This is a genomic window from Demequina sp. NBRC 110055, assembly GCF_002090135.1.
Taxonomy (GTDB): domain Bacteria; phylum Actinomycetota; class Actinomycetes; order Actinomycetales; family Demequinaceae; genus Demequina.
On sequence record NZ_BBRL01000011.1, the window covers coordinates 1 to 111,487 of the forward strand.

Annotated in this window: 116 protein-coding genes, 3 tRNA genes, 1 other RNA gene and 2 pseudogenes (1 of these 122 cut by a window edge); 47 read left to right on the forward strand and 75 right to left on the reverse strand. The window is 67.5% G+C overall.

Annotated elements, in window-relative coordinates; genetic code table 11:
* Positions 1-105 precede the first annotated feature (105 nt).
* Both panB and B7K24_RS12145 read left to right on the forward strand, forming a co-directional pair.
* Positions 106-906: a 3-methyl-2-oxobutanoate hydroxymethyltransferase gene (panB, locus tag B7K24_RS12140; protein ID WP_084130608.1), complete on the forward strand. Its 801-nt coding sequence runs from the start codon at positions 106-108 to the stop codon at positions 904-906.
* A gap of 50 nt (positions 907-956) precedes the next feature.
* Positions 957-1,631, forward strand: coding sequence for an SDR family NAD(P)-dependent oxidoreductase (locus B7K24_RS12145; RefSeq protein WP_084130609.1), 675 nt, complete (start codon positions 957-959; stop codon positions 1,629-1,631).
* Positions 1,632-1,748: 117 nt separating this feature from the next.
* Here the strand turns inward: B7K24_RS12145 and B7K24_RS12150 are convergent, their stop codons facing one another.
* Positions 1,749-1,937, reverse strand: coding sequence for a hypothetical protein (locus tag B7K24_RS12150; RefSeq protein WP_084130610.1), 189 nt, complete (start codon positions 1,935-1,937; stop codon positions 1,749-1,751).
* A gap of 31 nt (positions 1,938-1,968) precedes the next feature.
* Between B7K24_RS12150 and map the strand changes: the two genes are divergently transcribed.
* Together map and ppgK are read left to right on the forward strand one after the other, a co-directional pair.
* On the forward strand, positions 1,969-2,850 hold the full coding sequence (gene map, locus B7K24_RS12155; protein WP_144268299.1) for a type I methionyl aminopeptidase: 882 nt from the start codon (positions 1,969-1,971) through the stop codon (positions 2,848-2,850).
* Positions 2,847-3,680, forward strand: a complete 834-nt coding sequence (gene ppgK, locus B7K24_RS12160) for a polyphosphate--glucose phosphotransferase (protein ID WP_084130611.1) — start codon at positions 2,847-2,849, stop codon at positions 3,678-3,680. Before map ends, ppgK begins: the two co-directional genes overlap by 4 nt.
* 15 nt (positions 3,681-3,695) lie before the next feature.
* Here the strand turns inward: ppgK and B7K24_RS12165 are convergent, their stop codons facing one another.
* Entirely contained in the window at positions 3,696-5,138 is a 1,443-nt protein-coding gene (locus tag B7K24_RS12165; RefSeq protein ID WP_159449242.1) for an O-antigen ligase, read from the reverse strand.
* Between the two features lie 407 nt (positions 5,139-5,545).
* Between B7K24_RS12165 and B7K24_RS12170 the strand changes: the two genes are divergently transcribed.
* Positions 5,546-6,139, forward strand: a complete 594-nt coding sequence (locus tag B7K24_RS12170) for a GNAT family N-acetyltransferase (protein ID WP_084130613.1) — start codon at positions 5,546-5,548, stop codon at positions 6,137-6,139.
* Between the two features lie 9 nt (positions 6,140-6,148).
* On the opposite strand, the gene B7K24_RS12175 is transcribed toward B7K24_RS12170, so the two are convergent.
* A complete protein-coding gene (locus B7K24_RS12175) occupies positions 6,149-7,255 on the reverse strand; it encodes an LCP family protein (protein WP_234986702.1) in 1,107 nt (368 codons plus the stop codon).
* Between the two features lie 261 nt (positions 7,256-7,516).
* Here B7K24_RS12175 and B7K24_RS12180 point away from each other — a divergent pair, with 261 nt between their 5' ends.
* The gene (locus B7K24_RS12180) at positions 7,517-8,359 is read left to right on the forward strand and encodes a formate/nitrite transporter family protein (RefSeq protein ID WP_084130614.1); all 843 of its coding nucleotides are present in this window, start codon (positions 7,517-7,519) and stop codon (positions 8,357-8,359) included.
* 33 nt (positions 8,360-8,392) lie between these two features.
* On the opposite strand, the gene B7K24_RS12185 is transcribed toward B7K24_RS12180, so the two are convergent.
* The 4 genes from B7K24_RS12185 to rnpB form a co-directional block, all read right to left on the reverse strand.
* The gene (locus B7K24_RS12185; RefSeq protein ID WP_084130615.1) at positions 8,393-8,737 is read right to left on the reverse strand and encodes a DUF2200 domain-containing protein; all 345 of its coding nucleotides are present in this window, start codon (positions 8,735-8,737) and stop codon (positions 8,393-8,395) included.
* A gap of 24 nt (positions 8,738-8,761) precedes the next feature.
* Complete coding sequence (locus B7K24_RS12190; RefSeq protein WP_084130616.1) at positions 8,762-10,054, reverse strand: S1C family serine protease; 1,293 nt, start codon at positions 10,052-10,054, stop codon at positions 8,762-8,764.
* A gap of 69 nt (positions 10,055-10,123) precedes the next feature.
* Complete coding sequence (locus B7K24_RS12195; protein ID WP_084130617.1) at positions 10,124-12,331, reverse strand: DEAD/DEAH box helicase; 2,208 nt, start codon at positions 12,329-12,331, stop codon at positions 10,124-10,126.
* 60 nt (positions 12,332-12,391) lie between these two features.
* Positions 12,392-12,766, reverse strand: an RNA gene (gene rnpB / locus B7K24_RS12200) — RNase P RNA component class A.
* 101 nt (positions 12,767-12,867) lie between these two features.
* Between rnpB and B7K24_RS12205 the strand changes: the two genes are divergently transcribed.
* Positions 12,868-13,620, forward strand: coding sequence for a YaaA family protein (locus tag B7K24_RS12205; RefSeq protein ID WP_084130730.1), 753 nt, complete (start codon positions 12,868-12,870; stop codon positions 13,618-13,620).
* A 7-nt stretch (positions 13,621-13,627) separates the two neighbouring features.
* Here B7K24_RS12205 and B7K24_RS12210 read toward each other — a convergent pair whose 3' ends face one another.
* The 5 genes from B7K24_RS12210 to B7K24_RS12230 form a co-directional block, all read right to left on the reverse strand.
* Entirely contained in the window at positions 13,628-14,413 is a 786-nt protein-coding gene (locus tag B7K24_RS12210; RefSeq protein ID WP_159449243.1) for a histidine phosphatase family protein, read from the reverse strand.
* A 2-nt stretch (positions 14,414-14,415) separates the two neighbouring features.
* Positions 14,416-15,153 (reverse strand): zinc ribbon domain-containing protein, encoded by a 738-nt coding sequence (locus tag B7K24_RS12215; protein ID WP_084130619.1) that lies wholly within the window; start codon positions 15,151-15,153, stop codon positions 14,416-14,418.
* A gap of 15 nt (positions 15,154-15,168) precedes the next feature.
* Positions 15,169-16,008 (reverse strand): Nif3-like dinuclear metal center hexameric protein, encoded by an 840-nt coding sequence (locus tag B7K24_RS12220; RefSeq protein WP_084130731.1) that lies wholly within the window; start codon positions 16,006-16,008, stop codon positions 15,169-15,171.
* Positions 16,009-16,018: 10 nt separating this feature from the next.
* Positions 16,019-16,789: a potassium channel family protein gene (locus B7K24_RS12225; RefSeq protein WP_084130620.1), complete on the reverse strand. Its 771-nt coding sequence runs from the start codon at positions 16,787-16,789 to the stop codon at positions 16,019-16,021.
* A 113-nt stretch (positions 16,790-16,902) separates the two neighbouring features.
* Positions 16,903-16,976, reverse strand: a tRNA-Val gene (locus tag B7K24_RS12230).
* 81 nt (positions 16,977-17,057) lie between these two features.
* On the opposite strand from B7K24_RS12230, the gene B7K24_RS12235 reads away from it, so the two are divergent.
* Positions 17,058-17,330, forward strand: coding sequence for a hypothetical protein (locus B7K24_RS12235; protein ID WP_084130621.1), 273 nt, complete (start codon positions 17,058-17,060; stop codon positions 17,328-17,330).
* Positions 17,331-17,340: 10 nt separating this feature from the next.
* Here the strand turns inward: B7K24_RS12235 and B7K24_RS12240 are convergent, their stop codons facing one another.
* A complete protein-coding gene (locus B7K24_RS12240; protein ID WP_234986703.1) occupies positions 17,341-17,802 on the reverse strand; it encodes a redoxin domain-containing protein in 462 nt (153 codons plus the stop codon).
* Complete coding sequence (locus tag B7K24_RS12245) at positions 17,799-18,221, reverse strand: DUF3052 domain-containing protein (RefSeq protein ID WP_255372789.1); 423 nt, start codon at positions 18,219-18,221, stop codon at positions 17,799-17,801. Before B7K24_RS12245 ends, B7K24_RS12240 begins: the two co-directional genes overlap by 4 nt.
* A gap of 233 nt (positions 18,222-18,454) precedes the next feature.
* On the opposite strand from B7K24_RS12245, the gene aceE reads away from it, so the two are divergent.
* Positions 18,455-21,166, forward strand: coding sequence for a pyruvate dehydrogenase (acetyl-transferring), homodimeric type (aceE, locus tag B7K24_RS12250; protein ID WP_234986704.1), 2,712 nt, complete (start codon positions 18,455-18,457; stop codon positions 21,164-21,166).
* An 85-nt stretch (positions 21,167-21,251) separates the two neighbouring features.
* Here aceE and B7K24_RS12255 read toward each other — a convergent pair whose 3' ends face one another.
* On the reverse strand, positions 21,252-22,655 hold the full coding sequence (locus B7K24_RS12255) for a hypothetical protein (protein ID WP_084130624.1): 1,404 nt from the start codon (positions 22,653-22,655) through the stop codon (positions 21,252-21,254).
* Between the two features lie 111 nt (positions 22,656-22,766).
* On the opposite strand from B7K24_RS12255, the gene B7K24_RS12260 reads away from it, so the two are divergent.
* From B7K24_RS12260 to fabF, 5 genes are all read left to right on the forward strand, one after another.
* Positions 22,767-23,936 carry a CdaR family transcriptional regulator gene (locus B7K24_RS12260; protein ID WP_084130625.1) on the forward strand — a complete coding sequence of 390 codons (1,170 nt, stop codon included), beginning with the start codon at positions 22,767-22,769 and terminating at the stop codon, positions 23,934-23,936.
* Positions 23,937-24,014: 78 nt separating this feature from the next.
* Complete coding sequence (locus B7K24_RS12265) at positions 24,015-24,929, forward strand: ACP S-malonyltransferase (protein WP_084130626.1); 915 nt, start codon at positions 24,015-24,017, stop codon at positions 24,927-24,929.
* The gene (locus B7K24_RS12270) at positions 24,926-25,924 is read left to right on the forward strand and encodes a beta-ketoacyl-ACP synthase III (protein ID WP_084130627.1); all 999 of its coding nucleotides are present in this window, start codon (positions 24,926-24,928) and stop codon (positions 25,922-25,924) included. Before B7K24_RS12265 ends, B7K24_RS12270 begins: the two co-directional genes overlap by 4 nt.
* A gap of 71 nt (positions 25,925-25,995) precedes the next feature.
* Positions 25,996-26,241, forward strand: coding sequence for an acyl carrier protein (locus B7K24_RS12275; protein WP_084102078.1), 246 nt, complete (start codon positions 25,996-25,998; stop codon positions 26,239-26,241).
* A 39-nt stretch (positions 26,242-26,280) separates the two neighbouring features.
* A complete protein-coding gene (gene fabF / locus B7K24_RS12280; protein WP_084130628.1) occupies positions 26,281-27,519 on the forward strand; it encodes a beta-ketoacyl-ACP synthase II in 1,239 nt (412 codons plus the stop codon).
* A 189-nt stretch (positions 27,520-27,708) separates the two neighbouring features.
* Here fabF and B7K24_RS12285 read toward each other — a convergent pair whose 3' ends face one another.
* Positions 27,709-28,071 carry a DUF4440 domain-containing protein gene (locus B7K24_RS12285; protein ID WP_159449244.1) on the reverse strand — a complete coding sequence of 121 codons (363 nt, stop codon included), beginning with the start codon at positions 28,069-28,071 and terminating at the stop codon, positions 27,709-27,711.
* Between the two features lie 43 nt (positions 28,072-28,114).
* Positions 28,115-28,612 carry a DUF3145 domain-containing protein gene (locus B7K24_RS12290; protein ID WP_084130630.1) on the reverse strand — a complete coding sequence of 166 codons (498 nt, stop codon included), beginning with the start codon at positions 28,610-28,612 and terminating at the stop codon, positions 28,115-28,117.
* 155 nt (positions 28,613-28,767) lie between these two features.
* Here B7K24_RS12290 and B7K24_RS12295 point away from each other — a divergent pair, with 155 nt between their 5' ends.
* Entirely contained in the window at positions 28,768-29,412 is a 645-nt protein-coding gene (locus B7K24_RS12295) for an NAD(P)H-hydrate epimerase (protein WP_159449245.1), read from the forward strand.
* Positions 29,413-29,418: 6 nt separating this feature from the next.
* On the opposite strand, the gene def is transcribed toward B7K24_RS12295, so the two are convergent.
* Positions 29,419-29,916: a peptide deformylase gene (def, locus tag B7K24_RS12300; protein WP_084130632.1), complete on the reverse strand. Its 498-nt coding sequence runs from the start codon at positions 29,914-29,916 to the stop codon at positions 29,419-29,421.
* 89 nt (positions 29,917-30,005) lie between these two features.
* Here def and B7K24_RS12305 point away from each other — a divergent pair, with 89 nt between their 5' ends.
* Positions 30,006-30,863 (forward strand): NAD(P)H-hydrate dehydratase, encoded by an 858-nt coding sequence (locus B7K24_RS12305; protein ID WP_084130633.1) that lies wholly within the window; start codon positions 30,006-30,008, stop codon positions 30,861-30,863.
* Positions 30,864-30,930: 67 nt separating this feature from the next.
* A complete protein-coding gene (locus B7K24_RS12310) occupies positions 30,931-31,143 on the forward strand; it encodes a CsbD family protein (RefSeq protein WP_084130733.1) in 213 nt (70 codons plus the stop codon).
* A 66-nt stretch (positions 31,144-31,209) separates the two neighbouring features.
* Here B7K24_RS12310 and B7K24_RS12315 read toward each other — a convergent pair whose 3' ends face one another.
* Genes B7K24_RS12315 through B7K24_RS12325 form a run of 3 tightly spaced genes read right to left on the reverse strand, consistent with a single transcriptional unit; the run spans position 31,210 to position 32,676 of the window.
* The gene (locus B7K24_RS12315) at positions 31,210-31,512 is read right to left on the reverse strand and encodes a DUF1905 domain-containing protein (RefSeq protein WP_084130634.1); all 303 of its coding nucleotides are present in this window, start codon (positions 31,510-31,512) and stop codon (positions 31,210-31,212) included.
* A complete protein-coding gene (locus B7K24_RS12320) occupies positions 31,509-31,883 on the reverse strand; it encodes a hypothetical protein (protein ID WP_144268300.1) in 375 nt (124 codons plus the stop codon). The genes B7K24_RS12315 and B7K24_RS12320 overlap by 4 nt, the downstream gene beginning before the upstream one ends.
* 10 nt (positions 31,884-31,893) lie before the next feature.
* A complete protein-coding gene (locus B7K24_RS12325) occupies positions 31,894-32,676 on the reverse strand; it encodes a hypothetical protein (RefSeq protein ID WP_144268301.1) in 783 nt (260 codons plus the stop codon).
* A gap of 70 nt (positions 32,677-32,746) precedes the next feature.
* Here B7K24_RS12325 and B7K24_RS12330 point away from each other — a divergent pair, with 70 nt between their 5' ends.
* Positions 32,747-33,022, forward strand: coding sequence for a hypothetical protein (locus B7K24_RS12330; RefSeq protein WP_144268302.1), 276 nt, complete (start codon positions 32,747-32,749; stop codon positions 33,020-33,022).
* Here the strand turns inward: B7K24_RS12330 and B7K24_RS12335 are convergent.
* The 4 genes from B7K24_RS12335 to B7K24_RS12350 form a co-directional block, all read right to left on the reverse strand.
* Complete coding sequence (locus tag B7K24_RS12335) at positions 33,012-33,848, reverse strand: ABC transporter ATP-binding protein (protein ID WP_084130638.1); 837 nt, start codon at positions 33,846-33,848, stop codon at positions 33,012-33,014. The genes B7K24_RS12330 and B7K24_RS12335 overlap by 11 nt on opposite strands.
* 70 nt (positions 33,849-33,918) lie before the next feature.
* Positions 33,919-35,433, reverse strand: coding sequence for a glycerol kinase GlpK (glpK, locus tag B7K24_RS12340; protein ID WP_084130639.1), 1,515 nt, complete (start codon positions 35,431-35,433; stop codon positions 33,919-33,921).
* Between the two features lie 68 nt (positions 35,434-35,501).
* On the reverse strand, positions 35,502-36,221 hold the full coding sequence (locus B7K24_RS12345; protein WP_084130640.1) for an MIP/aquaporin family protein: 720 nt from the start codon (positions 36,219-36,221) through the stop codon (positions 35,502-35,504).
* Positions 36,222-36,349: 128 nt separating this feature from the next.
* On the reverse strand, positions 36,350-38,050 hold the full coding sequence (locus B7K24_RS12350) for a glycerol-3-phosphate dehydrogenase/oxidase (RefSeq protein WP_373994170.1): 1,701 nt from the start codon (positions 38,048-38,050) through the stop codon (positions 36,350-36,352).
* Positions 38,051-38,246: 196 nt separating this feature from the next.
* Between B7K24_RS12350 and B7K24_RS12355 the strand changes: the two genes are divergently transcribed.
* On the forward strand, positions 38,247-39,224 hold the full coding sequence (locus B7K24_RS12355; protein WP_084130642.1) for a sugar-binding transcriptional regulator: 978 nt from the start codon (positions 38,247-38,249) through the stop codon (positions 39,222-39,224).
* Between the two features lie 13 nt (positions 39,225-39,237).
* Here the strand turns inward: B7K24_RS12355 and B7K24_RS12360 are convergent, their stop codons facing one another.
* The 3 genes from B7K24_RS12360 to B7K24_RS12370 form a co-directional block, all read right to left on the reverse strand.
* Positions 39,238-39,474 (reverse strand): hypothetical protein, encoded by a 237-nt coding sequence (locus B7K24_RS12360; RefSeq protein WP_144268303.1) that lies wholly within the window; start codon positions 39,472-39,474, stop codon positions 39,238-39,240.
* Between the two features lie 116 nt (positions 39,475-39,590).
* Complete coding sequence (gene dinB / locus B7K24_RS12365; protein ID WP_084130644.1) at positions 39,591-40,787, reverse strand: DNA polymerase IV; 1,197 nt, start codon at positions 40,785-40,787, stop codon at positions 39,591-39,593.
* A 509-nt stretch (positions 40,788-41,296) separates the two neighbouring features.
* A complete protein-coding gene (locus tag B7K24_RS12370; protein WP_144268304.1) occupies positions 41,297-41,977 on the reverse strand; it encodes a DUF6308 family protein in 681 nt (226 codons plus the stop codon).
* A 396-nt stretch (positions 41,978-42,373) separates the two neighbouring features.
* Between B7K24_RS12370 and B7K24_RS12375 the strand changes: the two genes are divergently transcribed.
* From B7K24_RS12375 to B7K24_RS12385, 3 genes are all read left to right on the forward strand, one after another.
* Positions 42,374-42,904, forward strand: a complete 531-nt coding sequence (locus B7K24_RS12375; RefSeq protein ID WP_144268305.1) for a hypothetical protein — start codon at positions 42,374-42,376, stop codon at positions 42,902-42,904.
* Between the two features lie 222 nt (positions 42,905-43,126).
* Positions 43,127-43,918, forward strand: a complete 792-nt coding sequence (locus B7K24_RS12380) for a hypothetical protein (RefSeq protein WP_144268306.1) — start codon at positions 43,127-43,129, stop codon at positions 43,916-43,918.
* Complete coding sequence (locus B7K24_RS12385; protein WP_084130648.1) at positions 43,911-46,400, forward strand: DEAD/DEAH box helicase; 2,490 nt, start codon at positions 43,911-43,913, stop codon at positions 46,398-46,400. The genes B7K24_RS12380 and B7K24_RS12385 overlap by 8 nt, the downstream gene beginning before the upstream one ends.
* A gap of 483 nt (positions 46,401-46,883) precedes the next feature.
* Here B7K24_RS12385 and B7K24_RS13350 read toward each other — a convergent pair whose 3' ends face one another.
* From B7K24_RS13350 to B7K24_RS12405, 4 genes are all read right to left on the reverse strand, one after another.
* The gene (locus tag B7K24_RS13350) at positions 46,884-47,738 is read right to left on the reverse strand and encodes a hypothetical protein (RefSeq protein ID WP_144268307.1); all 855 of its coding nucleotides are present in this window, start codon (positions 47,736-47,738) and stop codon (positions 46,884-46,886) included.
* Positions 47,739-47,921: 183 nt separating this feature from the next.
* A complete protein-coding gene (locus B7K24_RS12395) occupies positions 47,922-48,395 on the reverse strand; it encodes a hypothetical protein (protein ID WP_084130650.1) in 474 nt (157 codons plus the stop codon).
* A gap of 33 nt (positions 48,396-48,428) precedes the next feature.
* Entirely contained in the window at positions 48,429-49,214 is a 786-nt protein-coding gene (locus B7K24_RS12400) for a metallophosphoesterase (RefSeq protein ID WP_084130651.1), read from the reverse strand.
* Positions 49,211-49,657 (reverse strand): hypothetical protein, encoded by a 447-nt coding sequence (locus tag B7K24_RS12405; protein ID WP_084130652.1) that lies wholly within the window; start codon positions 49,655-49,657, stop codon positions 49,211-49,213. The genes B7K24_RS12400 and B7K24_RS12405 overlap by 4 nt, the downstream gene beginning before the upstream one ends.
* A gap of 534 nt (positions 49,658-50,191) precedes the next feature.
* On the opposite strand from B7K24_RS12405, the gene B7K24_RS12410 reads away from it, so the two are divergent.
* Positions 50,192-50,503 carry a HigA family addiction module antitoxin gene (locus tag B7K24_RS12410; RefSeq protein ID WP_084130653.1) on the forward strand — a complete coding sequence of 104 codons (312 nt, stop codon included), beginning with the start codon at positions 50,192-50,194 and terminating at the stop codon, positions 50,501-50,503.
* A 200-nt stretch (positions 50,504-50,703) separates the two neighbouring features.
* A complete protein-coding gene (locus tag B7K24_RS12415) occupies positions 50,704-51,411 on the forward strand; it encodes a hypothetical protein (RefSeq protein WP_084130654.1) in 708 nt (235 codons plus the stop codon).
* 45 nt (positions 51,412-51,456) lie between these two features.
* On the opposite strand, the gene B7K24_RS13495 is transcribed toward B7K24_RS12415, so the two are convergent.
* Positions 51,457-51,630, reverse strand: a complete 174-nt coding sequence (locus B7K24_RS13495) for a hypothetical protein (protein WP_159449246.1) — start codon at positions 51,628-51,630, stop codon at positions 51,457-51,459.
* Between the two features lie 866 nt (positions 51,631-52,496).
* Between B7K24_RS13495 and B7K24_RS12425 the strand changes: the two genes are divergently transcribed.
* Entirely contained in the window at positions 52,497-52,973 is a 477-nt protein-coding gene (locus tag B7K24_RS12425) for a hypothetical protein (protein ID WP_084130656.1), read from the forward strand.
* A gap of 142 nt (positions 52,974-53,115) precedes the next feature.
* On the opposite strand, the pseudogene B7K24_RS12430 reads toward B7K24_RS12425, so the two are convergent.
* The 5 genes and pseudogenes from B7K24_RS12430 to B7K24_RS12450 all read right to left on the reverse strand — a co-directional run bounded on the left by B7K24_RS12430 (position 53,116) and on the right by B7K24_RS12450 (position 57,646).
* A pseudogene (locus B7K24_RS12430) lies at positions 53,116-54,179 on the reverse strand (IS3 family transposase).
* Between the two features lie 81 nt (positions 54,180-54,260).
* A complete protein-coding gene (locus B7K24_RS12435) occupies positions 54,261-55,169 on the reverse strand; it encodes a hypothetical protein (RefSeq protein ID WP_084130657.1) in 909 nt (302 codons plus the stop codon).
* A 212-nt stretch (positions 55,170-55,381) separates the two neighbouring features.
* Positions 55,382-56,035, reverse strand: coding sequence for an ABC transporter ATP-binding protein (locus tag B7K24_RS12440; RefSeq protein ID WP_084130658.1), 654 nt, complete (start codon positions 56,033-56,035; stop codon positions 55,382-55,384).
* Positions 56,026-57,105 (reverse strand): peptidoglycan-binding domain-containing protein, encoded by a 1,080-nt coding sequence (locus B7K24_RS12445; RefSeq protein WP_084130659.1) that lies wholly within the window; start codon positions 57,103-57,105, stop codon positions 56,026-56,028. The genes B7K24_RS12440 and B7K24_RS12445 overlap by 10 nt, the downstream gene beginning before the upstream one ends.
* Positions 57,095-57,646 (reverse strand): hypothetical protein, encoded by a 552-nt coding sequence (locus B7K24_RS12450; RefSeq protein ID WP_144268308.1) that lies wholly within the window; start codon positions 57,644-57,646, stop codon positions 57,095-57,097. The genes B7K24_RS12445 and B7K24_RS12450 overlap by 11 nt, the downstream gene beginning before the upstream one ends.
* A 2,955-nt stretch (positions 57,647-60,601) precedes the next feature.
* Here B7K24_RS12450 and B7K24_RS12455 point away from each other — a divergent pair.
* Both B7K24_RS12455 and B7K24_RS12460 read left to right on the forward strand, forming a co-directional pair.
* Positions 60,602-61,243 carry a hypothetical protein gene (locus tag B7K24_RS12455; protein WP_144268310.1) on the forward strand — a complete coding sequence of 214 codons (642 nt, stop codon included), beginning with the start codon at positions 60,602-60,604 and terminating at the stop codon, positions 61,241-61,243.
* A 114-nt stretch (positions 61,244-61,357) separates the two neighbouring features.
* Positions 61,358-62,525, forward strand: a pseudogene (locus tag B7K24_RS12460) (IS3 family transposase).
* Between the two features lie 87 nt (positions 62,526-62,612).
* Here the strand turns inward: B7K24_RS12460 and B7K24_RS12465 are convergent.
* Together B7K24_RS12465 and B7K24_RS12470 are read right to left on the reverse strand one after the other, a co-directional pair.
* Complete coding sequence (locus B7K24_RS12465; protein WP_084130662.1) at positions 62,613-63,083, reverse strand: hypothetical protein; 471 nt, start codon at positions 63,081-63,083, stop codon at positions 62,613-62,615.
* A 205-nt stretch (positions 63,084-63,288) separates the two neighbouring features.
* Positions 63,289-63,846: a hypothetical protein gene (locus B7K24_RS12470; protein ID WP_084130663.1), complete on the reverse strand. Its 558-nt coding sequence runs from the start codon at positions 63,844-63,846 to the stop codon at positions 63,289-63,291.
* A 526-nt stretch (positions 63,847-64,372) separates the two neighbouring features.
* Here B7K24_RS12470 and B7K24_RS12475 point away from each other — a divergent pair.
* Positions 64,373-64,951 (forward strand): helix-turn-helix domain-containing protein, encoded by a 579-nt coding sequence (locus B7K24_RS12475; protein ID WP_084130664.1) that lies wholly within the window; start codon positions 64,373-64,375, stop codon positions 64,949-64,951.
* 94 nt (positions 64,952-65,045) lie between these two features.
* Here the strand turns inward: B7K24_RS12475 and B7K24_RS12480 are convergent, their stop codons facing one another.
* Positions 65,046-65,618, reverse strand: a complete 573-nt coding sequence (locus tag B7K24_RS12480; RefSeq protein ID WP_084130665.1) for a hypothetical protein — start codon at positions 65,616-65,618, stop codon at positions 65,046-65,048.
* 496 nt (positions 65,619-66,114) lie between these two features.
* Here B7K24_RS12480 and B7K24_RS12485 point away from each other — a divergent pair, with 496 nt between their 5' ends.
* Positions 66,115-67,053 (forward strand): hypothetical protein, encoded by a 939-nt coding sequence (locus tag B7K24_RS12485; protein ID WP_234986705.1) that lies wholly within the window; start codon positions 66,115-66,117, stop codon positions 67,051-67,053.
* A 182-nt stretch (positions 67,054-67,235) separates the two neighbouring features.
* The gene (locus B7K24_RS12490) at positions 67,236-69,002 is read left to right on the forward strand and encodes a hypothetical protein (protein WP_144268312.1); all 1,767 of its coding nucleotides are present in this window, start codon (positions 67,236-67,238) and stop codon (positions 69,000-69,002) included.
* Between the two features lie 226 nt (positions 69,003-69,228).
* On the opposite strand, the gene B7K24_RS12495 is transcribed toward B7K24_RS12490, so the two are convergent.
* Positions 69,229-69,302 (reverse strand) — tRNA-Ile (locus tag B7K24_RS12495).
* A 117-nt stretch (positions 69,303-69,419) separates the two neighbouring features.
* Here B7K24_RS12495 and B7K24_RS12500 point away from each other — a divergent pair.
* Positions 69,420-69,492: transfer RNA gene (locus B7K24_RS12500), tRNA-Asn, on the forward strand.
* Between the two features lie 69 nt (positions 69,493-69,561).
* Here the strand turns inward: B7K24_RS12500 and B7K24_RS12505 are convergent.
* The 6 genes from B7K24_RS12505 to dnaG all read right to left on the reverse strand — a co-directional run bounded on the left by B7K24_RS12505 (position 69,562) and on the right by dnaG (position 75,864).
* A complete protein-coding gene (locus tag B7K24_RS12505) occupies positions 69,562-70,008 on the reverse strand; it encodes a VOC family protein (RefSeq protein ID WP_084130668.1) in 447 nt (148 codons plus the stop codon).
* 59 nt (positions 70,009-70,067) lie between these two features.
* Positions 70,068-70,958: a phosphonate ABC transporter, permease protein PhnE gene (phnE, locus tag B7K24_RS12510; RefSeq protein ID WP_159449249.1), complete on the reverse strand. Its 891-nt coding sequence runs from the start codon at positions 70,956-70,958 to the stop codon at positions 70,068-70,070.
* Positions 70,955-71,767 (reverse strand): phosphonate ABC transporter, permease protein PhnE, encoded by an 813-nt coding sequence (gene phnE, locus B7K24_RS12515; RefSeq protein ID WP_084130670.1) that lies wholly within the window; start codon positions 71,765-71,767, stop codon positions 70,955-70,957. The genes phnE (B7K24_RS12510) and phnE (B7K24_RS12515) overlap by 4 nt, the downstream gene beginning before the upstream one ends.
* A complete protein-coding gene (gene phnC, locus B7K24_RS12520; protein ID WP_084130671.1) occupies positions 71,764-72,534 on the reverse strand; it encodes a phosphonate ABC transporter ATP-binding protein in 771 nt (256 codons plus the stop codon). Before phnC (B7K24_RS12520) ends, phnE (B7K24_RS12515) begins: the two co-directional genes overlap by 4 nt.
* Positions 72,535-72,616: 82 nt before the next feature.
* Positions 72,617-73,678 (reverse strand): phosphate/phosphite/phosphonate ABC transporter substrate-binding protein, encoded by a 1,062-nt coding sequence (gene phnD / locus B7K24_RS12525; protein ID WP_234986706.1) that lies wholly within the window; start codon positions 73,676-73,678, stop codon positions 72,617-72,619.
* A gap of 248 nt (positions 73,679-73,926) precedes the next feature.
* Positions 73,927-75,864 (reverse strand): DNA primase, encoded by a 1,938-nt coding sequence (dnaG, locus tag B7K24_RS12530; RefSeq protein ID WP_084130672.1) that lies wholly within the window; start codon positions 75,862-75,864, stop codon positions 73,927-73,929.
* A gap of 142 nt (positions 75,865-76,006) precedes the next feature.
* Between dnaG and B7K24_RS12535 the strand changes: the two genes are divergently transcribed.
* The 4 genes from B7K24_RS12535 to B7K24_RS12550 are packed head-to-tail and all read left to right on the forward strand — an operon-like array spanning position 76,007 to position 78,264.
* On the forward strand, positions 76,007-76,462 hold the full coding sequence (locus B7K24_RS12535; protein ID WP_084130673.1) for a hypothetical protein: 456 nt from the start codon (positions 76,007-76,009) through the stop codon (positions 76,460-76,462).
* A 9-nt stretch (positions 76,463-76,471) separates the two neighbouring features.
* Entirely contained in the window at positions 76,472-76,888 is a 417-nt protein-coding gene (locus tag B7K24_RS12540) for a hypothetical protein (protein WP_084130674.1), read from the forward strand.
* The gene (locus B7K24_RS12545) at positions 76,889-77,305 is read left to right on the forward strand and encodes a hypothetical protein (protein ID WP_084130675.1); all 417 of its coding nucleotides are present in this window, start codon (positions 76,889-76,891) and stop codon (positions 77,303-77,305) included.
* Positions 77,302-78,264, forward strand: a complete 963-nt coding sequence (locus tag B7K24_RS12550; protein WP_084130676.1) for a DUF368 domain-containing protein — start codon at positions 77,302-77,304, stop codon at positions 78,262-78,264. The genes B7K24_RS12545 and B7K24_RS12550 overlap by 4 nt, the downstream gene beginning before the upstream one ends.
* A 106-nt stretch (positions 78,265-78,370) precedes the next feature.
* On the opposite strand, the gene B7K24_RS12555 is transcribed toward B7K24_RS12550, so the two are convergent.
* Positions 78,371-79,633, reverse strand: a complete 1,263-nt coding sequence (locus B7K24_RS12555; RefSeq protein WP_084130677.1) for a deoxyguanosinetriphosphate triphosphohydrolase — start codon at positions 79,631-79,633, stop codon at positions 78,371-78,373.
* A gap of 206 nt (positions 79,634-79,839) precedes the next feature.
* On the opposite strand from B7K24_RS12555, the gene B7K24_RS12560 reads away from it, so the two are divergent.
* On the forward strand, positions 79,840-80,502 hold the full coding sequence (locus B7K24_RS12560) for a dihydrofolate reductase family protein (RefSeq protein ID WP_159449250.1): 663 nt from the start codon (positions 79,840-79,842) through the stop codon (positions 80,500-80,502).
* A gap of 128 nt (positions 80,503-80,630) precedes the next feature.
* Here the strand turns inward: B7K24_RS12560 and dusB are convergent, their stop codons facing one another.
* From dusB to B7K24_RS12575, 3 genes are read right to left on the reverse strand one after another with little or no spacing between them, the layout of a single operon-like run.
* Positions 80,631-81,806, reverse strand: a complete 1,176-nt coding sequence (gene dusB / locus B7K24_RS12565; protein ID WP_084130679.1) for a tRNA dihydrouridine synthase DusB — start codon at positions 81,804-81,806, stop codon at positions 80,631-80,633.
* Positions 81,803-83,050 (reverse strand): YibE/F family protein, encoded by a 1,248-nt coding sequence (locus tag B7K24_RS12570; protein WP_084130680.1) that lies wholly within the window; start codon positions 83,048-83,050, stop codon positions 81,803-81,805. Before B7K24_RS12570 ends, dusB begins: the two co-directional genes overlap by 4 nt.
* A gap of 40 nt (positions 83,051-83,090) precedes the next feature.
* Complete coding sequence (locus B7K24_RS12575; RefSeq protein WP_084130681.1) at positions 83,091-84,473, reverse strand: glycine--tRNA ligase; 1,383 nt, start codon at positions 84,471-84,473, stop codon at positions 83,091-83,093.
* 138 nt (positions 84,474-84,611) lie between these two features.
* Here B7K24_RS12575 and B7K24_RS12580 point away from each other — a divergent pair, with 138 nt between their 5' ends.
* Genes B7K24_RS12580 through B7K24_RS12600 form a run of 5 tightly spaced genes read left to right on the forward strand, consistent with a single transcriptional unit; the run spans position 84,612 to position 88,221 of the window.
* Complete coding sequence (locus tag B7K24_RS12580; protein ID WP_084130682.1) at positions 84,612-85,568, forward strand: metal ABC transporter substrate-binding protein; 957 nt, start codon at positions 84,612-84,614, stop codon at positions 85,566-85,568.
* The gene (locus B7K24_RS12585; RefSeq protein WP_084130683.1) at positions 85,555-86,358 is read left to right on the forward strand and encodes a metal ABC transporter ATP-binding protein; all 804 of its coding nucleotides are present in this window, start codon (positions 85,555-85,557) and stop codon (positions 86,356-86,358) included. Before B7K24_RS12580 ends, B7K24_RS12585 begins: the two co-directional genes overlap by 14 nt.
* Positions 86,355-87,275 (forward strand): metal ABC transporter permease, encoded by a 921-nt coding sequence (locus B7K24_RS12590; protein WP_255372790.1) that lies wholly within the window; start codon positions 86,355-86,357, stop codon positions 87,273-87,275. The genes B7K24_RS12585 and B7K24_RS12590 overlap by 4 nt, the downstream gene beginning before the upstream one ends.
* Positions 87,272-87,691 (forward strand): Fur family transcriptional regulator, encoded by a 420-nt coding sequence (locus tag B7K24_RS12595; protein WP_084130684.1) that lies wholly within the window; start codon positions 87,272-87,274, stop codon positions 87,689-87,691. The genes B7K24_RS12590 and B7K24_RS12595 overlap by 4 nt, the downstream gene beginning before the upstream one ends.
* Complete coding sequence (locus B7K24_RS12600; protein WP_084130685.1) at positions 87,691-88,221, forward strand: DedA family protein; 531 nt, start codon at positions 87,691-87,693, stop codon at positions 88,219-88,221. The genes B7K24_RS12595 and B7K24_RS12600 overlap by 1 nt, the downstream gene beginning before the upstream one ends.
* On the opposite strand, the gene B7K24_RS12605 is transcribed toward B7K24_RS12600, so the two are convergent.
* The 11 genes from B7K24_RS12605 to B7K24_RS13500 form a co-directional block, all read right to left on the reverse strand.
* The gene (locus B7K24_RS12605) at positions 88,175-88,933 is read right to left on the reverse strand and encodes an isoprenyl transferase (RefSeq protein WP_084130686.1); all 759 of its coding nucleotides are present in this window, start codon (positions 88,931-88,933) and stop codon (positions 88,175-88,177) included. The two genes, B7K24_RS12600 and B7K24_RS12605, sit on opposite strands and share 47 nt — an antisense overlap.
* A 53-nt stretch (positions 88,934-88,986) precedes the next feature.
* Positions 88,987-89,643 carry an HAD family hydrolase gene (locus B7K24_RS12610; protein WP_084130687.1) on the reverse strand — a complete coding sequence of 219 codons (657 nt, stop codon included), beginning with the start codon at positions 89,641-89,643 and terminating at the stop codon, positions 88,987-88,989.
* A 1-nt stretch (position 89,644) separates the two neighbouring features.
* Complete coding sequence (locus B7K24_RS12615; protein ID WP_084130688.1) at positions 89,645-90,502, reverse strand: MurR/RpiR family transcriptional regulator; 858 nt, start codon at positions 90,500-90,502, stop codon at positions 89,645-89,647.
* Entirely contained in the window at positions 90,480-91,337 is an 858-nt protein-coding gene (gene phnE / locus B7K24_RS12620) for a phosphonate ABC transporter, permease protein PhnE (protein ID WP_084130689.1), read from the reverse strand. Before phnE (B7K24_RS12620) ends, B7K24_RS12615 begins: the two co-directional genes overlap by 23 nt.
* Positions 91,334-92,086: a phosphonate ABC transporter, permease protein PhnE gene (phnE, locus tag B7K24_RS12625; protein WP_234986707.1), complete on the reverse strand. Its 753-nt coding sequence runs from the start codon at positions 92,084-92,086 to the stop codon at positions 91,334-91,336. Before phnE (B7K24_RS12625) ends, phnE (B7K24_RS12620) begins: the two co-directional genes overlap by 4 nt.
* Positions 92,087-92,157: 71 nt before the next feature.
* Positions 92,158-92,994, reverse strand: coding sequence for a phosphonate ABC transporter ATP-binding protein (phnC, locus tag B7K24_RS12630; RefSeq protein ID WP_084130690.1), 837 nt, complete (start codon positions 92,992-92,994; stop codon positions 92,158-92,160).
* 4 nt (positions 92,995-92,998) lie between these two features.
* A complete protein-coding gene (locus B7K24_RS12635; RefSeq protein ID WP_084130691.1) occupies positions 92,999-94,048 on the reverse strand; it encodes a phosphate/phosphite/phosphonate ABC transporter substrate-binding protein in 1,050 nt (349 codons plus the stop codon).
* A 39-nt stretch (positions 94,049-94,087) separates the two neighbouring features.
* Entirely contained in the window at positions 94,088-94,756 is a 669-nt protein-coding gene (locus B7K24_RS12640) for an HAD family hydrolase (protein ID WP_084130692.1), read from the reverse strand.
* A gap of 381 nt (positions 94,757-95,137) precedes the next feature.
* Entirely contained in the window at positions 95,138-95,875 is a 738-nt protein-coding gene (gene recO / locus B7K24_RS12645; RefSeq protein ID WP_084130693.1) for a DNA repair protein RecO, read from the reverse strand.
* A 47-nt stretch (positions 95,876-95,922) separates the two neighbouring features.
* Complete coding sequence (locus tag B7K24_RS12650; RefSeq protein ID WP_084130694.1) at positions 95,923-96,573, reverse strand: TetR/AcrR family transcriptional regulator; 651 nt, start codon at positions 96,571-96,573, stop codon at positions 95,923-95,925.
* Positions 96,574-96,686: 113 nt separating this feature from the next.
* Positions 96,687-96,851, reverse strand: a complete 165-nt coding sequence (locus tag B7K24_RS13500) for a hypothetical protein (RefSeq protein ID WP_159449251.1) — start codon at positions 96,849-96,851, stop codon at positions 96,687-96,689.
* A gap of 185 nt (positions 96,852-97,036) precedes the next feature.
* Between B7K24_RS13500 and B7K24_RS12655 the strand changes: the two genes are divergently transcribed.
* Together B7K24_RS12655 and B7K24_RS12660 are read left to right on the forward strand one after the other, a co-directional pair.
* Positions 97,037-98,071, forward strand: a complete 1,035-nt coding sequence (locus tag B7K24_RS12655; protein ID WP_200808348.1) for an NAD(P)-dependent alcohol dehydrogenase — start codon at positions 97,037-97,039, stop codon at positions 98,069-98,071.
* 37 nt (positions 98,072-98,108) lie between these two features.
* Complete coding sequence (locus B7K24_RS12660) at positions 98,109-98,867, forward strand: DUF4386 domain-containing protein (RefSeq protein WP_084130695.1); 759 nt, start codon at positions 98,109-98,111, stop codon at positions 98,865-98,867.
* On the opposite strand, the gene B7K24_RS12665 is transcribed toward B7K24_RS12660, so the two are convergent.
* From B7K24_RS12665 to hrcA, 11 genes are all read right to left on the reverse strand, one after another.
* Positions 98,854-99,276 (reverse strand): GNAT family acetyltransferase, encoded by a 423-nt coding sequence (locus B7K24_RS12665; RefSeq protein WP_084130696.1) that lies wholly within the window; start codon positions 99,274-99,276, stop codon positions 98,854-98,856. The genes B7K24_RS12660 and B7K24_RS12665 overlap by 14 nt on opposite strands.
* A gap of 1 nt (position 99,277) precedes the next feature.
* Positions 99,278-99,763, reverse strand: a complete 486-nt coding sequence (locus B7K24_RS12670) for a hypothetical protein (protein ID WP_144268314.1) — start codon at positions 99,761-99,763, stop codon at positions 99,278-99,280.
* 56 nt (positions 99,764-99,819) lie between these two features.
* Positions 99,820-101,562: a 2-isopropylmalate synthase gene (gene leuA / locus B7K24_RS12675; protein ID WP_084130698.1), complete on the reverse strand. Its 1,743-nt coding sequence runs from the start codon at positions 101,560-101,562 to the stop codon at positions 99,820-99,822.
* Positions 101,563-101,823: 261 nt separating this feature from the next.
* Positions 101,824-102,732 carry a GTPase Era gene (era, locus tag B7K24_RS12680; protein WP_084130699.1) on the reverse strand — a complete coding sequence of 303 codons (909 nt, stop codon included), beginning with the start codon at positions 102,730-102,732 and terminating at the stop codon, positions 101,824-101,826.
* Complete coding sequence (locus B7K24_RS12685) at positions 102,725-103,981, reverse strand: hemolysin family protein (RefSeq protein ID WP_144268315.1); 1,257 nt, start codon at positions 103,979-103,981, stop codon at positions 102,725-102,727. The genes era and B7K24_RS12685 overlap by 8 nt, the downstream gene beginning before the upstream one ends.
* Positions 103,982-103,988: 7 nt before the next feature.
* The gene (gene ybeY, locus B7K24_RS12690) at positions 103,989-104,441 is read right to left on the reverse strand and encodes an rRNA maturation RNase YbeY (RefSeq protein WP_084130701.1); all 453 of its coding nucleotides are present in this window, start codon (positions 104,439-104,441) and stop codon (positions 103,989-103,991) included.
* Entirely contained in the window at positions 104,438-105,511 is a 1,074-nt protein-coding gene (locus B7K24_RS12695) for a PhoH family protein (protein WP_200808349.1), read from the reverse strand. The genes ybeY and B7K24_RS12695 overlap by 4 nt, the downstream gene beginning before the upstream one ends.
* Entirely contained in the window at positions 105,496-105,837 is a 342-nt protein-coding gene (locus B7K24_RS12700; RefSeq protein WP_084130702.1) for a histidine triad nucleotide-binding protein, read from the reverse strand. The genes B7K24_RS12695 and B7K24_RS12700 overlap by 16 nt, the downstream gene beginning before the upstream one ends.
* Positions 105,838-105,841: 4 nt before the next feature.
* The gene (locus B7K24_RS12705; RefSeq protein WP_084130703.1) at positions 105,842-106,618 is read right to left on the reverse strand and encodes a 16S rRNA (uracil(1498)-N(3))-methyltransferase; all 777 of its coding nucleotides are present in this window, start codon (positions 106,616-106,618) and stop codon (positions 105,842-105,844) included.
* A 4-nt stretch (positions 106,619-106,622) separates the two neighbouring features.
* On the reverse strand, positions 106,623-107,762 hold the full coding sequence (gene dnaJ, locus B7K24_RS12710) for a molecular chaperone DnaJ (RefSeq protein ID WP_084130704.1): 1,140 nt from the start codon (positions 107,760-107,762) through the stop codon (positions 106,623-106,625).
* Positions 107,759-108,775, reverse strand: coding sequence for a heat-inducible transcriptional repressor HrcA (gene hrcA, locus B7K24_RS12715; RefSeq protein WP_084130705.1), 1,017 nt, complete (start codon positions 108,773-108,775; stop codon positions 107,759-107,761). Before hrcA ends, dnaJ begins: the two co-directional genes overlap by 4 nt.
* Before the next feature lie 95 nt (positions 108,776-108,870).
* Between hrcA and B7K24_RS12720 the strand changes: the two genes are divergently transcribed.
* The 4 genes from B7K24_RS12720 (at position 108,871) to B7K24_RS12735 (ending at position 110,530) form a co-directional block, all read left to right on the forward strand.
* Positions 108,871-109,224, forward strand: a complete 354-nt coding sequence (locus B7K24_RS12720) for a DUF4870 domain-containing protein (protein WP_084130706.1) — start codon at positions 108,871-108,873, stop codon at positions 109,222-109,224.
* Positions 109,225-109,294: 70 nt separating this feature from the next.
* Entirely contained in the window at positions 109,295-109,603 is a 309-nt protein-coding gene (locus tag B7K24_RS12725; protein ID WP_084130707.1) for a DUF4870 domain-containing protein, read from the forward strand.
* A gap of 71 nt (positions 109,604-109,674) precedes the next feature.
* A complete protein-coding gene (locus tag B7K24_RS12730) occupies positions 109,675-110,016 on the forward strand; it encodes a DUF4870 domain-containing protein (protein ID WP_084130708.1) in 342 nt (113 codons plus the stop codon).
* Positions 110,017-110,116: 100 nt separating this feature from the next.
* Entirely contained in the window at positions 110,117-110,530 is a 414-nt protein-coding gene (locus B7K24_RS12735) for a DUF4870 domain-containing protein (RefSeq protein WP_159449252.1), read from the forward strand.
* On the opposite strand, the gene hemW is transcribed toward B7K24_RS12735, so the two are convergent.
* On the reverse strand, positions 110,523-111,487 hold the 3' portion of the coding sequence (gene hemW, locus B7K24_RS12740; RefSeq protein ID WP_084130710.1) for a radical SAM family heme chaperone HemW. Its footprint extends 235 nt past the window's final position; the window shows 965 of its 1,200 coding nt (coding positions 236-1,200); its start codon lies off the right edge, out of view; it ends in the stop codon at positions 110,523-110,525. The two genes, B7K24_RS12735 and hemW, sit on opposite strands and share 8 nt — an antisense overlap.

A 111,487-nucleotide genomic window follows, 5' to 3' on the forward strand; every position in this document is an offset into this window, starting at 1 on the left:
CCCGACCAACCCACACGGTGTTGCACTAGCAAACTGAATCCGCCGGCGCGACGAGCCGCAGATGTGGCCATTTGCACCCGTGGTGGGCGGCCTAGAGTGGAGACCATGAAGAAGGTCAGGATCCACCACTTCGCCGAGATGAAGGCGCGCGGCGAGAAAATCACCATGCTCACCGCCTACGACTACGCGACCGCGAAGGCCTTCGACGCCGCGGGCGTGGACATGCTCCTGGTGGGCGACTCGATGGGCGACAACGTCCTCGGCATGGACTCCACCGTGCCGCTCGAGCTCGACGAGATGATTCCGTTCGCCCGTGCGGTCGCGCGCGGCGCCGACCGCGCCTTCGTGGTCGCCGACCTCCCGTTCGGCACCTACGAGGTCTCCGCCGAGCAGGCCGTCGCGTCCTCGATTCGCATGATGAAACTCTCCGGCGCGCAGGCCATCAAATTCGAGGGCGGCCGGCGCATCGCCGCGCAGGTCAAGGCCGTGACCGATGCCGGCATCCCCTTTTGCGGCCATCTGGGCTTCACGCCGCAGTCCGAGAATGCCCTCGGCGGCCACCGCGTCCAGGGCCGCGGCGAGCAGGGGCTGCAGGACCTCATCGCCGACGCCCTCGCCCTGCAGGAGGCCGGCGCGTTCGCCGTCGTCCTCGAGATGGTCGTCGACGGTGCCGCGCGCGCCGTCACCGAGGCACTCGACATCCCCACGATCGGCATCGGCGCCGGCTCCGGCACGGACGGCCAGGTGCTCGTGTGGCTCGACGCCCTCGGCGTGGGCGACTGGCATCCGAAGTTCTCGCGCCAGTTCGCGGCGGTGGGCCAGGCCATGACCGACGGCGCCGCACGCTACGTCGCGGCCGTCAAGGGCGAGGAATTTCCCGCCGCCGAGCACACGTTCGACTCGTAGTCCCCGACCACGCTGATCGCGCACCGACGCGCGACCGACAAGGAGGAATCATGCCCACTCTCGCCATCATCGGAGCCGGCCCCGGGCTCGGCGCCGCCGTCGCTCGCCGCTTTGGCCGCGAGGGCTTCTCCGTCGCCCTCATCGCCCGCGACGAGGCCAAGCTGGACGAGCTGGTCGCCGAGCTGGGCCGCGACGGCGTCCAGGCCCGTCCGTATCTGGCCGATGTGCGTAATGGCCGTCAGCTCGAGGCCGCGTTGGCTGCGGCAGCGCAGGAGCTCGGCCCCATCACCGCGCTGCAATACAGCCCCCTGCCGTCGCGCGACTACCTCAAGCCGGTGCTCGACACGGATCCCGCACTTGCCCTTGAGGCGCTGCGGTTTTCCGCACTAGGCCTCATGCACGCCGCTCGTGCGGTGTTGCCGGCCATGCGCGAGGCCGGCGACGGCTCGATCATCCTGATCAACGGCGGCACCTCGGTGAAGTCGCGCGCGGGCTTCGCGGGCACGTCGATCGCGTTCCCCGCCGAGACCGCCTACGGCGAGATGCTGCACGAGGCGCTCACCGACGAGGGCATACGCGTGCGCCAGCTGGTCATCCCCGGCGCGATCCCCAAGCTGCAGCTCGACAACGGTATCGACGACGTCGCGGAGCGCATCTGGCAGCTGCACGCCGTGCCCGGCGAGTTCCGCGACATGCTCATCCCGCTCGAGGACGGGCGCGAGTAGAGCGTTCAGGCGTCCAGGCGGCCTGGGCGTCCGCCGGGTGCTCCCTGCGAGCCACTCAATGCCCGCTTCTTCGCGAAACCGAGCACTCAATGCCTCGCAGGGCGCTCGCCAGTCGCGCTACGACCCCTCGCGCCACTCTTTGTCGTCCTCGTCCCAATCCTTGGTGCGCTGCGCGGCCTTCTCGAGCGCCTGCTCGGCCTCCGCGCGGGTGGGATAGGGGCCCATCAGGTTCTCCCATGAGCTGCGCTTGCCCTCTTCGACCTCGCGCGTCTTCGTGTTGAACCAGAACTCGGTTTCGCTTGTCATGTCTGCTGCCTCCATGAATAGACTGCCAGGCATGAGCCCCGTGCGCGAGAACATCAGCAAGGGCGTCGTGTCGCCGTGGAGGGATGTCCCCAAGGACATTGCCCGCCCCGAGTACGTGGGCCGCAAGCGCGCCGCGTCATGGGACGGCGGCGACGTGCACTCCCCCGAGACCATCGAGAAGATCCGCATCTCCGCCAAGATCGCCGCGCAGGCGCTCGCGGAAGTTGGCCGCCACGTGCAGCCGGGCGTGACCACTGACGAGCTGGACCGCATCGGACACGAGTTTGTCCTCGACCACGGCGCCTACCCGTCGACCCTCGGATATCCGGGCGCCGCCGGGCGCCCTCCGTTCCCGAAGGCCCTCTGCACGTCCGTGAACGAGGTCATCTGTCACGGCATCCCCGACTCGACCGTCGTCCAGGAGGGCGACATCGTGAAGGTCGACATTACGGCCTTCAAGAACGGTGTCCATGGCGACAACTGCGGATCGTTCATTGCCGGCGAGGGATCGTCGGAGGCGCACCAGCTCGTGGAGGTGACCCACGAGGCAATGATGCGCGGCATCAAGGCTGCCCGCGTGGGCCGCGAGGTCAACGTCATCGGCCGGGTCATCGAGAAGTACGCGGCCCGGTTTGGTTACGAGTCCGTACGCAACTACACCGGTCACGGGGTGGGGCCCGCCTTCCACACGGGCCTCGTCATACCCCACTACGACGCCGCGCCCTACCACGACGACGTCATTGAGCCCGGCATGGTTTTTACCGTCGAGCCGATGCTGTGCATGGGGTCGGAGGAGTCCGACGAGTGGGACGACGGCTGGACTGTCGTCACCAACGACGGCTCGTGGGTGGCTCAGTTTGAACACACGATCGTCATCACCGAGGAAGGCCCGGAGGTCCTGACACTGCCATGAGCAAGCACATCGCACTCGGCGTCGACATCGGCGGCACCGGCATCAAGGCCGCCCCCGTCAATCTCAAGACCGGGGAGTTCACCCAGGAGCGCTACCGCGTGCCGACCCCGGACCCTGCGACCCCAGAGGCCGTGGCAAAGACCGTCGCCAAGTGCATCGCGCGCTTCGAACCCGGGCGCAAGACCGCGGTGGGCGTGGCGTTCCCCGGTGTGGTGCAGGACGGCGTCGTCAAGACCGCCGCCAACGTCGACGAATCGTGGATCGGCACCGATCTTCGCCAGATCATTCGTGACTACTCCGGTCACGATGTGTACGTGCTCAACGACGCGGACGCCGCGGGCTTCGGCGAGCACCACTTCGGCGCCGCGCACGGCCGCGACGGATCCGTGTTGATGACGACGCTCGGCACCGGCATCGGCACTGCGTTGATCGTGAACGGCACTCTCGTGCCCAATCTCGAGATGGGCCACATCCTGATCGACGGCGAGGATGCCGAGATCATGGCGGCAGAGTCCGCCCGTGATCGTTTTGGCCTGGACTGGGAGGGCTGGACCGCGAATCTCCAGAAGTACTACTCGGAGATGGAGCGGCTGCTGTGGCCCGACCTCATCATCGTCGGTGGCGGCGTATCAAAGTCGCACCACATGTTCCTGCCGCACCTCAAGCTACGCTCCCCCATCGTCCCCGCCGAGCTGCGCAACGGCGCCGGCATCGTGGGCGCTGCGGCGTTCGCCCATGAGGCGTTCCAGCGCGACCAGGAGAGGAAGAAGGCCGCCGACAAGGCGGAAAAGAAGGCGGAGCAGAAGAAGGCCGAGAAGGCCAACGACTAAACGCAGCGACGGGTCTTAGTCGACGCGCCCCTCGTCCGTACCGCCCTTGCGGGCGGCGCGCCACCTGCGGCCCTGGCCCGGCAGGGGTCGGACGGGACCCACGGTGCGCCGCGGCACGGGCTGACCCGCGCCAGTACGTGCGAGATGCGGAGCCCTCGGCGTGACGGCAACCATGCCGGGCACCATTGCGGTCAGCGCCACGAGCATGTACCACCCGCCCTCGACGAGGAGGCGCGACTCCGACAGGGCTTGCACCCCGAGCGCCGCGATCAGCAGCGCCCATGCGACCGGTATCCACGACGAGTGACGTTCGCCGCGCTGCACCACGCGCCATGACCGGAAGAACACCGATCCCACGAGCACCACAAGCAAGATCAGCCCGACGACGCCCAACTGCAGCCATGAGTCGAGGAACGCGTTGTGCGCGTGAGTCGCGCGTTCGGTGGTCTGGTCAACGATGCTGGCGTACGGGTCTGACCACACGGGCCAGTACCCCACGAATCCCCAGCCTTCGACCCGGTCACTCGCGACCGAGATCACGCGCTCCCAGATCTCGGTGCGGTTGGTGAGGTCGGAGTCGCGGTCGAGCATGGCGAGCACGGCGTCCTTGTACCGGTACGACATCCATCCCACGACCGCGGCTGTACCCAGCAGGTACAGCGATACCGTGGTGCGGGCGTGGGTGTCGGCGTGGCGGACGACCACGGCGACGCCGAAGAGGACCGCGACCACCAGCGCCATCACGGCCACCGTCGCCGACTGGGTGAGGAGCAGCACGGCCGCCGAGACGGCGAGGGTAATGAAGGCGTTACGTCGGCTCACCCGGCGCTCGAGGTACAGCATCAGCGCGAGGATGGCGGTGAGCAAGGCGATGGCGGCGAACGGGTTGCGATTGCCCACGAAGCCCTGGATGGGGCCGCCCTCAAGCAGGTGGTTCTCCGACCACATGAACGGTGAGGTCTTCTCGGTGAGCCCCGCCAGTCCCGTGAGATCGGACACCAGGGGCCGTACCTCGTCGCGGATGAAGGCCGCCACGATCAGTTCGAACGACACACCCAACAGCAGTGACCACTGCAGGCCGCGGTAGAGCAGTTCGAGGAAGCGCGAGGTACCGAAGTTTTGGACCGTCACGATCGCGACATAGGTCGTGGCGACCGTGACCAGTGCCGCGAGCGCCGTGACCGCGGGAGTGACCGACCAGATCACGCTCAGCCCGGTCAGCGCGACAAACGCGAGCACCACGACGGAGAGCTTGACGCGGGCGGCCGAGGTACGAAAAGCAATCGCGACGGCGGTGACGGTCACTACGGCAAGCACCGAGTACAGCGCCATGCCGAGGAGGTAGCGGAAGCCTTGACCGGACACGAGAAAGACCACGGACCACACGGCGACGGCCTCGCGACCGTGCGTGGACGCGAGCCAGCGCAGGGCTCTCTCGCGGGCCGTAGCCGTCTCCATCTCGCGTCCTCCTCTAGGCATCTCACCACGGGTGTCTGGCGGTCAGCGCAGGCGACATTGGACGCGCGATCACCAGGCGGCAGCACGGCCCGCCCTGGTGAGACCTTTCTCGCAGTGTAGCCGGGCGAGCCTGAGAGCGCGCGGGAGCACGCGGTAGACACCGTCACACCTGTCTCGTCAACGCACGGCAAGCGGCAGATGTTTCCCGGCGAGTCGTGCGCCGTCGCGTGACATTTGTGTCGTTTTCATGGCATCATGAATCCGATGCGTGAATGGCGCGCCGCTTCCCCCCCGATGCGTGCAGCGCCTCGATGGCATCCGACCCCGGTGTCGCTAGCCCCCCTTGCGACGCCGGGGTCGTCTCATGTCTACGGCCGGTCAGGCGATCGCCCCTCTAGAGTGCCGCTATGAGTTTCGCCGCCAGCCCCAGGTTGAGCCACGCCCTCGCACGACTCGAGCCGCTGTCTCCTGCCCACACCGAGGATTTAGCCGCTGCCGTGGCCGTCGAAGACCTGTGGCGCACCTGGGTGACGTCAGTGCCGTCTCCCGACGACATGCGTGACGAGATCGACCGGCGCGTGGCGCTTCAGACGGCGGGCTCGATCGCCGCCTGGGCCATCATCGACCCCCGCCGCGACCGCGCCGTGGGGATGACCACCTATCTCAACCTCGACGAGGACAACCGGCGGCTCGAGATTGGATCGACGTGGATCGGGCGGGAGGCACAAGGCACCGGGGTCAATCCCGCCGCGAAGGTGCTGCTCCTCACCCGCGCGTTCGAGGATCTGGGATGCCATGCCGTCGAGTTCCGCACTCATTGGCACAATCATCAGTCGCGCGCCGCCATCGCGCGGCTGGGAGCCAAGCAGGATGGCGTGCTGCGCGCCCACAAGGTGATGCCGGACGGCACGCTGCGTGACACCGTGGTGTTCTCGATCATCGCTCCCGAGTGGCCCGCCGCGCGCGCGGCCCTCAGCGCGCGACTCAGCCGCTACCTGTAGCGGACCCGGTCACTCGACCCCGCCGACCTCCTCGCCGGGTTCAAAGTTGCCCTCGGCGACGTCCTCCCAGAACTGCGGAAGCTCCTCCTCGGTCAGCAGCACGGTCGAGCCGACGCCGTCGACGCTGTAGCCCAGCGACGTGATGGGCGGCGTACCCGTCACGGCCTCGCCGCCCAGCCCCGCGCGCAGGTCGAGGGCGATGGACGCGAGGCCGAGGAAGCTCGTGCCCTCATCCACACGGAAGGCGCCCAGCGTGGCGCTGGTCACCGGGAGGAGCTTCGTGGGGTTCAGGAGCGTGGCGGGGTTCAGGATCTCCTCCGCGACGGCAGCGACCACCTGGCGCTGGCGCTCGGCACGGCCGATGTCGCCGAGCGGGTCCGAGTACCGCATGCGCGAGAAGGCCAGCGCCGTCTCGCCGTCGGCGACGTGGCAGCCGGCCTCCCACTCGAGCCCCGACTTCTCGTCGCTGACGTCCTCGTCGTAGCACAGCTCCACACCGCCGACCGCGTTCACCATGTCCTCGACACCGGTGAGCCCGATCTCCATGTAGTGGTCCATCGTGAGGCCCGTCAGGTCCTCGACGGTCTCGACGAGTAGTTGCGGGCCGCCAAAAGCGAACGCCGCGTTGATCTTGTTCGAGTTGTAGCCCGGGATCGCCACGTACGAGTCGCGCGGGATCGAGATCAGCGCGACCGGCCCCGACTCGGGCTTGTGCAGCACCATGATGGTGTCCGTGCGCGCGCCCTCCGTGCCGTCGTCGCCGTCCCACCCTTCGCGGGAGTCCGACCCCACGATCAGGGTGGTGGTCCCCGGCGTGTTCTGCGCACCCGAGAGCGCATCCACGTGGTTGATCTGTCCATTGACCCAGATCGCGAACACAAGCACGAGGCCCACCAGAATCGCGAGCAGGATCCACGCCCACCGGCAACACCGGTGCTTGCGTCGAGGCTTGGACGGCAGACCGCCGGCGGCCGATGCCGTGGCCGGCTGGCCGTCGCCGCCGTACGCTCCGTAGGACTGACCGGAGTGAGGCTGCTGCGGGCGCTGTTGCGGGTACGGCGCGGGCTGCTGAGGTGAGGGCTGGTGCGCAGTCGCCATGGCACGCGTGGGATCCACGGGAGGCTCCACCGCGCTGCGGGAACGGCGATCCGGGGAGACGGGTATACGTGTCGACACGCGCTGGGGCCGCGGCGGCACCGAGGGTGGCATCGGACGGCTCGTGCTGCGCGGCGTCTCTCGCTCGTCGTCGTGGGTCACGTCCCTGAGGGTACCCGCCCCTCGCTCACAGGTCGGGGAGGCGGCGGCGACGACGTGACCACGTGTGCCTGGGACCGTCGACCCCTCGCCTCGGGTCACGGGGCGTGCCAGGGTAGTCCCATGGCCGACTCGTCCAGCCTCTTTCCAGGCGCGCAGTTCATCTCGACCGTGCTCGAAACCCTGGAAAAGAAGACCACCATGAGCGGGAGTCTTGCCCGCGTGTACCTCATGCGTGCCGCCATGGCAGGAGCAATCATCGGCATCATGTACCTCACCGAGTTCGCGGTGTTTGCCGCCTTCGGCCACGGAGAACTCGAGGGAATCGGGCACCTCGTCGGCGCCGCCACGTTCGGCTTCGCGCTTGTGTTCATCTACTTCAGCAAGTCCGAGCTGCTCACCTCGAACATGATGATCGTGTCCATCGGGCGCTATTACAAGGCGGTCAGTTTCCTCCGGGGCCTGCGCCTGCTCGCCCTGTGCTACGCCGGCAACTTCCTGGGCGGCCTGGTGATCGCGCTGGCGGTCGCGGCGTCGACGCTGGGCGCGGGTGACGTCGGTGAGTCGATCTCCACCACGGTCGACACCAAGCTCGCGTATGTCGCCGACGGCGCCGCGGGGTGGTCGGACCTGTTCGTGCGCGCGATCTTGTGCAACCTGATGATCAACCTCGGCATGCTGATGATCTACAACGGCATGATCAAGAACGACCTGATGAAGGCCGTCGCGATGATCTCCACGGTGTTCGTGTTCGCCTTCGTCGGCTTCGAACACTCCGTTGCCAACACGGTGTTGTTCACCATCGCCGCGTTCCAGGGGGGCCTCGACTGGGGCCTCGCGCTGGGCAACCTCGCCATCGTGCTGGTCGGCAATCTGGTCGGCGGCGGCCTGCTCATCGGCTGGTATTACGCCTACGCCAACGACGACCGTCGCCACCTCAGCCGTCGCGCACGCGGCTCGGCCTAGGGCCGATACCCAGCCACGGCATCGGCCGCTCTGTTAGGCCCTCTTGATCTTCTCGATGGCCTTGCCCTTGGCGAGCTCGTCGACGATCTTGTCGAGGTAGCGCACCTTCTGGACGAGCTGGTCCTCGATGTCCTCGACCCGGTAGCCGCAGATCACCCCGGTGATGAGCCCGGCGTTCGGGTGGAGCGTGGCCGCGTCAAAGAACTCGGGAAACGTCGACTCGTCCGCCGCGTAGGCGTCGATCTGCGCCTTGTCGAAGCCCGTCAGCCAGCTGATGACCTCGTCAAGCTCCGCCTGGGTGCGCCCCTTGCGCTCGACCTTCTGGATGTACATCGGATAGATCGAGGAGAAGGTCATCGAGTACATGCGCTGGCTCATGGGATCAGCGTAACCGGGGACAAGTCAGGCGATCGGACCCTGGGTGAGGGTCGCCGTCGCGCTGTGCTGCTGGCCTGCCGCGTCCGTCCACGAGACATCGACGCTGTCCCCCGGCTCCCTGGTAGTGAGCGCCGCCGTCAGGTCGTCGGCACCGGTGATGTCCGCACCGTCGAGAGCGGTGATGGTGGCGCCGCGCTCCAGCCCGATGGCCGCAGCCGGCGTGTCCGCGTAGACGCCTAGCACCGTGGCGCCACCCGTCGCGGTCTGACCGTACTGCGCCGTAGCGCCGATGGCGACGCCCAGCATGGCGGGGTAGCCGATCGTGACGGTGCCGGACTCGTCCCCCGCCTGGATCTGAGCGGCGATGGCGAGGGCCTCGTCGATGGGTACCGCATAGGCGATGGTGGTCGCCAATCCGCTCGAGGCCGCGGTCGTCATCCCGACCACCTCGCCCTCGTCGTCGAGCAGGGCTCCGCCGGAGTCACCGCCGACGACATCGGCCTCGAACTCGATCATGGAGTCGAGGGTCTCCCCCGCCACCGCGTACTCGGACGAGGTGGTGACGGACGCGTCGAGGTCGGTGATCGCGCCGTCGGCCGCCATCAGGACGCCGCCGCCCTCGGCGTTGCCGACCGCGGTGACCACCTCGCCCACGCTGGCGTCGTCGTCGTCGATCGTGACGGTGCTCAGCCCGCTCGCGTCATCGAGTTGCAGGAGCGCCACGTCCTCGGTCGCGTCGGTGCCGACCAGGTTCGCCGTGTACGTCTCCCCGGTGGAGCCCACGGTGACGGTGATGTCGGTCGCGCCCTCGACGACGTGATTGTTGGTCAGGATCAGTCCGTCGCTGGTGAGGACCATGCCTGTGCCCGCCGCCTCGGCTGCTTCATAGCCCAGGACGGTGTCGATCATCACGAGCCCGGTGGCCTCGGCGTCGCTTGCGGCCGTCGCCTCGGCCTGCGTCGACGCGACGCCCGTCCAGGTCTGCGCGTCGCCGGGCACGGCGGTGACGCCCTGCTGTCCTTGTGCCAGCCACGCCTGGTACCACTCCTGGTAGAGCTCCTCCCAGTCGGGGCTCGCCTGGTCGCGACCGGCGACCCGGGCCGCAGCCGAGGTGGATCCCTGCGCGGAAGCGACACCCGCAGCGTGAGCCGCCGCGGCATCGGCCGGCGTTTGTCTGGGCGCCCGCACGATCACGCCGGTGGCGACCGCGCCGACGGCCAAGGCCGCGACCGCCGATGCCGCGAGGGCCTTCCGGGCGCGCCCGCGACGCCGTGGTGCGGGTGAGGTGGTGGGTCGGTCGTCGACGTGGTCGTCCATGGCATCCTCCTGGCTGGTGTCCTGGTCTCTAGTTCAGGACGCCCAGCCGGGAGGCGGCAGGGAGAATGCTCAGAAGTGGCTCAGAGTGGTGGCCTCGTCCGCTTGGAGGGCGTCGACCAGCAGGCCGACAAGGGCCTCCATCTGGACGTCGACCTGGCTGGTCACCTCGTCCTCCGCGGCGCCGTCCAGGGCTCGCGCGGCAAGTCCAGACTTGCTGTCGATGAGTTCGGCGATGCGCGAGTCGATGGTCTGAGCGGCAAGAATGCGCCACGCCGTGACCGGCTCGGATTGGCCGATGCGGTGGATGCGGTCGATCGCCTGCGTCTGTTCCGCATCGGTCCAGGACAGCTCCGCGAGGACCAGGTTGGAGGCGACCTGAAGGTTCACGCCCACGCCCGCCGACATCAGCGAGCAGACGATGACGGAGACCTCGGGGTCCTCGGTGAACGCCTTGATGCTCGCCTCTCGCGCCTTGGCGCTCTGGTCGCCGCGCAGCGTCACGAACCGGATGCCACGCTCGGTGAAGACCTGCTGTGCCTCGTCCATGACGTCGATGTGCTTGGCGAAGAACACCACCTTGCCCGCGTGGTGCACCAATTGGGCCGTGTAGTCCGCGGCGAGAGACGCCTTCGCCTGGCCAATGCGCCGCACCATCGAGAACACGTTCTCGCCGAGCTTCTTGTCGCTCGAGTCCTTGAGTTCCGCGGCCGCGATGCGCCGCGCGAGATCGAGGTCGATGCCGTCGGTGAGGTCTGTGTGAGTGCCGGTCGACTCGGGTCGGGCCGCGAGCGCGCGGCGGTATTGCTCGACCATACGCGCAGCGAGGGCGGTCTCGGCGGCGCGAATGGAGCGCCCCTCCGGGCCGTCGAGTTCGACCGCGAGGTCGGCGACGCGGCGCGCAGGAATGTCCGCCGCCACGTCGACCTTTCGGCGGCGCACGATGCCCTGGGACACCACCGCGGCGCGGGCCGCCGCGTAGAAGCCGCGGTCCGTGGGGATCAGCCCCGTCTCTTCGAGCGCGTTGATAAGCGAGCCCAGCGGCTTGTCCGCGTCGATCCACCCGAGGAACTCCCAGATGGCACGGAAGTCGTCGACATCGTTGATGAGCGGTGTGCCGGTGAGGGCCATGAGGAGGGGGCGGGGGGTGCGCTTGCGGATGCGGTCGGCCAGGCCAAGGACGTGCTGGGAACGCTGCGAGGTCTTGTTCTTGATGAAGTGCGCCTCGTCGACCACCATGCCGCGGAAGCCGTGGTCGGCAAACCAGCCGACGTGACGGTCGAGCACCGCATAGTTGACGATGATGACGTCGGCGAAGGCGTCGACCTCGTCACCGTCGCCGTGGACGACCGTGGCCGTGCGGTGCGGGGTCCACAGCGAGACCTCGCGCGCCCAGTTCATCTTGACGACGTTGGGGGCGACCACGAGCAGGGGGTACGCGTCGGCTGCCTCGGCCGCCATGAGCGCCTGCGCTGTCTTGCCCAGGCCGGGCTCGTCGGCCAACAGGAATGTGCGGTGACCGGCCGCGGCCGCGGCAACGAGCTGTTCCTGGTGCGGCATGAGGGCGCGGCCACCCGGTGCGCGCAGCGGCGCGGGCAGGGTGTCGCCGTCGGGAAGTTCCATACAGGCGCGCGCACCCGGTGCGTCGCGCTCGAATGCATGGAACAGGGGGTCGAGCAGTTCCCAGCCGGCGAGCCGGCGCGGACGTGCCTGGGCGCGTTCGCGCGCGGCGGTGAAATCGGGCGCGAGGAAGGGGTTGGCGAGCTGGCGTGACAGCGCCGACTGCGGCATGACCTGCTTCGACGTGTCGGCCTTGGGTGCGGACGCCTCCCGTGCCACGGGCTCGTCGGACGCCTCGCGGCCCGCCTTGGCGAGCAGGTTCTCCTTGTATTCGCGAGCCGTCGAGCTCACCCGGGTGTCCTCGGCCAACAAAATGAGCAGCGAGGTGTCGCGCACGGCGACCTTCGCGAGGATGGTCGCGAGGCCGTCCAAGCGCTTGATGGCCTGCTCCCGCTGTGCCGGCGTCAGGGTGGCGTCGGCGTTGACCGCGGCGCGCTCCTCACGGATCAGCAGCGCTGCCACCTGAAACTTGGTGCGCAGGGAGGCGCGGGTGGGCGGGCGCTGGACGGCGCGGTCGATCTCGCGCGCAACGCTCGCGAGGACCTCGAGCAGATCCTTCGGTGTCGCGGGTCCGGTGGACCGGCCTCGCGTCGTTGTACGCCGACTGCCGGCGCCCCCGCGCGCTCGGCCGGACCGGCGCTGCTGCTCGGGTCGTGCCATCTCGCCTCCTCGACGATGTCTTCACCTGTCCGGGCGTCCACCGTGGGTCCGCCCGGGGTGCGGATGAGTTGGCCGGTACGCCGGGTTCTGTCGGGTGCGCGCGTTACCGCCTCGCACCGGGCGACCATCCATCTAGGCCCTGGATTGCTCCAGGGCTCCAGCGACCTACCCGAGAGCATCGGGCGGGCAGCCCTCAAGCGCTCTCTGTCTGGCCTTGCTCCGGGTGGGGTTTACCATGCCGCTTCCGTCGCCGGTCGCGCGGTGAGCTCTTACCTCACCCTTTCACCCTTACCTCCGGCCGAGGCCGAAGGCGGTCTACTCTCTGTGGCACTGTCCCGCGGGTCACCCCGGGTGGCCGTTAGCCATCACCCTGCCCTGCGGAGCCCGGACGTTCCTCGGAACCCTGACGGGTCACGCGGCCGCCTGGCCAACTCATCCGCGCACCCACCTTACCGCGACTGCCCTGCTGTGGGCAGCATTGACGTGCGCACCTGTGCGGCATGGGGCTCACCCACACAGCGCCTACCCTGGTGGACGTGCTGATCCTGCTCCCTCCGTCCGAAGGCAAGACCGCCCCCACCGACGGGTCTCCCGTCGACGTCGCCGCCCTGAGCCATCCCGCCCTGGCCCCCGCGCGTGAGCGGGTCGGCAACGCTTTGGCCAAGGTCAGCGGACAGCGCAACGCGTTCGACGTCCTCGACGTCGGCCCCAGTCTGGGCGCCGAGGTCGAGCGCAACCGCACTCTGTGGGACAACCCCGCCGACATCGCCGCACGGGTCTACACGGGGGTGCTGTACGAGGCCGCGGGTGCCTCGGCGTGGGGCGGCGCGGACCTTGCGCTGGCCGCCGAGCGGATCCGGATTGTGTCGGCGCTCTGGGGCGCCGTCTCCCCCGCCGACCGCATCCCCGCGTACCGGCTGTCGATGTCGACCAGCCTGGGCCGCATCGGCGCCCTCGCGTCGTTCTGGCGCCAGCACCTCGCGACCGAGTTGTCTCACCTCGCCGGCGAGGGACTCATCGTCGACTGCCGCTCGTCGTCCTATGTGGCCGCGTGGCGGCCGACCGGCCATGCGTCCGTCATGGTTCGCGTCGAGCGAGAGATGCATGGGAAGCGGACGGTCGTGAGCCACATGGCGAAGCACACGCGCGGCCTGCTCGCCGGAGTGCTCGCCACGACGGACGAGGCTCCCGAGTCCGGCGCCGACCTCGCCGACGTGGCTCGCGCCCTGCCCGGCTGCATCGACATCGCGCTGACCGATGCCGAGCTCACCATCGTGATCGCGAGCTGAGACGCCGCTAGTGCGTCGGCACCCCGAAGGCCAGCAGGTGACGCTCGGCGATCGTGCCGTCCTCGCGTACCCGCAGCTGGAGCAGCGTCAGTGACGCCGGCTGGGGCCACATGCGCGCCCAGCCATGCACGGGCATGCCCAGTGAGATCGCCACGGCCGTCTTGATCGCGACCGCATGCGAGGCCACGGCCCACGCGCGGGCGTCGTCGCTCCCCTCGGCGCACAGGGACGCGTGCTGACGCGCGGCGTCCTCGATGAAGGCATTCATTCTCAGGCCCACGTCATGCAGCGACTCGCCTCCGGGGGCGCGGTGGTCGCCCAGTCCCCACAGGCGCATGTTCTCGGGCTCTCGTCGCGTGATCTCCGCGCCCGTGAGTCCCTCCCAGTCGCCGAAGTGCACCTCGCGCACGCGCTCCTCGGTCTCGACGTGCGCGCCCACGCGCCGGCCGATCGCGCCACCGGTCTCCTGGGTACGCGTCATCGGCGAGGCGAACACGCGGCTGACGTGCGGCACGCGGTCCCAGTCCTTGCGGCCGATGCGGTAGACGGCATCGGCCGCCTTCGCCGCCTGGACACGGCCGGCGGAGTTAAGCGACGGCCCGACCTCGCCCGAGCCGGACAGCGCGTGAGTGACGGTCATGTCGGTGACGCCGTGGCGCACGAGCACCAAGGTCAGCGGGCTGACGAAGCCCTCCTGACCGAGGTCGTACAGCGAGGCGCCGCGAGCGGGCTCGGGCGCGACGTCTGAACCCGTCTCGTGGGTGTCTCCCGATGCGGCGGACGGAGAGGTCATGCCTAGGCGTCCGCCTTCCGCACCAGGATCCTTCCGCATTCCTCGCAACGCACGATGGCGTCGGGGGCGGCCGACTCGATGGCACGCAGATCCGCGGGGTTGAGCGTCATATGGCAGCCCAGGCATGTCGAGCCGCGCAGCCCCGCCGCGCCCACGCCGCCGTGGTGCGCGCGGAGCTTCTCGTACAGCGCCATCAGCGTCTCGTCGAGTCCCTCGGCTGCGAGCGCGCGCTCGGCCTCGATATCGCCGATCTCGGCGTCGATCGCCGCGATCTGCTCGTCGCGCTCGGCGCTCAGGCGCGTGATGTCCGCGGCAATGGCGTCGCGCTGGGCACGCGCCTCGTCGTGCAGCTTCTCGGCTGCCTCGAGCCGCTCCATGGCCTCAATTTCCACGTCCTCGAGGGCACTTTGGCGGCGCGCCAGCACCTCGAGCTCGCTTTGCAGTGCCTGGAGGTCCTTCGCGGAGCCTTGGCCGGACTCGAGGCGGCCGCGGTCGCGGTCGGCCCTGAGGCGCACCGCCTGCACGTCGTCCTCCGCCTTCGTCACCTCGCGGCGCAGGTCCGAGACTTCGGTGCCGCGCGCGACGGCGTCCTCCTCGAGGTCGGCGGCGCGGCCCGAGAGCTCGCGAATCTGTTCGGTGACGGGCAGGGTGTCGCGACGGTGGCGAGCCTGCTGCAGGCGCAGGTCCGCGTCCTGGACGTCAAGCAGTCGCAGCTGGTCGGCGGCGGGTGCGGTAGGCACGGGTGAGGCTCCTTGTCACGCGGACGCGTCACTCGCCGGTGAGGCGAAGTGCGCGGTCCAGGGGTCGGTGTTGAGGGTGGACACGATCGTGTCGACGCCCGCGGCGTCGGCGACGTGCTCGGCGGCGGCGGTCAGCCACGCCCACTCTGAGGCGTAGTGTGCCACGTCCACGAGGAACGGCCGGCCGTCGCCTAGGTCGGCGAGCTCGCGCGCGTCCGACGCGGGGTGGTGGCGCAGGTCAGCCGTGACGTAGACGTCTGCCCTGGCGGCCTTGGCATCGGCCAGGAATGCGTCGCCCGATCCTCCGCAGACGGCCACCGACGTGACGAGCGCATCGAGGTCGCCGGCCACGCGCACGCCGTGCGCCGTGGCGGGCAGCTTCTTCGCGACGATCTGTGCGAACTCCCCCAAGGTGAGCGGCCCGCCCAGGATGCCGATGCGTCCGGTGCCCTGGGTGGCATCGGCCGACGACGGGATGAGGGGCACAGTCGAGCGCACCCCAAGCGCCTCCGCGAGCGCCTCGGCGACCCCGCCCGAGGCGTGGTCGGCGTTGGTGTGCGCATTGAACAGGCCGATGCCGTGGGCGATGAGTTGGTGCACCACCGCCCCCTTCGAGGTCGTCACCGGCAACTGCTTCGCGCCGCGCAGCAAGAGCGGGTGGTGCGTCACGATCAGGTCCGCATCGACGTCGATCGCCTCCTGCACCACGGCGAGCGTGGGATCGACAGCGAAGAGGATGCGTCGCACGCGCGCCGTCGGGTCGCCGACCGTGAGGCCGTTGACGTCCCATTCCTCGGCGAGCGACGGGGGAAACCTGGCGTCGAGGATCTCGACGATATCTGCGACGGTGGGCATGGCCCTCACGCTACTGGGGTTTGACGCCAGGTGAATGCTCAGACTTCTCGAGCGCGGCCGTGAGTCGGTCGATCTTGCCTTCGAGTTCGGAGATCCGAGCCTGGACCTCCTCGTGCCGCGTGACCTCGCGAGCCTCGTCCTCCCGCTCGTCGGCGCCGCTCGTCAGGGCCACGAACCACGCCGCCACCGAGGCCGTCACGACACCGATGAGGGCGATGCCGACGAGCATCATCATGACGGCGATCACGCGGCCCTCGACGGACACGGGCGAGTAGTCGCCGTAGCCCACGGTCGTGACCGTGACGAAGGCCCACCACAGGGCGTCGCCAAACGTATTGATCGCGGAGTCGGTCACCTCGCGCTCCGCCGCGAGCACGGCGACCGAGCCGATCCACAGCAGGAGCACCACCGACAGCACGACGGCCTGCATGGTCTTCATGCGGCCTCGTGCCGTCGCGAACGCCGTGGCCTGCGTGAAGGCGGTGAGCACCTTCAGGGGGCGTGCCGCGGGAACGAGGACGGCGATGACGTCGATGGGGTGGGTCCACAGGAACCGCCACGACTTCTTCGAGATGATGGTGCGGATGATGAGGTCGGCCAGGAAAATGGCCCAGATGACGCCCTGGACCGTCAGCATCGTGGCGCGCACGGCGCCGGGCAGCGAGTGGAAGAAGATGATGCGACCGGACCACACGCACAGGAAGATCAGGGCGAGGGCCGCCATGGGGGCATCGGTCTTCTGGGCGTAGGCGTCGTACTTGTCGCCCATCGGCTCGGCCATCGCGGCGTTTCCCTTCGGTCGCGGACAGGTGCCTCACGCCATCGTACTGACGGCCGATGCTGTGACTGGGGAGCGCTCGCCGCTCGCTTGGGAGCGGGGCGGGGTGACGGGAGTGGGCCCTGCCGGACTCGAACCGACGACACCTGCGGTGTAAACGCAGTGCTCTAACCAACTGAGCTAAGGGCCCTGGAGTGACCATTGTGGCGCATCACGGCGCGGACGATGTCACACCCCAGTGCGACAGTGCTGTCAGATGAAAGGAGCCGTGATGACAGCCACCGCGACGACACCGACTACCGCGATACGCCCGCGCTGGAGCACCCCAGGTGACGCGCCGCACCCCGTCGCTACCGAGCAGGACATGGCCATGCGCGTCGCACGGCTCGCCATGCCCGGCAGTGGGGCGACCGTCACCCGCCCGGGCGGCGCCTATGAGGTGCGCCGCGTGCCGGGCGGGTGGGTCGTCGAACGCGAGGGCGCATCGCAGCGTTTCCGCCGTGGGGCGGAGGCCGCCCGCGCCCTGTGGGAGTGGCGCGTGTGACCGTGACGCGTCAGTCGAGCGCCGCGATGGCCTCGCGGTAGTCGTCGATGCTGCGCGCCTCACCGGTGGGGTTGCGCACCAACCATCGGACAATGCCCTCGGCGTCGATAAGGAACGTGCCACGCGTGGCTAGGCCCTTATCGTCCGAGAACACGTCATAGGCACGCGCCGCCTCGCCGTGCGGCCAGAAGTCGCTGAGCAGCGACTCGTTAAAGGCGTGCACATCTCCCCACGCCTTCATCGTGTATAGCGAGTCGCACGACACGACCGCAACGGCCACGTCCTTGTCCTCGGACAGGACACCCGCGTCGCGCAGGTCGATGAGCTCGTTCGTGCAGGTGTCGGAAAAGGCGAACGGCACGAATACCAGCAGCAGCGGCTTGCCGCGGAAGTCGGTGAGTGACACGTGGCGACCGTGCTGGTCGATGAGCGAGAATCCCGGCGCGGCGTCTCCCACCGCGGGGTGCGTCACTTCTGCCAACCCTTGTCCACCAGGCGGGTGCAGGACCAGCCGTCTCCGACGACGAAGGTCGAGGTGCCGTGGAGGCCCGCGAGCGACGACGCCTCCTGGACATCGCCGGGAAGCACGTGGCCCTTGGTGCCGGCCTTGGGTGTGAGCAGCCACACCTTGCCACCGTCATCGAGGAGCGATTGGACGTCCATCAGCAGGTCCGCGAGGTCGTCATCGCCGTCGCGGAACCACACGACGACACCATCGGTGACGTCTCCGTAGTCCTCGTCGACGAGTTCTTCGCCCGTGGCATCCGCGAGAGCGGCGCGTAGGGGCTCGTCCACGTCGTTGTCGTAGCCGAACTCCTGCAGGACCATTCCCTTGGTCAGGTCAAACCGGGCGATGACGCTGGTCGCGTCCGTGCCCTCCTGTGTCGCCACAGCGGCGCCGCTCCTCTCGTTGACGATCACACGCGGGTTCGCGCGTTGGAGTCCACAGTAGAGCCCCGCGCGTGACGGTGGCAACGGCGCCACACCGGGCGCGTCAGCGCGGACCCCAGCGTGACAATAGACTGGTCTATCGACAGAATGAGGCGGACGAGGCGGTCACGGCCGCTCCCCCACCCTCCAACTGATAGGGCGCTGCACCCCTGCGCCTGAGAGGAAGTTCACTGGTGGCTTCACACGGCGACATCGACAAGGACCCGAGCGAGACCAACGAATGGCTCGAATCGCTCGATGGGCTGATCGAGGAAGGGGGCGAATCCCGCGCCGAGTATGTGCTCGACCGCATGGTGGAGCACGCCGCCTCGAAGCAGCTCTCGGTCCCGCTGAGCCTCAACACCCCGTACGTCAACACCATCCACGCTGACGACGAGCCCGAGTTCCCCGGCGACGAGGAAATGGAGCGCCGCTACCGCGGCTGGATCCGCTGGAACGCGGCCGTCATGGTCACGCGCGCGCAGGCGGCCGGCAAGGGCGTGGGCGGCCACATCTCCTCCTACGCGTCCGTCGCGACGCTGTACGAGGTGGGCCTCAACCACTTCTTCCGCGGCAAGGACCACCCCGGCGGCGGCGACCAGGTGTACTTCCAGGGCCACGCCGCCCCCGGCGTCTACGCCCGCGGCTACGTCGAGGGCCGCTTCAGCGAGGACGACCTCGACTCGTTCCGTCAGGAGAAGTCCGGCCCCGGTCGCGGCATGTCCTCCTACCCCCACCCGCGCCTCATGCCCGACGTGTGGGAGTTCCCCACCGTGTCGATGGGCCTGGGCCCCGCCTCGGCCATCTACCAGGCGTGGACCAACCGCTACATGCACCTGCGCGGCATCAAGGACACGTCGCAGCAGCACGTGTGGGCGTTCCTCGGCGACGGCGAGATGGACGAGCCCGAGAGCCGCGGCATGCTGCAGCTCGCAGCCCACCAGGGCCTCGACAACCTCACGTTCGTCGTCAACTGCAACCTGCAGCGCCTCGACGGCCCCGTGCGCGGTAACGGCAAGATCATCCAGGAGCTCGAGGCATTCTTCCGCGGTGCCGGCTGGAACGTCATCAAGGTCGTGTGGGGCCGCAACTGGGACCCGCTGCTCAAGCGCGACGAGGATGGCGCGCTCGTCAACCTCATGAACACCGTCCCCGACGGCGACTTCCAGACCTACCGCGCCGAGTCCGGCGCCTTCATCCGTGACCAGTTTTTCGGCGGCGACCCGCGCGCCAAGGAACTCGTCAAGGACATGACGGACGACGAGATCTGGGCCCTCAAGCGAGGCGGCCACGACTACCGCAAGCTGTATGCGGCGTACGCGAAGGCCACCACGGAGGCCAACGGCAAGCCCACCGTCATTCTGGCGAAGACCATTAAGGGCTACGGCCTGGGTTCGAACTTCGCGGCGCGCAACTCGACGCACCAGATGAAGAAGCTCGCGGCGGCGGACCTCAAGGTCCTGCGCGACACCTTCGACATCCCGTTCACGGACGAGCAGCTCGAGGCCGACCCGTACAACCCGCCGTACTACCACCCCGGGTTCGAGGACCCCTCGGTCAAGTACATGCTGGAGCGCCGCCAGGCCCTCGGCGGCTTCGTGCCCGAGCGCCGCGACTCCCGCAAGGACATTGCGCTGCCGGGCGACAAGGCCTACGAGCTCCTGGCCAAGGGATCGGGCAAGCAGGAGGTCGCCACCACGATGGCGTTCGTCCGCCTGTTCAAGGACCTGGTGCGCGACAAGGAGTTCGGCCACCGCGTGGTGCCAATCATCCCCGACGAGGCCCGCACGTTCGGTCTCGACGCGATCTTCCCCTCGGCGAAGATCTTCAACACCAACGGCCAGAACTACCTCCCCGTGGACCGCGAACTCATGCTGTCCTACAAGGAGTCCGAGGCCGGCCAGATCATGCACACCGGCATCAACGAGGCCGGATCCGCGGCCGCGTTCCAGGCCGTTGGCACCGCGTACGCGACGCACGACGAGCCCCTGGTGCCGTTCTACATCTTCTACTCGATGTTCGGCTTCCAACGCACCGGCGACCAGTTCTGGGCCGCCGGTGACCAGATGACGCGTGGCTTCATCATCGGCGCCACCGCGGGCCGCACCACCCTCACGGGTGAGGGCCTCCAGCACGCCGATGGCCACTCGCCGCTCATCGCCGGCACGAACACGTCTGTGGTGCAGTACGACCCGGCGTTCGGTTACGAGATCCGCCACATCGTGCGGGACGGCCTGCAGCGCATGTACGGCAACGACGGTCGCGACCCGAACGTCATGTACTACCTCACGGTGTACAACGAGCCCATCCAGCAGCCCGCCGAGCCCGAGAACGTGGACGTCGAGGGCATCCTCAAGGGCATTTACAAGTACGCCGACGCTCCGGACGGTGACGGGCCCGAGGCCCAGATCCTCGCGTCGGGTGTGGCGGTGCCGTGGGCCCTCGAGGCTCAGGAGTTGCTGCAGCGTGACTACGGCGTGCGCGCCGCGGTCTGGTCCGTCACCAGCTGGAACGAGCTGCGTCGCGAGGCCCTTGAGGCGGAGGAGCACAACTTCCTCCACCCCGGCGAGGAGCCCCGCACCGCGTACCTCACCACCAAGTTGCAGGGTGCGGCCGGCCCGTTCGTCGCGACCAGCGACTACGACCACCTCGTCGCCGACCAGATCCGCGCCTGGGTGCCCGGCGACTACGCGACGCTCGGCGCCGACGGCTTCGGCTTCTCGGACACCCGAGCAGCGGCTCGTCGCTACTTCAAGATCGACGGCCCCTCGACGGCGGTCAAGGTGCTCCAGCGTCTCGCCGCAGCGGGCCAGGTGGAACGCCACCTCGTCCAGGACGCGATCAACCGCTACGAACTGCACGACGTCCGCAAGGGCACGTCCGGTAACGCCGGCGGCGACGCCTAAGCGTCACCTGCCTCACGACGAAGCCCGCTCTCGCCTCGGCGAGGGCGGGCTTCGTCGTGGGGGCGGCCGATGCCGTGGCTGGCTCTCAGCCCCGGCGCGGCTCCCCCGAGTCGTCGCCTGCATCGGTGTCGGGCTCGCTCGTGCCGTTGGCGTCGTCGTCGATGTCGCCGTCCGACGCGTCGCCGTCACCAGCGTCGAGCGCATCGGCGTCTTCGGGCGTACCACGATCGTCAGCCGGCTCGGCGACGGGGAAAGCCTCCTCCCCTGCGGCCATCACCTCGGGGTCAGCTTCGGACTCGCCCGCGAGCTCGGCGTGCGTGGCGTCGGGTGCGGAGTCCGGCGCGCCCGTCGACGGAGCGCTCGTGCCGGTATCGCGCGTGCTCGTGTCCCGTGAGCTCGTGTCGCCCGAGCCCGAGCTTCGTGAACCAGCGGTGCTCGAACCGGAGGAACTGGACGAGCGCCCCGAGCCCTCCCGCGTGCTCCCGTCCGGCTCGGTGCCCGTGCGCCCCTCTTTACGCTCGTCCCGCTCACGCGGCGAGGCGGCCGCCGTGGCGGCAGCGGCATCGGCCGTGGTGCGCGGGTCGCGACGTGCGGCCTCGGGGTCCCCCGTGACCTGCTCGGGCTGCTCCGCCATCGAACCCGAGCGGAACGTCGCCCGCGAGGTGCCGCCCGTCGTGGTGAGGCGATCGGTGGTGGGGTTCGACGCGTGCCGGCGCGAGACGACGAGCGAGCGCGCGGTGTGCACCATCGCCCACGCGATGAGCACCACGGTGAGACCCAGCAGAGCCCACAGCGTGATCGCGAGCGTGCCTACGAAGGCTCCCGCGTGCGCGACACGCACGTAGGCATCGGCCTCGCACCCTCCCGTCGAGCCCTCGAGGTCACCCGCAAAGTGATACGGACCCGTCAGCGGGAAACCCACCGCGTCCCGCACCACCTGCTCGCGCGCGGCCACCGAGTCCTCGCCGGTGAGGTCGAGCTGCCCCGAGTATGGGTCCTGGCCGTTCCACAGTGGGATGGCGAAACCACCGAGCATCAGCGCCGCAGAGGGGCGCGCATCGGTCAGCTCCGCATCGGTGCTCGCGCTCCAGGCCACGGTGTCGTCCTGGGTGACGTCAAAGGGGTCGGTCGCCGAGGTCTGCCCGGGGCCGCGCGGGTCGGGCTCGAGCGACGAGGTCGCCTGGGCGTAGCAGCCGGAACTGAGCGATCCCGTCCCCGTGTACTCCGGGATACCCGTGAGCGCCACGCCTGCACACAAGGCGGCGATCACCATGGCCGTGGCGAAGCGCCCGGTGGCGTGACGCGGCGCGAGGGTCGTCAGCCACGAGGTGAGCGCTATCGACACGGCAACGATGCCGAACAGAGGGAGCCGGTCTGGCGGCGTCACGCCCAAAATCCACAGCAGGGCGGACACCACCACCCCGAGGAGCAGGCCCAACAGGACACCGAGCAGAGGCTTAGGTCGTGGCGTCGTCACCGTCGTCGTCATGCCTCACGCTAACCCGAACGCGAACGAAACGCCTGGAAGAAGGCGACCACGGCATCGGCCTACCGCAGCGCACGTTGTAGGGAACCGACAAATGAACCGTATGATCTCCACATGTCCCAGACACCGGCCCGCGTCGAGACGCTGCGGCGACTGAGGGCCGCGACGGGGCGGCTCGCGACTGCCGCGCTGCGCCGCCTGGACGCCGAGTACCCGTGGTTTAGGGCATTGCCGGCTCAGGAGCGTTCGTGGGTGGGCACGGTGGCGCAGGCCGGTATCTCATCCTTCGTCGCCTGGTATGCCGACCCGCAACACAGCCACCGCAGCGCCACCGAGGTGTTCGCCGCCGCGCCGCCCGAGCTGACGCGATCGGTCTCTCTTCAGCACACCCTGTCGATTGTGCGCACGGTGGTCGAGGTCGTCGAGAGCCACTCAGACGAGTTCGCCTCGCCCGGCAACGAGGTCGAGGTGCGCCAGGCGATCCTGCTGTACTCGCGAGAGATCGCGTTCTCCGCTGCCGAGGTCTACGCGCGCGCCGCGGAATCGCGTGGTGCGTGGGATGCGCGGCTCGAGGCCCTCGTGGTCGACGCGCTGGTACGCGGCGAGGTGGACGATGACGTGCCGTCGCGCGCCGCGGCGCTCGGCTGGAACCCGGGGCCCACCCTCGTGATGGTGGGCACCACTGACGGGGCGCTCGGCGAGGTGCAGTCCGCGGAGCTGCGGCGCACCCTGCGCCGCATCGCTCCTGGTGCGCTGGTCGGCATCCACGGAGAGGACCTCATCGTGATCGCGCGCTCCGACGACGATCACGGCGCACTCACGCGCCAATTACTGACGAGCTTTGGGCCCGGCCCCGTCGTGCTGGGCTCACCTGCCATCACCCTGGTGGAGGTGGCACGAGCCACCCGCGCCGCCGTCGCGGGCGTCGCGGCCGCTCCCGCCTGGTCGCTCGCCCCGCGCCCGGTGGGTGCCGATGAACTCCTTCCCGAACGCGTGCTGGTGGGAGACGCGGCCGCTCGAGAGCGCCTCATCGCGATTGCGTACGACCCGATTCAGCGTGCCGGCGGCTCATTGCAGGAGACCGTGGCGACCTATCTCGACTGCGGGCGCTCCCTCGAGGTGGCGGCTCGGAGCATGTTCGTGCACGCCAACACCGTCCGCTACCGGCTCCGCAAGGTCGCCGAGATGACCGGGTGGGACGTGCTCGCCCACCGCGACGCGCACGTGCTCGAAACGGCGTTCAAACTGGGCAGGCTGCGGGACGCCCGACGCCCGTCGTTGTAGGACACCTACAAATCTGGCCAGGCGAATCCGTGGCGCGGCGGGCGCACGTGGGCGTCCGCGTGGGGGATGCTAGGGAGCATGATTGCCGTTCTTTGTCCCGGTCAGGGTGCGCAAACCCCCGGAATGCTCACCCCCTGGCTCGAGATCGATGCGGTCGCCGAGTCCCTCGCCGCGTTGTCGGAAGCCACAGCCGTCGACCTCATCGCCCACGGCACCACCTCTGACGCCGACACCATCCGTGACACCGCGATCGCACAGCCGCTGCTGGTCGCGACGGCTCTCGCCACCGGCCGCGCGGTGCTCGGCGACGTCACCCCCGGGTTGGTCGCGGGCCACTCGGTGGGCGAACTTGGAGCGGCGGCGCTCGCCGGTGTCATGACGGACGCCGAGGCGGTGCGCCTCGTCACCGTACGCGGCAACGCGATGGCCGAGGCCGCCGCCAGCGCCGAGCCCACCTCGATGGCTGCCGTGCTCGGCGGCGTCGAGGAGGACGTTCTCGCGCGCCTGACGGACCTGGGCCTCACCCCCGCGAACATGAACGGCGGCGGCCAAATCGTCGCCGCGGGCGCCAAGGCGGGTATCGATGCCCTGCTTGCCGACGCCCCCGCCCGCACGCGAGTGATCGAACTGCAGGTCGCCGGCGCGTTCCACACCTCGTATATGGAGCCCGCCGTCGCGGCGCTCGAGGCGGCGGCAACTGCCATCACTCCCGCGACGCCCACGGCCACGTTGCTGTCCAACGCGGACGGCGAGGCTGTCGCCGACGGCACCGACGCGCTCACGCGGATCGTCCGTCAGGTCGCCAACCCCGTCCGGTGGGACCTGTGCCAGGCCCGTATGCTCGAGGCGGGCGTGACCGGCATCATCGAGGTTGCCCCCGGCGGCGTGCTGACCGGATTGGCCAAGCGCTCACTTAAGGGCATCCCCGCCGTCGCCCTCAAGTCCCCCGACGACCTCGACGCCGCCCGTGAACTGCTGAAGGAGCACGCGTGACCTCCCTGAACATCAAGCGCGGAGCAGAGTTCACGCGCATCCTCGGCCTGGGCGTGGCCCGCGGCGAGAACGCCGTGCCCAACGAGGACCTCATCGAGCCCATCAACTCGTCCGACGAGTGGATCCGCAAGATGACCGGGATCGCGACGCGCGTGCGCGCCGACAAGGACACGTCCGTGCTGGACCTGTCCGAGAAGGCCGCCCGCGACGCCATCGCCCACGCGGGCATCAGCGCCGACGAGATCGACACGGTCATCCTGTCGACGATCACGTATCCGCATATGACCCCTGGTGGCGCGCCCATCGTCGCCGACCGCTTGGGGCTTACCGCCGCCGCGTATGACATCTCGGCCGCGTGCGCGGGGTACTGCTACGGCATCGCGCAGGCGGACGCCTTTGTGCGCGCGGGCACCGCCCGCAATGTGCTGGTCATCGGCGCGGAGAAGATGAGCGACTTCGTCGACCCCGCCGACCGCTCGATTTCCTACCTGCTCGGCGACGCCGCCGGCGCGGTCGTCATCGGCGCCTCAGACACGCCGGGCATCGGCCCTACCGTGTGGGGTTCGGACGGCTCGGGCGCCCAGCTGATCCGTCAGACCTCGTCGTGGCTCGACGTGCGCGACAACCCCGAGACCGCGTTCCCGACCCTGTTCCAGGAGGGCCCGAGCGTCTTCAAGTGGGCGTCGTTCAAGATGGCACCGGTCGCGCTCGAGGCGATCGAGGCCGCGGGCGTCACCCCGGGCGACATCAAGGCGTTCATCCCCCACCAGGCCAACGTGCGCATCATCGACCAGATGGTGAAGCAGATCGGGCTGCCCGACACGGTCGTGGTCGGCAAGGACATCGTGGACTCTGGCAACACGTCCGCCGCCTCCATCCCGCTGGCCACCGAGCGCCTCAAGCGCGACGGCCTGGTCCAGTCGGGCGACCTCGCCCTGCAGATTGGCTTCGGCGCCGGCCTGGTCTACGCCGCGCAGGTGGTGGTCCTGCCGTAAGCGGGCGGGCCGTCATAGAGTCACAGTCGTTCCAAACGAACTACCCATCCCCCAACACAAGGAGAACCAGCATGGCTGACACCAACGAGATCCTCGCCGGCCTCGCCGAGATCGTCGCCGAGGAGACCGGCCTCGACGCCGCCGAGGTGACCGCGGAGAAGTCCTTCACCGACGACCTCGACATCGACTCGCTGTCGATGATGACCATCGTCACCCTCGCCGAGGAGAAGTTCGACGTGCGTATCCCCGACGAGGAGGTCAAGAACCTGACCACCGTCGGCGACGCCGTCACCTTCATCGAGGGCGCGCAGAAGTAACCCCCTCTTTTCCCTGATCGACCATCACTGGAGCTGCACATGACTGAAGTCGTCGTCACCGGACTCGGGACGACCTCGCCGCTGGGCGGGGACGTCGCCACGACCTGGGAGGGCGCGCTGGCCGGACGGTCGGGCGTGTCGACCCTCGACAACGACTGGGCCGAGACCTACGGCATGGCCGTGAACTTCGCCGGCCAGCTCGCTGTGCAGCCCAGTGAGGTCCTCAGCCGGCCCGAGACCAAGCGCATGGACCCGTCCGCCCAGATGGCGATCGTGGCGACGCGTGAGGCGTGGGCCGACGCCGGTTCGCCCGAGGTCGACCCCGAGCGCCTGGGCGCCGTGGTCTCCTCGGGCATCGGCGGCGTGTGGACGCTGCTGAGCGCGTGGGACACCATGAAGGAGAAGGGCGCCTCGCGCGTGCTTCCCATGACGGTGCCGATGCTCATGCCCAACTCCCCCGCCGCGTACGTCTCGCTCGAGCTCACCGCTCGGGCCGGCGCTCACGCCCCCGTCTCGGCCTGCGCCTCCGGCGCAGAGGCCATCGCGATGGGCTACGAGATGATCCAGCAGGGCCGCGCCGACGTCGTGGTGTGTGGAGGAACCGAGGCGGCGATTCACCCGCTGCCCATCTCCTCCTTCGCCGCGATGGCAGCGCTGTCCAAGCGCAACGACGACCCCCAGGGCGCCTCGCGCCCGTACGACACCGAGCGCGATGGCTTTGTGCTGGGTGAGGGCTCCGGCATCGTGGTGCTCGAGTCCGCCGAGCACGCCGCCGCCCGCGGCGCCCGGGTCTACGCCAAGCTCCTCGGTTTGGGCCGCACCGCTGACGGGCACCACATCGCCGCCCCCGAGCCCGAGGGCAAGGGGCAGACCCGCGCGATGCAGCAGGCGCTGGAGATGGCGGGCCTCGCCGTCACCGACATCGCGCACGTCAACGCGCACGCGACCTCCACCCCGGTGGGCGACATGATCGAGGCGCGCGCCATCCGCGGCCTGCTGGGCTCGCACTCGGACCAGGTGCTGCTGAGCGCCACCAAGTCCATGACCGGCCACCTCCTCGGCGGCGCGGGCGCGCTCGAATCGGTCTTCACGATCAAGGCCCTCCAGGAGCGCGTCGCTCCCCCGACCATCAACGTCACCTCGCCCGACCCCGAACTCGAGGTCGACCTGGTGCGCGACACCCCGCGCGCGCTGCCCGCCGAGGGTCAGCTCGCCGCGATCAACAACTCGTTCGGCTTCGGCGGCCACAACGTCGCCCTAGTGTTCGGCACCGCCTGACACCCGGCACAGCCGCAGCACGAGGCCCGGCCGTCCCGTTCAGGGGCCGCCGGGCCTTCTGCTCTCCAGGCCGCCATCGGTTTGGCCCACACGTGGGACACAGGTGGCCCCATGTGACTCAGAAGCTGTGCACAGGGCGCACATGCGTCACGTGCGTCCCAACTGTGGGCCAAACCGATGGGGGGCGGGTCAGACCTCCGCGGGCGTGGCCTGGTGGAAGCGCAGCTTCCAGCGCCCGTCGTTCGTCCACACGGAGGTGCGGTGGGCGGCGCCGCGGGGGGCGCGCTCCGGCACCGAGGTGTACGTCACGAGGGCCACGTCCTCACAGATCGCCACGGCGGAGAATCCGCGCAGCGGGAACTGGATGTCGATCTCGATGGGGCGCAGGTCGAGCGTGTCCTCACGCGTGTACGTGCGGCCGGACTGGCCCACCTCGTGGAAGTTCTCGGCGAGGATGGCCTCCATGTAGCGGCGGTCGAACCGAGTTTCGGGTCGCCACATCGCCTCCTCCATGGCTTGGAGGGTGAGGGCTTCGTCGTGCGCAAGTTCCATCATGCGAGTCGCGCGGTCGTGCGGAAGGTCATGCGGCGGGACTTTACCCCACGCGGTGTAGCCATCGCACGGGGGCGCCGGCACCCGCGTAGCGGAACGGCTCCAGCTCCTCGTCCCAGGCGGTGCCGAGCGCAAGGTCCATGGCGCGACGGAACTCGGTGACCGTGCCGGCGTTGTCGAGCGCGGCGCGAATACGGTCCTCGGGCACCACGACGTTGCCGTGGACGTCGGTGACGGCGTGGAAGATTCCCAGCGAGGGGGTGTGCGACCACCGTGCACCATCGGCGCCGAAGGACGGGTCCTCCGTGACCTCGTAGCGCACGTGCTCCCAACCGCGCAGGGCCGAGGCGAGGCGCGCACCGGTGCCGGGCTGGCCCTGCCACGCGACCTCGGCGCGGAAGAGCGACGTGCCGGCGGGCTGGTCGGTCCATTCAAAGGAGGCGCGCGAACCCAGCACGGACTGGGCGGCCCACTCGATGTGAGGGCACATCGCACGGGTCGCCGAATGCACGAAAAGCACACCGCGGGTGATGGTAGCCATGACCCTTCCTTCCTCTTGAGGTGCGTCTTCCCCTACGACCTCATCCGAAGAAACAGTCAGCGTCAGCCCCGGTGTGCTCCTATCGTGCCTGACGGGGAACCAAATTGCCAGTCCCGCCACGCCCCCAGCGCACATCCATGTGCGACGCTGGTGACATGTCCGCGCATGTCATGACCGTCGCACAGATCCGCGAGGCGGAAGGGGTCGCGATGGCGTCCGTGAGCGAAGACACCTTGATGGCCAGGGCGGCCGATGCCGTGGCTGCCGAAGCCGAGATGATGCTCGCCGATGCACGGGGTCGCCTGGCAGGCGCCAGGGTCGCCGTGATGGTGGGGGCGGGCAACAACGGTGGTGATGCGTTGCTCGCGGCCGCCCGTCTGCAGCATCGTGGTTGCCGGGTGACCGCCGTCATGGTCGCGGACCGCTCGCATGAGCGTTCCCGGCTTGAGGCGCTCGACGCCGGGGTAACGACCGTCGACGCGACCGACTATCCCCACATCGCGCAGATGGCCGTGGAGCGAGCGGACCTCGTCATCGATGGGATCGTGGGGATCGGTTCGTCGCCCGGCCTACGCTCCCCCGCCGACGCGCTCGTGGCGAGCGTCGGAGCGGACACCCCTGTGCTTGCGGTCGACATTCCGAGCGGCCTCGATGCCGACTCGGGCGCGGCGGACGCCACCCATGTGCGGGCGGACGCGACCGTGACCTTCACGGCGCTCAAGGCTTGCCTAGTCGAAGAGCCCGCGCGGGCATCGACCGGACGAGTCATCGTGGCCGACGTGGGAGTGCCGAGGCGTTAGGCCCGATCAGTCCTGCTCGAGCGACTCGCGCAGTTCGCGCATCGCACGCTTGCGCACGTCCTTCGCGAGGCGGTCCAGGTACAGGTGGCCGTCGAGGTGGTCGACCTCGTGGTTGATGAGGCGCGCCCAGATCTCCTCGCCCTCGACCACAACCTCGTTGCCCTCGAGATCGGTGCCGACGGCCTTCGAGTAGGAAGGCCGCTCGCACGGGTACCACAGGCCCGGCACGGAGAGGCAGCCTTCCTCACCCAGTTCCTGGTACTCGGTGGACTTCTCCACGATCTCGGGGTTCAGGATGTAGCCGATGTCCCCGTCGATGTTCCACGAGAATGCGCGCAGCGAAACACCGATCTGGTTGGCGGCGAGGCCCGCGCGGCCCTCGTAGTCGACGGTCTCGAGAAGGTCGTCGACGAGGGTGCGAACCCGGTCGTCGATGGTGGTGATGGGGTCGCACACCGTGCGCAGCACGGGGTCGCCGGTCACTCGAATGTCACGCATGGCCATGGTATGGGATTGTCTCACGGCCGATGGGCTGGCGAGCATTCGTGCTGGTGTCGCCTTGATTCCCGCGCACGCTGTGCCACGCTGGGAGCATGAGCGACACGCGCGGCTGGGGCGCGGACCAGGTCCGCGAGCGCTGGGCTGTGCCCGGCACAGACGACGATAAATACTCTCGGGGTGTGGTGGGCGTCATCGCGGGGTCGGAGGCCTATCCGGGAGCCGCGGCTCTCGTCGTCTCCGGCGCGGCCCGGGCCGGTGCCGGCATGGTGCGCTACGTAGGACCGATGCGCGCCCAGAACCTCGTTCTCACCCACCGGCCGGAAACCGTCGTCCATGATCCGGGGGATGCCGCCGAGCGGCTCCCGCGCGCCCAGGCGTGGGTCGTGGGACCTGGGGTTGCCGACTACCCGGAGCAGGACGCCGCGATCGGTGCCGCGATGGCGGCGGGCGTCCCCCTCGTGGTCGATGCGGGCGCGCTCGAGGCCGTGGCCAAGGCCCGCGCCGCCGGCTCGCGCGAGGCGGCCGCGGACCGGGTCCTCCTCACCCCGCACGCCGAGGAACTCATGCGCACCCTCAACGCCCTGCGTCACGACGTCTCGATCGGCGACGTGCGTGCCGACCGCGAGGGCCATGCACGGCTGCTCGCCGAGACGGCCCGCGCCACCGTACTGCTCAAGGGTTCGCGCACCGTCGTCGCCTCCCCCGGCGGCACCGTGACCGTACTGCCCGAGGCGCCCGCGTGGCTCGCCACCGCGGGATCGGGTGACGTGCTGGCCGGTATCGCCGGCACGGCGTTGGCGAGCGGGATGACGGCGGCCGATGCCGGGGCATGCGCCGCGTGGCTCCACGGCCGAGCAGCGCACCTCGTGGGCGACGGCGGGCCACTCGTGGCGCTCGATATCGCCCTCGCGGTGCCGCGGGCGATCGCTGCGCTGTGGTCAGAATCCTGAGGAATACCTGTCCGGCTTGGTGGCGTTCTCCTTCGCGTCCGCAAGTCCGATCACGAAGGAGAACATCATGAGTGGAACTGACCGTCTGAGCAACGCCGCCGAGGACGCCAAGGGCAAGCTCAAGGAGGGCTTCGGTAAGGCCACCGACAACGAGCAGATGGAGGCCGAGGGCAAGGCAGACCAGGCCAAGGCCGACCTCAAGGACAAGGTCGAGGACGGCAAGGACGCGGTCGCCGAGAAGTACAACGACCTCACCGACAGGAACGAAAACGACGCCTAACGCGTCGCCTCACGACAGGAGGGGCGCGAGATCCACAGTGGTCTCGCGCCCCTCCTGTCGTCTGGGCTACGGATCGATCAGGGTGATCGCGAAGCGCGCGGACCGCGAGAAGGTGAGGCCCTCGGCCTTTCGCACCGCGGCCTTGACGGGGAGGATGTACGAGCCCTGGTCCTGCGAGGGAAACATCGACGTGTCCCACGTGGTCGAGCCCACAGTGACCCTCACCTTCACGGCACCGAAACCACGCCTGAGGCCGCTTTGGCGTTCCTCGACCTCGTCCGCGATGTCCTCGGGAAGCGTCACGAACGCCCAGGTCTGCGCGCGGGCCTTCCACGCCCACAGCTCGCCGGCGAACTCGTAGTCGCTCACGGCGCGCCGAACATCGTGATGGAGGCGACGCGTGCAGTCTTGCCATGGCCGCCATAGGTGACGAGGTGACAGAACTCCTCGGCCTTGTCTCCGCGGATCAGCACCCCCGTGGCAGCGACGAACGTGCCGTGGCTGAACACCAGGTCGAGGCGCAGCCCCGTCAGTCCGTCCGGCCCCAGCATCCCGATCACGCTGTCGACAGCTTTCGCTCCCTCGACGCTCGTTCCGCCGGCGTGCCGGGCGACGAAACCCGGCTCTACCGCCGCCTCGAAGGCGTCGCGCTGGCCCGTTGCTGCCGCCACGATGAGATCCCTCACCTGCGCCTGCTTGGGCGCGTTGCCGCAGTCGGGCGTGATCTCGATGTCCACCATGAGCCCCACGCTACGACGGGGTACCGACAGCGGTCGAGGCGAGCCCGTAGCGGGCAAGCATGTCACGCATGTACGGCGACGGCTCTCCCTCGATGCGAAGCATGCCGGGTCTGACTTCCATCGTGCCGACGTCGGAGAGGATGCCGATCTCCCACCGACGCGCATCGTCGTAGCCGGGTGTCACCATCACGACGGCCTCAAGCCGCGCGACGGGCCCGCTATACCAATCCGCTCGCTCGGTATAGACGCACACCGTGCCTGCGTCGCCCGCCACGACCCATGACTCGGTCCACGTGAACGGGTTGATCGTGTCCGGCGATCCAGCCATCGGGTAGTACGTCTCCTGGGCGCCGTCGTCGCGTTCAAGGTCAAGATTTCCCAGTTCGATCGCGAGGTCGACCATGGCGCGGCGTAGCAGCCGCCCCCACTGATCGACGCGGACGGCCGCAGGAAGACGTCCGGTCACGTCCACGCCCTGGTCCGCGAGCGCGACGAAGTGCAGTCCCTCGTCGATGTCGAAGCGCGTGGCCGCTACACGGCCAGCGGCGACGTGTCTCGCGCACAGCCATGCGACGTCGGGCGCATCGCCAGCGCCTGCGGCGTCGACGGCGGTCCGCAGGCGGTCCATGTCGTCGTCGTCGCTATGCGGGATGCCTGCCGTGACGTCATGCCACTCGAGGTCTACCGCACGCGGCACGAACTCGATGGCGTCGCCACACTCCCCCACCGGCGTGCGGCACAACGCGCAACGATGTGGGGGGCCGGCCTGATCCGTGCGCCGCTGCTCGCTCATGTGTCTCACGCTAGGACTCGCGGGCCGCATACGCCCGGCGACGCCTCCGCCCCCGGGATAACCTGTCCGCGTGGAGTGGCTGAGGACGATACGGCGTGTGCGGTGGTCATGGGCGCTCGCTGCAGTGATCTGCCTGGTGATCGGCTTTGTCACCTTCACCAACGCCTCGCAGCTCAGTTGCACTTCCGGCGAGGAGTGCTGGTTCACCATCCAAGACCGGATCGGTCAAGGACTTATCGCCACGGCGACCATCGTCGCGGTGGGCTGGTGCGCGTGGCACGCGCTTCGTCACGACCCTGGAATCGAAAGCGACGACACCGACCCCAAGGGCGAGACTACGGAGTAGGGCGCGTCCCGGCCTGCTTGTGCTGCCCTCGTCGCGTGCGCGCCGCCCAGCGTCCACCCCGATGCTCGACCTCGATGGGATAGTCAAAGCATGTCGTCACCAGCTCGGTCGTCAGCACCGTGTCAACCGGGCCGGCGCTCACGACTGCGCCATCGCGCAGGAGTAATGCATGGCTCGTGGTGGACGGCAGTTCCTCAAGGTGATGGGTGACGAGCACGCTCGCGAGGTCCGGATGAGTCGTCGACAACAGGTCGACCGTGTCCAGAAGTTGCTCACGTGCGGCGACATCGAGGCCCGTCGTGGGTTCGTCGAGCAGCAAGAGCTCGGGTTCTGCGATGAGCGCGCGGGCGATCAGTGTGCGGCCGCGCTCTCCTTGCGACAGCGTCGGCCACCGGCCCTCCGCGTGCCGCTCCAGGCCCAGCAGGGCGATCAGGTCTCGCGTCCGGTCGAGGTCGGCCGCGGACGGCGACCACCGCATCGGCCGCTCGATGGTTCCCGTGATGCCGGTCAGCACGACATCGGTCACAGTGAGCGCCGAGGCCAGGCGATGGCGCGGGTCCACGTGGCCGATGCGCCGGCGCAGCTTCTGGAGTTCGACGCGCCCCAGCCTTCCTCCGAGCACCTCGACGATGCCCGAGGTTGGGTGCATCTCGGCGCCGCAAAATCCCAGGATGGTCGACTTACCAGCCCCGTTGGGGCCGAGCATCGCCCAGTGTTCGCCGCGCCTGACCTGGAGACTCACGCCGTGGAGGATCTCGGTCGTGCCGCGTCGGTAGGTCACGTCTGTCAGGGCGAGGACCACCTCGCCACCGTCGGCAATGCTCATCGAGCCAACCTATACGCGAAGCGCCGGTCGCCCACGAGGGGCGACCGGCGCATCGGCCGTATGTCGGTTGTTATTCGACGTCGTCGTCGACCCAGTCGAGGGTCTTGGTGACGGCCTTCTTCCAGTTGCGCATCAGGCGGCCGCGCTCGTCGGCGTCCATCTGCGACTCCCAACGCTTGTCCTCGGCCCAGTTGTCGATGACGTCCTGTTCGCCGGACCAGTAGCCCACGGCGATGCCGGCCGCATACGCCGCGCCGAGCGCGGTGGTCTCCGCGACCTGCGGCCGGACCACGTCGACGTCGAGGATGTCGGCCTGGAACTGCATGAGCACCTCGTTCGCGACCATACCGCCGTCCACCTTGAGCTCCGAGAGCTCGACACCGGAATCGGCACGCATGGCCTCGAGCACCTCGGCGGTCTGGAACGCGGTTGCCTCGAGCACGGCGCGCGCGATGTGGCCCGCCTTGACGTAGCGGGTAAGACCCACGAGGGCGCCGCGGGCATCGGCCCGCCAGTGCGGCGCGAACAGGCCCGAGAACGCGGGCACAAAGTACGCGCCGCCGTTGTCGTCCACGGTTGCGGCGAGCTTCTCAATCTCAGGCGCGTCCTTAATCAGGCCCAGGTTGTCGCGCAGCCACTGCACGAGCGACCCGGTGACGGCGATCGAGCCCTCGAGCGCGTACACCGTGGGCTGGTCACCGATCTTGTACGCGACGGTGGTGAGCAGCCCGTTCTTCGAGGGCACGGCCTCGGTGCCCGTGTTCATGAGCATGAAGTTGCCCGTGCCGTACGTGTTCTTGGCCATACCGACCTCGAAGCACGCCTGGCCGAACGTCGCGGCCTGCTGGTCACCCAGGATGCCCGCGATCGGCACCTCGGGCAGCATGCCGCCCTTACGACCCTTGCCGTAGACCTCGGCCGACGAACGGATCTCGGGAAGCATCGACATCGGAATGCCCATGTCGGACGCGATGGACTCATCCCATGACAGGGTCTTGAGGTCCATCAAGAGGGTGCGAGAGGCGTTGGTGACGTCAGTGACGTGCACGCCACCGTTCTTGCCTCCGGTCATGTTCCACAGCACCCACGTGTCGATAGTGCCCATGAGGAGGTCGCCCGCCTCCGCCTTCTCGCGTGCACCCTCGACATTCTCGAGGATCCACATCACCTTGGGGCCGGCAAAGTAGGTCGCGAGCGGCAGGCCCACGGTGTCCTTGTACTTGTCCATGCCGTCGTCGCCCGCGAGCTTCTCGATGATCTTCTGCGTGCGGGTGTCCTGCCAGACGATCGCGTTGTAGACGGCCTCGCCGGTGTTCTTGTCCCACACCACGGCGGTCTCGCGCTGGTTGGTGATGCCCACCGCCGCGATGTTCTCGTGCGTCAGGTCGGCCTTGGTGAGGGCCTGGCCCACGACCTCGCGGACGTTGGTCCAGATCTCGTGCGGGTCGTGCTCGACCCAGCCGGCCTTGGGGAAGATCTGCTCGTGTTCCTTCTGGCCGGTGGACACGATGGTGCCCTTGGAGTCGAACACGATGGCACGCGAGCTGGTGGTGCCCTGATCGATGGAGAGAACGTAGTCAGTCATGAGGGTTTCCCTTTCACTTCATTGTGTGTCGGGACGGGGACGTCCCTAGCGTGTCAGATGAACGGCGGTCAGACGACGGTCGACAGCAGGCCGGCGGCCACGCCGCCGACGATGGGGCCCACGATCGGCACCCAGGCGTACGACCAGTCGGAGGAGCCCTTGCCCTTGATGGGCAGCAAGGCGTGGGCGATGCGGGGGCCGAGGTCACGCGCAGGGTTGATCGCGTAGCCGGTGGGGCCACCGAGGCTCGCACCGATACCGACAACGAGGAGCGCGACGGCGAGCGGACCGAGGTCAACCGGCGAGTTGCCGAAGCTGAGGACCACGAAGACGAGGACGAAGGTCGCGATGATCTCGGTCACCAGGTTCCACCCATACGAACGGATCTCCGGGCCCGTCGAAAACACGCCAAGCTTGAGACCCGCGTCCTCCGTCTCGTCGAAGTGCTTCTTGTAGACGAGGTAGACGAGGACCGCACCGATGAAGGCTCCGATGAGTTGAGCGACCAAATAGATGGCGAAGTTGGCTGCGTTCACGGCAATTCCGGGCGCGAACTCCGTTGCGCCAGAGGCCCAGATGCCGAAGGTGACGGCGGGGTTCAGGTGCGCGCCGGTGGAGAAGGCGACATACACACCGGAGAAGACACCGAGGCCCCATCCGAAGTTAATCAGCAGCCATCCGCCGTTCAAGCCCTTCGACTTGGCAAGGAGCACGTTGGCGACCACACCGCCACCGAGCAGCAGCAGCATGGCCGTGCCCAGGAGTTCGGGGACGAAGATGTCGGACATGGGGACTTTCCTTTCGTACACGTCGTTGTGACGGGGTGCGACGGGGACGTCGCGGCATGCCGAGGCCGGGGTCGGAGGGCATGCGGGGGGCGCGCGGCCCTCGTCGGGCTACGCGTTGAGTGATGGCGCTACGGCGCCGGGTCGGCTCCGGTCAGCGGCACCATGGGTGCGATGTCCTTTGCGGCCGCGCGGGCCTCGATGGCGGCCGGCTCGGACTGGGCGGCCGCGGCGGCGGCATCGGCCTCCACCCTGGCCCGGTAGGACGCGATCTCCTCAGCCGTACGCTCGTCGCTCCATCCCAGGACGTCGCCCACGATCTGGGCGATCTCGTCCGCCGCGGCGACGCCGGCATCGGACACCTCGTAGACCAGGCGCGTGCGATGCAGCATCACGTCCTCGAGGTGTATCACCTGCTCGTGGGTGGCGGCGAAATGGATCTCGGCCCTGAGGTAGGCCGATGCGTGCTCGAGCGGTCGCGCGAGGTCCGGTTGCGCTTCAATCGCCTCGAGCAGCTCCGTGATGCCGGAGCCGTAGCGGTGGATGAGGTGATCAAACATGGCCCGCGTCCACCCGTACTTCTCGCTGAGGGCGCGCCCGCGGCGCTTGACCGCGCGCAGTCCCTCGGCGCCCCACAGCGGGATGCGGTCGGTGATGGACGGGAGCGCCGTGGCGCGGGGGCCGAGCGCGAAGTCCACGGCATCCTTGGCCATCACGCGGTACGTGGTGAGCTTGCCGCCGGCGACCACGGTGAGGCCCGGTGCGGGCGAGGCGACCGTGTGCTCACGCGAGACCTTGGCGGACGACGTGCCCTCCTTGGTGCCCGGCTGAAGCAGAGGGCGAAGGCCCGCGTACGTGCCGATGATGTCGTCATGCGTGAGCGGTTCGGCGAGCACGGCGTTGGCGTGCTCGAGGATGTAGTCGATGTCCTGAGCGGTCGCGACGGGGTGCGTGGGGTCGTGCTCGAACGGGGTGTCCGTGGTGCCGATGATCCAATAGCGCGACCACGGGATGACGAACAGCACGGACTTCTCCGTCTGGAGGATCAGGCCCACGTCGCCGCGGATGGCCTCGCGCGGCACCACCAGGTGGACGCCCTTCGAGGCGAGGACCCTGAGGCCACCCTCACCTTCGGCGAGCGCCTCGGTCTGCTCGGTCCACACTCCAGTCGCGTTGATGACGCGCTTGGCCTTGATGGAGTGGCGCTCACCCGTCTCGAGGTCCTCGACCACGGCTCCCGTGACGGTGCCGGCCGGCGAGTGAGTGAGTTCGACCACCTGGGTGCGGTTCGCGGCCATGGCTCCGTACTGGGCGGCCGTGCGCACCAGGGTGAGGACCAGGCGCGCGTCGTCCACCGCGGCGTCCCAGTAGCGGATGGCCCCGATGGCGGCGTCGTGGCGTAGGTCGGGGAATTTCTTCTCCATGCCGGCACGGGTCAGGTGGCGGTGGATGGGCATCGCGCGGCGACGTCGCCCATTGACGGATGCGAGCGTGTCGTACAGCGCCACGCCGGCGCCCACGTAGGCGCGCTCCCACACGCGGTTCTCAAGCGGGTACAGGAACGACACCGGCTCGACGAGGTGCGGGGCGAGCTCAGTGACGAGCAGATCGCGTTCCGTGAGGGCCTCGTGGACCAGGCGGAAGTCGAGCATCTGCAGGTAGCGCAGGCCGCCGTGGACCAGCTTGGAGGAGCGCGAGGAGGTGCCAGAGGCCCAGTCTTGCGCCTCGACGATGCCCGTGCGCAGTCCGCGTGTCGCGGCGTCGAGGGCGACGCCGGCGCCGGTCACACCGCCGCCAATGACCAGGACATCGAGTCCTTGGTCGTCACTCATCGCGGCAAGGTCCGCGGTCCTACTGTCCGGGGTCAGGGTGCTTCGCATGGCTGGGGACGCCTCCTTACGTTGCCGCCATCCAAACCCACGGTGAACGGATGATCAACTAAGGTGCACATATGTGCAGCGACAGGGGCCGGCAGTGAGAACCCGTGACGAAACACGCGGCCTGGGAATACCCGGGCGCGAGGCGCTCATGCGTGAGGCGGCCGCGCTGTACTACCTGGACGATCTCACGATGGAGGCGGTGGCGCGGCGCCTGGGGCAGTCGCGCTCCGGCGTCTCCCGGCTCCTCAAGGCGGCACGCGAGGCGGGGATCGTGCGCATCGAGGTGCGCGACCTGTCCACCGTCGCGACCCTCGAGTCGCAGGTCGAGGAAGCCTTCGACGTCAAGGCGCGCGTGGTGCACGTGCGCGAACCCCTCACGGATGCGGAGCGCCTCGATGCCGTGGCACGCTTCGCCGCGCGCGCCCTGGCCGACTGGTTCGGCGACGGCATGACGCTGGGCGTGGCGTGGGGCACCACCGTCTCCGCGATCATCACTCACCTGGGCGATCACCCGCTGACCGATGCGACGGTAGTCCAGCTGAACGGGTCCGTCACCCCCACCATGTCGGGACGCGCGCTGGGCGCCGAGCAGATCGGCGCCATCGCCGAGGCGTTCAACGCGACGATGATCCCCTTCCCCGTGCCCGCCTTCTTCGACTTTCCACGCACCCGGCAGATGATGTGGCAGGAACGCTCCGTCCAGCAGGTGTTGGAACGCCAGGGTGACGCCGACCTCGCGGTCTTTGGGGTAGGCGCCATCCACTCCCCCGTGCCGTCGCACGTCTATGCGTCCGGCTACCTCGACGAGCCCGATCGCCGCACCCTAGCGGCGCAGGATGTGGTCGGCGACGTCTGCACCGTGTTCTTGCGTGCCGACGGCTCGTGGCGCGACATCGCCATCAACACCCGCGCGAGCGGACCCACGCCACTGGAGTTGCGGCGGATTCCGCGTCGCGTGGCGGTGGTGGCGGCTCCGGCAAAATCTGTGGCGCTACTGGCGGCGCTGAGGGCCGGGACCATCACCGAACTGGTCATGGACGCGGGGACGGCGCGGGCCTTGTTGTTGGAGGCCCGGCGGACGGTGCCGCGCGCGAGCGTAAGGGCACCCGGAGTAACGCTGCGGTGAATCCGCGGTTGCGCTAGTCGCGCTCAGCGTCGATAGAGCCCTGTTCGCCCGCGTGTTGCGCGACAGCATCACTCCTGTGCGGGTGGCGGGAACGGACAGCCGCGTGCACCGCTGCACCGCCCCAGACGACCACGATGAGTACGTACAAGAGCGGCCAACCGGTAGCGCGGGAGACGATGTTCGCGAGGACGGCGAGCACCACGACGACCAGGAAGCGCTCCGCCCACACGGCCCACCGGGTCCGAAACATGAAGTCTTCCCCCATATCTGCGTGCTGCTTGGCCAACCATGATCACCCTACCCAGCCCCCACGTGACGCTCGCGATCCGATCTAGGAAGTGCGGGGGTCGTGGGCCCTACTCGCATTTACTCGTGTTCAGGGAGCCGCGGCGCCGACACACCAGGGTCGCGACCGATGAGCGCGGCCCGCGTCACAGCCGCGGATCCGAACCGATCGCGGACCGCATCGAGGGCGGTGTCGATGCGCGCCCCGTCCTTCCCATCGATCGGAAGCTCAAGCTGCACCATGCCGGCGCTGGTGAGTTTCGCGAGCGACACTCCGATGAGGGTGACGCCCCGACGGGAGATCTCGGAACTCACCGCAGCGAGCAAGCGCTGGGCGACCCCGAGCACCACCTCGGTGCGATCGGTCGGCGCAGCGAGAGTGTGCGATCGGGTCGCCTTCGTGAAGTCCCCGTAGCGAAGCCTCAGGGTCACGGTTGCACACGTTGATCCGCGGTCGCGCAGGCGCTTGGCGAGACCGTCCACAATCTGGGTGAGGATTCGCCCGAGCTCATCGCCGGTGTACGGCCGGTCGCCGAGCGCGCGCTGCGATCCAATGGAGCCGTGGCGCTTAGTCGTCTCCACCGGCCGTGGGTCCTGGAGGCGTGCCAGCGCGTGAAGGCGCGCCCCGGCCGCCTTCCCGAGCCAGCGTTCGGCGGTCGCCGCTTCGAGCTCGGCCAACTGCCCCACCGTGTAGACGCCGTTGCTGTGCAGCTTCTTCGCGGTCACCGCGCCCACCCCCCAGAGCCGCTCGACGGGGAGTGGATGCAGGAACTCCTCCTCGCGGTCCGGCTCCACCACGAGGAGCCCATCGGGTTTGCTGGCCGCGCTCGCCACCTTGGCAAGGAACTTGGTCCTCGCGACACCCACGGAGATCGGTAGCCCTACTTCGGCGCGAACGCGCTCCCGCAGGCGCACCGCGATCTCCTCGGGTGTCCCCGCAAGGCGGCGAAGTCCCCCGACCTCGAGGAAGGCCTCGTCGATCGAGAGCCCCTCCACGTACGGCGTGGTGTCGTGGAAGATCGCGAAGACTGCGCGGCTCGCTGCCGAGTAGGCCTCCATCCGAGGAGGGACGACGATGGCCTCGGGACACAGCGCCCGCGCCCGCTGCACCGCCATGGCCGTGCGCACGCCCCGCGCCTTCGCTTCATAGCTCGCGGCGGCCACCACTCCGCCACCCACGATGACGGGCCGCCCGCGCAGTGCGGGATCGTCCCGCTGCTCGACCGAGGCGTAGAACGCGTCCAGGTCGGCGTGGAGCACCGTCGCTTCGCCGCGCATCTCACACCTCCCTTCACCACACGCTCGTCAAGGAATGGTCTCACTGGGGCCCGACACCGTGAGCAGCGAAAGCCCGCGCGGGATGGCCTGCGGAACGGTAGCGATCGTGACGCGGTGCGCCCCGGTCTTGGGCGACGGCAACCGTCGCAGCGGCGTCTCAAAAGGTGGGCAACACTCGGAATTAACTGACCAGGGGGTACGCCATGTGGCGCACTCCCCCAGTCCATGGCCGTTCCGCGTACAGTCCATCCTAGCCAGGGAGCACCCAACGAGTGGCATATCTACCAGCGGCGATGCACCCGCCCAACGAGACGCGCTACGCACGCCTCGTGAGCCGCCACCGGCGACCGCGACACAGCCCATCGGTCTCGTCGAGCGCCTACCAGCACCTTCGACCTGGAACGCCCCGGAGTCGCATTGCCCGCGCGCGCCACGAAGGCGCCCCTCGCGGCCAGTGTTCGCGGTGCACGCACGCTTCGTGCGTCCCCCTCGGGTCGGTCAGGCTCCGATCACAGGTCCACGTCAGCGCTTTCCTGCGCGCGGCCGCTCCCGACCTCCTCGCTGCGCCAAAGCACCGCGTCGACGACCCTCAGCGGCGTCGCCAACGGCGACAGGTCGAGCAGCCGATGCGTCGTGACCGCCAACGTGTACGTCGACGGCTTCCCGGAGACGACCATCTCCCGGTACTGCCTCCACCAGTCCCGCGCCGACGACGCGTGGAACGCGGACTCATCATTGCGGTCTCTAATGGGGACCAGCCCGGGACCCTTCCGCGCGAGGAGCTTGGACGTCCGCGTTGGCCCCATCCCGGACACAGCCCTGATCAGACGGTAGAGTTCTCCGGCTGTTACGTCGTCATGAAGGTGCACCGCGCCATCGGCGCGGATGTCGGCGTCCGGCGGGATGGCACTGAGTAGACGGGTCGCTCGGGCCTGGAAGCGCTCGTCGAGCAGGTGCTCCGACGCGCATTTCGCGAGTGGCGTCGAAAAAGTCCCGCGAGCCAATAGGACGCTAGGCCTGATCGTGTTGATCCACCGGTCGTCGCACCACGAGTGGCCGAGTGTCTCGAACGCCGCGCCAGCGTAGCGGCGAGCCGATTCGGAGCCGACAAAGTACGCCCGCAGGTGCTCGACGAACTCACTGGCCACGAAGGCCGTCTCGTCGCCATACCTGTTGGCAGAGTCGATCATGACCCGTGGCGTCCCGAACGACTTCGGCGCCAGGAGTGGCGTGGGGTCCTCATCCGGCGGCATGGTCGCCGCAGTACAGACGAGCGCGCACCGTGCCTCGCAGTTGAGAATGTGTCTCCAGCGTTCGCCCGACGGTGAGGGCCGACACTCGTCGCCGCGCCCGCCCGTACCGGGTCTGCCCCGCAGTTGGTTGACGTCAATCAACGCTGGGGCGGACCCGCCGTCGCCACGGATTGAATCGCAACGGAAAGATCCACCCGAAGTTCTTTCTGGGAAGCACCCCAACCGGAACAACCTCAGGCCGATTCACAGTAGGCCCGCCGACGGCGAATGTTCCGCTGCTACTTTGGCGACATGTCACCTACCCCGAGCCCCACGCCGACGTTAGTTCAGTTGGTGGGGACCGGAGACGCCGCGCCGTGGTGGGGCGTCCCGGTCATAGCGGGAGGCTTCCTCGTCCTGGGCGCTGCACTCGGCTACTGGTTCAACCGGCTCCAGGACTCGCGCCGAGCTGAGCGTGAAGATGTGCAGAGGTGGGACCACCGGATCCTCGAACTCACTACGGGAGTTATTGCCAAGGTGCATGCCTTCAACTTGGTCGCGCTTCATGAAGGCAGCGCAGCCGACGGATGCCGGGTCCTCCAGAAGGACGGGCTGATCGCTGAAGATGACGCAACGGCTCCATTCCGAGAGATGTACTCGTTTGCGCAAGTGGGTCAGGCTTTCGTGGAGGTAGCAGAGGCCTGCGCGAGCCTCGAATTGATCGCTCCAACGACGGTGCGTAAGGCAGCAGCAAACGTCAGAAGCGTCCAACTGTCGGCACATCCAGCGTCAGGGCAGAACGCAATGGCGCCCATAGTCAACGAGCTAGACGACAAGCGACGTGAGTTGGAACGGACGGTCCGCGAACACTTTGGCATCAAGTAGTCAATCAGCCTTCTGCGGTCATCCACACTCGGGACGACCCGGTAGTAGCCGGCTCACTCGATGCGGCACGTCGATCGACCCCTCGCACACGCAATGTTTGTAAATATTTGCCCACGCGCAAGGGTCGACTCGCCGCTCCAAACCCTGCGAGTTTTCACGCCATATCGCCAACGCCCCTCGTAAATAGTCGGCAGCACCCCACGTCGGCACTACCGTGGCAGGGTGGATGGCGTAGAGATAGTGGCGGTCAGCGGCGCACGCCTCGTCATACTGGGCGAAATATCGGCCGAGTTCTGCGCGCATATTCGGGCGCGGCTCGCTGAGTTCTGCTACGGCGCAACGACGGTGAGCGAAGATTCCAGCTTCTACTCGTTCGAGAAGACCGTTGCAGAGTTCCTCCGGCGCTATGACCTCAAGCCACGGAAGACGCGGCTGGGCATGGCCGGCGAGTTGGTCGTGCACGTCCTGATGCCGCTCCTGCAGAGTGACCTCACTTCAGCCGCGGTCTACTTCAACAAGGAGGAACGGAGCATCAAGAAGGGCTTCGATCTAACCTTCGTCAACTCAACAGATCTCGCGATTTGGTACGGAGAAGTCAAGACAGGAGAAGTGGCAGAGCCCGATAGTGCTGACAAGAAGGCAGCAGCGCTTGTGAACACTGCGGCGACCTCGGTCGACACGATGTTGGCGGACCGGGACCAGTTGTCACGGTGGGACGCCGCACTTGTCGATACCCGCCTCACTCTTGAAGCGGGTATGGCCGATACTGCGCGGGTTCTGTTGCGGAGCGACAGTGAAGCGGTGCGGCAAGGCGGGACCCTCCAGAAACGGGTCGTCCTCGCCGGCACGGTCGTTCACGAACTTGGCCATTGCGTCGTGACGAGTGTCGGAGTCGAGGCAATCGTCGCCGCGATCGCTTCCAGCGACCGGTTCACAGAAGCGAAGATCCTGGTCATCCAGCAGGACTCCCTGGAGGCGGTCATCGCGTACTTGCGGGAGGTGGCGGATGCCTAGCGAAGTCGAGCTCACAATCGGCCGTGTCCGCAACGCGCGCAACCTCGACGGGTCGACCTTCGCTGACCTCTACGCGAAGCTCATGACCGGCGCAAGAATGGCTGACGCCGAGTACATCGACATTCTTCGGTTCGGCATCTTCATGTCACGCGCGCAGGACCCCCATGTTCAGCGCCTGGGGTATCGAATCTTCCTCCAATACGCCGAACTGACCGGCGACTACGAACCCCTGCGAGAGATTGCCCAGTCGCGCGACCTCATACCCCTCGTCGTCGCAATCGAACGTTTGCACCCAAGCCTCGCCGACGAGTCCTCACTTTCGGAGACGTTGTTCGCCGCGCACGCTACAAACTTCGAGGAGCAGGCAGGCGCCCAGCCGATTCACCGCACGAGGGGCCAAATGGAGCTCCGCGAGTTCAACGCGCGCGAGTCGGCGGCCATCGTGGTCGCGCCGACGTCCTACGGAAAATCCGAAATGCTGATAGACAAGGTCGCTGCGGACCTTCGCCGACGCACGTGCGTCCTGGTACCGTCGCGAGCGCTCATTGCCCAGACTCGGGCGAGCATCGTCGCAGACTATCGCGTGCGCGCCTCACGCGTTCGGGTGATCACGCATCCCGACGCATTCAACAATGACGAGCGATTCATCGCCATCCTGACTCAGGAGCGCCTGCAGCGGCTCCTCATCGAGAACCCAGCGCTCTCGATTGACCAACTGCTAGTCGACGAAGCGCACAACCTCCTCGCAGGCGACACTCGGGGAGTCGATCTCTCCCAGGCGATCCTTATCGCGAGGTCTCGAAGCGCACGCATGGCGATCACCTACTACACGCCCTTCATCGGCGCCCCCGGAAATCTGCACCACATTGGTGGAGCGGATCAGGCGACTCACGCCAAGACCGTCAATGAACACGTCAAGGTCGAACACTACGTCATCGCACCGCCCGGCGAACGGCATCGGTTGTACGACCAGTTCCTGAACGAGACGTTCGAGTTGGAGAACGAGACGCCCAAGGACGAGATAGACGCCGTCCTCGAGGCGGCTGGCCACCGCACTCTCGTCTACGTGAACCGGCCGCGCGACGCGCAGGAGCTTGCCGCACAGCTTGCAACAAGACGCCCGACAGACTCCCTCTCACCCCGTGCGGCTCGAGCGATCGCCGCGATCGGTGACCTGATTGATCCGCGCTACGCCCTAATAGACGCCATCAAACACGGCGTCATGTTTCACCACGGCCAGGTGCCCGATTCGCTGCGTCTGTACATCGAAGAGTTGTTCCGAGAAGATGACTCTGCCGACGCACGCTTCCTGGTGACAACGTCCACGCTCCTCGAGGGCGTGAACACGCCCGCAGACTGTCTCGTCATGATGACGGCAGCGAAGGGGCGGGCGAACCTGTCACGCTCCGCGTTCAGGAATCTAGTCGGGCGAGTCGGACGGTTCCGTGAGTTGTTCTCGCCGAAGCGGCACGACCTCGCGCTACTCCAGCCTCGCATCTACCTCATTCCCAGTAGTTACTCACGCAAGAATTGGAACGTGGACTCCTTCCTGCAGAAGTCTGCGAACATCAGCGCTCCAATAGACGACGTAGTCAACAACCCTCTACTCGAGCACGCCGAAGACGTGTCCGATCGCCACACCGCGCTTGAGTACCTTGAGAACATTGAGCCTGGCGTAACCACTGTGGTGGGCGCAAGGATCGCTACGACGGAAGTCGGACGCCTGTGCTTCCGCCATGGCGTACATGACTTCGACATCTTCGGGGCGGAGTCGCTACTCCAAGAGCGCCTGGACGCGCGCGCGACGGACGCTCCGATCGACGACGTCGCTTCACTTCTCGATGCGATCGTCGATGTGTTCCTCGACGGCGTGGAGCTCAACGACGCCGGTGAGCTCGAACGCATCCGCGACACCGCTGGAGCGCGGAACTTCTACGCAATGTTCCTCGATTGGCGCAGCAGGAACGAGCCTTTCAAACGAATGATCGCCCACTTCGTCCGCTACTGGGCAAACCTTACCGACGAGTATGTGTACGTCGGCCAGCGATGGGGTGAAGTTCAGTACGGCGAAGGGTTCAGAAAACTATTCGTGCAGATGAAGTCCAAGACGCGCGCCGAACTTGTGAATCTCGCCGTCGTCAAGATCAAGGAGGAACAGGACTTCGTCGACTTTCGACTCCTCAAATACGTAGAAGTCCTGTTCAGTCTCGGCCGCGTGTCGGAGAGCATGTACTTCAGAATCAAGTACGGCACGAGCGACTCATATCTGATCTGTCTCCTGCGCAACGGGTTCTCACCCGAGCTCGCGCGACTCACTCAAGGTGAGTACGAAGACCTCGTCATAGTCGACGTCGCGGAGAACCGGGTCACCGTCCTTCCCGAACTCCCCGAAGCCATGACTCGAGACAATCGCAACGACATCCTGAGTTACGAGGCGAAGACACTTGTGAACACAGGACCCGATCTCGATTCCTACCTGTAGTGCCCAGGGAGGCTGCTCAACGTCGTGGTGGGTGGGACCTTGCCGATGGCGGAGTGTTGCCGGTCGTGGTTGTAGAGGGGAGCGTGACCCGCGCTCATGGACACGCGTGGCGCCCCGATCGCGCCGTCGTCGGCCCCATTGAGCTACGTAGCTCCCGACGAGACGGAGTGAATCGGCCTGAGTTTCGTTCCGCTCAGTTTCTGGGTCTGACAGACACCGTTTAGGCGGCTGCGACGTCAGCGTAGTACGCGTCTTCAACCTCTTCAGGGGTGGACATAGCGAGTTCGGCGTGGAGGCGAAGGTGGTTCCACCGCCACTCGAATTCGAGGGTGGCGACCTCGACCTGCTCGACGGTGCGCCACAGGCCTTTCTGGCGGATTAGTGAAGCGCCCTGGTTTTTTTGGAGGCTCCGGCGTGTCCCGGGTTCCGCGTAGTCGGGCTGGCTGGAGTTCTTATTCACCGGGGATGGCGCGCCAATCCAGGTTATGCGTCCTCAAGACGCCGAAGCATGTTTGCGATCAAGATCACCGCATCGGCTGCGATGCCTGCGGAAGTGCGGTCTGCCGTAGGGGAATGCTTAACCTTGTGCGATAGCGCGGAGGCCTTCTTCGCTAAACCACGTAGTTCCTCGTTTGACCGGCCGGGCAAACGAGAGTCGATGTACGCACCAATCCGCACGTCGGTCTTGTCGACTGGAGGCACGGGCATTCCTTCCGGACAGTGCTTCTCAGCGTCGTAGACCACCGAGCTCAACGACTCAAGGACTCCGACGCAGCGATTACCAACGTCCTTGTAGTCGATCGTCGTTGCTGCAGACCGGAATCGTTGTCGCAGTTGCTCGATGTGACTATCAACGTCGGGCCATCCAAGCGAGTCCAGCGGCGTGACTCCTTGCGCCAGGCCAGCAAGGAACCCGCGTTCTTCAGCAGCTTCAAGCGCACCCATAAGGGGACCAAAGACGTCCTGGACCATCTCCCGGCGGGCTTGCCAACTGCCGTGCCCGTGGTTCCGGTTCCAGTAGACCCGGAATGACGGGAAGTCGTGCCAGTTCGGGTCGAACTCGAATCCTTGGCGACGGACAACGATGCCTAGTGTTCGGAGCGCGGTACGAGAGTCGCGATCGGAGAGCGTGTGACTGCCATCGGTACCGTACTGCTCAAACTCATCACGTAGGACCCGAGTGAGGGCGAGAGCCGTTTGGAGTGCGTCGTCGCCGGGAATTGGTCCAGCGCAAAACCGCTCGAGAAGTTCGAGATCGAGTACAACTTTGCGGGTGGGTTCCTGCGTCCAGGGATCCAGTGCCCCTCCCGTGTCCCGAAAGAGTTCGTCGTCACGCATGACCATATTCTGACGAGGACCCTGACCGCGCACGGTCCAACCACGCCCATAATTCGGCTACCGCACGAGGGGTATACCCGGCCCAGCCTCGCAACGACGACCCACACGGACCCCAGCGCCGAAGTCGCCGCGCAGGAGGACTCGACTACCGCGACGAGGCGCCGGTCGACGAGTCAACCGGGCTCATTGGTCTCGCCAAAGACCGCGGTTCTCATGGCCAGGGTCGCGCCGGAAGTCATACGGCTCACCCTCGAGTCGCTCACTCTCCTCGATGGTGCGCTCGCCCTCGGGCGGCATCTCGTCGAGTTCCACGATGCGGGTCACCTCGCGGCCAATCATCCAGTAGCCAGACCCGCCGACGCGATAGTCCATGTCGTGACGATGCCCCACAGCAATTACCCACGGGGCAAGACGCTGCACGGCGAAGTTCTCCTCGGCGCGGTCGGCTCCTGGTTCCGGCGGCGCGAATGCCGTCAGGAGACGCAGTTCGACCCACGTGTCGTCGAACGGGCCCACACCCGTGGCGCCTGTCCCACGTGCGCGCATGACCCTGGGGTGGGTGCGGGTGTCGATGTAGTAGACGGAAGAGCTCGAAGATTCGAGCCGGTACAGCGCCGGGTTGTCGATGACGTGGATGCGGTCGTGCGTCCGTTCCATGAGCCTCTCCGATGGCGGTCTGGTGTGCGTGGATCAGATGGTGAGGGTGAGGTACTCGACGTTGAGAGTGTCGGTGTCGAGCGTGGCTGCAGCGCCGAGGATGTCCATGTCCATCCCGAGGCCGGCAATGTTGACGGTGTGACCCGTGTGGGGGTCTTCCCACACGTCGGTGACGACGTGGTGGTAGTGGCCATGGATCAACAGTGACGGCTTCACCGCGGCCACCGCACGCGTGAAGCGCTCCCGCACCTCCCTCGCGTATGCCTCGTCCAGCGCGGGGAAGACGCCGGGTGAGAGTCGGCGCTCGATCGACTCGACGGGGTACGGGGCTTCGTGGGAGATCATGACGTCCGCGCGGCCGCCTGCGATGGTGGTGTCAACGTCGGGGTCAGTGATCGCTTCGCCCGGCCACCAGGACATTGGTGCGCCCCATTCGCGGTGGTGTTTGGTGCGCCACAGGCGGTCGATGCTGGCGGCTCCGCCAAGCCATACGAATGATCGTCCATCGTGCTCGGTGCGGTGTCCGCGCGGCGCCAGCAGGATCGAATCACGGAACGGCAGCCAACCGTCCGCGCGCGGTTTGAGGCTGGCGATCAGGTCGTAGTTCTCATGATTGCCGGGCGCGACCAGCATCTGCATCCCGTTGTCGGACATGAACTGGCCGATGTAGTCCCAGTCTGTGCTGACGCGCGGGTTCATACCCACACCGAGGTCACCCACCTGCACGATGGTGGCGATCCCGCGGTCCTGGAAATGTCCGATCGCGTGGCGCAGCCACGGAAGGTTGCCGTGGACGTCTCCGAGCAGGCCGAGAATCACGGGGCGCTTGCCTGCTCGAGGAGCACATCGTCCAGGGGAATCTCAGCAAGGAAATCCGGCATGGTGTCGTGACGGATGAGCCGCCTGCAGGCACTGGACTGAACCCAGTAGACCGGTCCCCGACCCGGGGTGCGATCTGGCGTGAGGTAGGTGTGAGAACTGCCAAGCCGCAGCGTCCAGGCTTTCGTGGCTGCCGCGTCTCGCATCGATCGCGGGAGCATCTCACCTTCGGCCCACTCCACCGGGTGCGAGATCAGTGCGATGAGTGCATGCCAGGCGGTGTCGAGCCGGAGCGAGCGTGAATCGTCACCCGCGAGGCGTACATACCGCGGCGACTCACCCAAGGTGGTCGACACGAAATAGCGGCTGCTGGATTGCACGGACTGCAGCTCGTAGATGCCCGGGTCAACCAGAATGCTGGCCACTTCGATGTCCTCAGTCATAGGGCCCATCATGCACACCAGCACCGCGTTAGGGAAGGTCTAGAACTCGGCTTTTACCAGGAACTATGCGCTCACATGTGGTAGGCCATTAGCCCCTCCCCCACCCGCCAAAGCGGCCCGGAAACGAGCGCTTGAGTTCAGCTCTGCGACGCGAATCCGAGTTTGGGGTGCGGTAGTCGATCACGGGCCCCGAAGGCGCCATTGTCTTAGGAATCACCCGTACGGGGCGGCGCACACCCTTGCGCGTCGGCCGATACCGTTGGCGCACCCCAAGAGAGGGGCCCGTGGATAGTCCGACCTGCGACCGCAGACGCTCTCCGGGACGTTTTCCCGATCGCCCACCGGAGCTTCACGGCGAGAGGCAACACCGATCGCCGACGGCGCACCCACACGCACCGCAGCAGTACGTCGATGCGCCTCCCGCCCACGGCACTATGCCGCGCCACACAAGCACTCGAACGCACCCAGGGATTCATTCAACTGCGCGTGATGGTCGACGCGGCCACTCACGACCGCTGACGTACGCTCGCAAGCATGGGCAAGGGCGACGACCCCGCAGAACGCACGGGCGATCGAGAGATCGACACAGGTGTCCCGTCGTGGCTCGAGCGCGTCCATCCAGGGCAGATCCTCGCCAGCGAATTCCTTGAGCCCTCGCACACATCCGCGACTGAACTGGCCAACGCCACCGGCATGGCGCCAGAGCAACTCACGCGCATCCTCCATGGCACCCAGGGCATCTCAGTCGACGATGCTGACCGGCTCGCTGACGCACTGGGAACGACTGCGCAGTTCTGGACGAACCTCCAGGCTCAATACGAGGAAGGGCTGCGACAGCACCCTTAGCCATGCCGCTGTGCCCGGCTGTCGCCGGATGCCGGACGCGCGCTCGCACACAACGCAAAGTTGGCCGACTCCGAGTTGAGGCACGGCCCACGCCACAGTGCCCGCATCCCCACGCGCGAACACCCCAGTTAACCCACCTCGTCGGAACCGGGAAACGTTGCCGGGCAATATTACCCACTTCCTCGCGGTATGGTCGGGCTATGGGTAGCGAAGAGCGCACACGTTCGAAGATCACCGACGCCCGCGCGTGGGCCGCCGTTCAGGCGCGCTCGCGAGGCAAGGTGCCCACGGTGCGTGAGATCAGCAGCCAGTGGGCGCTGCGTACCGCGACCGCGGCTGCGATTCGCCAGGAGGTGCAGGCCGATGTCGACGCCCGGCTCCTGCAGGAGTCCACCGACCCCGCGTTCGTTGCGAGCATCGATGCGCTCGTCACAGCACTCACGCCCGACAGGAACGCGATTGCCGCGCGGGCCCTCGAGATCCGCACAGCCGCGATGGATGTTGCCGACGCAGGCATGCGCGCACGGGTGGACTCCGCTGAGGCGATGCGCGATGCTGCCCTCGAAGAGTCGGCACAGGCGGAGCGCGATCTCAAGGCAGTTCGGACGCAGCTCGAGGGTCAGACGCTGCGCACGCAGGATGCTCTCGTCGAAGCCGCACGACTGCGTGAGCGTCTCGAGGCCGCGCTGGCCGCCCGCGAGGAGGACAAGGCTCGCCTGACCGCCGCCGAGTCGGAGATGCGCGCCGCCCAGGAAGTTGCCGCCAACCTCAAGTGGGAGCTCGACAGCGTGCGCGAGGAGATGGCGACCGTGCAGGACGACGCAGACGCGCAGCGAAAGCGCGCCGACACGGCGGAATTGCAGATAGCTCGACTCGAGGGCGAGGCTCAGGCACTGCGCTCGAAGTAAACCGCCATAGCGCCGCCAGGCTCCACTCCTACGTCGACCTGCCGATCAGAGCTGCCCTTTGAAGTATGCGAGAGTGGCCGCACTCGGCTCCTGCATGGGCCCATCGATCAGCACGACCATCAACGCAATCGCGTCCAAGTCCTGCTCGGTCAGAGGCATTGAACCCCGGGCGCCGCCTGTCGCGCCCTCGCGCGCATCACCGACTCCATCGTTCTCCATGTTCGGAGGGTAAACCTCGACACCCACATCGACCACAGGAGCGAGCCCCTCGTTCGTCATATCTACTGATCGGTAAACGCGACGCGCCGGCCACCGCACGACGTGGTCCAAGCCTGTGCGCGAAGCAGACGAGCCCCACCGGCCCACATGTGGTCTCGGCATCCCGCGCCCACTCCCCCAGGTGTCACCAGCCGCCGTGAGGTTACCTGGGCAGCTACTTCGCATCTCACCGTGACACGAATTGGCGCGCATGGGGCGACGTAGCCAGACCGCGCGCCCGTAGACCGGTTCCGCACTGCGCGCCATTACTGCGTGTCGTGCCATCAAGATTTCTTCCGCGACGCTCGTCGCGTCGGATCGACCCAACCTACCTCACCACAGGCATCCGCTGGAACCAGGCCATCACGCTCGCTAGGACACGACGGGTGCGGCGTCGGGCACGAGGCCGCGCGCATCGACTACCACATAAAACGCCTGCTAATCGGGTTCTAGCGAGAGTTCTAGAGGCTGGTCTAGAAGGACCACATGGGTGCACACTGCCGATGAGGTTCGTTTGCTCGCGCCGCGCCGACGGTGTGGGCTCGTCGAGATTGAGGGTGGTGGGCAATGGCTGGCGGCGAGGTTTGTCACAGCGACCTGCGCGGCGCGCAGACCGCTCAGACGACGAGGGTCGGAGGATTCGCTTCAGCGGCCCGTCGCATCGACTTGTCCCCGGAGTTTTCCTTGAGCGCGGCGAGGCGCGTTCCATCCAAGGGTGGCGGCGTCCGACGCGGCGTCATCGTGAGTCGCCAGCGGGACTGCGCACCGCAGGTCCGAGACCTGTCAATTGCACCGGCTACCGCGTGGATTCGAAAGAGAGACGAGTGATGAGTCAGTACGTCGTGTCGAGCGTGCAGGTGCTTTCGGCGCACGGGAGTTTCACGATGGAGTGCGACGGCGGGCAGCGAGTGGAGTTCGAACTGTCATCAATAGGCCGCGACCACGTCAACGTGGTCTCACCCGACGACGCGGCCCGCGGACTCGAGGGGGTACGGGCACGGCTGCTGTGGGTGATGTCGGGGCCCGATGATGACGCCCAGGAGGCGCCCGCGGTCCTGCGAGCGGGCATGGCACACACGCTCTTCGTTGCCGGCGACCCAGAGGTACGCACTATCGAGCTGCCGGTCGCAACGCGTCTGTACGCGACAGACTTGACCTTCAACTCCGAAGTCCCAGCCGAGAGATCTCCGACGGAGAGTAACCTGCACGGACCTGGGGCCGAGCCTGTACGCCGCCTTGAGCCACCTCGCGAAATCCGACGCCACACGGTGACGGACGGCAATGCAGGTCGCGACGACGACTGAAGTCCGCGTCTTGGACGACCCGGGATACATCCCGTGCTGAGGCGCTCGGAGGCCCGCGCTTCCTCGATACTCGCTTACCGCGACCACACATACGGCGCATCACCCGGATGGGCGTGGTGAACGAGAACGTGACAAGCGTGGCTTAAGCCGCGAGTTTTGCGACGGGTCTCATGACAGCCGCGAACTCGACGGGGGGGGTCAAACCTCCGAGACAGTCTTGCGGTCGGCAGTGGTGGTACGTCCGCTCGATCCAGGTCACGATCGCCGGGCGTAGTTCCCGGCGAGTGTGCCAGCGTCGCTGGTTGAATACGTTGGTCTCCAGCAGCGACCAGAACGACTCCATCGCGGCGTTATCCCCTGCAGCGCCGACGGGTCCCATCGAGCCGACCATTCCGTGACGGTACAGTGCTCGCGCCATCTTGCGAGAACGGAACTGGCTACCCTGATCGCATGCAGGATGCAGCCAGCGACATCACCGCGGCGGGCGACGGCGAATTTGAGGCCGTCGACGGCATGCCCGGCAGGCATCCGATCGACGATTGAGTAGCCCACGATGCGGCCCGAGTAGACGTCCTTGATCGCGCAGCAGCACAGTTTGCCTTCGTCCGTCCGACGCTCCGTGATGTCAGTCAGCCACACCCCGTCGAGAGCGTCTGCGGTGAAGACTCGCTCGACGAAATCCTCGAACACCGGCGGGTCGGAGCGCTTGCCCTCGAGGAACCGGTAGCCGAACGTCGGGTCGTCCGTATGGGCGTCCCACAGGACGTTGACACGGTGCGCCTGCACCCACTCGGTAACGGTCACGGGATCGGCCCGCCACCGACAGTACGTCTGACGCGAGAGCTTGAGGACCCGGCACCGCACCGCGACGGGGATACCGTCACCAGCGAGTTCACTTACGAGCGGGCACAACCTTTTCCCGGTAACTGCGCCTGGGACAAGTAGGCGGCCGCATGACCTAAGACCTCGTTCTCCTGCTTGCGCAAACGGATGCGCCACTTCAGCTCACTCGTCTCGGCAGCATCGGCCGCGGTAACGCCGACCAGTCCGGCCGGACTCGACGTCATCGGCACGCAGCCACTTCTGCAAGCAGGCCTCACAGATCCCGAAGTCCCGTGCAATCTGCTTGGTCCTCACGCCGTCCTCACGGCAACGAGCGACCGCGATCACGTCGTCTCGGAAATCTTCCCGATAGGGCGCGGGCATGGGTACACACTGCCAACAGCGCCACACGGCACTACAGATCAGATGTCGCCAATCCGTTCACCACGCCCGTTCTCGCCCGGGCTAGCGATCCTTCAGTGCGCTCAATAGGGTTCCTGTAGGACGTGCGCCCAGCACGATTACCGCGATGGTAGCGCCTATGAGCGTGAGTGCGGTGTGCACAGAGACGAGCGCCAATGCTTGGCTCGGTGCCGCACCAAATGCGAGACTTCCCACGAGGCCGATCGACCAACCAAAGGACGCTCCCACGCACGCGAGCGTTGCCCATTCGGCCACGGTCATGACGAGTCGAGATGACGCCCTCATCCCGAAGGTTGCGTAGATAGCGATATGCGCCCGCCGGAACCATTGCAGCAGCGCCCACAGTAAGCCGAGTAGCGCAGCCGCAGGCAGCCACAACCACCGCAATGGTCGATCCTCGTAGGCAGTCGTGTAGTCAATTGTGAACTCCGACTCGAAGAGTCTGGGGCTGACTACTGCGGGCGTGCCGTCATACGACAGCTGTGCGGGGAGAGCAGACTCTACTGCGCTGTGGTGGGCTGCATCGGTTCGGACAAAACAAGTGTCGGCCTCGTCCACAAGGTGGGCAGGCATCAGCAACGATCCGTCAAATTCGTCGCCTATCGAGGCGCTTTCTGCGACTCTTACCTCAAGCGGAACGGAGCTATCAAGTGCGCTGGTTTCGCCTGAACGGACTATGACGGTAGCGACTTCGCCATCGCTGACCCCTGTGCGTTCGGCGAAGGCGGCAGTAGCTATGACCACGCCGTGGCTACTCGGCTCGACGTCGAGAAACTCCATAGCTCCGGGCGAGACACTGTAGACAGACGCACGGCCTCCGGGAATCTGGATAACCGAACCGTCGGCGTTGGTGCGCTTGAGGGCAAACGAAGCCTCAATCCCGTCGATCTGCGACAATCGTTCGCATTTTACCGCGGGGATCGGGAGCGCCGAGTTGGAATCCTGTTGCATGCCAGCAACTACGAATACGTGACCTCCCGCGTCGATCCATGAGCGTTCGGCTTCGATCAGGCGCGTTACTCCGACAGCATCAGCGACCCCAGGCGCTGCGATCGCCCAGGCGACCGCTACAACGATCAGTACGGATGTCCACCGCCCGGAGCGCGCAGTCGCGACACCTTCGCTTGCCGAGAGCCTCCATGGCCACGCGCGCCGCCCCGGCCTCAAGCGCGGCCACCAAGGTGTTCGAAGATCTCACCGTCGCGGAGTTCAAGTACGGTGTCGCACCGCGCAGCCACTTCCGGATCATGCGTCACGATCACGACCGTTCGCTCGCCGTGCGCCCCTATTAGCGCATCGAGAACCTTCCTGGAGGTTTGCGCATCGAGCTGGCCGGTCGGTTCGTCGGCAAGAATAATCGGCGTGTCCGATGCCAATGCGCGAGCAATCGCGACCCGCTGCGCCTCACCGCCAGACAGTATCCGAGCTGGGTCGTTCTCACGGCCGAAAAGCCCGACAGCCGAGAGGCACTCTATCGAGCGCGTCCGAGCTTCCGAACGGGAAGCGCCCGCTGAGTATGCGCCTAGCGCAATGTTGTCGAGGACCGTGCGGTCGGGAAGCAGAGAAACCGTCTGCAATACCCACGATGCCGTCTCTGAAAGCGAACGACGGCGACCCGTGCTGTCAAGAGCATGGATCGCTCCGTGCTGCATTGGCAACAGCCTGCCCATCAGCGACAAGAGCGTAGTTTTCCCCGAGCCGGACGGCCCCACGATCGCGGCTGCTGCTCCGGAAGCCACAGTAAAGTCGACCCCTGTCAGGACTTCATGATCGCCATGCGGGTACCTGTAGGTAACTTGGCTGGCAACTAGTCGCACGACAAATCACTTCGAACCTCGCGCGGATTGAGTAACACCGTCTGACCCAGCAGCGACGGCTCGAGTTCGACGGTGCCGAGGGATCCACCTGCGGGCTCCACGACGATCGCCGCTTCTTGCACGCCGGGAAAGAAGCATGTGCGACCGGCGCCGTCGGCTACCAATGCTGAGGCAGGAACCGTCGCTACCGTTCGCGGTGTCGCCAGTCGAATAGTCCCCACGCTCTCCTCAAGAGTGCCCATCGCTTCCGCGATGGCAGAGACCGATTCGGGCTCTGTCACCGCTCCGGTGCCGACCTGGTAGGGAGTAGTCACGCCCAAGACTTCCAACTCGACGGCACCGTCTCGTGGGAGCGCTCCTGTCTCGGTGACTCCGATAGCCGCTAGCGAGGCAGTCGTTGTGAAAACCTCGCTGCCAGGTACAACCGCGTCACCAAGCGCCACCACCATGTCACTAACCGTTGCAGGCTCAGGACCGACCCAGACCAACGCCCCACGTGACAGCGTCGTGTTGTTCTTGCCGTAGCCGGAATCCTCATTGAAAGCCATAATTGCGCGCGCTGTGGAGACTCCGGCTTCGCCGTCAGCTTGGCTTTCAAGGTAACCCAAGTCCTTCAGGAGCTGCTGGGCCGTACGGACGTCATCACCCTCATCGCCGCGAGATATGTCTCGGTACAGCGGCGCCTGCGCAACGTACGCGACCACGCTTCTGGCGTCAATCTCGATGAGTTGCATCCCTTGCGCAACCTCATCGCCGACCTTGGCGTTGAGGGCCGTGATCGTGCCGCTGGCGTGAGCGGTGGGTACGATTGCGTTGGCGTACTCAATAGTGACTGCGACATTCGTGTCGCCGCTTCGGTTTGCGGCTTCAACGGCGCCGATCAGGGGCTCGGCCCGCGCCGACGACTCCAGCGGCGACTGGCTTGCTACTACAACGACCCACGTTCCTAGCGCCATAAGCGGCGCAACCAAAACCGTGACAAGAACGACAGTCGCACTCGCGCTCAGATACGACCGCTTCGTAACATTCATCGAACGGTCGGAGACTGCGTCGTCAATCTCAGTAGGCATCGATATCTACTTCTAGCAAGCAGTCGTCTCCCTGATAGGACGTCGAATTCATTAATTCAACCGCGCGTTCAGCGAGCTCGAGACCATCGGCATCGACGTCTGGCGAAATATCTTCGTTCTCGAGGCATGTGCACAAAGCACGCTGCTCGGATTGCACGCACGCATCGCGCTGCGCCTCCCAACTTGGCTGCACCGCGTATCGCCACTGGACTGCCTGGAGGTTCTGGCGATCACGTTCGTCGACGATAGGCATCTGGCCGTCAGACGCATCCACCGTTTCTGCCGCAACGGCGTATCTCGGGAATGCCATGCCCCCGTCGTATGAATCCACTTCGTACTGAGCGTCAAGCCCTGCGTCGATTAGACATTGAACAGGCAGCCTGGCCGCTTCCCGTGCGGCGTCGAGTGTCAGTTCTCCCCGTTCGCGCGCGTCTTCAAGGACCTGTAGCTGAGCGTCACTGGCCCCAATGCCTCTTGCGAGTTGTAATGCGTCGTTGACCTGCGATTTGAAGGCGACGCCATCTGCGCTGTTCTCTGCCACAGCGCAAGACGACGCCAAGACGGCGGACGCGACACCCACACTCATCCACACCGCACGCATCAGGCGACCGCGACGTCGTTGGCGAGCCCATCTACGCAGTAGTCGCCGCGTAGAGCGAACGGCGTACACGCGTATCCGTCTCCAACGCGCGAGTCTCCGCACCGAGAGCAAACTCCGGAATGTTGCAGAAGACCAACATCATTCAGATGTGCCGCCAGCAAGTTCTGAGGCCCCTCGAAAAAGCCATTACTCTCAGCAAACAACTCGGCGATCCCCCAACTACCCGTCGACTCATCACCACTTCCAGGCGTCAAGGATCGACACGAAATATCCCACACAAGCCTGTGAGATTCAGAATATTGAGTGCGGAATTCTTCCGTCGACGCTAGCGCATGTCCGAGGGCCTCGCAAGGCTCGGCGACCGTCACGCCCCCGGGAGCGGGCGAGTGATCAGACGCAGCAAGATGTCACGTGTCAGGAGACACACCATTCCCATAACTCTAGGAACTGGAAGCCTGCGCCAACGCGCTTCAGCGTCACATCGCGCTTCGCAACTGAACTCCCACGGAGAGACAAGGGCGGCGGCACGACTCCTGGCAAACATGTCCGAAAACGTCTAGCATATAGACGCCATCTTCGATTGTCCCGGGGGGCGACAGTGACACGAAACAAGCCGCTAACTCAACTGGTTTTCGCCTTCGTAGCATTGGTCGCGTTGAGCGGCTGCGTTCCAGGCCCTGATCCCAGCTATACCGTTGTGGCGGCGTCGCCGAGTGACCAGCAGCCGGCTGGTTCGACGGCAGACCCGACCTCTTCCTCGGAAACCGAGGTACCGCAGCCTGCACCTAGTCAATCCTCCGCCTCACAGATGCCTGTCGGTGAAATCCCACCCGAGGGCACTATCGACTACTTCGAGTACTTGGCCAAGAACGATCCCTCAGTTAGCGACGCTCAGCGCGACCGCCTCTCGCGCGCTGCCAGCACCGGGAATCTCTCATTCGAGGAGTACTCACAAGCGATTGACGCGGCGTTGGGGTGCATCACGGATGCCGGCGTCGCAATATACGGCCCAAAGCGCAAAGACAATTCCGGATATCCACGGCTCAGTTACGGATTCGCGGCAGGGACCGGCGAAGACGGCAGTGCCAGTACCCCGGTTCCCGATGCATGCATACGGCAACACAGCTGGTACGTCGAGATGGCGTATTCGGATCAGCCTAGAGTGCAGCAACTACTTTCCGACTCACTGGAATCCAAGCGAGAGTCCGTGCGAATATGCGCCGAAGGCGCCGGGATCACTGCGGACAATCAGTTGCCTGTGCGCGCGTGGCTGCTCGAGTTGGTTCACACCTCGGCCGGACGTGACTGCGTCGCTGCAGCGGACATCACAGAGTTCTAGTGACCCGCGCGTGTGACGCGATGGCGCCGCCTCATTGAGATGGGCGGTGAAGACTTCTAGGTAAGTCTTCCCGCCTCCGCCCACGCTGCAATCACCGCTCCGAGTGTCCTAAGTCGAAGCTGTCTGTCGAGGGGAAGAGGAAGATGCCCACGAGAACCAAGGAACACGTAGGAGCCATTAAGACGCCACGGAAGAAGCGATACGTATCGTCCACCTTCCGCGTCGCCGCGGGCATTACGTTGGCATGTTGCGTTTCCGGATGCACATCCAATATCGCCGACGAGTACCCAACAGAAGTTCAGGTCGTCGCCTTAATTGACTCTGCATACCATGGCAGGCTCGATCAAGACGCACTGTGCAGCGTCGCCACTTCTCGTAGTACATGTATCGCCACGCTCCAGGGCGCAGGCACTCCGCCTCCAGCGGTTCCAAACGTTACCTGTACAGCGAAATATGCCGGTGAAGGTGCGATGACACGCGGCCGACTCGTCCGTGTCTCAACACAAAGCGACGCAGGCGGAGTTGTTTTCGAGACGATCGCGATTAGCACGCAAGAAGGCGCGCGCCTCGTGAACCCGGTCTACTGGGTAGCGGCTACTGTCTCGTCAGGCAACACCTCAGACGACAGTATTGACTTCAACTGCTGAGACGTAGCAGTGCAAGCGTCCAGGTTCGAGCATTTGGCCGCATTGAACGCCGCGATCGATCAACCGAATTGCGTGTGGACACGAACACGGGCGAAAATCGCCGTCGCGGCCCATCAACCCCCTTGTCGCCGGAGGACACGGGCGTCGAAGACACGTGGGATCAGGCGAGCCCGCCAGCCGGACCAAGCGTCGTCTGGCAATGCGGCTCAGACTCGACCGTGGCCAGACGAACCTCGCTCAGATAATGGACGGGCCCGCTGGATTTGAAGCTCGGGGACTCCAACAACGTGGAGTTCTTTCAAGCGCGCCGATGCATCACGTATCCCGCGGCCCGCTTTAGCGCACGTCACTTAACCAGTCCCAAAAGCCTGCGTGCCCATTGCGCTGATGCAAACTTGAGAATCCTGGGCGCCGACCATCCGCCACGATCCCGCGCATGCAACTGCGATACACACGCGGATCGAAAAGGTCTCATACCAATAGGCACACGCCCGGCAATCATCGACGCGAGCGACTCTTGACGAGAGCCAACCCAAGCGATAAATTCGATAAACAGGCCTGGGGGACGATCGCTTGGGCCCATGGAGGCGTTATTTGCAAGTCTATAGCGAATCGTCGCGACGTCGCACATGCGCTTCAATGCATTTATAGCTTATCTTGTTACACAAAATGTTTCAGCGTGGGAGTAGGGTGCACTACATCTCTTGGTACGTCGCTCGCCATATTTCGCTTCGACACGACCACACAAGCTGGCGTTAGCGCGATGTTTAAAATTTTCCGCACCCAAGGTACTCATCACTGGACGCGAGACTTCCGCATTGATAATTGGAGGCTGCAGACTAAGGATGGAATCTCGAGGATCTCAGTTACCTGTGCGACCCGTCATCACGTGGATCGAGAGGAACAACGGTGAGTAATTCAATTCGTCGCCTCTTGACTCCGGCACTGGCAGCAATGTGCGTACTACCAACTATCGCCGGGTGCTCAGCGGAGAACACGAGCGAGGATTCGGCGTCGAGCGAACAGAAGCCATACTCAGAGCGGGTGCAGTCGTATCTTGAGGAAGCGACCTCCGAGGGAGCGAGCGAGACACAGATCGACGAGCTTCGCGAGGCTCTAGCTACAGGAGAGGTCCCCTACGAGACAATGCGCGGGGCAACCCAACGGGCCGTCGACTGCATGAGCAATGCGGGACTAGACGCGTCAATCGCGGACGTGACGCAAGCTTCCGGACTCGAGGTGCCGATGTACCGAGCTTCACACGGCGAGGAGATCGACCCAGACACAGGATGGGAGATGATCCGTGCGTGCGAGACAAGCGAAACTTACTGGCTGAGCGCTGCCTATCAGCAGCAGCCAAGCGCTCGCGAACAGCTATCCCAGTACGTGCGATCCAAAGAGACTGAACTGCGCGAATGCTTGCAGGACAACGGCGTCGAAGCCGACGACGACGCAGACGGATGGGAACTGGCGGAACTCGCCCTGGAGTTCTCAAGCGCACCGGAGGGCGGCTTTGATTGCCTGAGTACTGTCGGCATAGACGGCTTGTAGGCGCCCACTGAGGATTCAACGGCACTGGAGCGCGACTGTCGCGCAAGGGTCTGGCCCAAGATCGATTGACTCTGACCGCCACGGATCTCGGTCCGTGCTGGAAGGATGTTTCCCGTGCCCAAGCCCTATCCCACCGAGTTCCGTCGAGATGTCGTCGCGGTCGCCCGTCAGGGCGGCTCGATCGCGCAGATCGCGAAGGACTTCGGCATCACTGAGTCGTGCCTGCGCAACTGGTTGAAGAAGGCCGACGTCGAGGACGGTGTCCGTCCCGGCGTCGCTGCTGAGGGATCGGCCCAGATGCGTGAGTTGAAGACGCGCAATCTTCAGCTCGAGGAAGAGGACGAGATCCTCGGGAGGGCTGCGGCGTACTTCGCCAAGTCGATCTCCCCAAAATGACGTACCCGCGGGTCCTTGATCTTGCCGCCGACGGCATCCCCGTCGCGGTGACCTGCCGAGGGACACGGCTCTTCCAAGCAGGCGATTTACAAGTGGGAGGCCAACCCCATCACGGACGCCGACCATGATCGTGCCTACCTGATCAACGCCGCGCTCGACGTCCACTCCGACGATCCCGAGTTCGGCTACCGGTTCATTTCCGACGAACTCCAGGCACTCGGCCTCGAGGTGTCGCGCAACAAGGTCCACTCGCTGTGCAAGGAAGCAGGCATTATCGCCGCCGTGCACAAGCGCACAGGCTCGGGCAAGAAAGCCGGTCCGCCTGTCCTCGACGACCACGTCGAGCGCGCGTTCACCGCCGACGCCCCCCACCGGGTGTGGCTGACCGACATCACCGTGTCTCTGGACCGGCGACGGCAAGCTCTACCTGTGTGCCATCAAGGACGTGTTCTCGAACCGCATCGTGGGCTACGCGATCGACAGCCGGATGAAGTCCTCGCTGGCGGCCGCCGCCCTTGAGCAAGCCGTTGCCCGACGGACACTCGTGGGTGCTGATCTGAGCGATCTGACGTGCCATTCGGACAGAGGAAGCCAGTTCCGCTCCAGGCGCTTCGTCGGGGCCCTGAACGCCCATGGCATCCGCGGCTCGATGGGCCGCGTCGGTGCTGCTGGCGACAATGCCGCGATGGAGTCGTTCTTCTCGCTGCTGCAAAAGAACATTCTCAACCGCAAGCGGTGGGAGTCCCGCGAGGAGCCCCGTCTGGCGATCATCACGTGGATCGAGAAGACTTACGATCGACGCCGCCGGCAAGCACGCCTGGGCCGGATGACGCCCATAGAGTTTGAGACCGTTTACGCTACCCAACAGGTCGCTCTCGTGGCCTGACCACCCCGGTCAACCGATCTTGGGGCAGACCCGGCCGCTACGCAACGCACCCGCGAATCGTCCCGAGAAGCCATACCTCTAAACAAACTACAGAGCATCGAGCACGTAGATGTCGCTGGCCGTGCGCTGGAGAAACCACTCGTGGTCTGACATGCGCGGCCGAAAGCTGCTGAGCGGCTGGGAGGGGTCGGCGGTTGTCGCGCTCCAGTAGTACTGGTGTCGCGAGCCGCGGCGGATGAGGGTGTGGGAGTAGTCACCGTCGCGGCCTTGCCCTAAGCCGTCGACGTCCGTCTCCGGCGGGTATGAGATGACACCCCGAAGAGGGAGCCACTGGTTGTCGTAGGGCGAGTGATGGGTGGGGCCAACGCCGCGTGCGCGCATCATGCGTGGGCCTTCTCCGCGTGAGTCGATGTAGTACTTCGTGCTGGATTCGGTGACGACGACGATGAGAAGTTTGTCGACACTGAGGTCGACCGAGGGGACGGACTCACCCAGGAGCGGGTGGTCATCACCGATGCCGCTGGTTGCGCCAGGGTTTGACTCACGGGGTGCGCTCACGACAGTGCGCTCTTCGATGGGTTACCAAGGTCGGCGATGCCGTAGCGGAGGCGCCCTCGGATCGCAGACTTCGGCCCGGGCACGGCGCCAGCCGGCGCGAGTTGGCCGCGGACCGCGTATGCATCAGTCCGTTCGTTGGCGAGGACACTCGGCGGTCGCCGATTCTCGATCCACGACCCGGGACGGGGGGCGGCGCATCTCATCATCACGCGCCCTCCAAGAACTGCTCGATGTGTTGAATGTGGTCGCTCGTGATGCCACGGCGACGATCGGGGCACACTGCGAGTACAGATTCGTGCAGCCACCCCAGTTCGTGGTCGCGCTGCTGCAAAGCAACTTCGCGCCGCCATGTGTCGATGTCGTCGTCGATCCACACCGCACGCACGCCACGAGCCGCGACGGCGCGGTTGACGTTCTGGGCTTTCCACCAGGAAAAGCTGGTCGGGGTGTTCTTCACCACCCATGGAGCGACCGGCCAGTCGTGCCCGAGACCGACAATGGGAGCCAGGAGGTCGACCGCATGGTCGCCCCACGTCGTGCACCAGCGCATCTGCACGCCGGGCATGGCCCCCATGACACGCAGAGCGTCGACGGCGGCGAGATTCCAGGTGAGAGTCCCTGCGCCCATCGGCGCTCCGAAGTCCACGTAGCGGCTTCGCCACGTGTCGGCGGGCCAGTGCTCCAGGTCGTCAGGCCCGTCGGGCTGCGCGTTGATCACGCCGTCGATATCGACGAACACCTCTGCGCCGGCGCTACGCGTCATCGTGATTGCCGAAAACGTCGAGGCGTAGCAAGCATTCGAGCTGGGGTTCCGCGCGACGCGCACGCCAGGGCCGCAGCCAGCTTCCGCGTAGCACCGCATCTTGCGCCGTCGCGACTGCGACAGGAATCACATCAAGAATCACAATTCACCCCATTGACTAGACACCGTGAACCACGCCTTCACGACCACAGCAATCCTGCCACTGGATGCCATGATCTGCCAGAGTAGCCTGGTAGACCACCACATCTCATGACGAATGAAGGCATGGAATTCGCCCTGCTAACTCCCTTTAATGTTCACGGAAAATATTCTTCCTGGTCCGCGAGGCTGCCACCGACAGACGAACATTAGTCGCGCAGTTCGGAGCGTCACGGGGAACACTGGGGCGCGAGGGAATAGCGCTGCACACACGTCGGCCACCGATCACGCGCACGCGCATCCGGTGCCATGCGAGCGGTCGGCGCACATGCGCAAGCGCCGCCTCGCGACCTGCGCCGCATCTCATCTGCTGACGTAATCTGGCCAGATGCCATTCGAATTGCGCATCCCCGAGGAGCTGGTCGCTCCCGCGGAACGCAAGACATTCGAGAGCGCCCTCATCGACGCTCTGCGCCGCCACCCACGCCATTCGATCGCTTCGCACTCGGCTGTCACGACGCTCCTCGACATCTCAGGGCTCGACGATGAGAATGCGTCACGCGCTCGGAGCGCCATCGAGAACTACAGCCCAGACTTCACACCCGCCATTGACGCGGCGATACACGTCACGGACACCACAGCGGGTGCACTGACGACCACACAAGTCGCGGCGCACCTCCAGGTTGCACCGAGCACAGTGCGCCGCCGAGTGGATCGCGGCGAACTCCTCGCACACCGCGGGACGCGCGTGTTCCGTCTGCCGCATTGGCAGTTCACCCCCACGGGCACATTGCCCCAGTGGCGGCTGATAGCAACGCACCTCCAGCACGTCGACCTCAGAGCAACAGAGGCGTTTGTGCACGAGCCCCGAGAGGACCTCGAAGGAATGAGCGTCCGGGCCTGGCTGCTCGACGGTCGAGACCCCGAGAAGGTCGAGCGCTTGGCGCAAAGCCTGTCACGCTGGTAAGGCGCGTGCAGGCGGCGCACTCAAAGGTGGACTCGGAGAACCAGCACGCCAACAACCCGCCCGCTCGACGTGCGGTACGCGCGCGGGGAGAGCCCTACCAGTGGACGACCGGGGCGCCTTGGACCGAAAGATCCGTCAGCCTGGCGTGGGGACTAAACGGCATCGAGGCACCCACCCCGGCGCGCGCCGACTCGGGCAGCTCGGTGGGCGCCTTCGACGTCTGACGGCGGGGCGCTTGACGTCTCATCGCCTCATGCGCTGCGAGAAGGTCGATGCGCTGGGCATTCTTCAGGGCCGTCTCGCCCTTAAACACCTTCTTGAGCTGATCTGGCGTGCCCATCACCGTAAACCACCACAGCAAGACGTCCGTCTTGACGCGCACGTCCTGCTCGAGATCGAGGAATCGGCGGGCGCGCTTGTGGTCATTTTTCTCAGAGGTCACCTCGGCTTCGCGCTCGCTCAGTTCGTAGTGGAACTCGATCGCCACCCGTCGAAGCTCACTAACGATGAGGTGCTGCTCCTGTGCGGCGAGGACGTTGACCTGCTCCTCGGCGGACGTGGGTTCGACCCAGCCGTGCTCGTCGAAGCTCGCCAACGGCGAGCCAAACTCGTCTCGCTTCGCTTCGTCGATGATCCAGTCACGAGGTTCTCGGGTTTTTCCTGCCACGAGGCCACAGATTAGCCGCTCCATCTCGCACTAGGGATCACCCTCTACGCGCATAGTGCGGCGTGACCGCCCACGCGAGGGACTCTCTCACGAGCAACGTGCCACCCACACCGATCACACGCCCACGCCGACCACCGGATCGCAGCCGGACCAAAGTCCCTGGTAGATGGACTGCGCGAGATTTTCTCGGGATCGCGGAGACCGTGGTCTTCAATGGCGCCCTATGCGAAACATGGACGACAAGCCAGCGATGCCAGGCGTATCTGCGGCAAGAGTTAGCAGCTCATCCGCCCGGCGAGGCGACAGTGCCGAGCGCCGTCGTACACGTGCCGGAAACGCGGATCGCAGCAGCTCGATCCGACTGGTGTCGAGTACCCCCGTCGTCGACGAGAGCGGCGAGAGTGCCAAAAGTGGGGTAGCCCCTGAACGCGACATCGCGACTACCCAAGCGCACGATTTTGAGTTCCAACGATCTCTTGATCCTCAAGGAGACGCCGTGACTCAATACATCACAAGCTATGGCTCCACAATGCCTGAAGAGCATTGGGCTGCGATCGAGCCATTCGTCAAGGACGTCATCCGCGCAAGCATGCCCGCCGACGTCAACGCAGCGCGCAACGATTTCGCCGCCGTCACGAGCCTCACGCGCTGGGCGTGGCTGCGCGGCATGGAACTCGATGCGCAGGTCCTACTCCGACGAGACGTGATCGAACAATGGGCGAGTTCACCCGAAGTCGACCTCAAGCAGGCAACGCGGACCACCTACCGCGGGAGGCTGTTCCGCATCGAGCAATGCCTCCTCGAAGGCCCCCGTCGCGCAGTACCCATGAGGACCTTCAAGCGAGACGACAACGCCTCGCGCCCCTACTCGGACGCAGAGGTCGCGGCGTTCCGAGTATGGGCACGAAGCCAGCCTTCTCAGCACCGGCGTGAACAAGCGACCATCCTGCTCTCGCTGGGCTTCGGTGCCGGCCTTACGACGTCCGAGATCATCGCCCTCACGCATCACGACATCAAGGTTGACGATTACGGTGTCCTGCTCAACGTGGAGGGCAGGCGCGCACGCCAGGTGCAGGTCTCCGCAGGATGGGAGCAGCGCCTACGGGACACAGCTGCGACCGCCAGCCTGCGCAACGACTTCGTGTTTTGCCCCGGTCGGCGCACCCGCGCCAACCCTCGCATGGTCGCAGCCTTCGTCGAGGACTGCACAAAGGACGTCGCGCTGCTCAACACGCAGCGCATGAGAGCCACATGGCTTGCCGCGCACCTGACTGCCGGCGTGCCACCCAAAGTGGTCATCGCCGCGGCAGGAATCAGCACCATCGGGGGCCTGGAGCGCATCTCCAAGTTCGTTGCGCAACCCGACGAGCTGACAGTGCGCCTGTGGATGCGCAATGCCCAAACCTCACCCACCACACCTCCCCAGGCGCACTGATCAAACGCCCCCTCCGCCCCGAGTCGCCCGCTGCACCCACACAGACGGGCAATTCAGCCGTGCTCGAACGCGTGTGGCAAGCGCTAGCGTCCAATCAGAGCCCGCCTGGCACGGGCGCAACGCACGTCACCCTTCCCGACGTCGCCCCGATCTGGATCCGACTCGCGGCCGACTACGTGGACGTGACCGGCGTCGACACAATGATCGAGCAATGGTTCGAGGACGACCGTGTCAGTCAGGAAAAGCGCAAGGCCGGCCGACACGGCAAAGTCAGCGTGCGCGAATACTTGGTCGCATCTATCGCGTGCGCCATTAACAGGATTCCCGCTTCGCTCGATCAGATCGTGCACGTCATCAACCAGCACAAGTCAAAGAAGGTCCGCGCCCGCTTCGAGCCCAATGACCCGATTCGGCTCGAGCAGATCCGCCGAGCGAGGCAGATCACGAGCAAGCGCATCGACGACTCATCGGTCCAGCGCCTGGCTGCCAAGATCAACGAAGCGATCAGCCCCAAGATCTACCCCGCTGACCGCCACTACTCCCACGCAGAGCTGGAAGAGTACGACCGGCAGCGTAGCCAATGGGATCGAGACATGATCCCCGTACGCCAGAAGCGCATGGATGACGTGACAAGTGCCATGCTCCTGCCATCATGGCTCCTTGTTCCCGAGGAGCACCGCCGAGAGTGGCGAGGCGACGTCACCTCGGACGCCACCGTGGTCCCGATCTGGGGCCGTGGACACAAGCGCTGCAAGTGCAAGAAGAATGGCGAGTGCGGCCACTGGACCTCAGAGGCAATCGACGCGAATGCAGGATGGCACGCCAAGCAGGAAGACAACCGGCCCTACGCCGAGCGAGACGGCAATGACGCCGACACCGAGTACACCCACGGCTACGACTACCACTACAACCTGACGACCGGCCCCGGGGTAGGCACGCTGTTCCCCGCCATCATCTTGTCAGGCAGAGTCGACCGACCCGCGCACGCCCCCGGAAAGAACCTCGCAGACTCGCTCGCCTGCATCAAGCTCGCAGGACTTCCCCTTGGCCACGTCACCACCGACCTCGGCTACAGCCAGCAGTCCCCAGAGTCCTACGCAGGCCTGGTCAAAGGCATGGGCTACGACCTCGTCATGATGTACAAGGGCAACCAGCTCGGAGTCCAGCACACGTACAAGGGCTGCAAACTCGTCGAAGGTACCTGGTACGGCCCGTGCCTCCCCCAGAAACTTGTCGACGCTAACAGCGACTACGACAACGGCAAGATCGACTACCAAACCTGGCGCACACGCATCAAGGCACGCGAGGCATACGCGCTACGCCCTAAGAGCGACACACAAAATGAAACCTCGTACGTTTTCCGATGCCCTGGCCACGGAGACGGCGCAACGGCCACGTGCGACTACCGCAAAGTCACACGCAACGACGCCGCGCTCGTTGAAGCCGGCAGGAAGACGCTCGCTGTCGTCGTTAACCACCCAGACAAGGATCTGCCCTCCTGCAGCAACAAGGCGTCGATCTCGATCCCGAAGAGCGAGGGCGCACGCTGGCTCCAGAAACTTTCCTACAAGAGCGACAAGTGGATCGCGGTGTACGGCCCCGAGCGCAACCAGATCGAGGGCAAGAACGGCGAAGCAAAGAACAGTCTCTTGGGCAGCCTCGCCCAAGCCGGCGACCGACGCCATGTCGGCATGGGCAAGCAGGTCATCGCCATCCTCGCGCGCACCATCGCCACCAACGTCCACTCGCTGCTGCGATTCCTCAAGAAGGCAGACGCGCCCGTCAGCGACCCAGGCTTCACTCCCCTGTCCCCCTTCGGGCACGCATGGCGACGCTCCGACGATAAGGACCACACGCCACACCGTGTGACTGGACGAACGGTGGCAGAACCGATCAACGAGCCACCTCCACCGCCGTCGATCGTGCCCGACATCCCCGAAGTCGCCTAGCCCCGCAGCCGACCCCGAGTCGGCCGCGAAGCATGCCCTACACACCAAAAACGAGGGCATCCAGCGCGGTTCAGGACCCCCACCGCTTCCGCTCACGCTGCCGGCACCCCGTGTAGGCGCAAAGAACACGCCCACGCGCCTGGCCCGACGCCCAAAAACCGCGATCTGCGGCTTCTCGCGCAATACCGAGTGCATGAACCCGCCAAAAGCGAGTGCACCCCAAAGGTGGGCCAGGTGGGGCTTGAACCCACGACCGACGGATTATGAGTCCGCTGCTCTAACCGGCTGAGCTACTGGCCCGTGGCCGCCCCACCGCGCCACGCGGGACCCGAGGACGAGCGACCGCCGATCAGTCTAGTCAGCACCTTCCGGCGTCATCACCACCCCGGATTGTCCTGTAGTATTTCTGACTGCTGATCCTCCATAGCTCAATTGGCAGAGCAGCCGACTGTTAATCGGCAGGTTGTTGGTTCGAGTCCAACTGGAGGAGCGCACAGAGAGCCGGTCCCACGGGGCCGGCTTTCGTATTTTCCGGGCTCGACCAGGGCCGATGCCCCACTCAACCCTCGGGAAGATCATCCGGTATCCGCGTGGCGCCATCCTCCGCCGTCACCCAGAACGGGTTCACCGCGAGCTCCCACACGTGGCCGTCGGGATCCGCGATGTAGCCGCTGTACCCGCCCCATCCCACCGCTACCGGCTTCTTCAGGTCGGTCGCACCCGCGGCAAGCGCCGCCTGGTAGCGCTCGTCGACCTCGGCCTCCGATACGTAATTCTGCGCCAGGGCGGAGCCTCCTACGCCCAAGCCGGCCACGGCATCGGCCCTCCCCTGGTCCTCGGCGAAGGCAGACAACGGAAAGAGCGCCAACACGAGCGTGCCGAGTTGATAGAACACGATCTCCTCGGTGGCTTGGCGAGCGGTCCAGCCCCACGCCTCGTAGAAGGCGCGCGAGCGCTCGAGGTCGGCGACGCCGAGGGTCACCATGGACACACGTTGCACGGTCATGAAACGAGGCTAGCCCCGGGCGCCGACACGCGCCCGGGGCGAGCAACAGCGGACAGGACCTAGAGGCTGGCCTCGGCCTTCTCCTTCGATGACACGTGCTGGCCGGAGCCCGCGATGATGCGGTGGCGGATCGCTCCGGAGATGGCATCCACGATCAGGGTCACCACGATGACGACGGCGAGCGTGATGCCGATCTGCTCCCATTCGCGCTGGCCGAACAGCTGGCCGAGCAGCTGTCCCACACCACCGGCGCCGATGATGCCCAGCACCGCCGAGGCGCGGATGTTGACCTCGAAGCGGTACAGCCAGAACGCGACCACCTCGGGCAGCACCTGCGACCAGTACGCCCAGCGGAGCACCGGCAGGCCCTTGGCGCCGGATGCCCTGGCAGCCTCGACGGGGCCAGGGTCGATGCCCTCGAGCGCCTCGGCCGTGAGCTTGCCGAGCGTGCCGACCGCGCCCACGCCGAGCGCCACGGTGCCCGCGACGGGACCGAAGCCGAACACCGGCAGCATGATGATGATCGCAAAGACCAGTTCGGGGATGGCGCGGATGAGGTTGAGGAACGCGCGCGTGATCTGCACCGTCACGGGGCGCGCGACGTTGCGTGCGGCGAGGAACCCGAACGGGATCGAGATCACGGCACCGATCATGGTGCCGACCCACGCCATGTAGACCGACTCCATCATGCGCTCGAAGGCGAGCGTCCAGTAGCCCGACCACGGCTCGGTGAACGGGTTCTGAAACAGCCCCTCGCCCATCAGGCCCAGGTAGCGCCAGCCCTCGGTGAAGACGTCGGTGATCTCGCTCCACTTGGCGTTGGACAGCCATGCCGCGCCGCCGAAGATGACGACGAGCGCGATCCACGTGAGCGTCGCCTTGGCCTTCGAGGGCTCGGCGGGGCGGGTGGGGGCGGCCGATGCCGCGGCCGGCTTGGTCACGGCGCTCACACGAACCTCCGGCGCAGGTACTGGCTCAGCTGGTCGATCAGCAGCACCACCACGAACAGCGCGACCACGATCGCGGACACGTTCTCGTATGCAAAGCGCGAGAACTGCACGTTGATGACCTGGCCGATACCGCCACCGCCCGCAATACCAATCACGACGGACGAGCGGATGTTGAGCTCAAAGACATAAAGAAAATAGGACAGGTAGTTGGGCAGGATCTGCGGCAACACCGCCCACCGGGCACGCGACCAGGTGCCGGAGCCCGCGGCGTCGACCGCCTCGAGCGGGCCGCGGTCGATCGCGTCGATGGTCTCGCTGGTGAGCTTGGCCGCGATGCCGATGTTGAACAGGATCAGCGCCAGGATTCCGGCGAGCGAGCCGACTCCCACGAGCGCGACGAAGATCAGCACGTACGCGATGTCGGGCAGCGAACGCAGCACCGACAGGAACCAGCGGGTGGCGCGGTACAGCCAGCCGGAGCGGTTCGTGACGCGCGAGGCCATGAACGAGAACAGCAGGCCCAGCCCGGCGCCGATGAACGTGGCGACGATCGCGATCGCGATGGTCTCGACCCATGCGTCCCACACGCGCCAGATGAAGGGCCAGTTCGGGCTGAGGAACTGTTCGATGACCACCCAGCCGTTGGACCAGTTCTCGATGAGGGGGCGCAGCGAGAAGCCCATCGAGTGCCCGGCCCACCACGTGAAGACCGCGGCCAGCACGAGGCCCACGATCACGGGGATCGAGGGGGCCGGCTTCTTGGGCCGCGGCGTGACGGGGGCCGATGCCGTGGTGACTTGGGAGGTCATGCCGGCTCGGCGAGCGTGTCGTCTGCCGTCAGCGACCGCCCGTAGATCTTTTCGAACACGGCATCGTCCGCCTCGGCGCCCGTGCCGTCGAACACGACCTGGCCGGCGCGCATGCCGATCACGCGGTCGCCGAACTGGCGCGCAAGGTCGAGGAAGTGCAGGTTGACCAGCGTGGTGATGTTCAGCTCGCGGTTGATGCGCTGCAGGTCCTTCATGACCATCTGCGCGGTAGGCGGGTCGAGGCTTGCGACGGGCTCGTCGGCGAGCATCACGGAGGGGTCCTGCGCGAGCGCGCGGGCGATGGCCACGCGCTGCTGCTGGCCGCCTGAAAGCTCAGAGGCGCGGGTCCACGTCTTCTCGACGATGCCCACGCGCTCAAGCGCCTGGTAGCCCTTCTCCTTCTCCTCCTTGGACCACGCACCGAGCATGGCGCGCCACGAGGGGATGTCGTGCAGCTGGCCCATGATGACGTTGTTCATCACGGACGTACGCTTCACGAGGTTGAAGGACTGGAAGATCATGCCGATCTTCGAGCGGATGGCGCGCATCTCCTTCTTGGAGGCGCTGGCCACGTCCATGCCGTCGACCAACAGGGATCCCGAGGTCACGGGCACCAGGCCGTTGATGGTGCGGATGAGGGTGGACTTTCCCGCACCGGAAAGGCCGACGACGACCACGAATTCACCGTCGGGGATGGTCAGATTGACGCCGTCCAGGCCCACGACCCCGTTGGGGTAGCGCACCGTGACGTCCTTGAGCTCGATCATGAAGTCACTATCTCGTTGGAATGCCGACGCGGTGGCCGCGCCCCGCCGAGCGGGACGCGACCACCGCGTGTGGTCGGGCTGTTTAGCTCTCGCCGAAGTTGGCGGCGACCTGACGGGCCTCGTCGAGCGCGGCCACGTCGGCGGGCTCGAGGCCCTCGATGTTGTAGACCGCGTCGAGGGCGGCGAGGCCCTCCTCGGTCTCGGCCAGCGCCATCAGGGCGTCGGTGATCTGGGTCTGAGCGTCCTCGGACAGGTCGGAGGAGAGCACCACGCCGTCGTTGGGGATGTTCGACGAGTACGCGAACACGACGACCTTCTCGCCGACGTCCGGGAGTTCCTCGGCCAGCTCGGAGCGGGCGTCGTTGAACGACGTGCCCACGACGGCGTCACCGTCGTAGACCGACTGCACGGCCTGCGGGTGGCCGCCGGCGAAGAACGATGCCGGCAGGTCGGTCAGCGGGTCGATGCCCAGGATGTTCTGGAGCTGCGTGGCCGGGTAGTAGTAGCCCGAGGCCGACGACTCGTCCACGAAGGCGATGTCGGCACCCGGGTCGAGCAGCGCGAGAGCGTCCTCACCCTGGGGGCCGTCGTAGCCGGTCGCACCGTTGCAGTACGAGTAGTTGACGCCCTCGTCGTCGGCCTCCGTGGTGACCTCGTCCAAGCAGAACGTGTCGGGGTCGTTGGTCATCCACTGGGTGACGTAGCTCGACGAGCCGTAGCGCACCGACTGGAGGACCGGCACGGCGCCGGCCTCGTCGACGGCCTGGACCATGGCGATGGGGCCGAGGAAGCCAATGTCGGCCTGGTCGGTCTGCAGCGCGACGACCACGGCGGCGTACGAGTCGGGGATGAAGGTCGTGACCTCGACACCCAGCTCCTCGCCCAGCAGCGCAGCGAGCGTGTCGCCGTCGGTGACGAGCTGGTCAACCTCGTCGGAGGGCACCAGGCCCAAGATGAGCTCCTCGGGCAAGCCCTCGGACTCCATCGCGTCGTCGGTCGCCTCGGCGGTTGCCTCTGTCGTGGCCCCGGTGGTGGCGCCCGTGGTCGCCTCCTCGTCGGTGCCATCGCTCGAGCAGCCCGCCACGGTCAGCGCGAGCGCGCCCGTGAGCGCGGCCGCCGCCATGGGGTTGAACTTGATCTTCACAGTCTCGTCTACCTTCCGGTCGGTATAGCCAGCCGCCCCCTGCCGGCGGCGCTGGTCGCGTCGCCGCATCAACGCGGCTTCCTAGGACCGTACCCGCCCGCGCGGGCGCGTGGCGCGGGAACGAGGAGATTTATCGTGCCTGTAACAGGGATTTCACTCAGACGTTCCCTGGACGAGACGTTCTTGTGACCTTTGAACGCTGGACAATCCGTTCACGGCGTGCCTCCGGCTTAGACCCCTACCTCGGGTCAGGACTCGCGCAGCTCGCGCCGGCGCGTCTCGAGTCGGATCATCTCCGCGAAGGCCTCCTGCGCCTCGGGAGTCCCCGTGCCCGCGCGCTGCATGCGCCCGCGCAGCGCCGCAACCTGGCGAGTGAGGCTCAGGTCGAGCACCCGCGCCAACACCGTCCCCGCGTAGTGCCCCAAGGTCTCCGGCTTGTCGTGTGGCAGGGGCGACACGGCGAGCTCGGAGATGGTCGCCACGAGGGTCTCACCGGCCTGTTCGGCGACATCGTTAGCCCAGTCGGGGCCCGCGTTGCCCGGACCGCCCGCGGCGAGGATCGCCTCGTAGACCGCGCGGTACTGCGGCACCGTGTAGGACTCAGGGGTCAGTTCCTTCACGATGGCGGCGGCAACCGGGTCGTGCGAGATCTCTGTGGGCGCCTGCAGGAGCGTCCCCAAGGAAAGCGCCTCGGCGCGCACCACGGGATCGCGCCGGTCGGGGCGCGCAGGCCCGGCCGCGGATCTGACCCCGTCCCCACCGGCGCCGCCCACGGGCCCTCCCCACGCATCGGCCGCCTGACCCGAGCCCCCTCGAGAGTCGCGGCCGCCCGCGCGGCCACGTGACGCATCGGACACCTGTCGGCGCACCACGTCCATCTCCATGCCCAGCCAGCCGGCGAGCAGCCTGGTGTATTCGGGCTGGATGGCGCGGTCGCGGATGCCCGCGACGACCGGCGCGGCGGCGCGCAGGGCCCCGGCGCGGCCCTCGGGAGTATCGAGGTCGAACTGAGCCAAGGAGGCGCGGATCACGAACTCGAACAGCGGCTGGCGGTGCTCCAGGAGCGCCTGCACGGCCGCGTCTCCCCCGCCCATGCGCAGGTCGCACGGGTCCTTGCCCTCGGGGTCCACGGCGACGAAGGTCTGCGCGAGGAACTGCTGGTCCAGCTGGAAAGACTTGAGAGCGGCGTTCTGGCCGGCCTCATCGCCGTCGAAGGTGAAGATGACCTTGGCGCCGGTGGAGCCGATCTTCAGTTGGGAGCCGCCGGTGTCGCCCATGAGGCGGCGCACCACCTTGACGTGCTCCTCACCGAAGGCCGTGCCGCAGGTCGCGACGGCGTTCGTGATGCCCGCGAGGTGGCAGGCCATCACATCCGTGTAGCCCTCGACCACGACGGTGGTGCGCTCGGAGCGGATGGCGCCCTTGGCGAGGTCGATGCCGTACAGGACCTGGTTCTTCTTGTACAGCGGCGTTTCGGGGGTGTTGAGGTACTTCGGGCCTTGGTCGTCCTCGTGCAGGCGGCGCGCGCCGAAGCCGATCACCTCGCCCGTCACGTCGCGGATGGGCCACAACAGCCGTCCGCGGAAGCGGTCGTAGATGCCGCGCGCACCCTCGGACACCAGGCCCGAGGCGCGCAGTTCCTCCTGCGTGAAGCCTTTGGACTGCAGGTGGTCGGTGAGGTGGTTCCAGCCCTGCGGCGCGTAGCCCACGCCAAAGTGGTCGGCCGCGGCGCGGTCGAAACCGCGGTCGCGCAGGAAGTCGCGCCCGATGCGCGCCTCGGGGGTGTTCAGTTGCTCGCGGAAGTACTCCTGCGCGACCCGGTGAGCCTCGAGTAACCTCTTGCGCTGGCCGGCGGTGCCCTCGCGGCGCGGCCCGCCTCCGGCCTCGTAGCGCAAGGTCACGCCGGCGCGTTCGGCCAGGTATTCGACCGCCTCCGCGAACGGCAGCCCGTCCATGCGCATCACGAACTCGATGACGTCGCCGCCCTCGCCGCAGCCAAAGCAGTGCCAGCGCCCGGCGCCCGGGCGGACGTGGAACGACGGGGTGCGCTCGTCGTGGAAGGGGCACAGGCCCTTGACGGAGCCCACGCCGGCGGGCTTCAAGGCGACGTGCTGGCCGATGATGTCCTCGATGGGCGCGCGCTCGCGCACCTGCGCGATGTCGTCCCTATTGATCGTCCCAGCCACGGCTGCATGCTACTCGCGGCTCCCCTCCCCCGTGGCGCAGATGTCCTCATTTGCGCCACGACGGGTGGGGTTGCGCCACGAGCGGAACGCGCGTCGGTCACGGGTACCCTGGTTCGAGTTGCCTTCCATGAAAGGAATATCAGTGAGAATCGACGCCTTCCTCGCCGACTCGGCCGAGGTTGTCCAGGGCAAGATCTACGCGCTTGGCGCCGGCTGGAACACGATCTACGTGCGCCAGTTCCCCGCCGCACACCGTCGCCTCGCCGTCGCGGCCACGGTCCACGTGCCCTTCACCGCGACCAACATGTCGCACCAGCTCGAGCTCAAGCTGCTGACCGAGGACGGTAAGGAGTACCCCATCGGCATCCGTGCCGATGCCGAGGGCAAGGCCCAGCCCGTGCGCGGCATGGGCGGCGAGTTCACGCTGGGCCGTCCCGCCCACCTCGTGGACGGCGACGAGCAGGTCGCCTGCTTCGCCTTCACCATCGACGGCATCCGCTTTGTGCAGGCCGGCATGTTCTCCTGGGTCGTCTCGGTCGACGGCGAAGAGCTCGCGCGCCTTCCCATGCGCGTGCAGCAGTCGCAGCAGCAGAACTAACCCCCACGCATGGGTCTGTACGAAGGGCTGGTCCTGCCGGCCTATCTGGCCGTGTGCGCGTTGCTGGTCATCGGCGGCATCGTCACCATGATCTGGGTGCCGGTGCACCGCGTGCTCAAGTGGATCGTCACCGCCATGTGGATTGTCACCGCCGTGCACCTCCTCACAGTGCTGGCGATCCTCATCGGCGGTCACAGCGCCCCCATCGTGCTGACCCTGGGCTACCTCTTGGCCTCGGTCATCCTGGTGCCGCTGCTCGGCATCGGCCGCCTCGGCGAGCCCGATGCCGCCGCCGCGGACCCCGACCCCAACCGCCCCGTCCTCGCGCCCGACCAGATCGCGCGCGTCGACGGCGGCGCGGCCGTCATCATCGGCATCGCGGGCGCCGTGCTCGCGTGGCGCGTCGTCATTCTGCTGGGAGGCTGAGTGAACCCCGTCGGACGCATCGTCCTCATCGCCGCGTATGCCGTGCTCGGCCTCGCGGCGGTGGGCCGGTCCTCGTACCAAATCTCGACCAAGCTGGCCGAGGCACCCCTGCCCTACCTCATCTCCGGCGTCTCCGCCGTGCTCTACGTGGTCATCGCGATCGCGTTGTGGCGCGGCTGGCGACGCGTGGCGCTGTGGGGCACGTCGCTCGAGCTCGCCGGCGTCCTGATCGTCGGAACGCTCGGCTACATCGAGTCCGACTGGTGGGCCGACGAGACCGTGTGGACCGGCTACGGCTCCGCCTACGGCTGGGTGCCGCTCATCCTCCCGCTGGCGGCACTGTGGGTGTTGTTGCGTCGCCGTTCGTCAACGTCGGCCGATGCCGTGGCCGGTTCCCCTGACGAGGTCGCCTCATGAAGGTTGACGCCGGGCGCACGGCCCTGAATGCCGTGCGTGGCGCACTGATCGGCGCCGCCGAATCCGTGCCCGGGGTCTCCGGCGGCACCATCGCCCTGATGACGGGCGTCTACGAGACGCTGCTGACCTCCGCAGGTCACTTCATTACGGGCGCGCGCATCGCCGTCGTCGACGTGGTGCGCGGGCGTGGCGTGGCGCGGGCGCGCGAGGACTACTCGCGCGTGTCGTGGCGCGTCATCATTCCCCTGGGAATCGGCATGGTCGTCGCGCTACTCGCCATGGCGTCGGTCATGGAGACGCTCGTAGAAGAGCACCCCGAGACCATGCGCGCCCTGTTTTTTGGGCTGGTCCTTGCGTCGCTCTCGGTGCCGTTCAGGCTTGCCGCCCACGCTCCGATGCGGGGCCGGCCCGACGGCCGCTGGGGCGGCAAGGACTGGGCGCTCGCGCTGGCCGGCACGGTTGCCGCGGCCGTCATCGTGTCGTTGCCGGGCGGCCACCTCGAGCCCTCTCCCCTCGTCCTCGTGCCTGCAGGAGCCATCGCCGTGTCCGCCCTGGCACTTCCCGGGCTGTCGGGATCGTTCCTCCTGCTCACCATGGGCCTCTACGAGCCGACACTCGCCGCCGTCAACGACCGCGACCTGGGATACCTGGTCTGGTTCGCACTCGGCTGCGTGATCGGCCTGGTGTCCGTCGTCAAGGCGCTGCAATTCCTCCTGGAGCACCACCGCCGCAATACGCTCGTGGTCCTGACCGGCGTCATGGCCGGCTCGCTTGTCGCCCTATGGCCCTGGCAGGCGGAGGACGGAACGAAGCTCGCACCCTACGGAGACCTGATCGCGCCGCTCGTCGCGTTCGTCGCCGGCTTCGTCGTGGTGATCGTCCTGCTCGCGGTCGAGTCGCGCATTCTCGCGGGTCAGCAGGCCCAGATCGACGCCGACGAGAACACCACCGTCGACTAGGCCGGACCTGGGCCCACGCCATGGTCCTGGCGGGACATGGGGGTCGGAATCGGGCGTGTTTCGACCCTCATGTCCCGCCACGGACGCGGGGTCGCCTGGGCCGCCCCTACACCTGGACGCAGTACTTGTGGTGCCAGTTGTAGGCGGAAGTATCGGTAAGCGACGCGACCTGATCCACGGCCACACGCAGGCGCGCGGCGTCGTCTGACGCCTCGCGGTAATCGGCGGCGAACTGCGCCTCCATCGCATCGGGACCACGATCCGCGAGGGCGATCACGAGTTCCTTGAGTACTCGTCTCTGCTTCGCGTAGGTGGGGCTGGTCTCGCGCGGGGCCATCAGGAAGTGCACGGCGATGCCCTTGAGGATGAGGATCTCGTCGAGGGTGTCCTGCGGCACGACAATGCTGGCGCGGTGGCGAGTCAGTGGCGCGTCGCCGTGCTCGGCCTGGGTGGCCGAGATGATCGCCTGGGCGAAGCGGCCGATGATCTGGCTCGTCATGTCCTTTAGCGCCGCCAGCGAGGCACGCGTGCCGTCGTAGCGCTCGGACCACCACGGGAAGGCCTGCAGGCGGCCGAGCGCGGCACTCAGCGCCTCCTCATCTCCACCGCCGTACCACTGGCGCGTGTGTTCGATGACGGCTGCGACCTGGCCCGGGTCGCGCAGGGTCGACAGTTGCACGGCCCTGTAGACGATGGAGTCCTCGACGTCGTGGACCGAGTACGCGATGTCGTCGGCGACGTCCATCACCTGGGCCTCGAGTGACTGCTGAGTGCCGGGCGCGCCCTGGCGCAGCCAGTCGAACACCGGAAGATCGTCCTCGTAGACCCCGAACTTGCGCGTGGGTGTGCCGTCCGGACGCATGGGGGCGGCGGGTTCGCGCCACGGGTATTTCACGGCGGCGTCGAGGCTTGCGCGCGTGAGGTTCAGGCCCACGCTGCGGCCGGTCGCGGGGTCGAAGGTCTTGGGCTCGAGGCGGGTCAGCAGGCGCAGCGTCTGCGCGTTGCCCTCAAAGCCGCCAATGTCTCGCGCCACCTTGTCCAGTGCCCGTTCGCCGTTGTGGCCAAAGGGCGGGTGGCCCAGGTCGTGAGCGAGGCACGCGGCGTCCACGATGTCGGGCGAGCAGCCCAGCGCCTTGCCGAGCTCACGGCCCACCTGCGCGACCTCGAGTGAGTGGGTGAGGCGCGTGCGGACAAAGTCGCCGCTGCCGAGGCCCAACACCTGGGTCTTGGCGCCGAGCCTGCGGAGCGCACTCGAGTGCAGGATGCGCGCTCGATCGCGCTCGAAGGGTGAGCGGTGAGCGGCCTTCGCGGGCTCGGAAATAAAGCGTTCGACGTCGGCCTCGGTGTAGCCGTGCGAGTTCGCGTTCACAGGTCCAACTTAGTCATGCCTGGTGAACGCGCGTTGCAGGCGGGCCGCAGGGTGGGCTCCCCACGCCCGCGCGTGACGATGTGACGGTGATCCTGAACGGGTCCCGGCGTGTCGCCCACATGCCCCAGCGTGTCGGTCAGATCACCGTCACATCGCAACGGGCGCTCGGCAGGGCAGCGCGGCCCCGTCGGACGTACCGTGGAGTCATGCCACGAGTACTCGTCTATTGCGCCGTGTCCATCGACGGATTCATCGCCGGGCCGGGCGACGACATCGCCTGGCTCGAGGCGCCGCGGCCGTCATGGGCACCCACCGCAAGTGGACCGTGGGCAGAGGCTGGCGTGTCGGAGGGCGTCGAGTACGACGACTTCTTCGCGGGCATCGGCGCCATGCTGATGGGCCGGCGCACCTTCGATGTCGTGCACGGAATGGGCGAGTGGTTCTACGGCGACACTCCCGTGATCGTCGCAACCGGAAGGCCCCTTCCTCCCGACCCTGGCGTGCCCGCGAGCGTGACCACCGCTTCGGCCCCCATCGCGAACCTGGTTGCCGAAGCTCTTGATGCGGCAGGCGAGCGTGACGTGTATCTCGACGGCGGCTCATTGATCCGGCAGGCGCTCGACGCCGATCTCATCGACGAGATGATCGTGACCATCCACCCCACCATCCTGGGCGCGGGACACCCGCTTTTCGCAGGCGCGGAACAACGTCACATGATCACCGTCAGTGAGGTGCGTAACTTCGGCGACGGGCTGGTGCAGCTCGTCATGCACCCCGCACGCAAGCCCGTCGACCACTCACGGGTGCCGACCGACGGAGGCCCGGCGGGGGCCGATGCGACGGACGCCGCCGCGCTCGGCCACGCCTAACGCTCGCCGGGTCGCTCCTGGTGGCCTGTCGTGCGGCGTGTCGCGGCTTGAAGTGCCGCAAATGCGGCCATTTGCGGCCCGAGGAGGGGTGCGGCCCGAGGAGGGGTGGGCCAGAAGAGGGGCGAAAGTTAGCCGCCCGAGACGCTCAGTTCAGCCTCGCGTAGGCGCAGCTCGAGGTCGGGCGTGATGTCCTGGGTGTCGAGCCAACCCTCGGGGCACGACGGCGACTTGGGGGTGCCCTGGCGCCCGCGCGGGCCCTCGGCATCGGCGCCCGGGTACGGCTGGTCGAGCGGCAGTCCATCGAGCAGTGCCCGCAGATCCGCGAGAGTCTCCACGAGCCCGAGGTTCTTGCGCACCTCTCCCCCGACGGGATAACCCTTGAGATACCAGGCGACATGCTTGCGAATCTCGCGCATTGCCTTGAGCTCGTCGTCGCCGAAGAATGGGATCATCAGCTCGCCGTGGCGGTAGATGGTGTCCGCTACGACGCGCAGGCCAGGGCGCACGCGGTCCGCGCGCCCCTCAAACGCGGCCTGGAGGTCGGCGAACAGCCACGGGCGCCCCTGGCATCCGCGACCCACGACCACGCCGTCGACACCCGTGCGAGCAACCATGTCCAGCGCGTCCTCGGCCGACCAGATGTCCCCGTTGCCGAGCACCGGGATCGATGTCACCGCCTCCTTGAGCCGCGCGATCGCCTCCCAGTCGGCCGTTCCCGAGTAGTAGTCGGCGGCCGTGCGCCCGTGCAACGCGACGGCGGCGGCTCCCTCGGCCTCCGCCATGCGCCCGGCGTCGAGGTAGGTGAGGTGGTCGTCGTCGACGCCCTTGCGCATCTTCACCGTGACGGGGATGTCGTAGGGCGAGGCCTCGCGCACCGCCGCGCGCACGATGTCGCGGAACAGGTCCTTCTTCCACGGCAGCACCGCGCCGCCGCCCTTCTTGGTGACCTTGGGCACCGGGCAGCCGAAGTTCATATCGATGTGGTCGGCGCGATCCTCCTCGACCAGCATCTTCACGGCCGCGCCAATCGTCGACGGGTCCACGCCGTAGAGCTGCACCGAGCGCGGCGTCTCGTCGGGGTCGTGGTGAATGATCCGCATGGACTCCTTGGTGCGCTCCACCAGGGCCCGCGACGTCACCATCTCGGCGACGTAGATCCCGCCACCGTGCTCGCGGCACAGGCGCCTGAAGGCGGCATTGGTGATGCCGGCCATGGGGGCCAGCACCACGGGAGTGTCGACGGTGAGGGGGCCGATCTGCAGGGGCGGCAAGACACGGGTAGCGGCCGATGCGGTGGTGGTCATTCCTCCATTGTCGCCGATGCGCCGGGCTGGCTTGGCGACGCGGGGTCGCTGTCCGCAGCTGGCACGGGGTCCGCATCGGGAGCGGCGACGGCCTCATCATCGGCGATCGCGCCGTCGTACCCCACCACGAGCGCGGCGATGCCGGTGGTCAGCGGCACCGCCAGCACGAGGCCGATCGACGTCACGAGGGTGCGCACCACCTCCTCGGCGATCTCGGCGCTGGTGAGTGTGGTGGCGAGAGAGTTGTCGTAGAGCGTGACGAGCATGAGCGTGGGAAGCGCGGCGCCCACGTAGGCGAAGGCGATCGTGTAGACGGTCGAGGCGATGTGGTCGCGGCCGATGCGCATGCCGCGCGCGAACAGCGACCAGCGCGAGATGTCGGGCCGCGCGGCACGCAGTTCCCACACGGCCGACGACTGCGTCACCGTCACGTCATTGAGCACACCCAGGCCCGCGATGATGATGCCGCACAAGACCAAGCCTTGGAGGTCGACGGCGCGGCCGGCCAGCTCCAGGTGAGTACCGTCTTCGGACCAGATCCCCGTCAGCCTGGAGGCGCCCACGGCCCACCACGCGAGCAGTGCGGTGATCAGCAGCCCGGCGAGCGTGCCCAGGTAGGCCGTCGTGGTGCGCGCGTTCACTCCGTGCGCCAGATACAGCAGCACGAACAGCGCCCCGGCGCCCGTCACGAGCGCCACGACCAGCGGGTTGGCGCCGTCGAACAGCGCCGGCACCGTGAAGAAGATCACGACGCCGAACGCGGCGAGCAACCCCAGCAACGCACCCAGGCCCCGCCAGCGCGCGATCGCGACGACCAGGAGGACGTAGACGACGAGCAGCAGCAACATCGGCGACCCACGCTCGAAGTCGCCGAACACCACCTCGCCGGTGTCGAGCTGCAGGGCGCGCACCTCGTCGCCCACCTGGTACTCAAAGGTCGTCAAACCAGGATCGGCGAGTTCGAGCTCGTCACCATCAAGAGAGACGGTCGCGGACCCCGACTCGGCGTCGACGGACTCGACCGTCACCGTCACCCACGACGCCCCCTCGTAGGACGTCGGCACCGACCGCATGAACGACCAGTCCGACGGCCACACCGCGACCGCGCCGGCGACGGCCAGGAACACCACGACGCCCACCAGGACGGTGAGCACCGTGGTGGTGCGTTCGGACGCGCGCGGGGCCTGCTCGAGCGCGCCGTCGGCGCCGCCCAAGCCCAGCCCGTGCGAGTGACCGGCGCCCATCAGCGAGAACCCAGCGCCGGCATCGGCCGCCCGAAAATCTTTACGCGCCGATCAGGCGCGTGGCGAGGTAGGCCTGCACCTGCGACAGCGCCACCCGCTCCTGCTGCATGGTGTCGCGGTCGCGGATGGTGACGGCCTGGTCGTCCTTGGTGTCGAAGTCGACCGTGATGCAGTACGGGGTGCCGATCTCGTCCTGACGGCGGTAGCGCTTGCCGATGGCCTGAGTGACGTCGAGGTCCACGTTCCAGGCGCCGCGCAGCTCCTTGGCGAGCGCCTCGGCGGTGGGCAGCAGCTCTTCGGACTTGGACAGCGGCAGCACCGCGGCCTTCACGGGCGCGATGCGGTGGTCGAGGTGCAGCACGGTGCGCTTGTCGACGCCGCCCTTGGCGTTGGGGGCCTCGTCCTCGTCGTAGGCCTCCACCAGGAAGGCCATGAGCGAGCGGGTGAGGCCCGCCGCGGGCTCGATCACGTACGGCGTGTAGCGCTCGTTGGTCGCGGGGTCGAGGTACGACAGATCCTTGCCCGAGTGCTCGGAGTGCGTCGACAGGTCAAAGTCGGTGCGATTCGCGATGCCCTCGAGCTCGCCCCACTCCGAGCCAGTGAAGCCGAAGCGGTACTCAATGTCCGTGGTGCCCTTGGAGTAGTGCGACAGCTTCTCCTGCGGGTGCGCGTACAGGCGCAGGTTGTCCTCGGAGATACCGAGGTCCTTGTACCAGGCCAGACGCGTGTCAATCCAGTACTGGTGCCACTCCTCGTCGCTGCCGGGCTTGACGAAGAACTCCATCTCCATCTGCTCGAACTCGCGCGTGCGGAAGATGAAGTTGCCGGGCGTGATCTCGTTGCGGAAGGACTTGCCGATCTGGCCGATGCCGAACGGCACCTTCATGCGCGAGGTGCGCTGCACGTTCTCGAAGTTCACGAAGATGCCCTGCGCGGTCTCGGGGCGCAAATAATGCAGGCCGGACTCGTCCTGGTTGACGCCGAGGTAGGTCTTGAGAAGGCCGTTGAACATCTTGGGCTCGGTCCACTGGCCGCGGGTGCCGCAGTTGGGACATGCAATGCCGGCCAGGCCGCCCTCGGGGGCACGGCCCTTCTCCTCGAACTCCTCGATGAGGTGATCCTCGCGGAAGCGCTTGTGGCAGCTGAGGCACTCGACGAGCGGGTCGACGAAGGCCTTGAGGTGGCCCGAGGCCTCCCACACCTTGGGGGGAAGGATCACCGACGAGTCGAGACCCACGATGTCGTCGCGGCTCGACACCATTGCGCGCCACCACTGACGCTTGATGTTTTCCTTCAGCTCCACACCGAGCGGCCCGTAATCCCACGCGGAGCGCGTACCTCCGTAGATCTCTCCGCAGGGGAACACGAAGCCGCGTCGCTTGGCGAGCGAGATCACGTTGTCGAGGCGGGAGGGCTGGGCCACGGAGAACTCCTTGGGTGGGGTGAGACTTGACTGTCGGACAGTCTATCGGCGGCCGATGCCGCGGCGGGCCGGGCGGGCCGGCTCACCTCGCTCATCCCAGTTTGACAATGATTCTCATTTCGGCGTACGGTGGCGGCCATGAGCTTCTCCCGCCCCCTGATCGTCGGCGGAGCGGTCGGCACCCTCCTTCTCGCCGGCTGCTCCGCCGATCCCTCCACCGACTCCACCGACGACGCGCCGAGCGATGCCTCGCTGTCCGTCGGCGCCGCCTTCTATCCCGTGCAGTTCGTTGCGGAGCAGATCGGCGGCGACGACGTCGCGGTGACGCCGCTGATCGCCGGCGGCGTGGAGCCGCACGACGCCGAACTCTCCCCCGCCACCGTGCGCGAGATGCAGAACATGGACACGGTCCTGTATCTCTCGGACTTCTCGGCGGCCGTCGACGACGCCATCGACACCACCGGTGCCCGTGCCCTCGACGCCCACCACATCGTCGACGAGCACGGCGAGGACGTCGCCGCGCACGAGGCCGCAACCCACGACGGTGAGGAGCACGCGGCAGACGACGGCCACGATCACGGCGTCGCCGATCCCCATTTCTGGCTCGACCCCACCCTGCTCGCCGAATACGCCGAGGACGTCGTCGCGGAGTTCTCGGAGCTCGACCCCGACCACGCGGAGGCCTACGAGGAGCGCGGTGCGGCGCTCGTCGCGAGCCTGAGCGCCCTCGACGAGGACTTCACCGAGGGCCTCGCGGTGTGCGAGCGACGCGAGATCTTCGTCAGCCACGAGGCCTACGGCTACCTGGGGCTGCGCTACGACCTCGAGCAGGAGGGCATGTCGGGGCTCGACCCCGAGGCCGAGCCGTCGCCGGCCCGCCTTCGCGAGATCCGCGATCTCATCGAGGACTCGGGCGCCACGACGATCTTCACGGAGTCGAAGGTGAGCGCGGCCGTCGCGGAGTCGCTCGCGAGCGACGCGGGGGTCACGACCGCCGTCCTCGACCCGGTCGAGACCGCCACGAACGGCGATGACTACATTGACATCATGACCCGCAACCTGGAAGCGCTGAGGACCGGCCTTGACTGCAGCTGACGCTGACTGCCTCACCCACGACACCCCGCCCGCCCTGACGGCGCGCGGGGTGCGCGTGCGCCTCGGGGGACACGAGATTCTTCACGGCGTCGACCTCGACTCGCACCCGGGCGAGGCCGTCGCCATCATGGGCGGCAACGGCTCGGGCAAGTCCACCCTGGTGCGCTCCCTCGTGGGCGCGATCCCGACGACGGCGGGCGACATCACCGTGTTCGGCGAGCCGCGCACGCGACTGACCTCGCGGCGCATCGGCTACGTGCCCCAGCGCGCCTCGGCCGGCGGCGGCGTGTCCGCCACCGCGCGCGAGGTCGTGACGTCGGGGCTGCTCGGGGTGAACGCCCTACGCACCCCGCGCGACGCCAAGGCACGCGCGCTCGCGGCGCTCGACGACCTCGGTGTGGCCGACCTCGCCGACAGGGACGTGACGGCACTCTCGGGCGGCCAGCAACAGCGCGTGCTCATCGCGCGCGCGCTCGTGCGCGAACCCGACCTGCTCATCCTCGATGAGCCCATGGCCGGCGTCGACGTGCCCAGCCAGGAGGCCCTCGCGGCGGCGCTGACCAAGCGTCGCGATGCGGGAGCCGCCATCATCGTGGTCCTCCACGAGCTCGGCGCTCTCGCCCCGCTCGTCCACCACGCCGTCGTGCTCGAGCAGGGCTGCGTCACCCACATCGGCGCTCCCCCGCGGGCGCTGGGCGTGCACGCCCTTCCCGGGCACGACCACGACCATGCCCACCCCGACGTGCCCGAGGCGGTCGCGTCGACCTTCGCCTGGGAGGTGCGCCAGTGATCGACCTCCTCACCGACCCGCTCGTGCAGCGCATGCTGCTCGTGTCCGTCATGGTCGGCGCCACCGCACCCATCGTCGGCACCTACCTCGTCCACCGCCGCATGTCGCTGCTGGGCGACGGCATCGGACACGTGGCCCTCGCCGGCGTCGCCGCCGGCTGGCTCGCCGGCTCCGCCGCGGACCTCGCGCAGGTCGATGCGCTCGCCATCCCCGGCGCGATCGTGTTCGCCGTCGCCGGCGCCGTCGTCATCGAACGCATGCGAGCACGCGGCGTCGCGGCCGCCGACGTGATCATGGCGATCATGTTCTACGGCGGCATCGCCTCCGGCGTGCTGCTGATCTCCGCCGCGGGCGGCTCGAACGCGAACCTCATGGGCTACCTGTTCGGTTCCATCTCGACCGCTAGCTGGACCGATGTGTGGGTGACCGTGGGGCTCGCGGCGGTCATCCTGATCATCGGCCTCGGACTGCGTTCCGCGCTCTTCGCCGTCACCCACGACCAGGAATTCGCGTACTCCACCGGCCTGCCGGTGGCGGCACTCAACATGGTGGTCGCCGTCCTTGCGGCCATCACGGTCACCGCCGCCATGCGCGTGGTCGGGGTGCTGCTGGTCAGCGGGCTGATGATCTTGCCGGTCGCGATCGCCCAGCTCATCACACGCTCGTTCACGCGCACCATGATGATCGCCATGGTCACCGGCGTGGTGCTGTGCCTCACCGGCGTCGGCATCACGCTGTTCTACAACCTGCAGCCCGGCGCCCTGATCGTGGTGCTCGGCGTCATCGTCTACACGGTCGTCGCGTCGGGGGCGGGGCTACGTAAGCGCCGCCGTCGCCTCCGGGACGAGGCGGGCCACGGCGGCCACGACGACGCCCACCGCGAACACGAGCACCCCACGCTAGGAGCACCCGCATGAGCCCGACGAGTGGGGCATCGGCCCCCCGCATGACCAAGCAGCGCGCGGCCGTCCTGGACGCATTGTCCGGCACCGACGAGTTCCGCTCGGCCCAGTCGTGGCACGACACCCTGCGTCACGACGGGTCCTCCGTGGGCCTCGCGACGGTGTATCGCTCGCTGCAGGCGCTTGCCGAGGCCGGCGAGGTCGATGCCGTGGTCACCGAGTCCGGCGAGACGCTGTACCGGCGCTGCGGCGCGGTCGACGAGCACCACCATCACTTGCGCTGCCGCGTGTGCGGCACTGCGGAGGACATCGAGGTGCCGCAGTTCGAGGAGTGGGCCGAGCGCATCGCGTCCGAGCACGGGTTCGCGCGCATGGACCACACGGTGGAGATCACCGGCGTGTGCGCCGCCTGCACGGCGAAGGGTCACTGATGCCGGGAGTGCCCGAGGCCGTGATCGACCTCGGCTGGTGGGCCCTCGCGCTGTTCCTGTTCGGCGTCGTCTTCACCCGGTCCCAGGCGACGTACTGGATGGGCCGCTGGGTCCGCACCGGCGCCCGCCGCCTCGCCGACAGCCCGAGCGAACGCTTCCTCGCGCGCGTCTCACGCCGCCTGGACGGCCCCATGATGGCGCGCGGCCAGGCGATCCTCGACCGCTGGGGCTACGTCGCCATCCCGTTGTCGTTCCTCACCATCGGCGTGAAGACCGTGGTGAACGCGACGGCCGGCTATGTGCGCATGTCGTGGCCGCTGTACACGCTCGTCATGCTGCCCGGCTGTGTGTTGTGGACCGTGACCTACACCGTGGTGGGCGCATCCATCGTGCATCTGTGGCGCCACTCCCCCACGCTCGCCATCGGCACGATCCTGGGCGTGGTCATCGTCGCGTGGATCGCGACGCGCGTGGTGCGCGAGGTCAGGCGGCGCCGAAGCGTCGATTCCGTCGCGCGTATTCCTCAATAGCCGCCCACAGGTGCGTGCGGTCCACGTCGGGCCACAGCGTGTTCGAGAACACGTACTCCGCGTAGGCCGCCTGCCAGGGCAGGAAGTTGCTCGAGCGCTGCTCGCCGCTGGAGCGCCAAAAAAGATCGACGTCGGGCATGTCGGGCTCGTCGAGGTGCGCCGCGAGGGTCTTCTCTGTCACCTTGGACGGATGCAACTCGCCCGCCGCCACCTTGCGCGCGATCTCGCGCGCGGCATCGGCGATCTCCGCACGCCCGCCGTAGTTGACGCACATCGTCAGCGTGAGGCCGGTGTTGTGCTGCGTGAGCTCCTCGGCCTTCTCGAGCTCCTTGATGACCGACGTCCACAGCTTGGGGCGCCGCCCTGCCCAGCGCACGCGCACGCCCCAGTCGTGCATCTCGTCGCGCCGGCGGCGGATCACGTCGCGGTTGAAGCCCATCAGGAAGCGCACCTCCTCGGGGCTGCGCTTCCAGTTCTCGGTGCTGAAGGCGTAGGCGCTGAGATGCGTCACACCGATCTCGACGGCGCCGGCCACCACGTCGAGCAGCGACGCCTCGCCGCGCTCGTGGCCCGCGGTGCGCGGCAGACCCCTGTCCTTGGCCCAGCGGCCGTTGCCGTCCATAACGACGGCCACGTGGGCGGGGATCGCCTCGGGGGGCAGATCGGGCGGCGTGGCGCCGCCGGGGTGCGCAAAGGGGCGAGCGTAGGTCACCGGCTCAGCCTATCGGCGGCCGATGCGATGGCCGGGCTGCGCACCCCACTTCCCTAGGGGTGGGTCGCCGCCCACTCCTCGATCTCGCCGTACAGGTCGACGATCGACGCACCGGCCATCGTGACCGGTCCGGGAGGCGCAGAGGCGGTAGCCCCCACGAGCGCGGTGTCCGCGCCGAGCGCCGCGGCGGGCGCCAGGTCGTTGACGTACATGTCGCCCACGGACAGCACCGCCCCGCGGGTCAGCGCCTCGCGCACCGTCGCCTCGATGCCCACGGGCTTGCGCGCGGAGTGGACCACGTCGGCGAAGACGTCGCCGACGCCGAGGAAGTCCAGCGCCTCCGCCAGGCGGGTGTCGGGGGCGTTCGTCACGAGCACGAGGGTGGCCACGGACGCCAGCCGGTCCATGAAGTCCCCTAGGCCGGGAACGGGATCGATGGGGCCGCGGTCGGTCGCGAGCAGCGTGCGTGACAGCCGGTAGCCGCGACCCAGGGTGTCCTCGTCGAGGCCCAGCAAGTCCGCTGCGACGCGCACCGCGTGATACTCGTCGCGGATGGCCGGGTCGCCGTCGGCGAACCGGGCGCGGGAGGCGGCCACGGCATCGGACACACCGTCGATACCGGCGACCTCCGCCAGGCTGGCCGCATACGCGTCGATGGGGCCGGAGCCCAACGCGAGGGTTCCGTCGAAGTCGAAAATGACGGTGGGCATGTCACTCCCCCAGGGATCGAGACAGGACGGACAGGGCGGCGGCGCGGGCCTCACGTGCCGACGTGCCGCGGCGGGCGGCCAGCGCCTCGACGAGCGCCTCGATCACGAGCGTGAGTGCCACGCGCGAGGTCAACAGCAGCTCGTCCTGGAAGGACTCGCTCACGGGCGGCACGACGAGCGTATGAGTCGCGCGGTCCACGAGGGCGGAGCGGGTGAAGCTCGTGACGGCCAACACCGACGCTCCCGTGCCGAGTGCCGCGTCCACCACGTCGAGCGTGGACTGGTTCGCGCCCGATCCGGACAGCACCAACAGCACCGCATCGGCCGGCATCTGAGCGGCGAGGATGCGTTGGCCCAGGGTGTCGGGAATGAACTCGGCGGGTCGGCCGATGCTCGACAGCCTCAGCGCCGCGTCATACCCGAGCGGGGCGGACAGGCCGTTGGCGGCGATAAGGACGCGCGGGGCACCGTCGAGCGCGGCGAGAAACGGCTCGAGGCCCTCCTCGGTGATCGCGGCCGCCGCATGCGGCAGCGCCCGGCCGAAGCGCTCCATGGCCGCGCGCACGATGCCAAGCGCACCCGGTGCATCGGCCACCGCCGGACCCGCAAAGGCGCGCTCTCGCGCGAGCGCGACCCTGAGCTGCGGGTAGCCGTCGTAGCCGAGCGTCTGGGCGGTGCGCACCACGGAGGCGCGGCCCACGCCGACGGTCTCGGCGATCTGCTGCGCCGTCATGTCGACGGCGGCGGCAACGTCGGCCGCGATGGCCTCCGCGACGCGCCGCTCGCTGGGCTGCAGTGACGGCGCGAGGGCCGCGATACGCACCGTGGGAGGCGCGTCAGTGGATCCGTTCCACGCCACGAACCTTGGCCCCTTCCATGATCCGCCGCCGGATGGCCCCGGAGATGGCGTCGATGATCATCGTGACCACGATCACGACGATGATGAGGACGCCCACGGTATCCCACTGGCGGAACTGCGTGTAGTTGGTCAGCATCGCGCCGATGCCGCCCACGCCGATGAGGCCCAGGATCGCGGAGGTGCGCACGTTGATCTCGAAGCGGTACAGGGCCAGGCTCATGAGTTCGGGCGCCGCGACGGGCCACAGCCCCCACCGGATGACCTCGGTGAGCGAGCCGCCAGAGGCGCGCACGGCCTCCGCAGTACCAGGGGGAACGGCCTCGATGGTCTCGTAGGTCCACTTCGCGTGGGTGCCGATGCCGCCGATCGCCAGTGCGAGGGCGCCCGTGAAAGGGGTGAGGCCCGTGACGGTGAGGATGATGATCGCGATCAGCACCTCGGGCATGGCGCGGATGACCGCGAAGATCCACCTCAGCGGCAGGCGCACCCACACGGGGCCCACGCCCTGCGCGGCGGGGATGCCCAGCAGGGTCGACAGCACCACGCCCAGGATCGCGCCGATCCACGCCATGGACACCGAGCGCCACGTCTGCAAAGCGGCCTCGCCGAGCATGGACCAGTCGGGGTCGGAGAACATCAGGGCGCCGTAGTGCACCAGGTCGGTCGGCAGCTGGGCGACCTTGTCCCACTCGATGTCGATGTCCCAAAAGGCGAGGACGATGACGAGCGAGACCACGAGGCCCGCCGCGCGGGTGGCCAGGCGCCGCGGTCGCGGCGGAATGGTGAGGGCCGATGCCGGGGTCGGCTGGGTGGGCTGGGTGGCGGTGGCGGTCATCGCAGCCTCTTTCGCAGCAGGTTGGACGCGATCTCGATCGCAATGACGACCACGAGGATCTCGAGCACGATGGTGCCGAGCGCGTCGTAGCGGTAGAAGCCACGCATCTCGTCGATGAGGCGGCCGATGCCTCCCGCGCCGACGAGTCCGAGGATCGCGGAGATGCGCACGTTGAGCTCGAGCGAGTACAGCACCTGGCTCGCGATGGCGGGCCAGGACTGAGGCAGCGCGGTGGCGCGGTTGATCTGGGTTTGGGTGCCGCCCGCGGCACGGCCGGCCTCCATGTAGTGCGCATCCGCAGAGTCGATGGCCTCGCTCACGAGCTTCACGACGATGCCGATGTCGAACAACACGAGCGTGATGATGCCGGGCAACGTGCCGACGCCGACCATCGCGACGAGGACGGTCGCGTACACGAGGTCGGGCACGGCGCGCACGACGTTGAGCACGAAGCGCACCGCGCGCCGCGTCACACCGTTGGGGTTCGTGGGGCGCGCGGCCCACAGCGACAGCGGCACGGCCAGCACGGCCGAGATGGCCGCACCCACGAGCGCCATCTCGAGCGTCTCGAGCAGCGGCTGCCAGGTCCGCGGCAGGATCGACCAGTCCGGCGTGAGCATCTGCACGATGCGGTCGGCACCGTTGGTCCAGTTGCGCGCGATGGACGCGAAGTCCAGTTCGACACCGCCGATGGCGGGGATCGTCGTGAGGATCGTGAAGGCCGCGAGGGCGGCAGCGATGCCTGCCACGCGCGGCCACGTGCGTGGCCGCGGCGGAATGGCGAGATCCGGGCGGCGGCCAGCCACGGCATCGGCCGTCGTCACTGCTCACCCAGCCTGTCGCGCGACTGTACGGGCCGGCCATAGATCTGTTCGAAGTCGGCGTCGGTGGCCGACCCCGCGGGGCCGTCGTAGACCACCTCGCCGGCGCGCAGGCCGATCATGCGGGTCGTGTACTGGCGCGCAAGGTCCATGAGGTGGAGGTTCACGAGCACCGTGAGGCCGCGGTCGGCGTTGATGTCCGCAAGGTCGGCCATGACCGAGTGCGCGGTGGGCGGGTCGAGGCTCGCGACGGGCTCGTCGGCGAGCATGACCGCAGGCTGCTGCGCGAGGGCGCGGGCGATCGCGACGCGCTGCTTCTGGCCGCCCGACAGCGCCCCGGCGCGGCCCCAGACCTTCTCGAGCATGCCCACCGAGTCGAGGGCTCGCATGACGATGTCGCGGTCCTGGGCGGTGTGGATGCCCAGCAGGGTGCGCCACGTGGGAGTGTGCGAGAAGCGGCCCACCATGGCGTTGCGGTACACGCTCGTGCGGTCGGCGAGGTTGAACGACTGGAAGATCATGCCGATGTCGCCGCGCGCGTGGCGCAGGGCGGCGCCCTTCAGCCGGGTGATGTCGTGGGGGCCGACCGTCACGGTGCCCGACGAGGGCTTCACCAGGCCGTTGATGGTGCGAATCATGGTCGACTTGCCCGAGCCGGACAGGCCGACGACGGCCACCATCTCGCCCGCGGCGATCTCGAGGCTGACATTCTTCATCGCGACCACCCCGTTGGGATAGCGCACGGTGACGTCGTCGAGGGTGATGGGCCACGGCCCGGAGGCCGGGGACGCGTGGTCCCCGGCCTCCGGTCGCTGCGCAGCAGCGGTGTTGTCCACGTGCTTACTGTCCCGAGAAGCGGGCGTTGACCTCGCGGGCCAGGTCGATCGCGGCGGCGTCAGCGGGGACCCAGTCGGTCTGGTCGAAGATCTCCTGCAGCGTCTCCGGGTCGACCTCGGAGAAGTCGTCCATGAGGGTCGTGATCTCGGTGCGCAGGTCCTCGGGCAGCTCGTCCGAGAGGACCACGCCGCCGTTGGGGTACATCTCCGACAGGCCGAAAACAACAGCCTTCTCGCCCAAGTCGGGGACCTCGGTGGCGTCGATCGACGAACGGGCGTCCCAGTAGGCGAAGCCGACCTCGGCGTCGCCGTTGTACACGGCCATGAGGAGGGTGTCGTTACCGGTGACGGGCACCTGCTGGAGGTCGTCGATGGTGACGCCCTGCTCCTCGAGAGCGAGGACGGGCAGCTGGTAGCCGGCGGGCGACGTGGTGTTGCCGAAGGCGACGGTGGTGCCGGGCTCGATCTTGGACAGCGCGTCCACGGCCACGGGGCCCACACCGGAGTTGTCCTCACCGCTGGCGGTGCCGTTGCAGTACAGGAACTCCTGGCCGGTGGCACCGTAGGTGGCGGGCACGGGCTCGTCGTCGCAGTACTTGTCGGGGTTGTTGGTGAAGAACATCGACGCGTACTGCGAGGCGCCGAAGCGGACATCCTGGAGCACCGCGTGGGCGCCGTACATGTCCTCGGCAGCGGCGAGCGAGCCGGCGTCAGCAATGGCGATCTGGGCCTGGCCGGAGCCGATGGCCTCGACGGCGGCCTGGTAGTCCTGCGTCACGACACCCTCGACGGTGATGCCGAGCTCGTCGGACAGGTAGCTGGTCAGCGGCTCGACGGTGGTGACGAGGTCGGTGACGTTCTCGTTGGGGATCAGCGCGAGGGTGATCTCCTCGGGCCAGTCGGCGCCGGCCGCGGCGCCAGCGTCCGCCGATGCCTCGGTGGTCGCGCCGGCGGTGGACTCGTCAGTGGCGTCCGCGTCGGAGTCGGCGCTGCAGCCCGCGAGTGCGATCAGGGCCGTGGCGGCGACACCGGCGGCGGTGAGCGTGGTGCGCATGGGGTGGGACCTTTCGTGTCTTGTCTCGGTGCCGGGCGGCTAGCCGAGGAGGACGGACTGTGCCGCCCACGTCTGAATGGCCGGATACAGCTCCGGCAGGGTGGCGGCGGCCATGGTGACGTCGGCCGGGGGCGCGCTGGCGGCGGGACCCACGAGCGCCGTGGCGGCTCCGAGCGCGACCGCGGGAGCCAGGTCGTACTCGTGGATGTCGCCGATCGACAGCACAGGGCCGCGGGAGAGGGCGTCGGTGACGATGGCCTCGATGCCGGCGGGCTTCTTCGCGGAGGTGACGACGGCGTCGATGCGGCCTGCGGCGCCGAGCGTGTCGAGCGCCTCGGTAATGCGGATGTTCGGAGAGTTGGTCACGACCATGCGGTCGGCGTGTTCGCCGAGCGCATCGAGGAAGTCCGCGAGGCCCGCGGGCGCCTCGATGGGCGCGCCCCCGGTCGCGAGCAAGGAGCGGCTTTCCAAGTAGGCGGCGTCGAGGACCTCCTGCTCCACGCCGCGCGTAAGCGCGGCCGCCGCCACCGCGTGGTACCCGTCGCGGAAGGGGGAGCCGCCGGCCGCGAGCCGGGCAAACGCATCTTCGGCGTCGTCGACGATGCGGCTGTCCCCCGCCTCCCGCGCCACGCACGCGGCGTACGCGCGGACGGGGCCGTCACCCAGGGCAAGCGTGCCGTCGAAGTCGAAGATGACGGTGGGCCGCATGGTGCTCCTCGTGGTGCCTGGGGGCGCGCTGTCCGCGCGACTCCCCTCCGGTGGACGTTGCGTCCACGCTAGCGGCTCAATGTGGACGGATTGGCCACGATTCGGTTACGAGTGTGTGAAATCTTCACGGCGCCAGCCGCGTACGCGCCCACCCCTCCCGGCCAGTCCCGTTCCGACCTCTCCCGGCCCGCCCCGTTCCGACCTCTCCCGGCCCAGCCCGTTCCGAAGTGACGGCGATCGTGCACGACACCCGGAGAACGCGCCCGATCCCACGGCGTGTCGTCTGGATCACCCTCACTTCGTGACACCGCGGGTCGGGGAGGCGCGAGGTGAGGACTGCGCGAGGCGGGACGTGCGAAGCGTGGGACGCGCGGGGCGCGGTCAGGCGCCGGTGCGGTCCACGTGGGACAGCGAGCGCACCTTGCGCTCGAGGTGGAACTGCGCGTACGCGGCAATGAGCCCGGCCGCGTCCTTGCGGGGGCGGTCGGCGGAAGCATCGGCAGCCGTCCAGTTGCCAGCCAGCAATGCCTCGAGCAACGAGAAGGTCTCGGGCGCGGGAGCCGCGGCGCCTGGCGGTCGGCACGTCTCGCAGACCGCCCCTCCCCCCGCGACCGCGAAGGCCCGGTGCGGACCAGGGCGTCCGCAGGACGCGCAGTCGTCAAAGCTGGGCTCGTAGCCCGCGAGCGCGAGTGAGCGCAGCAGGAAGGAGTCGAGCACCAGGCCCGGGTCGTGCGCGCGTCGGCTAAGCGCACCGAGCCCGCCGTGGAGCAACCGGTAGTGCTCGTAGGACGGCTCCTTCTCGTGGTCGACCAACTTGTCGGCGGTCTCGACCATGGCCGTGGCGGCGGTGTAGAGCGCGTAGTCCTCGGCGATGCGGCGCGCGTAGGGCTCCTTGGTCTCGACCTGGCTCACGATGTCGAGGCTGCGCCCCTCGTAGAGCTGCACGTCGACGAGCATGAAGGGCTCCATGCGCGAGCCGATGCGGCTCGTCGTGCGGCGCACTCCCTTGGCGACGGCGCGCACCTTTCCGTAGCGGCGCGTGAGCATCGTGACGATGCGGTCCGCCTCACCCAGCTTGTGGGTGCGCAGGATGATGGCGTCGTCTCGGTACAGGGGCACGCCCTATTGTCTCCCGTCGGGCGCATCGCGTCGGGAGGCGGCCCCGATCAGGCGACAGCCGCGGCCAGACCGTCGAGGATCATGTCGAGCCCGACGTCGAAGGATGCCCCGAACGAGTATCCGGGTTGGACCACATGCTCCATCGCCAGGCGCGTCATATGGGGGTAAAGCCCCGACGTGAAGACCTCCGCCATCTGCTCGGCGACATCGGCTAGGCCCTCACCCCCCTGGTCCGGCAGGTTGGCTTCCTCGATCGCAAACCCATAGACGTAGCTATCCAGGATCGCGTAGCCGTGTGCCATCAGCGACAACGGCAGTCCGCCCCGGTCGAGAGTGGCGAGCATCGCCTCATGGTGCCGGAGCAGTTGGGGCCCCGGCGACCTCCTCGACTCGAGCAACGGCACCGCCCACGAGTGGCGCACCAGCACGGTGCGGGCCGAGCGACAACGCGTGCGAATGGCGTCGCGCCACTCGAGTTCCTCGGGCGGCAGGTCCATCTCACCGAACACACGCTCCACCATGAGGTCGAGCAGGTCTTCCTTACCGGCGACGTGCGTGTACAGCGTCATGGGCTTGGTGTCGAGCTCCGCGGCGAGAGCACGCATGGTGAGCGACTCCACACCATCGCGATCCGCGAGCGTCATGGCCGCGTCGACGATGCGATCCTGCGACAGCTTGGCGCGCGGTGCGGTGGGCATGTGCAATGTCCTTTGTCGAGGCGAATGAGCTGTGGGGCTGATCAAGTGTCACAGATGCGGGTACGCCCACGGCCCATCCGGGACCGCGCGTGTCTCCCCTCCCCCAACAACCGTCAGTACGTTGCCGAGGACATCTGGGCGATGCCGTACCCCAGGAGCGCCACCATGGCGCCGGAACTCAGCATGAACATGCACAGGATCGCGGGGATGGCGTACCAGGGGTACTCCTTCTTTTGGGACTGCGGGGCGGTCGTGACGTCCTGTTCGTTGCGGGACATGAGCTTCTCCTCGGTAGGTTCGTACTTAGTACGCCTACGACATTATACCGTACTTAGTACGTCGCCAACAGCGCAGGTAAATATGTCTTTCTTCCCTTTGCGGTTGCACGTCGTACAAAGTACGCCTAACGTTCTCGGTAGCAAGCGTACTAAGTACGAACCGCGAAATCCCCGGGGAGGGAACCATGAACACCAGCACCACCGCAACGTCCACGCAACACGACACCGCCACCATGACTGCCGCAATCCAGCGCCATTACTCCGGACCGGAAGAGATCCACGTCGACACCATGGCCGTGCCGCAACCGGGCACGGGCGAGGTGCTGCTCGAGGTGCACGCCGCCGGCGTCGACCGCGGTGTCTGGCACCTCGCCACCGGACACCCCTTCGTCATGCGCTTCATCGGGTTTGGCCTGCGCCACCCCAAGCAGCCCATCATGGGCACGGATGTCGCGGGTGTCGTCACCGCGATCGGTGCCGGCGTCACGCGCCTTGCCGTGGGCGACGAGGTCTTCGGCACAGCCGACGGGTCATTCGCCTCGTTCGCCCTTGCCAAGGAGGACCGCCTCGCCTCGAAGCCCGCTGAGGTCTCGATGGCCGATGCCGGGGCCATGCCCGTTTCCGCCGTCGCCGCCCTCCAGGCGGTGGAAGACGCCGCCAACGTCCGCGCCGGTCAGCGCGTCCTCGTCTTGGGCGCCTCCGGTGGCGTCGGATCCTTCGCCGTCCAGATCGCCGTGGCCGCCGGTGCGCACGTCACCGGCGTCGCGAGCGCGGCGAAGGCCACCCTGGTCACCAAGATGGGCGCGGAGCGCGTCATCGACTACCGCACCACCGACGTCACGGCGCTCGGCGAGACCTTTGATGTCATCATCGACGCGGGAAGCCTCACTCCCCTACGCCGCCTGCGCCGGATCCTCTCCCCCACCGGCACGCTGGTCATCGTGGGCGGAGAGGGTGGGGGCTTCCTCATCGGCGGCGCGGGCCGCGCGCTGGTAGCACCTCTCGTGTCGCTGTTCACGAAGCAGCGCCTGCGCGGACTGATGTCCGCCACCAGCGCGGCTCGCCTGCGCCGCGTCGCTGCGTTGGTCGAATCCGGCGCCGTCCGCGCCGCCATCAGCCACCGCTATCCGCTCGATCAGGCGAGCGAGGCCGTCACCGACCTCGCCCAGGGCCGCATCGCCGGCAAGGCCGTCGTCACCGTCCGCGCCCGCGTGTCCTGACCCGACCCCACTACACACCAGACGAAAAGAGACGGCCATGACCCTCCGCACTGAACTGTCGGTGCCCAGCGCTGCGCGCATCGCCGGCATCGGCTACATCGCCATCGTGATACTCGCGATGGGCGCGAACTTCCTGGTCCGCAACGCACTCGTCGTGGTCGACGACCCTGCGGCCACTATGCACAATATCGCCGAGCACGAGACCACGTTCCGCCTGGGAATCGCGGGCTTCGCCGCCATCGCCATGATCGACATCGCCATCGCGTGGGCGCTCCACGTCCTGCTGCACGCCACCGGTGAGCGCCGCTCGCTCCTCGCGGCGTGGCTCCGCCTCGCCTACACCGTGGCGTTCATCCCCGCTATCACCTTCATGTTCGTCGCCCTCGAGCTGTCCGCAGGCGGCGAGCTCGTCGCAGGCCTCGACGACGGCCAGCGCGCCGCCCTGACGGGCCTGGCCATGGAGGCGTTCGACGTCACCTGGCTGCTCGCGTTGGTGGCCTTTGGCCTGCACCTCATGGTTCTGGGCCGCATCATCGTGGCGACACGGATCGCGCCGCGCACGTTGGGCATCGGCCTGGCCATCGCGGGGCTCGCGTACGTCGCCGATACGTTCGCTCATCTGCTGCTGGCCAACTACGCCAATGTCGCGGGTGTGTTCCTCGCGGTGGTCGCCACCGCGTCGATCGTCACCGAGGTGTGGTTCACCGTCTGGCTGCTCGTGCGTGCGCCCCGAGCGGTGCGAGCCCTCCCCGGCGCCGAGCGGCCAGTGACAGCATCCCCGGCTACTCGCCGATGACGCGCCCCAGGTTGAAGGCGTCAAATTCCTCGAAGCCCACGGCGTCATAGACCGCGAGGACGGCCTCGTTCGAGCGACGCACCTGCAGGTTGACCTTGACGCACCCGAGAATCTCCAGCTCTGCCACGGCACGCTCGACGAGCATTCGTGCGATGCCCTCACGGCGCCGGCCGGGGTCGACCGCGAGGTGATACAGCCACCCGCGGTACCCGTCGTAGCCGCCCAGGAGTGCGCCGACCACCGCGTCGCCATCCGTCGCCACCCAGAACAGGTCGGGGTCACGCGCCAGCTTGCGCTGGATCACTCCGCGCGGCTCGTTGCGCGCGGGGTCGTCGGGAAAGCACGTCTCCCACAACGCGACCACCGCATCGGTGTCGCGGGGAGCGAAGCGTCTCACGCGGGCGGGCATGCTACTCCTCCGGGGTCTTCTCGGTCTGGACGACGACCTCGACGGGCTGGCCTGCGGCGGCTTGCTCGATCTCGTCGTCGGTGGGGTCCTCGGAGAGCTGGTCCATCACGGCGGCCGGGTCCGGCAGCGATGCCACGACGCGGTACATCACCTCGTCGTCGTAGGCCGCGCGGCACGCGAAGGCCACCTCGTCGATGATGACGTCGTCGGGGCAGATAAAGGCGGTGACGTCCTCGGCGTCGGTGGCGGCCGTGATCGAGCCGATCACGTCATTGGCCACCGCATCGAACGCCGCATCCGGCGAACCGGTCCAGCATTCGCGCACGTACGGGTCCTCGATGTCTGCGAGGGCGTCCTGCTGGAGTGCGTCGCACCCCACCGCCGTGAACCCGTCCGCACTCAGGTCCGGAAGCTGATCGGCGGCGCGCTCGGCCTGCGACGGCCCGGAGCAGCCTGCCGTGACGACCACAGCCGTGGCGAGAGCCACGGCCAGGCGACCACGGCATCGGCCACCAGCCATCGCACGGCCGAGCACGCCAGCCATCAACGAGCCGCTCGGTTCACCGCCGAGATGATCGCCTTGAGCGTCGCGGTCGTGATCGACGGGTCGATGCCGACGCCCCAGTAGATCTCGTCGCCGATCTGGCACTCGACGTAGGCGGCCGCCTGGGCGTCGCCGCCCGTGGTCATGGCGTGCTCGTGATAGTCGAGCACCTCGACCTTGACGCCGCGCGTGCCGAGGGCGGCGACGAACGCCGCGACCGGGCCGTTACCCGAGGCCTCGATGGTGACCGGTGCGCCGTTGTCGGTGATGTCCGCCGCGAGGGTGTCCTCGCCCGCGTCCGTGCTGGTGGTGCGGGTGCCGCGCAGCGAGAAGCGTCCCCATTGGCCTTCGGCCGTCGGCGACGGCAGGTACTCGTCGCGGAACGTGGTCCAGATGTCCTCGGCCGTCTGCTCCTTACCCGTCGCATCGGCCGCGACCTGGATCACGCGCGAGAACTCGATCTGGAGCCGGCGCGGCAGGTCGAGATTGCGCTCCGTCTTCAGCAGGTACGCGACGCCGCCCTTGCCGGACTGCGCGTTGACGCGGATCACGGCCTCGTACGAACGGCCCACGTCACGCGGGTCGATGGGCAGGTAGGGCACACCCCACTCGACGTCGTCGACCGTGGCCCCGGCGGCCTCGGCCTTGCGATCCATCGCGTCCAGGCCCTTCTTGATGGCGTCCTGGTGCGAACCGGAGAAGGCGGTGTAGACCAGGTCGCCGCCCCACGGGTGGCGCGGGTGCACGTCGATCTGGTTGCAGTACTCGACGGTGCGGCGGATGCCGTCGATGTCGGAGAAGTCGATCTGGGGGTCGATGCCCTGGCTAAACAGGTTCATGCCCAGCGTCACCAGGTCCACGTTGCCCGTGCGCTCGCCGTTGCCGAACAGGCAGCCCTCGATGCGGTCCGCACCGGCCATGTAGCCCAGCTCGGCGGCGGCGACGGCGGTGCCGCGGTCGTTGTGGGGGTGCAGGCTCAGCACTACGGAGTCGCGGTAGTCGAGGTGGCGGTTCATCCACTCGATCGAGTCGGCGTAGACGTTGGGCGTCGCCATCTCAACGGTCGCGGGCAGGTTGATGATGACCTTACGGTCCGGCGTGGGCTTCCACACGTCCAGGACCGCGTTGCACACCTTCACGGCGTACTCGAGCTCGGTGCCGGTGTAGGACTCGGGGCTGTACTCGTAGAACACCTGGGTGTCCGGGATGGTCTCCTCGAACTTCTGGCACAGCATCGCCCCGTGCGTGGCGATGTCCATGATCTCGTCCTCATTGGCACGGAACACGACCTCGCGCTGCAGCACGGACGTCGAGTTGTACAGGTGGACGATGGCCTGCTTGGCACCTTTGAGCGACTCGTAGGTGCGCTCGATCAGGTGTTCGCGCGCCTGCGTCAGGACCTGAATGGTGACGTCGTCGGGGATCCGGTCCTCCTCGATGAGGGCACGGACGAAGTCGAAGTCGATCTGGCTGGCCGACGGGAAGCCGACCTCGATCTCCTTGTAGCCCATGCGCACCAGCAGGTCGAACATGCGCATCTTGCGCTCGACGTTCATGGGCTCGATGAGGGCCTGGTTGCCGTCGCGCAGGTCCACGGCGCACCAGCGGGGGGCCTCGGTGATGGTCTGCGACGGCCAGGTGCGGTCGGGCAGGTCGACCGTGATGATCTCGTGGAAGGGGCGGTACTTCTGGATGGGCATCGAGGAGGCGTTCTGCGCTCCGCCGGTGTAGTGCTCGCTCATGCTGTGGTCAATCCTTCGGGTCTCGGGGGCTTTCACTCAGCCGGCGCACGAAACTCCGCGACGAGGATCCGGCCTGGGTCTAGGCCTCGTCGCGGCGGCGAAGGAGCAGCGAGCGTGCACGCATAGATTCACCATAGCGGAAGGCCGATGCGTCGGTCACCACCGCCGTACGTCCCGCCGCAGATGGGGACAATTGCGGCGCGTCCTCGCGCGACACGCCGCAAATGGGGCCATTTGCGGCATACGCGGGGAGGAGCGCGGCTAGAACCCCAGGCGGCCCAGTTGCTTGGGGTCGCGCTGCCAGTCCTTCGCGACCTTGACGTGGAGGTCGAGGTAGACCCGTCGACCCAGCAGACGCTCGATGCCCGCGCGTGCGGTCGCTCCGACCTCCTTGAGGCGCGAGCCCCCGCGGCCGATGATGATGCCCTTTTGGGACTCGCGCTCGACGAAGAGGTGCGCGCGAATCTCGAGCACGTCGCGGTGCGCGTCCTCCGAGTCGGGCTCCACGAGCTCCTCGATCACCACCGCGATCGAGTGAGGCAGCTCGTCGCGCACACCCTCGAGGGCGGCCTCACGAATGAGCTCCGCGATGCGCACGTCCTCGGGCTCGTCCGTGACGTGACCCGCGGGATACAGCGCCGGCCCGGCCGGCAGGTGCTGCACGAGCACGTCCACGAGAGTGTCGACCTGGATGTCCTTGACCGAGGAGACGGGCACGATGTCCGCCCACTCCCCCAGCTGAGACACGGCAAGCAGGTGCTCCGCAACGCGCTCGCGCGACACCGCGTCGACCTTGGTGACGATCGCGACGACGGGAGCCTTGGCATCGGCCAGCTCGCGGGCGATCCACTTGTCGCCCGGTCCCACCTTCTCGTCCGCGGGCAGGCAAAAGCCGATCACGTCGACTTCCGCGAAGGTCTCGCGCACCAGGTCGTTGAGGCGCTCACCCAAGAGGGTGCGGGGGCGGTGAAGCCCGGGCGTGTCGACCACGACCAGCTGCGCATCCTCGCGGGTGAGCACGCCACGAATCGCGCGACGCGTGGTCTGGGGGCGCGACGACATGATCGCCACCTTCTCTCCCACCAAGGCGTTCATGAGCGTCGACTTGCCCACATTGGGTCGGCCCACAAAGCACGCAAACCCGCTGCGGTGCGCCTGGCTGTCAGTCATCCTCGTCCTCCTTTGGTGCGGCCTCGACGATCACCGACGTGAGCCGTCGCCGCCTGCCCTCGACCCTGTCGGCCGTGAGCGTCACTCCATGAATGGTGCCCCGTGCACCGCGAATCGGCACCTTGCCGATCGCCTTGGCCAGCAGTCCCGCGGCCGTCTCCACGTCATCATCGTCAATCTCGAACTCAAACAGCTCTCCCAGCTCGTCGAGCGGAAAGCGGGCGGGAACGCGGTACTGGCCGCCTCCCAGGTCCTCGACGTCCGGTGCGAGCCGGTCGTGCTCGTCGACCACCTCGCCCACGATCTCCTCGAGTGCGTCCTCGATGGTGACGAGGCCGGCGACGCCGCCGAACTCGTCGACCACGATCGCCATGTGGAATACCTCGGATTGCATGCGACGCAGCAGGTCGTCGACGGGCACGGACTCGGGCACGAACTCCGGCTCGCGCATGAAGTCGTCCACCGGCACGTCGAGTCCGCGCGCGTCGTCCCAGGTGCGCTCCACGACGTCCTTGAGATAGATCACGCCCACGGTGTCGTCCACCCCGTCGCCGATGACGGGCACGCGCGAGAACCCCGAGCGCAGGAACAGCACCATCGCCTTGCGCGCAGGGGTGCCGGACGCGATGGTGATCATGTCGGTGCGCGGCACCATGACCTCGCGTGTGAGGGTGTCACCGAGCGACACCACGGAGCGCAGCAGCTCGGCGTCTTCCTCCTCGAGCGCGTCCTGGGCCTGTTCCACGAGGTCCTCGGGCTCGGCCAGCGGCGGCGCCTGCAGCGCCGGCACCACGTAACGGACGGGTGTGGTGAGGCGGATCGAGATCCAGGCAAGCGGCGCGAGCACGCGCACGGTGCCCAACGGCTGGCCGCGCCCGATCTGGCGCGGCACCGCACGCACCGCGACGAGCGACAGGAATGCTGCCACCGCCGCGGCCACGAGAGCAACCAGGTAGATCGACCAGTGCAGGGGTTCAACGAGGTCCGCGACGATCAGCGTGACGCACACGAGTCCGACGGCCTCGAACGTCGCGTAGGCCACGGAGGTCGCGGCGTCCGTTTGGGAGGCGGCGGCCGCGAGGCGGGCCGATGCCGTGGGCCGCCCGTCGGGGCGGCGCCCCTGGGCGAGCTCACGCTCCTGGGCGTGCGGCAACTGCTCGAACGCCGCGACGACGGCGTGCAACACCGCCGCACCCACGAGGCTCACCCCGGCTATCAGCGCCAATGTGAGCAGCTGTGTCCCGGACACGAGCCCCCTATCCGCGGCCGGCGAGGAACGTCAGCAGGAGCTTGCGCTGCAGCGCGAACATCTCCTTCTCCTCTTCGGGCTCGGCGTGGTCGTATCCGAGCAGGTGGAGGATGCCGTGGGTCGTGAGGAGCAGCATCTCCTCCTCGGCGGTGTGGCCGGCGGTCTTGGCCTGGCGGGCCGCCACCGTGGGGCACACCACGATGTCTCCGAGCAGGCCCGCCGGCGTGGGTTCGTCGGCGGTGCCGGGGCGCAGCTCGTCCATGGGGAAGCTCAGCACGTCGGTCGGGCCGGGCTCGTCCATCCACTGGATGTGCAGCTGCTCCATGGCGGGCTCGTCGACGAAGATGATCGACAGTTCGGCGCCGTCGGCGACGTGCATCTCGCGCAACACGTAGGTGGCGAGCTCGGAGAACTCGATCTCGTCGACGTCGATGTCGGTCTCGTTGTTGACGTCGATCATGAGCGCTCCTCCTTGAAGCGGCGCTGCTGGCCGCCGCCGCGCGGTCCGCGCGACTCGTCGGCCTTGGCGTAGGCGGTGATGATGTCGGACACCAGGCGGTGGCGCACCACGTCCTGGGCGGACAGCTCGCAGATGGCGATGTCATCGATCCCGTCGAGGATCTCGCGAGAGGCTCTGAGGCCCGAGCGGGTGCCGCCCGGGAGGTCCACCTGTGTCACGTCGCCGGTGACAACCATGGTGGAGCCGAATCCCAGACGCGTGAGGAACATCTTCATCTGTTCCTGGGTGGTGTTCTGCGCCTCGTCGAGGATGATGAACGCGTCATTGAGGGTGCGGCCGCGCATGTACGCGAGCGGCGCCACCTCGATGGTGCCGGCCTCCATGAGGCGCGGGATCGACTCGGGGTCCACCATGTCGTGCAGCGCGTCGTACAGCGGACGCAGGTACGGGTCGATCTTCTCGTTGAGTCCGCCGGGAAGGAAGCCGAGCCGCTCGCCCGCCTCGACCGCGGGGCGGGTGAGCACGATGCGGTTGACCTTCTTGGCTTGCAGGGCGGCGACGGCCTGCGCCATCGCGAGATAGGTCTTGCCGGTTCCCGCGGGGCCGATGCCGAAGGTGATCGTGTGGCTTTCGATCGCCTGTACGTAGGCGGCCTGGCCCTCGGTCTTAGGCCGAATGGTGCGGCCTCGTGTAGACAGGATCGAGCGGCTCAGGACGGAGACGGGTCGGGCGGCCGATGCATCGGCCGGCTCCCCGCCCGCGGCGCCTGCCGCTGCGGTCACCACACCGCGGGCGCCGGCAAGCATCCGCACGCTCTCGCGGGCCACCTGAGGGGTCAGCGGCACCCCGGCCGCCATCACCGAGCGCAGCTCATCCACCGCTCCCGAAGCCGCGGCCACCTGTGCCTCGTCACCGGTGAACGTGATCTCGTTGCCGCGCACGAGGATCTGGACGGCGGGGAACGCGCGTTCGATCTCGCGCATGACGGCGTCCCCGGAACCCATGAGCTCCTGCATTCGATCGGCGTCCTCGACGATCACCACCTGTCGTGTGCTCACGCAGGCTCCCATCCGAGTTCGCCGCCACCGAGGACGTGACCGTGCACGTGGAACACGCTCTGCCCAGCCTTGGCACCCGTGTTGAAGATCCACCGGAACTCACCGTCGCATTCGGTGTCCGCGATCTGCTGCGCGGCGGCGGCCATGTGCGCGAGCAGCGTCGCGTCGGTCGCGGCGAGTTCGGCGACGTTCGGCACGTGCAGGCGCGGCACCACGAGGACGTGCGTGGGCGCCTTGGGGGCGATGTCGCGAAAGGCGATCAGGTGGTCGTTCTCGAGGACCTTGTCGGCGGGGATGTCGCCCGCGACGATCCGGCAGAACAGGCAGTCGTCACTCATACGGCTAGCGTAGGCCCCCGCGCAAGGAGGCATCGGCCCAGGTGCCACGGGAGGCCGCGAGCGCGGCGATCGCCGCCGGCCCCGCGCTCGAGGCACGCAACACATGCGGGCCGAGCAGCACGGGCTCCGCGCCCGCGCCCGTGAGGAGACCGATCTCTTCGTCGGCGATGCCGCCCTCGGGACCCACGATGAGCCACACCGGCTGGTCCGGGGCGTCCCAGGTGAGTGCTGTCAGCGGCGTCGAGGCGTCCTCGTGAAGGATGAGCACGCGGGTGCCGGCGGCGACGGCACGGTGCACCTGCCAGGTGAGTTCTTTGGTCGTGACGACGCCCTCGACGTCGGGTACGCGGGCGCGCCGCGACTGCTTGGTCGCGGCCAGCACCAGGTCCACCCACTTCTGACGCGCCTTGTCGGCCTTGGGGCCGCGCCACTGCACGATGGCGCGCTGTGAGGCCCACGGCGTCACGCCGGTGATGCCGAGCTCCACCGCGGCCTCGACCGCCTGCTCGTCGCGGCCACCCTTGGCGAGCGCCTGGACCAGCATGATCTCGGGGTCCTCGTCGCGCCCGACGGCACCGATGCGCACCGTCATCGCTGCCGGCGCGGCCGCCACGATCTCGCCGCGCGCCCTCCGGCCCGCACCGTCGACGAGGTCGACGACCTCGCCCACCGCGCGGCGTTGCACCGTCACCGCGTGGCGAGCCTCTGCCCCGGTGACCGTGACGGAGTCGCCCACGGCGGCATCGGCCACCTGGGGATCGACGAACACGGGGGCGCTCACCGACTCAGCGTCCCTTGAAGGCGTCGCGCAGGCGGTGGAACACGCCGCCACCCACCGGCGCGAGGTTGGCCTCGGGCAGTTCCTCGCCGCGCAGTGCCGCGAGCTGACGCATCAGGTCGGCCTGCTCGTCGGTGAGATCGGTGGGCGTGTGGACGTCGAGTTGCACGATGAGGTCGCCGCGTCCCGCGCGCTGCAGGCGTCCCACGCCCAAGCCCTTGAGCTTAACGGACGAGCCCGCGTGGGTGCCCGGGCGGACCTCGACGGGCTGCTCGCCGTCGAACGTGTCGACCATCATCGTGGCGCCCAGCGCGGCCGCGGTCATCGGCACCTCGAGGGTGCAGTGCAGGTCGTCGCCGCGACGCTCGAACACCTCGTCGCGCTTCTCGCGGATCTCGACGTAGAGGTCGCCCTTCTGGCCGCCCGCGACTCCGGCGTCACCGCGGCCGGCGAGGCGGATGCGGGTCCCGGTCTCGACACCGGCGGGGATGTCCACCTTGACCGTGTGGCGCGAGTGGGTCCGGCCCTGGCCCGAGCAGTCGCCGCACGGGGAGGGGATGGTGGTGCCGTAACCGCCGCAGGCGGGGCACGGTGAGGTGGTCATGACGTTGCCTAGCAGCGAGCGAGCCATGCGCTGCACCACGCCCTGGCCGTTGCACTGGCGGCACTGCTGAGGCTCGGTGCCCGGTGCGCAGCACGAGCCGTGACACGTGGTGCACACGTCCGCCAGGTCTACCTGCACCTCACGGCTGACGCCGAACACGGCCTCCTTGAGGCTGATGGTGGCTTGGACCAGGGTGTCGCCGCCGCGCTGAGTGCGCGAGGCCGGGCCACGCTGCTGCTGACCGCCGAACGGGCTGCCCCCGCCGCCGAAGAACTGCTCGAAGATGTCCTCGAAGCCGAAGCCCTGCGGGCCGCCCTGGGCTCCGGCGTGGCCGCCGCGCGGGTCCACGCCGCGGTCGTACTGGGCGCGCTTGTCGGCGTTGCCGAGCACCTCGTACGCGGCAGCGACTTCCTTGAAACGCTCCTCGTTACCGGTCTCGGCGACGTCGGGGTGCAGCTCACGGGCGAGCTTGCGGTAGGCCTTCTTGATGTCCGCCTCGGAGGCGTCCCTGGTGAGCCCCAGGGTGGCGTAGTAATCGTTCACTCGTTCTCCACGACTCTCGACAAGTAACGGGCGACGGCACGCACGGCGGCCATCGTCCCTGGATAATCCATACGGGTGGGACCGAGGGCGCCCAGCAGTGACGACGTCTCCCCGGTCGGGCCGTAGCCCGCCGCGACGATCGACGTGCGCGCGAGCGCCTCGGAGTTGGTCTCGGCGCCGATGCGTACGGCCACGTCCTGGCCCGCACCGGTCATCTCGTGCAACAGTCTCAGCAGCACGACTTGTTCCTCGAGCGCGTCGAGGATCGAGCCGATCGCGTCGGACTCGAAGTCGGCGCCGGCCCGCGCCAGGTTGGATGTGCCGGCGAACACGACCCTACGGACGGTGCCGCCCTTCGCGGCGGCCACCACTGCATCGGCCACCGCCGCCGCCCAGATGGGCTGGCCCGGTCGGGCCACCCATCGCGCGAGCGACTCGATCAGCGGCGCGGGAGTGAGACCCACGGCCGCCTCATTGAGGTCGCGCGCGACGATCTCGAACTCGTCGTCGCCCGGCTCCATCCCGAGCGCGACGGTGGACTGCTCCACCCGGGCATCGGCCGACACCACCACGACGAGCGCGCGGTCGGTGCCGATGCGCACCAGCTCGACGCGGCGCACGGCAGACTCGCGCAGGCTCGGGTACTGGACGACGGCGACCTGACGCGTGAGCTGGCTGAGCAGGCGCACGGAGCGCTCCACCACGTCATTGAGGTCGACGGCGTCCGACAGGAAGGTACGAATCGCGCGCCGGTGCGGATCCTGGAGCGCCTGGCCCGCGACGTGGTCCACGAAGGAGCGGTAGCCGGCGTCCGTGGGAATGCGACCGGCCGAGGTGTGGGGCTGCGCAATGAGCCCCTCCTCCTCGAGAATCGCCATGTCATTGCGAATCGTGGCGGGGCTGACTCCTAGGTGGCTTGCATCGGCAAGCGCCCTCGAGCCCACCGGCTCCGAGGTGGACACGTAGCCCTCCACGATCGCGTGCAGGACGGCGCGGCGACGGTCCTCGCTCATGCAATCCCTCCCGTAGGTCTTCTGGCACTCGCAGGGTTCGAGTGCTAATCCTAACGCGCGGGTGCGACAGGTAGCGTGAGCACGGGAGGTGGGGCATGAGTGAGGGGACACGACGCAGCGAGATGGCTGCCGCCGCGTGGGCGCAGCTCGGAGCGGCGATCGGGCCGGTGGTGCCGTGGGCGATCTGGCTGTCGCAACGGCGCCGGTCGGTCTGGGCCGCGCGTCAGGCGGCCGCGGCGACCAACTTCGGCATGCTCGTCCTCGTCGTATTCGTTGCGGCGAGTCTTGTCAGAGTTTTCGTGCCGCTGGTCGGGTTTGTCGGTACATTGGCACAGTTGGCGGTCGTCGTGGTGTCGCTTTCGCTGGGGATCCAGGGCTTTCGAGCGGTACGCGGGGGTTTGCCGGCGACGTATCCCTACGACATCAAGGTTGTGAGACGCCATGACTGACAGCACCACACCTCCCCCGCCGCCAAGCCAACCCGCAGGGGGCGCATCCGGGGGCTCGAATGCCAACCTGATGCCCGCCCTCGCCCACCTCACCACGCCGCTGGGCTTCCTGTTGCCGCTGATCTTCTGGCTCGTGGGCAAGGACCAATCCTCGTTTGCCGATTCCGAGGGCAAGGCCGCGCTGAACTTCGGCATCGTTGTCACCATCGGCTACGTGATCTCGGCCGTGATCGGCTTCATCCCGATCATCGGGCTGCTGTCCCTGCTGATCAACCTCGCGATCTTCGTGGTCGCGCTCATCTTCGGCCTCCAGGGCTTCCAGGCGGCGCAGAAGGGCCAGTCGTACCGCTACCCCTTCACGCTTGACCTCGTGAAGTAGGCCACCGCTAGCACGTGGCCCCTCGCCTCACTCGAGGCGAGGGGCCACGTGCATATGCCAGGCTTATCGCTATGACCGACAACGCCTCCGGCAACCAGAACCTCATGGCGGTGCTCGCACACGCCACCGTCTTCACGGGCTTCCTCTTTCCCCTGATCTTCTGGCTCATCGGCAAGGACCAGTCATCCTTCGCGGACGCCGAGGGTAAGAAGGCGGTGAACTTCGGCATTCTCGTCACCCTCGGATACGTCGCCGCGAGCGTGCTGGGCGCCATCCCGTTCATCGGATGGCTGTCGGGCATCGTGTCCGCCGCGGTGTTCGTCATCGCGGTGATCTTCGGCGTTCAGGGCGCGGTCACCGCGAACCGCGGCGCCGCGTACCGCTACCCCGTCACGATCGACCTCATCAAGTAGCCCCGGAGCACTCCCTGACTCCTCACCCTGAGGGTGTCAGGGACACCAATCGATCAGGGGGCCGATGCGCCGGCGGCCCCGCGCGTGCCAGGCTTGCCTCATGAGCGACAACAGTGTTCCTTCCTACGGCCAGCCCGCGGTCGAGCCGATGCTCGAGTCCGAGGCTCGCCAGTATTCGTTGCTGATCCATCTCATCGCCGCCATCGCGGTGGTGCTCTCGGCCGGGTTCCTCGGCTTTGTTGCGCCGCTGGTGATCTGGCTGATGTTCCGTCAGCGCAGCGCGCTGGTCGACTTCCACGGCAAGCAGCAGCTCAACCTGCAGATCACGGTGTTGCTCGGCGGGCTCGCGGCGATGCTCGTCGGACTCGCGCTGTTCGGCGTGGGGATCTTCGTCACCCTGCCGCTGTACTTCGCGTACTGGGTCTACTCGATCGTGATCTCGTTCATCGCGGCAAGCAAGGCCAATAGCGGCCTGTACTACCCGATCCGCTTCGCGATCCCGTTCCTCAAGTAAGCAGCCGCACCGCAGCATCGGCCAGCAGGCGGCCGCGCAGCGTGAGACGGAGGACCCCGGCGATCGCGGCGCGGCCGTCGAGCACGCCGTCGGCCACGAGCGAGGCGATCTGGCCGGGCCGCGGTTCCGGGAGGTCCGCGACCGGCATCCCGTCCACTAGGCGCAGGCGCAGCATCACGGACTCGAGCGCGAGGTCGGAAGCGGTCAGCGGTTCACGCTCCGCGGCCGGGTCCTCTCCGGCCGCCAGCCTGGCGGCGTAGGCACGAGGAAGCTTCACGTTCCACCACCGCTCGGCGCCGTGCTCCGTGCCGTCGGCGTCGGTGCGCGGCCCGAGGTAGCTGTGCGCGCCCGGGCCGACCCCCCACCAGTCCTGGCTCGTCCAGTACGCGACGTTGTGGCGGCAGCGCTGGCCGGGCTCGCGCGCCCAGTTCGACACCTCGTACCAGGCGAAACCGGCGGCGGCCAGGCGCTCGTCGGCGGCCTCGTACATGTCCGCCTGCGTGTCGAGGTCGACGGCCTCGATCTCTCCGCGCTTCAGTTGACGTCCCATACGTGTGCCGGGCTCGATGACGAGCGCGTAGGCGCTGATGTGGTCGGGCTCGAGCGCGATGGCGGCGTCGAGGCTCGCATGCCAATCCGCGAGAGACTCCCCCGGCGTGCCGTAGATGAGGTCAAGGCTGACCGCGAGGCCCGCCTCGCGCGCCCACGTCACAGCGCGGCCCACGTTCTCGGGCCGGTGCGTGCGTTCGAGGGTGGCGAGCACGTGAGGGACCGCCGACTGCATCCCGAATGACACCCTGGTGAAGCCGGCCTGCGCGAGCATGGTGAGCGACTCGCGCGTCACGGAGTCGGGGTTGGCCTCGGTGGTGACTTCGGCATCGGCCGTCAGCCCCCACGTGTCACGGACGCCGTCGAGCATGGCGACCAGGGCCGCGGGGTCTAGCATGGTGGGCGTGC

Coding starts and splice junctions, on each gene's coding strand:
- B7K24_RS12335 (WP_084130638.1), bottom strand. CDS start 33,848: ATGAGCATTGCCGACGGTGGCGAGGTGGTCCTCGCCCTGACAGACGTG.
- B7K24_RS12265 (WP_084130626.1), top strand. CDS start 24,015: ATGATTGCCGTTCTTTGTCCCGGTCAGGGTGCGCAAACCCCCGGAATG.
- dinB (WP_084130644.1), bottom strand. CDS start 40,787: ATGCGCGGCGAAGCGACGGTGCTCCACGCCGACCTGGACGCGTTCTAC.
- hrcA (WP_084130705.1), bottom strand. CDS start 108,775: ATGAGCGAGGACCGTCGCCGCGCCGTCCTGCACGCGATCGTGGAGGGC.
- phnC (WP_084130671.1), bottom strand. CDS start 72,534: ATGATCGAGCTCAAGGACGTCACGGTGCGCTACCCCAACGGGGTCGTG.
- B7K24_RS12185 (WP_084130615.1), bottom strand. CDS start 8,737: ATGAGCCAGCGCATGTACTCGATGACCTTCTCCTCGATCTATCCGATG.
- B7K24_RS12600 (WP_084130685.1), top strand. CDS start 87,691: ATGCCGGGAGTGCCCGAGGCCGTGATCGACCTCGGCTGGTGGGCCCTC.
- B7K24_RS12385 (WP_084130648.1), top strand. CDS start 43,911: ATGCCTAGCGAAGTCGAGCTCACAATCGGCCGTGTCCGCAACGCGCGC.
- B7K24_RS12655 (WP_200808348.1), top strand. CDS start 97,037: ATGAACACCAGCACCACCGCAACGTCCACGCAACACGACACCGCCACC.
- B7K24_RS12170 (WP_084130613.1), top strand. CDS start 5,546: ATGAGTTTCGCCGCCAGCCCCAGGTTGAGCCACGCCCTCGCACGACTC.
- B7K24_RS12210 (WP_159449243.1), bottom strand. CDS start 14,413: ATGACCTCTCCGTCCGCCGCATCGGGAGACACCCACGAGACGGGTTCA.
- leuA (WP_084130698.1), bottom strand. CDS start 101,562: ATGAGCGAGCACTACACCGGCGGAGCGCAGAACGCCTCCTCGATGCCC.
- phnE (WP_084130670.1), bottom strand. CDS start 71,767: ATGACCTCCCAAGTCACCACGGCATCGGCCCCCGTCACGCCGCGGCCC.
- B7K24_RS12275 (WP_084102078.1), top strand. CDS start 25,996: ATGGCTGACACCAACGAGATCCTCGCCGGCCTCGCCGAGATCGTCGCC.
- B7K24_RS12325 (WP_144268301.1), bottom strand. CDS start 32,676: ATGAGCGAGCAGCGGCGCACGGATCAGGCCGGCCCCCCACATCGTTGC.
- B7K24_RS12360 (WP_144268303.1), bottom strand. CDS start 39,474: ATGTTTCGGACCCGGTGGGCCGTGTGGGCGGAGCGCTTCCTGGTCGTC.
- B7K24_RS13350 (WP_144268307.1), bottom strand. CDS start 47,738: ATGCGTGACGACGAACTCTTTCGGGACACGGGAGGGGCACTGGATCCC.
- B7K24_RS12445 (WP_084130659.1), bottom strand. CDS start 57,105: ATGCCTACTGAGATTGACGACGCAGTCTCCGACCGTTCGATGAATGTT.
- B7K24_RS12725 (WP_084130707.1), top strand. CDS start 109,295: ATGCCCGCCCTCGCCCACCTCACCACGCCGCTGGGCTTCCTGTTGCCG.
- B7K24_RS12540 (WP_084130674.1), top strand. CDS start 76,472: ATGGGTCTGTACGAAGGGCTGGTCCTGCCGGCCTATCTGGCCGTGTGC.
- B7K24_RS12730 (WP_084130708.1), top strand. CDS start 109,675: ATGACCGACAACGCCTCCGGCAACCAGAACCTCATGGCGGTGCTCGCA.
- panB (WP_084130608.1), top strand. CDS start 106: ATGAAGAAGGTCAGGATCCACCACTTCGCCGAGATGAAGGCGCGCGGC.
- B7K24_RS12550 (WP_084130676.1), top strand. CDS start 77,302: ATGAAGGTTGACGCCGGGCGCACGGCCCTGAATGCCGTGCGTGGCGCA.
- B7K24_RS12310 (WP_084130733.1), top strand. CDS start 30,931: ATGAGTGGAACTGACCGTCTGAGCAACGCCGCCGAGGACGCCAAGGGC.
- B7K24_RS12355 (WP_084130642.1), top strand. CDS start 38,247: ATGCGTGAGGCGGCCGCGCTGTACTACCTGGACGATCTCACGATGGAG.
- B7K24_RS12180 (WP_084130614.1), top strand. CDS start 7,517: ATGGCCGACTCGTCCAGCCTCTTTCCAGGCGCGCAGTTCATCTCGACC.
- fabF (WP_084130628.1), top strand. CDS start 26,281: ATGACTGAAGTCGTCGTCACCGGACTCGGGACGACCTCGCCGCTGGGC.
- B7K24_RS12285 (WP_159449244.1), bottom strand. CDS start 28,071: ATGGAACTTGCGCACGACGAAGCCCTCACCCTCCAAGCCATGGAGGAG.
- B7K24_RS12345 (WP_084130640.1), bottom strand. CDS start 36,221: ATGTCCGACATCTTCGTCCCCGAACTCCTGGGCACGGCCATGCTGCTG.
- B7K24_RS13500 (WP_159449251.1), bottom strand. CDS start 96,851: ATGTCCCGCAACGAACAGGACGTCACGACCGCCCCGCAGTCCCAAAAG.
- B7K24_RS12640 (WP_084130692.1), bottom strand. CDS start 94,756: ATGCGGCCCACCGTCATCTTCGACTTCGACGGCACGCTTGCCCTGGGT.
- B7K24_RS12370 (WP_144268304.1), bottom strand. CDS start 41,977: ATGATCGACTCTGCCAACAGGTATGGCGACGAGACGGCCTTCGTGGCC.
- B7K24_RS12260 (WP_084130625.1), top strand. CDS start 22,767: ATGTCCCAGACACCGGCCCGCGTCGAGACGCTGCGGCGACTGAGGGCC.
- B7K24_RS12635 (WP_084130691.1), bottom strand. CDS start 94,048: ATGCGCACCACGCTCACCGCCGCCGGTGTCGCCGCCACGGCCCTGATC.
- B7K24_RS12255 (WP_084130624.1), bottom strand. CDS start 22,655: ATGACGACGACGGTGACGACGCCACGACCTAAGCCTCTGCTCGGTGTC.
- B7K24_RS12220 (WP_084130731.1), bottom strand. CDS start 16,008: ATGCCCACCGTCGCAGATATCGTCGAGATCCTCGACGCCAGGTTTCCC.
- B7K24_RS12395 (WP_084130650.1), bottom strand. CDS start 48,395: ATGGAACGGACGCACGACCGCATCCACGTCATCGACAACCCGGCGCTG.
- B7K24_RS12435 (WP_084130657.1), bottom strand. CDS start 55,169: ATGCAACAGGATTCCAACTCGGCGCTCCCGATCCCCGCGGTAAAATGC.
- B7K24_RS12475 (WP_084130664.1), top strand. CDS start 64,373: ATGCCATTCGAATTGCGCATCCCCGAGGAGCTGGTCGCTCCCGCGGAA.
- B7K24_RS12150 (WP_084130610.1), bottom strand. CDS start 1,937: ATGACAAGCGAAACCGAGTTCTGGTTCAACACGAAGACGCGCGAGGTC.
- B7K24_RS12470 (WP_084130663.1), bottom strand. CDS start 63,846: ATGACGCGTAGCGCCGGCGCAGAGGTGTTCGTCGATATCGACGGCGTG.
- B7K24_RS12595 (WP_084130684.1), top strand. CDS start 87,272: ATGAGCCCGACGAGTGGGGCATCGGCCCCCCGCATGACCAAGCAGCGC.
- ppgK (WP_084130611.1), top strand. CDS start 2,847: ATGAGCAAGCACATCGCACTCGGCGTCGACATCGGCGGCACCGGCATC.
- glpK (WP_084130639.1), bottom strand. CDS start 35,433: ATGACTGACTACGTTCTCTCCATCGATCAGGGCACCACCAGCTCGCGT.
- B7K24_RS12305 (WP_084130633.1), top strand. CDS start 30,006: ATGAGCGACACGCGCGGCTGGGGCGCGGACCAGGTCCGCGAGCGCTGG.
- B7K24_RS12735 (WP_159449252.1), top strand. CDS start 110,117: ATGAGCGACAACAGTGTTCCTTCCTACGGCCAGCCCGCGGTCGAGCCG.
- B7K24_RS12720 (WP_084130706.1), top strand. CDS start 108,871: ATGAGTGAGGGGACACGACGCAGCGAGATGGCTGCCGCCGCGTGGGCG.
- B7K24_RS12580 (WP_084130682.1), top strand. CDS start 84,612: ATGAGCTTCTCCCGCCCCCTGATCGTCGGCGGAGCGGTCGGCACCCTC.
- B7K24_RS12350 (WP_373994170.1), bottom strand. CDS start 38,050: ATGAGTGACGACCAAGGACTCGATGTCCTGGTCATTGGCGGCGGTGTG.
- B7K24_RS12650 (WP_084130694.1), bottom strand. CDS start 96,573: ATGCCCACCGCACCGCGCGCCAAGCTGTCGCAGGATCGCATCGTCGAC.
- B7K24_RS12665 (WP_084130696.1), bottom strand. CDS start 99,276: ATGCCCGCCCGCGTGAGACGCTTCGCTCCCCGCGACACCGATGCGGTG.
- B7K24_RS12425 (WP_084130656.1), top strand. CDS start 52,497: ATGAGTCAGTACGTCGTGTCGAGCGTGCAGGTGCTTTCGGCGCACGGG.
- B7K24_RS12295 (WP_159449245.1), top strand. CDS start 28,768: ATGTCCGCGCATGTCATGACCGTCGCACAGATCCGCGAGGCGGAAGGG.
- B7K24_RS13495 (WP_159449246.1), bottom strand. CDS start 51,630: ATGGAGAACGATGGAGTCGGTGATGCGCGCGAGGGCGCGACAGGCGGC.
- B7K24_RS12290 (WP_084130630.1), bottom strand. CDS start 28,612: ATGGCTACCATCACCCGCGGTGTGCTTTTCGTGCATTCGGCGACCCGT.
- B7K24_RS12560 (WP_159449250.1), top strand. CDS start 79,840: ATGCCACGAGTACTCGTCTATTGCGCCGTGTCCATCGACGGATTCATC.
- map (WP_144268299.1), top strand. CDS start 1,969: ATGAGCCCCGTGCGCGAGAACATCAGCAAGGGCGTCGTGTCGCCGTGG.
- B7K24_RS12610 (WP_084130687.1), bottom strand. CDS start 89,643: ATGCCCACCGTCATTTTCGACTTCGACGGAACCCTCGCGTTGGGCTCC.
- B7K24_RS12570 (WP_084130680.1), bottom strand. CDS start 83,050: ATGGGCGCCGGTCACTCGCACGGGCTGGGCTTGGGCGGCGCCGACGGC.
- B7K24_RS12320 (WP_144268300.1), bottom strand. CDS start 31,883: ATGGTGGACATCGAGATCACGCCCGACTGCGGCAACGCGCCCAAGCAG.
- B7K24_RS12660 (WP_084130695.1), top strand. CDS start 98,109: ATGACCCTCCGCACTGAACTGTCGGTGCCCAGCGCTGCGCGCATCGCC.
- era (WP_084130699.1), bottom strand. CDS start 102,732: ATGACTGACAGCCAGGCGCACCGCAGCGGGTTTGCGTGCTTTGTGGGC.
- B7K24_RS12145 (WP_084130609.1), top strand. CDS start 957: ATGCCCACTCTCGCCATCATCGGAGCCGGCCCCGGGCTCGGCGCCGCC.
- B7K24_RS12415 (WP_084130654.1), top strand. CDS start 50,704: ATGGGTAGCGAAGAGCGCACACGTTCGAAGATCACCGACGCCCGCGCG.
- ybeY (WP_084130701.1), bottom strand. CDS start 104,441: ATGATCGACGTCAACAACGAGACCGACATCGACGTCGACGAGATCGAG.
- B7K24_RS12700 (WP_084130702.1), bottom strand. CDS start 105,837: ATGAGTGACGACTGCCTGTTCTGCCGGATCGTCGCGGGCGACATCCCC.
- B7K24_RS12235 (WP_084130621.1), top strand. CDS start 17,058: ATGACAGCCACCGCGACGACACCGACTACCGCGATACGCCCGCGCTGG.
- B7K24_RS12190 (WP_084130616.1), bottom strand. CDS start 10,054: ATGGACGACCACGTCGACGACCGACCCACCACCTCACCCGCACCACGG.
- B7K24_RS12410 (WP_084130653.1), top strand. CDS start 50,192: ATGGGCAAGGGCGACGACCCCGCAGAACGCACGGGCGATCGAGAGATC.
- B7K24_RS12165 (WP_159449242.1), bottom strand. CDS start 5,138: ATGGAGACGGCTACGGCCCGCGAGAGAGCCCTGCGCTGGCTCGCGTCC.
- B7K24_RS12695 (WP_200808349.1), bottom strand. CDS start 105,511: ATGGGAGCCTGCGTGAGCACACGACAGGTGGTGATCGTCGAGGACGCC.
- B7K24_RS12195 (WP_084130617.1), bottom strand. CDS start 12,331: ATGGCACGACCCGAGCAGCAGCGCCGGTCCGGCCGAGCGCGCGGGGGC.
- phnE (WP_084130689.1), bottom strand. CDS start 91,337: ATGACCGCCACCGCCACCCAGCCCACCCAGCCGACCCCGGCATCGGCC.
- B7K24_RS12505 (WP_084130668.1), bottom strand. CDS start 70,008: ATGACCGTGCAACGTGTGTCCATGGTGACCCTCGGCGTCGCCGACCTC.
- def (WP_084130632.1), bottom strand. CDS start 29,916: ATGGCCATGCGTGACATTCGAGTGACCGGCGACCCCGTGCTGCGCACG.
- B7K24_RS12225 (WP_084130620.1), bottom strand. CDS start 16,789: ATGGCCGAGCCGATGGGCGACAAGTACGACGCCTACGCCCAGAAGACC.
- B7K24_RS12405 (WP_084130652.1), bottom strand. CDS start 49,657: ATGACTGAGGACATCGAAGTGGCCAGCATTCTGGTTGACCCGGGCATC.
- dusB (WP_084130679.1), bottom strand. CDS start 81,806: ATGACCACCACCGCATCGGCCGCTACCCGTGTCTTGCCGCCCCTGCAG.